Genomic DNA, 115,343 nt, shown 5'->3' with positions numbered 1-115,343 from the left:
CTTCTTCGTCTCCTGAACCACATGCAGTTAACGCTGCGATTCCAAGGCCTGCTACTAATAGTTTTAATGTGTTTTTCATGATACTCTCCACCCTTTTTTCTATTTTATTATCTTCTTCTCGATCTCTTAGCAAGTAAGTTTCCAAGTGATTGTAACCCTTGGACCATGACAATTAATAAAATAACTGTGATTACCATTGTGGCGTTGTCGAAACGCTGATATCCGTATGTGATTGCCACGTTACCGATTCCACCTGCACCAATTGCACCTGCCATCGCCGTTGCACCGACAAGTCCAATGGTAGCTGTTGTAATACTTAAAATGAGTGAGCCTTTTGCTTCCGGTAGTAGGAAACGGAAAATGATCTGTGCTTTTGACGCTCCCATTGAATCCGCGGCTTCAATAATGCCAGGATCAACTTCAAGTAGTGAGTTCTCAATTAACCTCGCAATATACGGTGCTGCATATACAACGAGTGGTACAACGGCCGCTTCCATTCCAACAGCACTTCCTACAATAAGTCGTGTGAACGGAATAATGGCCACCATTAAAATAATAAAGGGAATGGACCGCAATACATTAATAATTGGGTTCAATATATTAAAGAGCCATGTACATTCAAGAATATGCCCTTTTCGTGTAACAACTAGTACGACCCCAAGTAAGATACCGATAATCGCTGAAAACAATAAGGATAAGAACACCATATATAACGTTTCATAAAGGGAGGTAATCAGAATATCTGTTGAAATGTTTGGTCTAATGGATTCTGGTAGGCTCTCAAGCATCAAGTTTCACCTCCGATACGAGTAAATCTTTATCTAAAATAAATTGAAATGCTGCTTCTAGTGATTTTGGTTCACCTTGGACTTCGACTGTTAAGCTCCCAAATGGTGTGTCTTGAATTTCTGTGATGTTTCCAAAGAGAACATTAACATCGACGTCAAATTTTCTAACAAGCTCAGACAAAAGGGGTTTCCCTGAAGATTCACCAATAAATTCAATTTTGTAGATTCTTGTTTTTTCCGACCCTTGTTCCAGAATACGTCGTACACTTGCTGGAATTTGATCATTTACCACTGAGCGAACAAAGTTTTTCGTTGTCTGATGCTGTGGTTTTGAGAAAACATCAAGTACCGTGCCTTCTTCAATGATTCTTCCTGACTCCATGACGGCCACTTTATCGCAGATTTCACGAATGACACCCATCTCATGAGTGATGATTAAAATCGTCACGTTGAATTCCGTATTCACTCGCTTCAGAAGCTGAAGGATCGCACTTGTTGTTTCTGGATCAAGAGCAGAGGTTGCCTCATCACATAGTAGAACGGCTGGGTTCGATGCAAGCGCGCGGGCAATTCCAATACGCTGCTTTTGTCCACCTGAAAGCTGTTCTGGATAGCTATCCGCTTTATCTGATAATCCAACAAACTCAAGTAGTTCAGCTACACGCTTTTTCACTTCAGCTTGAGGTGTGCGAACTAGTCGTAGTGGTACTGCTACATTTTCAAACACCGTTTTTGATTGAAGCAAATTAAAGTGCTGGAAGATCATACCGATATCGCGCTTGGCCTTTTGCAATTGGCTTCCCTTTAAAGACATGATGCTCTGACCGTTTACAATGACATCTCCGTCTGTTGGCCGCTCAAGCAGATTCACACTACGAATCAATGTACTCTTCCCTGCTCCACTGAATCCTATAACACCGGCGATTTGTCCTTTTTCCACACGAAAGGTCACGTCATCAAGTGCTTTTACTTCACGATCCTTTGTTTTAAATACCTTGCTAACTCCTTTGAATTCAATCAATGGTCGTACCTGCCTTCCCTTATAAATAGTCTATATCGATGAGGATACTAAGGTTTGAAAGCGATCTCTTACCCTTACCTTCATGTTTTCCTAAAAATAATAAAAACCCTCTTATTTAACTAAAAATAAGAGGGTTGAAATGATTGTTGTAAGTCATTCAGCTCTTATTATCCAGGTCTTTCACCTGCAGGAATTAGCACCTTCCGTAATCACGGGGTTGCTGAAGCATCATCGGGCCAGTCCCTCTGCTCCTCTTAATAAGAATATGTGGTTGTGTTGTGTTAAAAACACAATATCAGAATTTGTCGAATCTGACAAGAGCTATTTCTTTTTTACAGATACTGAAACGCTTCTTTCGGATAAACGTTTAACAGTTTTACTAATACCGTTTCTTGATTCTCATCTTCATCCACTACTGCTTCAAGGATGAGTTCTTCGTTCACTAGTTTTTGTGCTTTCTTCGGTAAGGCAAACGTGACGGTATCTTTCGTGTCCATTGACTTAACGTGTACTCGATCTTCAGTCACTTCTGTTACCTTAAACAGTCCACCTGTTGCTTTGGGATCAACCTTCTGATACTGAGGTAACGAGAATCGTCCTGAATCGGATGATAGATTATACACCTGAACTGCTTCAATTAAAGAAGACTCAAGCTCCGAACAAACCGCAGCAGCGTCTGCATGAATAGCTGTGCCTGTGTTCTGATCTAGCCACTTGGTAAATGCTTTAATTGTGCTCAGTAGGTCTTTCACCTGCGTTTGGCTAATGACATCATTTTCAAATAGGTCAATAAGTAAATGTTTTCTCCAGAAGTCTTTTGTACAATCAGACCAATCCTTTGTTCTCTGTACTTCTAACGAATAACGAATGGTAAATAAGCTTGTACGGTATTTACGAACTGTACCTGCGGCCTTTCCATCTGTTTTCTCTTTGAAGAAGCGCAGAATCGGATCGTGGTAAAACGCATCTACTGTAGCTGGACTAAATCCTAAGTCTTCATACGTTTCAATATCCTCTTGTTTAACAGAAAGGAATTGATTGTTGTGATAATAGATTGGTTTGACACTACTCTCTCGGCTTTCTTTTTGAGTAACAAACGGAGACTCAGGTAAGCCAACCTCTTTACGGAAATGATTGATATCAAACGTGATATCTACGGTTTGATACTTTGTGATCACTTTATCATAAAGATTAAACTCACTTTGTCTAAACCAGCTCTCTGCCGCATCCATTTGATTGTTATCAACCAGCTCGTAAATACTGTGCTGATCAAGTGCAGGAATTGGAGCACTTAAATCAAACGACTTAGCTTGTTCCGCGTACAAAGCAAAATATTCAGGTGGCTCGCCTGTCATTTGCAATAGCTTATTCGAAGAAGCCATAGCCCCAACTGGATGCAAGCTCGCTGACTCCTTATAACTTTTTACAAACTGTGGATAGTCTTCAAGCAGTTGTTTAAACCATTCAACCTTCTCTTCTGTGTAAGTGGTATACGTCATGTGAGTTCCAGAGAACTCAAGTGCCGCTACTGCATCAGCCATTAACACTTCACTATCAACCGCACTGTCTTTATACGTAGCCCAATTTTCTGCCTGTGTTAAGTGCTTTTGCTGATCGCGCCAATCGTAAACGACAAATTCGTCGCGATCCTTAAGTAAAGTGGCGAACGCCTGAGTTTGTTCTACATCTGCTTCAATTGTCATTTGAATCGTTTTTTTCTGGTTCATTGCAAACGGGCGTTGTTCCTTCGCAAGTAATGCTCCTAACACTTCAGGGAAATACTGAGTCATGGCTTCCTCATGTGAAACCTTTTCTTCAGCCATTAACGCATCAATAGCGAGCTTAGCGCGTTCCACGTGATCCGGTCCTTGAAGAATACGAATACCATTAAAGAAAGGCGTTTCTCCAAAGAATTCAATAAGACCAACTGTCCCGTACCAAGGTCTGAAGGTTGGAAGGTTCTCGGTATCCTTCGTCATTTTGAAGGTTTCCTCTGTGTAAAGGTCCTTGAATACGATCTCCTGCTCTAGCTGATCTACAGCTTGTACCAAACGTGGCTTAAGCGTTGTCCATTGTTCCGCTAATTCCTTTTCAGCTGATTGAAGACGATGGCCTTCTTCTTTTAAAAACCACTTTACTCCTGTTAATCCATTCTCGTGGGCATAAAAGAAGTTCAGCCAGAAGTTCACATACCCTTCTTCAATCCGTTCAGGAATTAATCGGTTTGAACGACGATGAAATTCTGATTGAAGGGTTAAGAATTCACTATATGTAACCTTTTTATCCATAAAAGCCTGTAGCTTTTTAGTCAGCTGATGCTTTTGCTGTGCAACACGCTCTTCACGCGCTTGGTTGATATCTGTCACTTGCTTTTTATTCATGCAGCATTTCTTATATTTTTTACCACTGCCACACGGACATGGTTCATTTCTACCTACTGTCATTTCCATACTAAACACCTCTATTAAGCTTTATATCAACTTATAATGTAACACAGGTTAAGGTGTTTCTGCTGAAAAACCATTTTAGATATAATTGGAAAGCTTTTTAACAAAAATCTGACGGGGAGATTGTGTAGTACTTCTTAAAGGATTTTGAAAAACTGAATGGATCCGAATAACCCAACATGCTTGCGATCTCTTGAATGCTATATTTCTTACTTAACAATAACTTTCTCGCTTCATTCATTTTAAATTGGTAAATATACCTGCCTGGTGTGACTCCGAATGCTTGTTTAAAGTAGGAGATAAAATATTTTTCAGAAATGCCGACTAGTTCAGCCAAATCTTGAATCCGAATGGACTTTGAATAATGTTCTTGAATGTAGCTGAACACGGGTTGAAGGTTTGTTATAGGGTTTGAGTCATCTAAGGATTCGTTGAATGCCCCTCTATACTTGCCAGCTCCGTAACTCTCTATGACCTTGGACAGTAAGATGGTAAGACTGCCCTTTAACCGAATCGCAGACAACGGAACGTTCATCTTATAGCCTGAGTAAGCCCCCAAAAGTAACTCCCTCTCTTCTTTTGCTATGTTAGGAGAGATAATACCCGTTAAATCATAATGATCTAAAATTCGAGAATGCTCACCAAGTGAAAAATCAAAATGAATAAAGTGAAAGGAGCAGCTCTTACTTATCACTGTTGCTGTGTAAGCAATCCTAGGACCGAAAAGAACCATATCTTTTTCCTTCACAATAAACGTCTTATCCCCTACTTGTAACTCCATCTCGCCGTTTTCGATATACCACAAATCGTAATCAAGATGCTTTTTACTTTCGATCCAGCCTTTAAAGTGAGTAATCTCGCTGGCTAAATTAATCCTGATCAATACAAATTCAGAAAGGGTATTAAAAATGCCTAAGTTCTGCAACAGACAAGCACCTCTTTTTGTATGACTTGATTAGCATCTTACTTTAAGACATTTATCTCATACTTTAGCTTATGGTTCATTTTCATTTCCTATCTATAATTCAAAGTATAAAGGATTAAAGAATGAACGTGGGAGGAATTGACATGAAGCATCCAAAAGTAGTTGTTTTAGGAGCAGGCAGTTTATTTTTTGGTAGGCAGGCCATTTGGCAAATGGTTCATTCACCACATCTGAATAAGGGTACGCTTTCGCTCATTGATACAAACACAGATAGGCTCAACAAACTTGTTACTCTTGCAAAAATGGTCGCTGAGGAAAACAATGTCCCTTTGACAATTGAAGGTTCAACAGATCGCTTAGACGTGTTGGATGGGGCAGATTTTGTCATCTTAAGTTTTGCGAATAATACAGTGAAGTACAGAGGAATTGACTGTGAAATATCCGAGAAATACGGCATTAGAATGTGTTCAGGAGATACTATTGGGCCTGGAGGAATCTTCAGGGCGATGAGAGAGCTTCCAGAAATCATGGCTTGCGCAAAAGATATCCAGGAGGTATGCCCAGATGCGTGGGTGATCAATTATATTAACCCATCTACTGTCCATGGTATGGCTCTTAAGAGATACTGGCCAAAGTTAAAGAGCTTTGCTTTATGCGATTCTCACCACATGCCACACAAGAAAATTCTCTATGCAGAGAGAGCTGGAATGATTAAAAATGCAAGCGATTACAGCGAAACAATTGATAAGCAGTTTGATTTGAGAATTGCAGGGGTTAATCATTTTACGTGGCTTTTAAAGGCTGATTATCAAGGAAAGGACGTAGCTCCACTCATTGCTGATTCCTTACGAAAATCAGGAGAAACAGAAACTGTTGGAGGCGACGTTGGTGCCAAAGCACTTTTTAATGACGCAATAAGCTATCAGCTATATGAAATCTTTGGCTATGTTCCTACATGTACAGCTCATACGAAAGAATACGTTCCTTATTGGCAAGGACTTGGCACCAAAGAATCGATCATTCCTCCTCTTTCTATTTGGGAAACGGAAGAAAGATACGAGAGACATGATGAGATGTGGAAGGAAATTGATGACTTCCTTTCTGGTAAGACTCCTATAAAGGAATATCTAAACACATATGGCCCAGATCACGCGACTGATGTCATTGAAAGTATGGTCTCAGGATCAGGTCAAACCTTCTACATTAATACCCAAAACAACGGGGCCGTTACCAATATGAATGATGATGCGTTCCTTGAGTTACTTTGTGACGTTTCAATGGATGGGATAACCCCCCTTCCTGTCGGTGAAATGCCAAGAGGAATAAGAGGCTTACAAGAAGTCATTTTGGATACGCACGAATTAACCGCTCAAGCTGTCGTCGAAAATGATCCAATTAAACTTAGAAGAGCTATGTTAACGGATCCTCTTATCCACTCAATTGAAGATGCCGACCAGATTATTAAAGAGCTTTTAGAAGCTGAGAAAGAAGCGATTGCGTTCAGACCATAGCTTTCCAATTCTACTTTTTTTAAGGATACGACATAATTCCTCCTTTCTCGGAAATACTAAGCACAATCTACAAAGATGGAAGGAGGAATTCACATGGGCTTTATATGGAGTTTAATTATTGGTGGTTTAATCGGTTGGGCAGCTGGAGCCATTACAGGCAAAGGCGTACCATTTGGTATTATTGGTAATATTATTGCTGGTTTTATTGGAGCCAACCTTGGTGGCTGGTTATTTGGAGATTGGGGTCCTTCAGCAGGTGGATTTGCTATCATCCCTGCATTACTTGGTGCCATTATCCTTGTCTTAATTGTTAGCTTTATCTTTCGTTCAATGCGCAAAAAATAGAAGAAAGCTATCCCGACATGTTGTCAGGATAGCTTTTTTAGATCGCATCTTTTTGCTGAGAAGCAAGCATCGCCTGGTAAAATTTGGACTTTTTCTTTGATTCTTGATGTGAGCCTTGTGCGACAATTCGTCCTTGATCTATGATCACAATGTAGTCGGATGTCATAGCGGTTGATACCTTTTGCGTAATCATGAGAGTTGTACATTCATACTGTTTGAGGGCGTGTAAGAAACGTTGCTCCGTCTTCGTATCTAATGCACTCGTGCTATCGTCTAGTAGCAAGATACGAGGATTTCGAATTAACGCTCGTGCGATAGCAATTCGTTGCTTCTGTCCTCCAGATAAGTTGCTTCCTCTTTGACTAACAGCAGCATCATATTGATTCGGTAACGTCATGATCACATCATGAATCTGCGCATCCTTCGCAGCTTGAATCATCTCTTCATCGGTCGCATCAGGCTTCCCCCAACAAATGTTGTCTCTGATACTACCCGAGAAAAGAAAGGTCTCCTGTGCAACATAGCTTATTTGCCTTCTCATGTGAATAACGTTAAAGGATTCAAGTGGTTGCTCGTCAATCCTAATCTCGCCTGATTTCGGCCGATATAGACGTGGGATTAGTTGAAAGAGTGCAGACTTACCCGACCCTGTTGCTCCCATAATCGCAACACGTTGCCCAGATTGAACCTGGAAGCTAATCTCCTCAAGGTCTGGGACCTCTTTCTCTTCATACGAAAACGTCACATCTTGAAACTGTATGCTCCCTTTCATTTGTTTAGAAATCGCTTGATCTTCATCTGTCTTTTCTTCCTCAAGAGAATTTAACACCTCTGTCAATCGTTCAGAGGAAGCCTTTGCTCTTGAAAAAGTCATGATCACGAGTGGGATGGAAGAAAGCGCGGCTGATATGCGCAAAACATAATTAACAACAGCTACAACATCACCGACAGAAATCGCTCCTGTGGGTATGGACTCACTTCCAAACCAAAGAATGAGAAGAATCGATCCATTCATTAATAACAACAACATCGGCTGGGTTAATTCGATTAACCGTAAGGAGGAAATCAGCTTATCTCTTAGGCTCTTATTTACATTTAAAAACCTGCTCGCTTCTGTTGTTCTTCTGACAAAGGCTTTAACGAGCTTGAATCCTAGTAAATTCTCCCTCATCACATGATTGACACCATCAAGCTTTGTTTGAACCAACTTAAATTGATTTGCGCCCTTTTTGAACACCCACCCAACAAGTAGAATTACAATCGGTATTACAACAACTAAAACGAGAGCTAAGCGATAGTTGATAATAAGAGCCATAGTTAATGCACCGACGATGACTAACGGCGGACGTAACATGTAACGAAGAGTCATCACAATACTATTTTGAATTTGCGTCACATCATTTGTCAGCCTCATAATTAATGAAGAGGTAGCAAATTGTTTGAGACGGTCAAAGGAAGAGTATTGAATTCGTTTATACACCTGTTCTCGGATGTCATAGCCAGTACTCTGACCTGCATGGGTCGCAAAAAAGGAATTAAGCACTCCTGCTCCAAAGGCCAGTAGTGTTAGTCCCATCATAATTATGCCCCAAAAAACAACCGTCTCCATATCCCCTTGCATAACTCCATCATCAATCATTCGAGCAAGCAAATACGGATGAAACAGCTCGACACTTAATTCCATTAACACTAGTACAATGGAGATTCCCACCATTGCCTTGTACTTTTTAAGGAAAACGAATATTCCCAATACACATTCCCCGATTCATTCTTAGATGGTCAATCTCTAAGTTGGTTAAATGTATGAACAAGCCGTTTAAACGCTTGTTCCTCTTCTAAGAAGGCATTATGATTGCTTTCATTAAAGATAACAAGCTCTGAATGCGGCAAGCTTTCATGAATCTGAATGGAGCAATCAAGCGGACATTGTCTGTCGTGCTTTCCACAACTTATGATGGCAGGCAATGTTACATGAGGAAGCTGCTCGAGCAAGTTAAACTCAGGTAATTCCTGATACGAAAAATAATTAAGGCGACTCCCGACGACCTTTCCACTACTTGGCTTCGAAAAATACTCATCATAACGTTCCGGGCGATAAAGTGACAGCTCGGTCCATTCTCTACCTGCAGCCCTTCTATCATCGACTGATTCACTCGTTTTCATGATATCAAGTAGTTGTAGAACTCTTGAATTAACTGGATTTGAGCGATTGTAGATGCAGTCAGGATGATTCATATACTCATAACTTCCAGCACCCGCGTTAATAAGAATCTTTTCCAATGAATCTGGGAACGCTACGGCATACACAAGCCCAAGCATGGCCCCTGTTGAATGACCAGCAAAGCTCCACGTATCGATTTGCAACGCACGACGAATCGCTTCCAAATCAATAACACTTTGTTGCATGCTAAGCTCGCTATCCACATCCGCTTGACGCGAGTTTCCTGCACTACGTAAGTTCACTAAATACACTGTAAATAATTCCGTAAAAGGCTCAGCAAAATAGTTGCCGCGTTCGTTAAACTCACTGTATAGATGAGTCACACATAAAGGGTCGCCTTCACCTTTAACAAACACTTCAAATATACCCTGATCTGTTTCAAGTAACTCCTGCTTCCACATGTAACGTTTCTCCCCTATCATTTGTATCTATTTTCGTTGCATCAATGATAAGCGATGGAAATGTTGGGACATCGCCTTGATTTCTTGGATCACACTGAGATGATCTAAAAATAACCCCGTCTGCTCTACTCCACTCTTTTTTATGAAAAATTCCTTGCTCATCGAAATACTCTAGCAAGGTGACTTGATAGCCAGCCTTCTCAAAAAGAGATTGCAGCGTCTGGTATGTATACACAATCTTATGATCAAAGGCGGGGTGATCCTCTGGCCCAGGTCCTCCCACTTGAACCATCCGTTGGTACTCCTCATTTGGAAAGAATCCATCAGGTACAGCACAACGAATATGTCCACCTACTCTCAAATAGTCTCTTACAAGATTTGCTGCAAGAAAGCCTTCATCATAAGTAAGATGTTCCCATACATGTTCAGCCACACATGCTGAGATCGTTTCCTTTTTAAATTTTTCACTCCAGCTTGAACGCTTAAGTAGATTTAGCTCATTCTCTTCTGTATGAAGCCAACCTGGATTATTATTGTAGCCTCCAGCTCCAATTACGACTTTTAACTCGTTCATCATTTCTTTACCTGCCTCCCTCTAGTTGCGAAAGCCAAACCATATACTCCAACGATCTTTCTCGATAATCTCTTGGTCTTGTGGAAGTTTTGAAGAGACATAATTCACAAAATTAGTTAGTTGCTCGTCGCTTAACTCATGTAATATAGTACGTCCTCTTCTTGACTGCAGATCTTCTGCCAGTTCATTCATGGTTGAATACACGGAGCGCGTCTCCCATAACTCCACCCTTTCTACACGCTTGAAGCCTGCTTTCATCATCGCTTTTTGAACAGCTTCGTCTGAGAATCTGCGCGTCTTCTCCGTTTCGGCTAGAAATGGGAAACATTCGAATAGATAGCCCCGTATATGCGTTGATGTTCCTTCTATTAAACAGTCCTCTGGGGTTCGATCTTGAATAATTGCCACTCCATCCTCTTGTGAGAGCACACGAGAAATCTCTTTCATGTTAGGAAGCAGTTCAGATAAATGATGAATGACAGCCCGTTCGACAACGATATCAAGACTCCCATCGGGAAGAGGGGCTAAATTCTCTCCATCTGCGTAGACGTATTCGATGGTATCACTCATTGTTTTCTCTTGAGCTGCTTCAAGCATACGCTTAGAGGAATCAACACCTAAAACAGAATGCGGACCAAATTCCGCTAGCATTCTCGTATAGATTCCACCTCCACAGCCAATATCCGCTACTCTTTTACCCTCTAGCTTAACCTTAGAAAGGATGAGCTCGATCCATTCCTGATGTGCGGTTCGTTCAGCATACGTAAATTGATTTTCTAACTGATCAAATTTATTTTCCATACCCCTACACCTCACTTTATATAAACACTTCTCGATCCACACTGTCATTTCCTTCAATTAACAGTTAAAATAGGACATATTTTGACCCTTAAACAAACGTTTAATTAAGAAAAAGACATGGACTCATACACGACCCCATGTCTTTTAACACTAGTATTTTTACCAATATATAGTATAATCATAAAAAACATTCGAGGTGGTTGAATATGAGAAAAAGAACACTTGTTTTGCTTGTGTTTAGTATGTGTGCCATTCTCTTTGGATGTCAGGCCGGTACGTTGTCTGAAAATAAAACAAATCCAACCGAGGTACCGAGTCCGCCATTAACAATTGTTCCACCATTATTAACTGTCACCATAAATGATGAAATTCTAAGCACAACGCAAGGTTCATATTGTTGGTCAGAGGAACGCTCGAAGAAACATTCTATCTCTGAATGCGCGGATACAGAAGATCCTTTACTCCTTGAAAAGGCAAAAGAAGGAGAAGCCCCTTCCTTTGCACCTAATTCGAATGTTACGATTTCTTATTCTGGAGCAGAGGATCCTAAAACACTAGGTGTCGTATTCCAGACTGCTGACGATGACTCTGAAGTTGAAGTCACTCTTGATCAACAAGACTTTGAGTTACCTGATGAACCGGGTGTTTATTACTATAGAACGTTTGCTTCATGGGATATAGGAGACACAAGCCACGCCTTCCGTGTTGCTGTGGATTAATTCCTTTTTATTACCTCTCTCCCTTCAAAGCAGAGGGGTCTTTTCTCTTACTCTCCTTCTTTATCCATTGAAAGATTGATCTATTGTATGATCTGAGACCTGTCGCTAACCGAGCTGCCTCTGCCTCTTGAATGTATTTACGCCTTTTATCACAAGCCCATTGTCTATAAATAGCCAACATCAGGAAGCTCCCTTCGATCTACTGCAATCCTTTTGTATTCATGAGCACGATCCGCCAGCCATCCGGGTCCTCGATGGTGATTCCTTTCTCGGACCAATATGGATTTTCAGGTTCTACCTCCACGTATCCTAACAGACTCAACCGATCTGCTACCTGTTTGATCTCCGCGTATTCAGGCACATAAAACACAAGTAGGTTATCTTCTGTAGGTGCGGGACATGGGCTGCCCTCGATATGCTGAGTGAATTCAAGATGATATGTCGCATCAGGTAATCCATACATTACCCCGTTATAGCCACTATGCTTTTGAAAGGATCCAACCCTCGTTAATCCTAACCCTTTTTCGTAAAATTCAATGACACGTTCTAATTGGTCAGTTGGTCGTGCTATTCGTATTTGTACAGCATTCATGTTTCATTCCCCCTAGCTATTGTGTACATTTAATTTACCAATCTAACCCATCCCAAAATAGCCACAAAGGAAGGATCTTCTCTCAGACTTTTGATGTAGATAAATAAACGAAAAAGGACGAATGATTCTGAGATCGAATCATTCGTCCTTACTCACTTTATTCTGCTTAAATCTTATCTAAAGTACCAGAACCACAAGGGAACTGATTCGGATTGGAACGCATCTGTTGTACATTCTGATTCTGGAGAGAACGCTGAGTCCTCCATCTCTCCATAAGTCGCTTCGTCAATATTATTTGTAAAGCCCGCATCGTCAAAGCAAGCCGGGGCGCTGTATTCTGTTAATGTATAGTCGATAATGACGGTCTCATCTTCTGGTGAATCCACTTCAATCTGAATGATAAAACCTAGGATCATAATAAGTAAGCTTGCTCCTGCGCCAATTAACCATCGATATTGTTTCATTGATATTCTCCTTCAATTCCTCTATAGAATGATGGGTTTTGCAATGCCCGCTTGAATCGCAAATAAGGCCGCTTGCGTTCTATCAGCAAGCTCTAGCTTAGACAAAATATTGGACATGTGCGTTTTAACGGTTTTCTCTGAGATAAAGAGAGCCTCTGCAATGTCTTTATTACTTTTGCCTGTACTGATCTCCTTTAAAACATCCACTTCTCTTTCTGTTAAGCTGTTTAACCGTTGTTTCGTAGAATCATAGGTTACATGCGACAAAACATGCTTCATGACGTGTGGGTGTAGTTTATTTTCACCTTTGTAGACTGCTTTGATGGTTTCAACGAGTTCTTCCGGCTCAACATCCTTAAGCTGGTAGCCAGATGCGCCAGCCTGTAGAGCGGGGATTACGTAGTCCTGATCCGCAAAGCTTGTCACAATTAAGATCCGCGCTGCAGGCCATCTTGCTTTAATCTCGGTTGTTGCTTGGATTCCATCTAAAACAGGCATATCTACGTCCATCAAGACCACATCGGGCTTATGCTGATCATATAATTCGATCGCTTCCTGTCCATTTGTTGCCTCTGCCACGACCTGAAACGTTGGTATAGCCTCTAGGAAGTAGATCAATCCCTTACGTACCATGTGATGATCATCAACAATTAATAGATTCATGCGATTCTCCTCTCCTCTTAGGAAGGATGATTTCCCACGTTGTCCCTTCTTCTTTTTTTGTTGTTAAAGTTGCGACTCCATTTATCTTTTGGGCTCGGAGACGAATGCCTTTAAGGCCAATTGTGTTAAAGGGGATGCCCTTGTTTACATCAAAGCCTTTACCTGTATCCACAATAGTTACTTTTCTTAGCTGATTATTCTTATGTAAGAAAATCTGTACTTCTTCCGTTCCCGCGTGTTTTTTCGTGTTGTTTATCGCTTCTTGTACAATTCGATAAACTTCTTTTTGTTCTTCTTCACTAAAGAGTACCTTCTGTTCGTTTGAGAGCTCTACCCTTATTCCAACAAGTTGCCCATATCTTAGGATTTGCTTAGATAAATCAAGCTCAGCTCCATCAGATCGCCTTACTTGAATCACTTCTTTTAATTCTTTCAGAGCTTCTTGAACGATATCCGTTACACTTCGAAGCTCGTCTTTCATTGAAGGCTCGCTTAATCGCATAGACAATCCTTTTAGTCGCAATTGTAAGGAAAACAGAAGTTGGTTGACCGAATCATGCAAATCATGTGCCAGCTTCTCTCTCTCTTTTTGTTGAGTGAGCAGCTCTTCTAGTTCTAAAAGACGCTGTCTTTCTTTAAAAAGACATAAATGCTCCTGAAGATGAGACCGAAGCTCTTGGCTTAGTTTTTCCGTATGTAGAAAGGATAGATGCTCAATTGGTGATGTGAAATCGATATCTTCTTGTGTTAGATGAAAGGCATGAATCAATTCATTACTTAATATTTGATCAGAGCTTTCGTAAGTTAGCGTATGCAAGCGCTGTAAAAAAGAACTTAACTGACTGTACTCACCGGCTCGTGTTGCTTCCTGCTCATACAATTGAACTCTTTTGATCGCCGTTCCAATTTGGTATCCGATCGTTTCCAGTAAATTCAGTTCATCCTCTTTAAAATGAATCTTTCCAGGTGAAGCCACATTAAGAATTCCGATCGGCTGCTCTCCAGCATGAATGGGAATGGTTGCATGATGAGTCAAATCCTTTGTATCTCCAAGCTTTTGGTCAACTGCTAGCTCCAACCGCTGACATTCTAGCATGTTTACAGCGCTCGTTAATTCACCATTTAGGAACTGGCGTTTACACCAGCAGCCTCCTTTTTTAAGCAATCGTCCTTTTGCACAAGTTAGCGCTTCAGGTAGATTCGCTTCGGCAACAAGAGTATGGCTTCCCTTCTCATCAATAAGAAAAATCCATCCACTCGATAAGCTAGTCACTTGTAAAAGCTTAGTTAGGACAGGTGTTAGCATTGACGTAACATCTGTTCCTTCGTTTAATGTTTTTGACATTTCTTTGAGTGCGCGAAGAATATCCACAATGGGTCCCTCCACTTTTTTCCTTAGTGTATCATAAGTGAAGCAGGCTTTTACTGTTTAAAAATAAACGTTTCTTTATAAGGTCGATCGCCTTCTACACCAGTAGTCCAAAGAACATCTACTTCAATTTGCTTTGCTTTTTTTGTGACGGACATTGCCGAATGAGTAGCTGTCCCTCCCAGTGTTAGTAACCCTTTGGTTTGTCGTTCGTCCATAATCGCTAGACCGTATCTCACATCTGTATCAGGTTCGTCTCGATAAGCTCTCACCATCACAGCACCCATGTCGCCCATCTTATTCTCCACTTTAAGCTCGTATGTATCAAACAATTTAGGATTTGGCTTTTGAATACGTGAATCATTTGTTGCCACGTTTAGTGAAACAGTCCATTGGTCTGACTCCATTACCTGTGGAAGCTCCTTAAAGGTAACAGCTTGTCCCTGAGTTGCACTTACGTTAAATAGCAGTACAAAAACAATGACACCTAGTAACCAGCTTTTTCTCGAGTTCAATTCTACCACTCCTTTATGGTAGGATTTACTCTCAAGTCGTAGAATATCCGAATCAAACATGAAAAAAGAGACACCTTAGAAAGGCATCTCTTTTCCAATATATGTAATAATTATTTTTGGCAGTTGTATAGTATGTAGCTTAGCAAATTTTTAAATATAAGTCTATATTTTTTTTTGCTATTCACCCAAAATAGTTTTAGAAGGAGGCGATTACATGAACCAGTCGTATCAAGAGGAACAGCATGCACTACGTGAAAAATTAATAAAGATCCTAGCCTATCAGAAACAACTTGAGGCTCTTCCCCGGTACCACGGTGATGACTTCAATGAACAGGTTCTTGAAGACAGCCGCGAACGCCAACGGCAAGTAATGAAAAAAGCAACCGAGGAGCCTTACTTTGGTCGATTAGACTTTGAGGAATATGGAAAGTCTGAAGCGACTCCCTTATACATTGGAAAAGCGGGTGTACATGATGATCAAACGGGAGAGGTCCTCGTTGTCGATTGGAGGGCGCCTGTTTCCAGCCTATTCTATGCCTTCTCGGGTAGCGAGGATGACGTGTATTACGAAGCACCCGAAGGAATCATTGATGGCACGATTGAGCTAAAGCGGAACATTATGATCCGTGAACAAGAATTGATGCGGGTCGTAGATAGCTACAAGCAAGGCGAATCAACAAGTAGTGGCGGAGATGAGTTTCTCCTTTATAAGCTTGGTGAGCAAAAGGATAATCGTTTGCAAGACATCGTCTCAACGATCCAGGGAGAACAAAACGAAATTATCCGCCATCAGAAAAATCAAGCTGTCATTATTCAAGGAGTCGCTGGAAGTGGAAAAACAACCGTCGCTTTGCATAGACTCGCTTACTTGCTTTATGAATACCGCGAACAGATGCAGGCAGAGAACATGATTATTTTTGCACCCAATGCCATGTTTTTAGATTACATCTCTCAAGTTCTCCCTGAATTAGGTGTGGGGCATATTCAACAAACCACCTTTAGCGAATGGGCTTTGAGTGTGCTTGACGACCCCACTATTCAATTAGCCAATCAGACAAACAAGCTACAGAAGCGTTTTGAGCAAGCTGACTCCTCTGTAGATGAAGCGACTTCGTTTAAAGGCTCCGTTGCCTTTAAGGAATTGATTGAACAGGAATTAGAAGTATTAGAAGAAAACGTGTTTCCTACAACGGACTTTATCCCTTGGGATGGCGCAAAGATCGCTCATGAGACCATCTCACAATGGCGCAACACAGACTTTGCCCATTCTTCTGTCCAAGGGAAACAAGAACGTTTAAAGGCTCGTATGAAACGATGGATTGAAATTGAAGTAAAGCAGCAGCATCACTTAGATCAAAAAGAACAGCAGGAGCTTCGTAAACACGCTTTGGAACAAGCAAGAAAGTATCTAGCTAAGATGAAAAAAAGAACGCCATACAAGCTTTATCTTCAGATCTTAAAACAACAAGGTCTCACGACTCACGAAAATCAAATAGAGCCTGAGGATCTCGCCCCACTTCTTCATATCTATCATAAGTGGATTGGCATTGATAAGGATAAGCGCTTTGATCACGTTGTCATTGACGAAGCGCAGGATTTCTCTCCATATCAAATCGCCATCTTGAGGGAGCAAACGCGAGGCCAGTCCTTTACAATCCTTGGCGATTTATCTCAAGGCATTCATAGCGTACAAGGCATTGACGAGTGGTCTTCCTTTAAAGAATTATTTGGCGAACAAAAAACCGCTTATTTTGAAATGAACAAAAGCTATCGTTCTACACTAGAAATCATTGAATGCTCAAACCATCTTTTAAAACAGTTTCCTAAGCGTAGAGTGCTAGCAGAGCCAGTTTTTCGCAGCGGAGAACCAGTCAAAATTGAACGAGTGTATGAAGAGGAAAAGGTAAATGCAATTCGTACATGGATACAATCCATGCAAAGTGAAGGATATCAGACGATTGCAGTAATTGGACGCACGCACACAACTTGTGCTGACTTATTCGAGCAACTACAGAAAATCCATGAGGACATGACATTTATCCAAGCAGAAGATGCAACGTATAATGGTGGAACCTCCATCTTGCCTGTCTATCTTTCTAAAGGACTCGAATTTGACGCTGTTCTAATAATCGATGCCGATGATCAAAGCTATCAGCAAACAGCAGAGCTCATGAAGCTTCTTTATGTTGGGATTACGCGGGCGCTTCACAGGTTGCACATCATGCACACTGGAAATCTGACGAAGCTATTAACAGAGTACAAATCTGAGGCTACTCATGATTGATCCAGTCTTACTCCAGTCACAGATCTCCCGAATAAACCAAGCTACATCTATTACACCGATTCAGAAGGGATTTTCTTCTGACCGCAAATTCATGGTTCGATTCGAGCATGAGCTACCAATGATTTTACGAATAAGTCACTCTAACACTCTTCAACACAGACAACAGGAAGCAAGCCTCCTGTTGTCTCTTAATCAAGAAGGAGTCATCTGTCCTTCTCCTGTAGAATCCGGGTACCTAGCACCCTTAGACATGACCTATCAATTATATTCCTATTTAGAGGGCGAGGATGCAGAGATCATCCTACCTACTCTTTCGGATACAGATCAATACAGGATAGGCTACGAAGCAGGAAACCAGCTTGCACTCATGCATACATTAAAAGCTCCACTACCCATCGCACCATGGAAGAATCGAGCAATTGCCAAGCATGATAGGTACTTAAAGCAATACAAGGCCTCTTCTATAAAAGTGCGGGACGATCAAAAGCTCATCGATTTTATCACGACGAATCTGCACCTTTTAAAGGGACGCCCAAATCACTTCCAGCATGATGATTTTCACTTGAAAAATATCTTAATGAAAGACAATCAGTTTGCAGGAACCATTGACTTTAACGGCTATGACTGGGGTGATCCTTATCATGATTTTGTGAAAATTGCTTTATTTTCACGCCAGACAAGCGTCCCTTTTTCAATCGGCCAAATCCATGGCTATTTCAGAAATCAAGTACCTGATTTGTTTTGGCCATTGTACTCTGTGTATACTGCAATGACTGTGTTCTCATCTGTCGTTTGGTCCATTCGTGCCGCCCCAGAGCAGCTTGACGAGATGCTTGAAAGACTCGACACAGTGATCCAGGATCATTCTGCCTTTCAATCCGTCATTCCTTCATGGTTTATCGAGGCGGAATCTATTTTCAAAAAAAATGCCGGACCCTCTAAGTAAAGGGGCCCGGCATTTATACGATTTAATTAACCTAAATAAGCATTAAGCATCCACGTATGCTTTTCAAGCTCTGCTTTTAACGCAATGAACATATCCGCTGTTGATTCATCTTCAACCTTTTCAGCTGCTTCAATAACCGATTCAGCATGCGTTGAAACCGCATGAAAATCTCTTTCGATTGCTGCAACCATATCTCTAGCCGTTTCTTGTCCAGTTGCTTCTTCTACATTTGACGTCTGAAGAAATTCCTTCATCGTGGCAATCGGTTTTCCTTTAATTGCAAGTATGCGTTCTGCGATCTCATCAATATGCACGCCTGCTTCATTATAAAACTCTTCAAATTTAGCATGTAATGTAAAGAAGTCTGGTCCTTTTACATTCCAATGAAAATTGTGAAGCTTTGTATAAAGGACATTCCAGTCTGCTAGCTGTTGGTTTAATTCTTTTACTACGGTTTGGTTTGTCATGTCTAAACACTCCTTATCTCTTATAACTATATTATATATCATTTAATATAAGATATCAAATAATAATAATTATAAATAAGGGCTTATTTCTGAAAGTAGATATGAGAATGTAAAAGACATCCTTCATTAAAAAGAGAGCTACAAACAGGACAGGTATGGTCACAGTTCTTGTATTGCTCGATCGTGAGTTCTGTCTTACACACACCACATAGTATCGCCTTATTATGAAACTCTTCCTCTGGCCATACTTCAATCTGATGATCCTCACATTCATTGTGGCATTGATAACAAGCATAATAATGCCCGCAGCATTTAAACTTAATTGCAATAATATCTGTTTCTGAGTGATAGTGAACACAACGAGTCTGATCATCAACGATGGGTCCTTTGACCTTACACATGATGTACCCTCCTTCTTCATTCATGCAAACTACTTATAGAATGAGCGAATGTTTCTTGCAATTCAAGGAATGACTATTTAAACTATTTAGATAACGATTGTTAACGATCCTGAAAGGACTGACACCATGAGTTTACCCTCCATTGATGCGTATGTATCAGAACAAAAAGAGCAGGCGCTCGACACATTATTTAAGATCCTAAGACAAGAAAGCATCAGCACGCAGAATAAAGGAATGAGAGAATGCGCCTCTCTTATGCAAGACCTAATGAGAGAAGTAGGGATGGAACCTGAGGTGTATGAAACAAAGGGCCACCCCATTCTCTACGGAGAACTTAAGTCTAATAATCCTGAAGCTAAGACAATCTTATTATATGGACATTATGACGTTCAGCCTCCTGACCCACTTGATCACTGGCAAAGCCCTCCGTTTGAACCAACCATTCGTGACGGTCGAATCTTTGCTCGTGGAGCCGGTGATAACAAAGGACAAATTGTTGCTCAGCTTTTAGGTGTAAAAGCATACCTGGACTGCTTTGGCACTCTCCCTGTTCATTTGAAGTTTGTGATTGAGGGTGAAGAAGAAATGGGCAGTGTTCACTTACCTGAATTCGTTGAAGAGCATAAGGATATGCTAAAGTCTGACCTTGTCTATACGGCTGATGGCTCCTCGCATAGTAGTGGCCAGCCACTTGTTCTACTTGGAGTACGTGGAATGCTTTCACTTGAAATTGAGATAGAAGGCGCTGCCTTTGACAACCATTCAGGAAACACTGGAAATATCGTTCCGAATCCTGCTTGGGAACTAGTTGAACTTTTGCACACGATGCGTGATTCGGATGGACATGTTCTCGTTAACGGCTTTTACGATCATATCCGCCCTGCTACAGCTGAAGAAACGAAGCTATTAAAAGATCTCCCATTCAACGCAAGTGAGGTCGGAGAAAAAATAGGTTATCCTTCCCTTTCTTTAGATGGGCAAAGCTATCATCATAAGCTGACGATGGAACCTACGTTTAATATTTTTGGGATGAAGAGTGGGTATTTAGATCAAGGCGTTAAGACGATTACACCTTCTAAAGCGAGTGTGAAAATTGATACTAGACTAGTGGTCGACCAGGACCCCGCTGATGTGTTTTCAAAAATTGAAGCGCATGTAAAGTCTCATCATCCAACGGCCACCGTTCGCTTTCTTGGTTCAATGAATCCATCTAGAACTCCCGTAGATACACACATTGTTCAGCAAGCGATCGCAGGAATAAAAGAAGCGTTTAATCAACAGCCATTAATTCAACCTAGTCTGGGCGGGTCCTTACCTGACTACGTATGGACAAATATCCTAAAGGCTCCTTCTATGCTAATGCCATATGCGAACTTTGATCAACGTAATCATTCACCAAACGAGAATATTACCCTTGATCATTTCTTTAATGGCATTCGTTGCACAGCTCATGTGATACATGAGTTGGGGAAATAAAAAGAGATTAAAGAGAATAAAACAAAGAGATTGAGCGAAGTTCCGCTCCAGTGGAAACTTCGCTTTCCGTGGGTACGGCCTTAGCCTCTTACGCGGAAAAGCACCGCTGCAGAGTCTTCACCACGTACTGTATCCACAGGAGTCTACGTTCCCACTTCCGCTAGATTAGATAATTAAACAAAAGACTGATGATTTTTTGATCAAATCATCAGTCTTGTTTTATTCACTTTCAATATCTTTCATTGTTCAGCAAGCTTATGTTATCTTGCCATCTTCTATTCCTCAGCTACCGCTTTTAACTTTGAGACAATGCCTGTCCATCCGCCATCCATTCTTTCTCTGATCACTGCACTTTTTTCATTGGCTTTCCCTATGATGGCATCTGCTTCGCCCCAGCCGCCATGTGTGACAGTGCATTCGGTTTTGTCCCCCATTTCTTTGAGACACACATCCACAAACCATCCTTCTGTATCCCAATCAAACGTTAACTGATTTGGCTCTTCTGCACGAGTAACTTTACATGGCGAAGGTCCAAATGGTGATTTTAAATTAAACTCGTGGCCCTCACTTGCTTTGATTTCTCCTGGCATAAACCATTGTGCAAGTCCTGATGGTGTTGATACAAGCGACCATACTGTATAGATTGGTGCATCAATTTCCACTTTCTTTTGGATGTTTTCCAGTTGGTTCTGATTCAAACCTATTCACTTCCTTTACTATTCTACATCATGCACGTTTCGATAAAACTTTAGTCTTATTTTGTTCTACGTACTATTCTAATCTTGCTACGATCATTCTTCCACTCACATATCATGTAAATCCTATAAAATGATTTCATTATGAGCGGATAAATTTCAGCGATAAATCAACGATTCCATAGTAATTCCCCTCAAAAATACGGTTGTGACTACGGACTTTTTCTCTTGCCTAGCTCCACATTACTTTATTCTTAATTTTCTAAATATTAATGATTTCTATTAATAGATTAGCTATGATACCTGTAGCAGCGAGATTTACATAAAAAAGAAAAATTCTAGGAAGAGGTGACGATTTTTAGGAAGAAAATCAAATAGAAAAGGAGAAAAAGATCATATGAACAGACGACTAAGAAAAATGATGTCCATTTCCCTTGTATTCTTGTTTGTCTTTACAATGTTCGCCCCACATCAGACGTCAGCCCAATCCGCTAGTACGTCTATTTTTGATTTTACACAATCAAGCTCTGAAAAAATTAGTGAACGTGTCTATGAAGAATTTGAAGACGCGGAATTCGTTACGTTTTTATTAAAATTTAAGGAACAAGTGAATACGGCTGAGGTGGCGAAGAATATTTCTAGCACACAGCAGGCTCAGAATGCCTCTGCTTCTCAAATGAAGCTTATTGAGCGCTCTGCTGTTGTCTCTAGCTTACGTGCCACAAGCATTGACAGCCAAAAAGAAGTAACAGCCTTTCTTGAAGGAGAGTTAGAGGGAGAACGAGTGAAAGATTTTGAATCGTTCTTTATTGTAAATGGAATGGCCGTTACTGGTACAAAAGAAGTAATGGAAAAGCTAGCATCAAGACCTGAAATAGAAAAGGTTCTAGCAAATGAAACAAGACAGTTAAATCCTACGAAGCAAACTTCAGAAGAAACACCTGAAGCTACTAGTGATTCTAATATTGAATGGAACATCGATCAAATTGGAGCTCCTGCTGTTTGGGAGCAAGGCATTGATGGAACAGGTATTGTCGTTGCATCAATTGATACTGGTGTCGAATGGGACCATCCAGCTCTAATAGAGCAATATCGTGGATATGATCCTTCTAACCCAGATAGTCCAAGTCATGAGTTTAACTGGTTTGATGCAACTTCAGGTAACACAACACCCTATGATGATGAAGGTCATGGTACGCATGTGACTGGAACCATGGTTGGAGTAGAGCCAAATGGATCAAATGCGGTTGGTGTCGCTCCTGGTGCTCATTGGATTGGGGTCAAAGCGTTTACTCCAGCCGGAGGAACCGATGCTGATTTACTAGCTGCTGGTGAGTGGATTATTGCCCCAACAGATGAAGATGGCAATCCACAACCTGAAAAGGCACCAGACATTGTCAATAATTCGTGGGGAGGCGGACCTGGTCTTGATGAATGGTATCGTCCAATGGTTGAAAACTGGAGAGCAGCTAATATCTTTCCTGAATTTTCAGCTGGAAACACTACTTTCTTTAACCCTGGTGGTCCAGGATCTGTTGCAAACCCGGCTAACTATCCAGAATCATTCGCCACTGGCGCAACAGACATTAATGATAAGTTAGCAAACTTCTCTCTTCGTGGACCGTCTCCGTATGAAGAGATAAAGCCCGAGATTTCAGCTCCAGGAGTGAACATCCGCTCTGCTGTTCCAGGGGGTGGCTATGAAGGCGGATGGAACGGAACGTCCATGGCTGGTCCTCACGTCTCAGCAGTAGCGGCTTTACTTTTACAAGCAAATGCTTCGCTTTCTGTTGATGATTTAGAAGAAATTCTTATCTCAACGGCTGTTCCTTTAACGGATGATGAATATCCAGAGACGCCTAATAACGGGTATGGACACGGTCTTGTAAATGCATATGAAGCCGTATCCTCCGTTCTCGATGGGATTGGTACTGTATCTGGTAGTGTCACAAAAGACGGTGAAGATACAGAGGCTCCAAGCTTTGAACACGAACCAATTACAGAAGGATATGCAGGACTAGACCTGCCACTGACAATTACAGCTACTGACGACGTAGCGGTAACAAACGTAACCTTACATTATGGTTCCGACGATGAGTGGATACCGGTTACAGCGACTCAAACAAGCGGTAATCACTTATCCGGGACATATAGTGCTACAATCCCCGCCGAAGCAGTAGAGGGTGATGTCATTGAATACAAATGGGCGATCACAGATTTTGGCGAGAACACGACGGAATCTGATGTCTATGAAGTGACGATCCTCCCTTCCATTGGTGTTGGCTATGAAGAAGACTTTGCAACCAAACCAAATGGCTGGTATTCGTTTGGTTCCAATGATGTCTGGGAATGGGGAGAGCCAGTATCTGGTCCAGGCGCAGCATTAACTGGTGATCATGTGTATGCAACGAACCTTTCAGGAGATCATCCGAATAATGCAAACATGACACTTGTGATGCCTCCAATTGATCTAGACGAAGGACAAGCCTTCCTTCAATTCACTCATTGGTATGAGCTTGAAAACAACTACGATTTTGCTCATGTGTTTATTTCAACAGATGGCGTGGAGTGGGAGCAGCTGGAACGCTTTAACGGTGCAACGGCCGATTGGATTGAAACAGAGATTGACCTATCCAGTTATGCCGGCGAACGTATCTATTTAGGATTTAATGTAACAACAGACATTTCAATTACGAATGAAGGATGGTTCTTGGACAAAGTTGCCCTTTCAAATGAGTCCACACAACCAACCTATCATCCTGGTGTAGAACCACCAAACCATACGTACTTTAACCGCAACCTAGAAAAAGAAAATGTGAATTCGGCTGACATCAAGCCAAAACAATCAAGTACTCAAAAACCTGCTGGAGCAAAAACGGATACTGAGTTTGAACTCGCTGCCCTACCAGTTGAAGCAACGGTTAATGTTCTTGAAAGTGGACGTTCCGTTCAAACCAATTCAGCTGATGGAAGCTACTCCCTTAAGCATGCCCCAGGTGAGTTTACATTGCGCGCTGATGCGTACGGCTTTGTCTCCGAGGAGCAGTCAATCACAGTAGAAGCTGACGCAACGACAACAGCTCACTTTACCTTAACAGAAGTAGCAAAAGGGACAATCACTGGTGTGGTGAGTAACGAAGCAACAGGTGAGCCCGTTAACGGCGCTACGGTTACGTTGCTTGAGGATGGACATATTGCTCCAGTTCAAACCAACGAACAAGGTGAGTATGAACTAAGTGCCTATGAAGGGGAATATACCGTTCAGATCACCGCTCCTAGCTTCTATAGTCAGACAATCGAAGTAACAGTCACTGGTGGAGAAACAGCGTCCCACGATGTAGCCCTGCAACCATTTATCGGCTACGAAGGGGAGATCGGATATGATGACGGTACAGCTGAGAATGCACGTGCTTACTATGAAGCAGGAAACGGATGGGCTGTAAGAATGTCGCTTGCTGAAGGTGAGGAGCGAGCACTTGTAACTGGTGGTCTCTTCCGCTTCTGGGACGAGGAATGGCCTGTACCTGGAGGAACTGAATTTAAGGTAGCCGTTTATGATTCAAGTGGTGCGGACGGTGCTCCTGGTAAGCAAATTGCCGGACCAATCGATGCAACAGCAAAACGTGACGGCACATGGACTGAAGTTGATTTATCGGCTGAAGGCATCATGGTTGAAGGTGACTTCTACCTTGTCTATATTCAATCTGCTGCAGATCCAAATGCACCTGGTCTAGCGATCGATGAAGACGGTCCAGCTGCAGAGCGTAGCTGGGAGTTTATCGGCGGTAGCTTTGCACAAACTCCTGCAAGCGAAGGCAACTACATGATTCGAGCTAAGGTAAATTATGAACTAAGTGCACCAACGATCACCTCGCCTGAGGATGGGACGATTACCAATGAAGAAGTGATTTCAATTGAAGGAACGTCTTCTGCTGCTTCAGACATCATCATCTTCAACGATGGAGAAGAAGTGAGTACAACAACCTCTGACGAATTTGGTGTATTTACAACGGAAGTGACCTTAACAGAAGGGGAAAACACCTTAACTGCAGCGGTTGTTACAGAGGGTGGTGTTAGTGATCTCTCTGAAGCCATCACCGTCATACTTGATCAAACAAGCCCTGAGCTTGAGATCACAGAACCAACGGATGGCTCAAAAACGAATCGTGAAACAGTCACGGTAAAGGGAACGGCAACGGACGAGAATCTTGATACTGTAACTGTTAATGGTCAAAATGCGAGCGTTGAAGAAAACGGAAGCTTTACCCAACGAGTTCTTCTTGATAATGGAATCAATGAAATTGAAGTTGTTGCAACGGATTTAGCAGGTAACACAACAACAGAACAAATCAGCATCGACGTGAAGTTTGATGCGCCAGTTATTGAGAACCTTAAGCCAGACGAGGATAAAACACTCAAATCTGGTGAATCCGTAAAAATTGAATTTACAAGTGAAGAAGATTTGGATGCGACCTTCATTATCCGCATGCCGCTAACAAACATCACCTCTAACGCAACGGAGCTTCCTATCCGTGAAGAGAGCGATGGGACGTATGTCGGATACTGGACAGCCACCTCCAACATTGAAGTAGAAGGTGCAGAGATTGAAGTCATCGTTCGTGATGACTACGATAACGAAACGCGTAAAGTCGCACCAATGAAACTAAATGTGAATGTAGAAGAATAACGACCAAACACCCCCTCGTACGTGGTGACTACGAGGGGGTGTTTTTTTATATGATGTCAAACTCGATGGAAAGCTTCTCCTCCCCGTTTACAATGAGAGTCAGTTTATGAACCCCTGGATAATGCGTACGTGTAGAGAGATTCTGAAACGAATGCGTTCGCGAATAGTCCTTTGTTTCGTCTTTCTTAATCGATGTGTCAGAAAGCTTGAATACCTTTCGTGTACGGTTGCCACGAGCCTTCACGTAGTCTATCGCATAATCAATTCTTAGCTTCGTATTGGTGTCTGCATGAAGACGGAATGAAAAGTGAATGACTTCTCCAACTCGAAGAGACTCTGCTGCGGATTGGAACTCTTGTATATGTAACTTTTCACTATTTTCATAGCCAAATAAACGAAGAATGTCCGGGTCACCCTTTTTTAAAAGGCTTCGACTAGCATGCTTAATGATCCAATCCGTGTCAGGATGCTCGTCCACCCATTCTTTTGCAATGTCTTTAAAAAGGGCTGGATGCGTTTTAGTTACATCATTTAAGCTATTCGCCACACTTCTGCGTACATATAAGGACGGATCTTGTTTAAGTGATTCAAGGATTGGCAGAATCAAAGCTGGGTTCTCTTTAATAGCAGGTATCGAGATTCCCCAAGGTAATCTTGGACGGCTTCCTTCACTCGCCAGCCTACGCACATGTTCATTCTCACTTTGAGACCATATTTTGCTTTGCTGAATCATGCGCTCTGGATCCTTTATAAAAAAAGGACGGACTGCAAATTCCGCTGTAGAATATTGCGTGAACTGTTCCAACGCCTTGATTGACGCCTCCCAATCCTCCAGTCCATACACTTGAACATAATCAGAGAAAACTAGTCCCGCTAGCCCACTATAGTTTGGCGCAACCTGTTTGAGAATTTCAAGCGTATCCTGGTAAGAGTTAGGGAGTGTCGCCTGTATTGCCTCTGTGATTCTCCGTTTACGCTGCATCAATTTTAGTTGATCCCAATCAGGTTGCAAAATAATTGATTGATAGTCATCCGCCAGAAAACGTGGTTCAGCTTTTAATAGATCCGTTTTGAGATGCTGAATAAACTCTTCACTGTAAACAGCCTTCCTTAATTCCATTCGCCATCCTCCTTTGACCTGAGTTCGTTTCACTCATTATAAGAGAATGTACGTTCCCTCGCAACTTCCTAAGACGCCTTAATTCCATCAACAATGGCTCTTGCTGCTTTGTTTTGATACTCATCTGTTTTTAGGAGACCAGCATCTTTTTCATTGGATACAAAACCTGTCTCAACAAGAACAGAAGGCATACTAGTATGCTTTAGTACGTAAAAATCAGCTGAAAACACGCCACGGTTCTTATTTCCGGTCGCTTGTGCAAGCTCTTGTTGAATGGAGCTCGCTACCTGCTTTCCTCTTGTACTGCCTTGATAGTAAAACGTTTCAACCCCATTGGCTGCTGGATCCGAGTATCCATTTGCATGAATACTCACAAATAAGTCCGCAGCCCATTTGTTGGATTTCTGGACACGGTCCTCTAGTGATACAAAGACGTCGGAATCTCTTGACATCAAGACCTCATAATCCTCATCTATTAATAAATCTCTCACCTTACTCGCTACAGATAGTGCTATAACCTTTTCATAGAGATCATTGCCAATTGCACCTGGATCCTTTCCCCCGTGGCCTGCATCAATCACAATGCGTTGCACATGAAAGGATTCAACAGGTTTTGACTCAGGCTCAGGTTCCTCTGAAGGGGTTGCTTGTGGTTCCGGCGTTCTCTCCATTTTCATCAAATAAGCGGTGCTCACAAAACCTAGCTTGCCTTGATACGTGATCTGCCCCCACCCGTTACCAACATCAATGTACTCCACACGCTCACCAGGAGATAAACTCCCAATAATGGTTCCCGCTTCACTTGGCTCGGACCGAACATTTAAAGAGACCTGTGTATCCACCTCACCCATCTCCGCTGCAAGAGCGCTTCCTCCCCATGCAGCCATAAACAATACTGACATGAAAATGACTATTAGTACCTTTCTCATCATGTAAACCCCTCTCCCCATCCGCAAACCTCATAATCTATTTCTCTAGCATTGACAGGTTGATAGAAATTAATCATGTGTTTAGTGAAAAATTTGGAGGGGGCGGGGGGGTGAGTTGGGTTTATCGTTTCACTTTCAGGAGCTAACGTTTCACTTCGGCCTTTATCGTTTCACTTTCAGGAGCTAACGTTTCACTTTGGCACTTATCGTTTCACTTTTAGGAGCTAACGTTTCACTTTGGCCTTTATCGTTTCACTTTAGTCCAGTTGGCAAAGCTTAACTTCCTCTACTCATGCTCCATTCCCTGCTCTCAACGCTCATCCCCCTCACACAGCAAAAAACCCTCCACAAAGGAGGGCCACACTTAACTATTCAGCGGACAGCACTGTTCTCAAAGTCTCTACGTTTTTGTGCATTAATGAGAAGTAGTCTTCGTCATTGGCAACATCTTCATCGGTCAATGCTTCGAGCGGGTAGATCGTCATTGCTTCTGCCCCGATTTCACTTTGGACGACTCCAGCTACAGCAGGAGTGATATTCGGTTCAAATAATACATAATTCAGTCCAAGCTCTTCAGCGTGATCAATCGTTTGAACGAGCTGGCTTTGCGATGGTTCATTTGTTGGAGAGATTCCTGCAATTCCAATTTGATTGAACCCGTACCGTTCTTCCCAATACCCGTAGCCTGCGTGGGATACAATAAATGTATCAAGGTCCGCGTTCTCAGCAACCTCTTTAAATTCGCTATCTAATTCTTCAAATTGGCGAACCAACTCATCATAATTTTTGTTAAAATAGTCTTCTTGCTCAGGTAACATTTCAACTAGCTGGTTCTTAATATTCTTAGCTAATTCAATTGAAAGCACTGGATCTAACCACACATGTGGGTCGAATTCACCATGAGAGTGTCCATGGTCGTCATGTCCATCATCCTCGTGGTCATCAACAGAGATCGTTACTGGATTTGATTGAGCAATCACTTCTTGATTTTCATCAAGAAGCTTAGCCTGGATTTGTTGTCCATCCTCTGCTGTTCCTTCGTATTCTGCTGATTCGTTCCCCTCAGCTACTTCCCAGGCATCTTCCCCAGCTGCTAGCGTGTACCATTGCCACTTATCAGATTCAACTTCCTCAGGAGCTATAGCTGTAAGATGGACGTGATCGCCTGAATGATAATGATCAGAGACGCCTTCAATATTCACTGTTTCATCAGCTTCTCCATCATGATCATGGTTGTGGTCATGATCCTCTTCTCCATGCTCATCGTCCCCGTGATCGTGGTCATGATCATGTTCCTCTTCTCCATGACTGTGATCATGGTCGTGGCTATCAGCAATCAACTCGACCCCGTCGGTTGCTTCTAACGTCACGACACCTTCCCCGTCCACTGCACTGACAACCTTATCTGCGAAGGCCTCCATCCCAGCGCCACTATAGAAAAAAGCATCGGCACTCGCTACTTTTACCATTTCTGTTGGAGTGGGTTCATAGGTATGAGCATCTGAACCGACGGGTACCATGTTGGTAACGTCTACGTAGTCGCCTCCAATTTTTTTAGTCCAGTCTTCTATTGGAAAAATCGTTGTATAAATATCAAGTGTTTCGCTCGTACCTTCTTCCGTATCTCCTGATCCCTGTGAGCATGCATTAAGAAACAGTAGTGCCGCTCCTGCTAGTGCTAATCCTTTTTTCATGGTCAGACTCCTTTTTCGTAATAGTTCCGATCTATGTAATGAAGTTAGTATATCGTAACGATTCTTATTTGTAAATGATTTTCTATCCGATAACAAATAAACGTGGCGACTCAATATAGACATCGCCACGTACTGATACATTTATACAGTTACTTTGTTACGTCCACTTCCTTCTGCCTCCTCAAACTCAGGCACAAAGGCAAGAATCACTCCACCAATGATAAATAAAAGAATAAGACTAAATACCCCAGTTGTTGAACTCCCTGTTAGTTGTGCTGTAACAGCAAGAAGTAACGGTCCCATCACCGCTGCAAATTTTCCGAAGATGTTATAAAAACCAAAGAATTCATTTGCTCGGTCCTTAGGAATGAGCTTCGCATAATAAGACCGGCTTAACGCTTGAATGCCTCCCTGTGAAGTGGCAACGAGCATGGCCAGAATCCAAAAATCCACGGCCGATCTCATAAAGTACGCATAGATACAAACAAAAATATACACAAAAATTCCTACATACAGCATCTTCTTACCAGTAAATCGCTGCGCCAACCTCCCGTATAAAATCGCAAATGGCGCCGCTACAATTTGCGTTAAAAATAAAATGAGTAACAGGCTCGTTGCATCAATTCCTAAATCCGTCCCATAAGCAGTGGACATTTTAATAATAGTCCCTACTCCATCAATATAGAAAAAATAAGCGAGTAAAAATAGCATTAACGTTTTATATTGGCGAATATCTTTTATCGTCTGTCCAAGTCGCTTAAAGCTTTTAACAATAGGCTTTGACTCGCGTTTAATAAAATGAACTTGCTTAACATGACGAAGCATCGGGATACTAAAGACTCCCCACCAAACGGCTGTAATCAAAAATGAAATTTGACTTGCTACTGTTACGGAAAGTGGTAAGAATCCCATCTGCGCGCTCAAAATAATGAGAATACATAGGAAGAAAGGAATAGCACTTCCAATATAGCCCCACCCGTATCCTCTGGCAGATAAATCATCCATCTTCTCCTCACCGGTTACGTCTACTAGAAAAGCATCATAAAACACATTCGCTCCTGCAAACCCAATCGATGTAATCGTATACAATATTAGCAGTGCTAACCAGCTATCAAATGGAACAACAGCAAGCATAGCTGTAGAAATGACACCAATTAGAAAGAAGAACGCGAAGAATTTTTTCTTCAACCCTTCGTAATCAGCAATCGTTCCAAGTATGGGACTAAGCATTGCGAGTATGAACGTAGCAATCGCAATGGTGTAACCCAGATAAGCTGTAGAATTAACGCTTGATACCCCCGCAGCCTCTGCCCCTGCCTTAAAAAAGATTGGAAAGATTGCCGTTGTAATGATAACCGAGTACGCTGAATTAGCCCAGTCATAAAGCATCCAGCCGCTTTCAACCTTACTGAATTTTTTCAGGCCCAACACCCCCTCAGTCTATTGTATAGCACCCTTTTATTTAATAGGACAATCTTACAAATATTTTACAAAGATGAAATAAAAAAAAGGACCTCAAGCAATTCGCTTAGGATCCTTCTCTATGTAAAAATGGACACTTTCCTTTAAGAGGCTCTATATCGTCTCCAATAAAAAACTGCTTCCACTCATTGTGTGTCGGATCGCCAAAATGACTAATGTCCGGATGTGTTGGTAACTGGTCCCAAGCTTCTGTGCGCTCTCTTACTTTTTCACGAGACATGATGCCACCTTTTTCTGTCCCTTCAAGGCCTTTAAAAATTTTGCGCGGTTGGAAGCCTAAAACCAGGCTATTCCCCAAATTCCTTGTTCGTCTCTGCTTATAGGCCGGTGCATTCCCAAATGCAAAAATCGGTTCCCCTGCAAAGTGAAAGTCCCACAGATAATGTGCTGGATCACGAGGGCTCTCTTTTGGCCAAGGGATCGGATCCTCCTCGTGGAGGTATTGAAGAATTCTCCAGAAGTAATCGCGATAGTATTCAATATCCTGCTCGCCTTTTTCTGGTTCAACAAAAACAAATAGGCCATGCCTAATGAAAGGTGGGTCCCTAAACAATTGAAGAAATTGATCAACCGCCTTTGGAAGATTCGACCAATCGTCATGCGAGAGATAGGCATAACGAAGCTCCCCTTTGTTCTCGGCCTTCATTCCGAAATAACAAGGAAACGTTGAATCGGTCACCGTATCATGAAATGTTTGATATTCATGTAAAACCCATTCTGGAACGATCGCTGGATTTGTCATATCCTCTTTTACTAACAAACTTTGATGGTCCACGCTAGCTCACCCTTTATACGAAAGTTTAAAAAGCAACAGTGATTTATTCATACGCAGCTTTTGTCGTCATCATGCTACTTAGGCTCTTCCTTTATTTCAGGTGGTTGAAACCAACACTTTTGATAATCGAGAAATCCATAGTCATCAAGCTCTACTCCGAGCGCATTTGGATGTGTATACGACTCTTGCTTTGTCAGGTACAACGGAATGATGCTTACGGATTGGACTAGGTGATCATCAATTTGTTTAAGGATATCTCTGGGATCCTGCTCTAGACAGGCTACTTGTGAGAGGTTCTTTAACATCTCCGATTGCTTTGAATCAAACATATGGATGAACCACTCATTATGACCCAATAAAAATTGGATAAACGATAGTTCTAAGTCGCTTGTGTTAACCATTGAAACAAGGATTAGATCGGCTTTATCCCTTGTACGTTTTTGCACTAGTTCAAGAATCGGAACGGTCACAACCTTTAAGCGAAACCCATTTGTTCTTAATTCTCGAGTCAGCCATGCTGCATCATTCACATTAAGGGAGTGTGCATTTGTATAGAGCGTGAGCGAAATTAGCTCAGTAGTTTCTGGCACAGCTTGATACGTAATCTTTGCTTCCTCACCATACAAGGAACTACAGCTACACAACCGGTTCTCCCCTAGTTCGTTAATCATTTGTTCTTTATCAATTGCTGCTCTTAAACGTCTTCTTATCTGTATGTTCTTCAAATCACCATTTTTATTGGTATTACAAATGAGGACTTTTCTTTCGAGATCAACTCGGTCGTTTTTAGACCATGTTGTAATATGCGTCTTACCCTTAGACGGAACATAAGGATAAAATTGTGCATCTTTTCTCCACTGAATGGAAGAGGGCAACGTCCAGATTCGAATAATATCAAGTAAGGGACGCTCTTTAAAGTAGGTGTCTACTGCATGAAGTTCAATCAGCTCAGGTTGATGATCAACAATTTGGAATGGTCCCGTACCAATAGGGTTTGTGTGATGATTATCATCTGTTTTTTGTAAAATTACCATTTGAGGAAGTGCAAGATAACGTAATAAAAGAGGACAAGGCTTTTCAAAGTCTAAGGCGATTGTATATCGGTCCAGTGTTTTAATCACATGAAGACCTTGAACCATCCACTGGTTCCCACTTATTAATCGTTTCAAGGTATACTCTACGTCTTCTGAAGTAAGCTCCCAACCATTGTGAAAGCAGACTCGCTTCCTTAGGTGAAAGACCCACTTATTCAATTCAACATTTACTTCCCAACTGTGTGCAAGATGTGGATAAACCTCTCCACTAAATGAATTCCGTTTAGTTAGGCCGTCAAACACCTGGTGAATGAGATGCACCTCCATTTGCCTGAATACATGCACTGGATCTAGCCGACCGACTTCTCTGAAGTATGGGAACTGCAAAACATCCTTTTTCGTTTCTACATCCGTTTCCTGCTGAAATCCCAATTTACTATTGATCCAACCGTATAACTCATCTTTCCATTCTTCCGTAAGATTAAGCTCTTCTATTAATGAAAACATTTGTTTTAGTTGTCTCTGATCAAACAATTCCTGAATCTCTTCTAACTGAAGCTCTTGAATCGTTTTATGAAAAATGAGATAGGATTGCTTCGATCGACCAACTCCAGGTTTCCATTCAAGCCAACCTAAAGAACGTAATTTTTTCATAATAAAATTAACGTTCCTTCGCGAACAAAATAACACTTGTTCCAAATCAACTAAGGAAGTCGGTATTTGATGTGGCGTTCCTTGAATCTCAAAATGTTGAGTAAGTTGTTTATAGTGATCGAATGGTTTCAAATTCTTCCCTCCTAAAAGATGAAATGATTTAAGTTAAACCCTACGCTTTTTATGCATCTTTTACAATCTATACTTAATTAAGGAGGTGCATAATTCATGGTAAACAAGTCAGTCGCAATTATAGTTGGTGTATTTGTAACGGTTCTTTGGTCAAGCTCCTATATTGTGAACGCATGGGCTTTTGAGGAGAGAGTTGGTCCTTTGACACTTGCAGGGGCAAGATATGTAGTAGCAGCCATTGTGTTGACGGTAGTCGTACGTTCCATTCGGTTATTTGAGAATCGTGAGTATTACGTAAAGTCAACTTTGAACTGGAGAATCATTCTTTTACTCGGACTAACTGGTTATTTAATGGCACAAGGATTACAATACGCGGGTCAATTTTATATGACTCCTACTCAAACGTCTTTGTTATTAAGCATTGGCAACACATCCGCGGTACTTTTAGTTGATTATGTGTATACAAGAGAAAGCAGAAGTCGTTCGTCCATTTATGCACTCCTCGTATTATCTGTCGGAGTGCTCACTTACTTTTACCCATGGGAGCTTAAACAGATCTCATTTATCGGGATAACCCTTGTCCTATTTTCTTCTATTGGCTATGCGCTCAATCTTACAATCAATCGAAGTCTACTGCGCCACAAAGTCACTCGAACAGAAGATCTTATCATCTTCCCTATGCTTATTGGAGCTATGGGAATGTTAGGTGTTGGTCTTACAATGGAAGAGCTTCCTTCTCCTACACCAAAACTTGTTCTTCTCATTCTCTGGCTCGGTAGTGTAAATGGTGCTTTAGCCTTTTATCTTTGGACATGGACTCAGAGACATCTCAAGGCATTTGAAAGTAGCTTATTAAACAATTTAATGCTTATTGAAATCGCTCTATTGGATGTACTATTCCTACAACGTCAGTTAAGCTTACTGCAAGTGTTTGGTATCTTGTTTGTTGCAGCGTCTATTGCTTACGTCCAGATAAGTCCACTACTTAAAAAAAGGCGTGAATCCAAATTATGAGATGGATTCTCGCCTTTCTCTCTTAATTAAAGAAAGATAAAAATGGAAACGATAAAACTAATAATCATAATCGGTATAAAGATTAGCAACGCAGCGAGTATATACATCAAAAGCGCCATCCATGCAGAGAATCCGTGTGCCTCTCCAATTGATTTAAGAGAAATAATGAATGTCCATACAAATGCAATAACCTGTAAAACGATTAAAGCGGGAGTCATTCCACCAGCAATAAATGCTAATGTAGACATCTCTCTTGTTTCAATTAACAAGTTAACACTGTAGAAGAATTCTTCCCCACGTATAGCAAAATCAATAAGGCCAATGAAAACTGTTAATAAAGATGGAACCATTGACCCCCTGAGTGCTGCAACTCGAAGATCCGACGCATACCCACGCCCACCAAGCCATCTGCCAACGACTGCGTTAACCCAAGAAATGAAGTAAAGCATAAAAAGTCCTCCTGCAGCACCACCAAAAACAACAACCGAGGTAAGGCTGATTGGATTAAGGACTGGACTGTTTTGTTCATATCCAGTAAACGCCGTCAACATTCCAATTACTATACTTAGTAAAATAAAATACTTTTCTCGATCTGGCTTCTCTAATTCCTGTCTGATAACAGCCCTAGGTTTGAACCATATATGTAACCATGGATTTAATTTCTCTTCCATTCAAATTCCCCCTCTATAAAAACCACATATACCCTTTTTTATCATTATAAACCTAGACAATACATAATATTAGACCTTTTGTTTAACCTATTAGCAGGTGGTGATAGGTATGAAAGAATCTAAAAAAGATAGTAATCAAAAGCCAATAATCGTTGACCCGGTTGGACTTGATCAGGATGAACAAGAAATGAATGGTGATTACGGTATGCCGGAAACCGATTACGAAGATCAGCTTCATGATAAAAAAGAGTAATTGATTGGCACACAGGCTCTATGTCTGTGTGTTATTTATCTAAGCGATAAACCAATCTCACCATGTCCCTACACCAAATCCCATTCTCAACGATCTTCTCCGAATAGTTGCGTACAAAAAAGTCATGATCGATTCGATCTAATCTGAAACCACATTTTTGATAAAAAAGTAAAGCTTCTATACTTGAATTACCTGTTCCAACCTCTACGAAACGAGCGTTCATTTGACCTGCCTTCTCTATCGCAGATTGAATTAACAACGAACCAATCCCTTTTCCTTGGAGGTTTTCTTTTACAGATATGTTCTTGATCTCGTACGTTTCATCCTCTATGTAACATAGTACGATCACCCCAATAACTTCATCGTGCTCAATTGCTAAGAAACTTTCTCCCTTTTGAAGATATTCTTGTACAAGTTCTCTTGAAGGATCTGCTTCAAGTAATAAGTCCCACGGCAATTCATCATTAGCATCTAACGGTTTTATAAACATACACGCCTCCAACATATGGAATATCAATTCATTTTTTATTATATAATGATTTGTCATTACATTTGAAGAAAACTCCACAGATTTACATACCAATCTCAGGGTATTCTTGCGGTATGAACCAAGCTATGACGAGTCTTATTTATCAGATGTCAGCTTAATACCTACTTGACTTATAAGATATAAAGGTTTTATAATTTCTGTAAATTGATCTATGGTATTAGACACCTGAAGACGCCATCCATTTCGGGGATGGCGTCTTCTTTACTAATAAGGAGGGCATACGCATGAATTTTCACTGGTTTTTACCAACAGATGGAGATGGCCATTATTTAGGTACAGATCATCTCTCACGTGAAGGAAATATTTCATACTATACACAGATTGTCCAAGCGCTTGATCGTTTAGGTTTTGAAGGCGTTCTTGTTCCCACAGGAAAAACATGTGAGGATCCATGGGTCGTTGCCTCTGCTTTGACTCAAATGACAGAACGTTTAAAATTTTTAATCGCTATTAGACCTAGCATTATGTCTCCTACTGTAGCAGCTAGAATGGCTTCTGCTTTTCAGCGCTTATCGAACGGGCGACTTCTATTAAACGTCGTTACTGGCGGGGACTCCAAGCAATTAGCTGGAGATGGTGTCTACTTATCTAAGGAAGAACGATACGCTGCGACAGATGAATACTTAAGAGTGTTTAAAGACTTGATGAAAGGGGAAAAGGTTACATTTAATGGGAAACACATTCAGGTAACAGATGCTGAAGTTCTTTATCATTCATCTGATCAACCCATCCCCTTGTACTTCGGTGGTTCATCAGCGCCAGCACTTGATATTGCAGCCAAGCACATTGACCAATATCTAACATGGGGCGAGCCTCCTAACATGGCAAAAGAAAAAATTGATCAAGTTAAATCTTTAGCTACAGATCAAGGTAGAGAACTTGGTTATGGCATGAGAATACATATTATTGTCAGAGAGACGGACGAGGAAGCATGGGATGCTGCGGAGAAGCTATTAACCTATGTTTCTGAAGAACAGATTGCTAGTGCTAGAAAGGCATTTGGAGAAGCTGAATCTGAAGGACAAAGAAGAATGGCCAGCTTAACATCTAGTAAAGAGCTAGAGGTTAGCCCAAATTTATGGGCTGGGGTTGGTTTAGTTCGTGGGGGTGCGGGGACAGCATTGGTTGGAAGTCCTCAAACAGTAGCAGCTAGGCTCCGCGAATACGAGGAGCTAGGTATTACGTCTTTCATCATGTCAGGGTACCCTCATTTAGAGGAAGCGTATCGTGTAGCTGAGTTATTGTTCCCTATCCTCAAACCCGATGCGACTCATTCCAATCGTTCATCCAATCTATACGGAAAAGCCTATTCATCTTAAAACTAATCAGAAAGTAGGAAAAAGAATGAAGTCTCTACCACGTATTTTAGGGTTGCTTTCCTTAGTAGTATTAGCTAGCTGTGCTCCTGCTAATTCTGATCTATCATCAGGCTCCAACGATTCATCTGATTCAGATGTGACGATTAGTTTTATCCACTGGAGAGGCGAGGATAAAGAAGCCTTCGATTCTCTTATAAATGAGTTTGAAGACGCGAATCCAGGTATTTCTGTTGATATGAACATTTACCCATCTGATCAGTACCAATCTCAAGCACAGACACTGGTTCGAGACGGATCCACAGGTGATGTGTTCACTTCCTTCCCTGGTGCTCAATTTGATGCACTAAATAAGATTGGAGCATTTGCTGACTTGAGCGATGAGCCATTTTTAGATCATTTCGAGGACTCGTTAATTGAAGCAGGTCAAAAAGATGGCGTTCAGTATGCTCTTCCTTATCAGCTTGTTTTTAATCAGCCCGTTTACAACGTTGATATCTTTGAAGAACTAGGTTTAGACATTCCTCGGGACTGGGATTCGTTTTTAGAGGTGTGCCAAACACTTCTTGATAATGGATACATCCCTATTGCGTTTCCGGGTGCAGACATTGGTCCTGGCCAGCTAATGAACAGTATGGTAATGAACAACGCACCAGATGAAGATATTTTTGAGAAGCTTCAAGCAGGAGAGGTAAAAGCGACGGATGAATGGTGGGTGAAAACGCTCACTCAGTTTAAGGAACTTGAGGATTTAGGCTATTTCCAAGAGGATTCTCTAGGCACACAGCATCCAGCTGCCATCTCTCTCGTTGCTCAAGAAAAAGCAGCAATGCTTGCAACTGGCTCCTATGCAATGGCTGGTTTACTCGAACAAACTGAAGACTTGAACCTTCAGTTACTCGCACCTATTACGGTTGACGAGTCGGATGCGACATATGAAGGCATTCATACAACAACCTTTATGCTTGGTGTGAATAGTCAATCTGAGCATCCAGAGGAAGCAAAAGCGTTCATTGAGTTCTTATCAGAAAAAGGACCAGCAAGTGAATACGCAAATGCTACTGGTCAACATTTAACAGTTAAAGAGTTAGACTATGAAACAGATGAATTACGAGATACAGCTGATTGGATGGATAAAAACACTCGGTTCCAACCACGCTTTCTCATTACAAATGCCGATGTGGAACAGGCTTTAATTTCATCCATTCAGGATGTGATTGCTGGCACGGATCCAGAAGATGCGGCTGCTTCTGCACAAGGAATCATTGATCAACACATTGACTAAATCAGATGCATAAGGAGTTACTATGAGAAATAAGATGCTGCTCTTCTTTATGCTGCCTAGTCTGCTTATCTATGGCGTATTCAGCTTCTGGCCGACGCTGAATACGTTTTTCTATTCCTTTACAGACTGGGATGGCTTAACAAGCGAATATTCATTTGTCGGGTTTGATCACTATACTCGTTTAATTGGTTCAGATTCGATCTTTCACACAGCTATTACGAACAATATTAAGTTCATGCTTGTGGTTGTTATTTTTCAAACGTTATTTTCGTTGATCCTTTCTTTATTTTTAATCAAGAATAGTCCTGTTAATGTAGGGCTTCGCGCGTTATTCTTCTTTCCAACGATTTTATCCAGTGTGTCTGTTGCATTTATTTGGGCCTATATGTACGATCCATCTCTTGGACTACTCAATCAATTGTTTGATTCGATTGGTCTTGGTTCGTTCAAACAAAACTGGATAGGTGACCAGAATATTGCCATCTACTCTATTTCCATTACACAGGTCTGGTTTCACACGGGGCAAATGATTGTATTGTTTGTAGCGGGACTACACGCCATTCCTAAGGACCTATATGAGGTGGCTCGAATTGAGGGAGCTAGTCGTTGGCAATCGTTCCGTTTTGTCACATGGCCATTGCTTGCACCTGCCACAACGATTGTCATTGCTTTTACAACCGTCCAGACATTCAAAGCATTTGATTTAATCTATGCCATGACTCGTGGGGGTCCTAACTATTCAACCGAGATTCTAGCAACCTTCATCTACACGAGGGCCTTTAGAAGTTATGAGTTTGGGTATGCCTCTGCGGCAGCCGTTCTTCTTATGGCAATCAGTGCCCTTATCGCGTTTTTGCAATTTAGACTACTACGAACAGAGCGTTCATAAGGAGGCATTGGAATGAAAGGAATTCGTGGAATGATTCTAAGCGTTGCAGTGCTGATTATCCTTATTCCGTTAGCAGGTCTTTTACTCACAACCTTTAAGACCATGTCAGACATGTACGATGCACCTTTGGGTTTACCTGAAAGCTGGGCATTAACAAATTACATAACGATTATTCAAGAGAATGGGCTCCACTATTATTTTGCCAATAGTGTGATTGTCACGTCCTTCTCTGTTGCCCTTACGCTTCTGTTCGGTAGCCTGACTGCCTATGCCCTTGTCCGACTCAGACCACTGTGGTCAAGGATTGGCTTTAGTTTCTTTTTACTTGGTATGTTTGTTCCCGCTCAGGTAAACATGATTCCGTTATACGACCTGATGTACAAAACAGGGTTAACCAATTCACTGCTTGGTTTGATTGTGGTGAATATTGCGTCTACCATGCCAATTGCCGTATTGATCTTAACTGGGTTTATGCGTACAGTTCAAAAAGAGCTATTCGAAGCAGCAGCGATTGATGGCGCTTCTCACTTATTAACGTATGTACGTGTCGCACTCCCTTTGTCCAAGCCTTCACTTGCTGCAACGGGAACCTTTCTCATGGTTATGAGCTGGAATGATTTATTCTACCCACTTTTGTTTATAACCAGAAATGAATACAAAACCTTACCGCTGGCCCTTCTTGATTTCCAAGGTGAATATGCGACGAATTATCCGTTGTTATTCTCAGGAGTTGTGCTATCATCATTACCAATAGTCATTATGTACTTTTTATTCCAACGATACTTTATCGAGGGAATGGCCGCTGGTGGTGTAAAGGGATAAATAATTGGAGGTGTCTGATAATGTCAAAAGAACAGATGACTTGGAATGCCTCATTATATGATCACAGTCACTCATTTGTTTCGTCTTATGGTGAAGATCTAGTGACTTTACTTAGCCCCCAAAAAGATGAGGATATCTTGGATTTAGGTTGCGGGACTGGAGATTTATCAAATCAAATCCATCAATCGGGTGCGGATGTTGTTGGTGTCGATAAGTCTTCATCTATGATTGAAAAGGCACGTGCAAAGTACCCATCTCTTCCTTTTGATGTACAGGATGTCACTGAGTTGGATCACAACCATCGTTATGATGCAGTGTTCTCAAATGCTACTCTTCACTGGGTGCAACAACCTGAGTTGGCTCTGCAGAATCTATTTAAAAGTCTTAAACCAGGCGGGAGATTTGTTGCGGAATTCGGAGGGAAGAGTAATGTTCGTCAAATCACTGATGAATTGATGAAACAGCTTCAATCAGTCGGCATATCTCATGTTGAAGAACGCTTTCCATGGTATTACCCAAGTGTAGCGGAATACACAACCTTGATGGAGCGAGTAGGTTTTAGAGTGACACTGGCCATGCATTTTGATCGACCGACTCCTTTAATTGGAGAAGAAGGACTTAGAAACTGGATCAACATGTTTGGCGGGAGCTTTTTCGTTGGACTCTCTGCACAAAAGATAGAAGATGTTCTCTCTAAAACGGAAGAATCGCTTAGACCTACCCTTTACAAAGACGAGCAATGGACTGCCGATTACAAACGTATTCGAGTTGTTGGAATAAAGGAATAAAGAAAAGAAAGCCACTTCAAATGAGGTGGCTTTCTTATGATATGGCTTAATATTGAGAAGATTGTCCGCCATCAATGGCAATGACTTGTCCATTCACGAATTCTGCTTCTCCTGATAACAAGAATGCAACAACACGTGCCACTTCTTCTGGTTTTCCAAATCGTTTCTTCGGATTCACACTTACGAAGTCAGCCATCGCCTGCTCCCAATTGTCTCCACCGATTTGTTTGAATGATCCTTCTACCATCGCTGTAAGAATAACACCTGGAGCGATCGCATTAACACTAATTCCATACTGCCCATAGTCGATCGCAGCTGTTTTTGTTAATCCTGCAACGGCATGCTTACTTGCAACATAAGCTGCTTGATTAAGTACCGCACGAATTCCTCCAACAGAAGCAACGTTTAAGATCGAACCATATCCTTGTTCTTTCATAACTGGCAACACATATTTCATACCGTAGAAAACACCATTTATATTGATATCTGTTACTTTATTAAATACTTCACTATCATACTCTGCAACTGGCGCTTGTTTTCCTTCAATTCCCGCATTGTTATAAAATGCATCGATTTTTCCGAAGGTTTTCACTGTGCCATCTACATAATTCTTAACGGCTTCTTCATCCGCCACATCAGCTGTGATGAGTAATACTTCAGCAGCTGAATTCTCTTTAAGAATTTCCTGTTTAGCTGCCTCAAGCGAGTCCTGATTTACATCAACTAGTGAAAGCTTTGCGCCTTCTTTAGCTAATAACAATGCTGCAGAAAGACCTAAACCTGATCCTGCACCTGTGATAATAACCACTTTACCATCATAACGATTACTCATTTCGCTTCATCTTCTTTCTGTTTTTATTCATATCTATTATGACTTTATACCTAATTCAAATCAAGAATCCTGCTTAGGTTTTATTTATATCGGACTAATTATTCAGATTTTCAATCTTTTTATCCATCTACTTCTGAAAAGTAACCTTTGTAGGTCATTAGATTTCCAAGCAAACGGTTGGTTATCTTTACTTCAATTGTGAAGACCTGCAATTGATCATCGAATCCTTCTGCAACCTCAACATTGCCTTTAAACATAGATGGAATCGGGATTTCCATTTTTCCTACGATCAACTTTTGAGACCCTGATGATATACTTAGGCCTCCTTCTGACGTCACTGTGAATAAAAGATCTGAATAAAATAAGTGTGGCTCTCCCAGATAATCTTTCACAACCTTTCGCGCGGGATCAATGGTCATGAATGCATGAAATCGCCTCGTCACCTGAGGAAAATAAAACATACGCTCCCACTTTACTTCTTCCATCCCATCAGGTCTTTTGTATGCGACATTTTTGATTTCAAAAGGAATGTGCTTTCCACTCTCAGGAAAGATAAATTTCCACCTCGTTAACAGTAGAAGGAATGGATACATCCAGCGTCTTGCTCCACGAATGTCAGTCATTGTTCCTTTTCCTCTGAACTTCCCATCCCTTTGAAACGAATATCGTTCCTGTAATTTTGGATGTAGCCTTTCAAACGAATCCCCTAAAAGCTTCTGATAAATGGACATTTACTTGTTCCTCCTGCGTCTACACGAACTAGCAGAGGGAAGATCTTTAGATAGATAAAAGCCGACTACTGACAAAGTGAGCAAAGCTCCGTTAAATGTAACTGGATTAAACGGATCACCTAAGAACTGAGGAGCAACAATGATTGCTGATACCATCAGTAAAGGGAAGATTAGAATCTGAATAAAAAATAAGTGCCTCTTATTTTTGTAAAATAGCCACACTGCTGCTACGAAAATTTCGAGAAAGCCAACCAGACTCACAGCAAAACTAGCTGAGTCTCCACTGATTCCTAAAGCTCTATCAATCATCATGACTTCATCTGGATGCTTGAGAAGTACTTTAGGAATAAGCCCATGGTAAAGCCAAACGAAGCTGAATAGTAGAACCATACTCATACTTAAAAAGAAGCGTATAAACTGCCAATGTGGAGATTCCTGCTTCTCAATAGAGCGTTTTAACACATCAAAACTCAAAGCTGTAGCCCAACCGATTAACGGACGGAAGCATAGACGATCAACCAACCGACCCACAAAACCAAACCTCACATCATAATCATATTGAGTAAGAAATGTAGTGGTGTCCGCTAGTTGTTCATACTTCCAGTAGCCTCTTCCCTCGCGAATCAGGGAGATTTTTTGATCGGTTCCAAAACGTAAGGAGGACGTTCTTGATCCATCCTTTTTATGATCTCCTACGCTTTCTCCCCAACCAGCTATTCTTAGTCCAAGTCCAATGTTTGTTTGATATAAAAAGGACTGTGGTTCACCCTCTTCTTTAGGCAAGTAGGTAATGGAAGAAAACCGCAAATCCCATTGCTGATGACGCTCCGGCTCTTGAGTGACCTGCCATACTTGTTCTAGAGGAGCCTTAATTGGCAGTTCAACATAGATCGGTTTAGACTTCATTTGGAGTGAACTCCTTTTTGGTTTCATTTTACGTCATTTACATTGGTTATTAAAGGATACGTCATTTCATTGCAGCTAATTTGATCTGCTGAATTCGATCGTCACCATCATACACGAATTCCAGCCTCATATTTCGTTCTCTATCTACGTAAAAAATCCACCTAGCCATACAAGGCTCAAAATCATTTGCATAATTACTGCCGTAGAGCTCTTTCGCCTTATCTAAATCATCCCCTACTGCTACACCACGGCTCGTTTGTTCACCTACTTTATACACGCGTAATTCACTTATCTCATGCTTTCCATCTGTCGTGATCCAAGCTTCATTAAATTCAAGAAAAAGCGTCTCTTCGTCTACATGATCACCAAGTCGATATGTTCCAAGTTGTTGTTCTACTAGCTCATCAGAAAAAGGTTCAAACAACGGTATCCCAGATAAGGTTTCACCTTCTAAATCGGTTGTTTTTACAAAGTAATCATTCGTTGCAAAGACGTACCAACCGACAGGGACCAAGATAACCAATATACTTGGTAAAGCACATAAAAATGCGATCATTTTCGAACGTTTCCATAGGACGACTCCTAGTACAAGCGGAATCATAATGATTAATAGAAATAGAGCCGCAAAACCAATCATATAACTGAACACTCCCTTATAACACCTAGTAAAACTAGGTATAATGATAAAAAAAGGGCCTATATAGAATGCACGACCCCAATGCGCACAGCCAGTTGATTCATAGGATAAAATGCGATGGTTGCAAAGATACAGGCAACTAGAAAGGATGGATTTAATAAAGGTGAAAACCAAGTATGAATGGTTTCAGAAAACAAAACGGCTGACATTAAAAGATAATTTGGAAGTAAAGCAATAAACAAGTATTGACGGTTTTTCCCACGTCCTTTGAAACCATAAGAATACCCATGTTTAAAATACATCCAAACTTGTAAGCAGCAATAAGCTAGTAAGATCGCCCATTTCCATTGTATTAGCTGCTCCCAAAGTCCAGTAGTTACAGCCGTGAATCCAGTTGTGTAGAAAAATGTGAGCAGGGCTCCTATTGCAAAGATGAAATAATTAATTGAAATCATACCTTTTAAGAAGTCTATACTAGAGGAGTTTTGATGATATGACAGAGCCACTTCTTTAGGGTTACCGAATTCTACTAAGACCTGTTTCTCGGCAGATTGCTCGGGAATTCCTGCCAGCATCAGTTCATGCTGCTTCGCTTCCATAGCTGCCTTGTATTCATGTAGTATCTCTTCCTTATTTGGATGATCAGTCAGCTCCAAGCGTAATTCATTAAGATAGGATGGAATGTTCATAATGGCTTCTCCAAAAATCGATTGACCATTTTCACAAATGAATTCCATTCCTTAGTCTTTACTGATAGAACAGATCTACCTTCATCTGTTATCGCATAGTATTTGCGTGCCGGGCCCCTGTCCTGCTCCTTCCAGTACGATTTAATACATGCTTTTTCCTCAAGCTTATGCAAAGCCGGATAGAGTGTCCCTTCTTTCACTTCAAGAGTCTCTTCACTTTGTTTTTTCATTTCTTTTACAAGCTGGTATCCATACATATCTTCTTTGTCTAGAAGCTGAAGAACAAGCAAAGACGTACTTCCTTTTAATAATTCTCGATTAAACATGAGATCACCTACCTAGAATTAATGGGTATAATAAGTGTAAACAATTGGAAAGCACAAAGCAAGCAAAATAAAAAACATCCGGCTTCACGCCTAGATGTTCATTTTTTTCTTGATGCAATCACAATTCCTACAACAATAGCTACAATAAAGACTAAGGCAAGTACGCCCCCAAGTAAAATCATCGTGTTAAGCATAATGGACATAGCCCCTCTCCTTAGTAAGCTGCTTTACGAGTACGAAATCGATTTGAAATAAAGAAAGCCACAACTGCAGCTGCTAACGAAAACCAAAATGGGACGCTAACCATTCCAAATTCAACTGTAGACGCTCCACTCATAAAGGTATGTGGGGGAGTGTACATCCATGTCACAAGCAATCCAGACACCACTTGAAAAATGATAAATAACGTGCAAAAGCTCAGTACAAATACAATCAATTTCTTCATAACGACCCCTCCTCACCCATCATTTACGCTAGTAATTTAAAAAGGTTTCAAAAAAAGATGAGCTCACTTTGAGTAAGCTCACCTTTGTCAGTTACTTAATATCCATTTACAAATCCATCAATGTAGCTAGTGTGATCAAGAATCATGTAGTCCCCGCCCGCACGATTTACTTCTACGATGACATCTCTTGGCTCGTTAAGACTGATGTTCTGATCATAAATGGTATCAAGTGAGTCGATAAATGCATCTGCTACTTCATCACCTGATGAGTCTTCCGTAATCTCGCCATTCATCATTTTTTCCGTGAGCACAAGGTCAAGCTCGCGACTTAGATCGATCTGACTCAGACCCTGAATGCTCACGGTTACATGAAACGTATCTTCAGCTATAGCTTTTGAATCAAGAATCATATATTCAGATTTTGAATAACCTGAGAGCATAGCTTCTGAAAGCTCCATCAGCTTCTCATCTTCTACTCCGAACTCTTCCATATCAACAGCCAACGCCATTGCATACAATTCTACGAAGGATTGCTGCTCTGCGTCTCCTGCTTCACGCTTCTCTTCTTCGGATCCAGTTGGTGCGCGCTCCACATATTCGTCGACGTTTTGATAAATAGTAGCCTGAATGACTGCATCAACATAATCAAAGGCTTCCTGTTCAAATTGTTCCTGTTCGTCAAATGAGAGGTTTCCAACAGCCATTTCATCCTGGTCAGGCTTATCAATCGTTACGTCCTCATTTGCATTAGCCAATAAATAGGTTCCATCAAAATCGTAATCATTCTCAAAACCATTCACATCAATTGTAAAGGAAGAGCGAATTTCATACCCTTTGATCATGCTTGTGTCTTTATCAATATCAAAGGAAAGAGAAAAGGAGCTTATCTCTGGCTCGTTTACTGTACTTTCTTCCAAGTCAGTGTCAGTAATTTGAGCTGAATACGCGATAAAGGAATCAGCAAATCCCTCAACAAGCGCTTTTTGACTTTCTTCTTCTCCAATGTAAGTCAGTACATAGAAGTCTTCACGCTCACTAAGTTCAAAAAGATCGAAGAATGCGTCATCAAACTGTTGATAATAAGCTAATGGGTTTTGATGCTCCTCTGTCTTTTTGTCAATATATCGTTCTCTCAGCTGCTCCTCCTTATTGGTTAATTGAATATACTCATTTAAAATCATTGTTTCGTCTGAGTCTTTATAAATCTTTTCATTAATTAGTTCATTTTCATAATAAACAACCCCGTCATCAAATTGATACGATAACGTTGCATTCTCCGTTTGATCAAACTGATTTCGTTCCTTCATAGATACCTCTAACGATTGAATATCCTCATGCGCCTGTTTGGCATCCTCTAAAATAGATGCAGCTGTCACCTCTTCATTTCCTGTTGGGTCCTCTGCCTCTGCCTGATTTCCTATTGAATTCTGACTACACGCAACCATTAAGCTTGCACAAACCATTACTCCTACAATCATTCGCTTCATCCTGCTGCCTCCCAAACCGTTCGTCAATTTTACTTAATTTACAACGTTTTATACCCTTTCCTTCTTTTTCTAATCTGCTTATTGGGGAAAAACAAAAAAAAGACGAAATCTTTAAAAGATCTCGCCTTACAACGCTGTTTGACCAATTAGTTTTGATTGAATGATATAACGATCAGGGGCACTACCTAAAAACTCGAATGGATAACACGTCGTCAGTGTCAGCGTGGGCGCGTCCTTATCAACAATCACGGTCCGATCATCTGCATCTGTAATCCATATCTTAGATATCTCATATTCATACCGCTGTTCTTCGTATTCAAGGTACAATACATCTCCCTCGTCAAGTGTGCCTAATTCGGAAAATACTGTGTCACGATGTCCACTTAATACGGTATGACGTTTTTCATCTGGTGTTGTCGTCCATTGACTGACGTACATCCCGACCCCTTGTTTTAAGGTCGCATCATCTGCGCCCCAATACGTTTTGTATGATTTCTCAATCTTCGGTATGATCAGTCGTGACATTTCCGATCCAACATCAAATAATTCGATTTCATCACTCATAATAGGATCCGTTGTTGGCTCCTCTTCCGTTTCTATTACATCATTTTCTACAGTTACCGTCTTGGCATCTTCTATCTGCTTTAATTCTTCCTGACTGACTGATTCTGCTGCCTGCGTTCCATTTATCCATTGAAAACCAAAGTATCCTGTCATCGTTAAACCAATGATAATTAATGCACTGTACACGACTCTCAAGCGCTTCACCTCTACCTTTATCGATCATTCTTTCAGGTGCCTATCTTTAGTATAGGGGCTTTTCCTATTTTTCTAAAGGATGAATTCCATTTATCTCTAATTGCTTAATTTAAGGGGCAAATGACACTACATAGTCTTCTTAGATAAATGATGTTGACTCTAGCTCGCGGAACCCCTACGCTTCGAATAAAGTAAGCGCTTTACTAAAAGGAGTTGATTGTTTGATTCAAGTTGCTGTTATTGGAACGGGTGCCATCAGTCCTGCTCATATTAATGCCTATCAAGCGTTTCCTGACCTTTGTAGAGTCACCGTGTTAAGTGATTTAGACCTACCTAAAGCACAAGAAAAAATAGACATGTATGGTCTGACTTATGCTGTAGCAAAAGATGTTGAAGCGATCTGTCTCGACCCTGATATTGACCTTGTTTCAATCTGTACTCCGCCCTCCACTCATGCACCTCTCGCTGTAAGACTACTAGAATCTGGGAAGCATGTGTTGATTGAAAAACCGATGGCTTCATCACTAGAAGAATGCGACCGTATTTTAAGTGCAGCGAGGAAACATGACCGTATCGTTTCCATTATTGCTCAAAATCGTTTTCTTACACCCATGATGAAGGTTAAACACCTTTTAGAGGAAAAGAAAATTGGAAAGGTACTTCATAGCCAAGTAGATTCCTATTGGTGGCGCGGTCACTGCTATTATGATCTTTGGTGGCGAGGGACGTGGACGAACGAAGGCGGAGGCTGTACATTGAATCACGCGGTACATCATATCGATCTTCTGCAATGGATGAACGGAATGCCTAAAGAAGTAACTGCTATCATGAGCAACACTGCCCATGATAATGCTGAGATTGAGGACCTCTCCGTTGCCCTGCTTAAATATGAAGATGGCTCTATCGCTCAAGTAACAAGCTCAGTTGTCCATCATGGAGAGGAACAACAGCTTGTGTTCCAAGGAGAAAAAGCTCGTATCTCCGTCCCTTGGCGTATCCATGCGTCCTCTTCTAGTTCAAATGGTTTCCCAGTCAAAGATTCAAAAACAGAACAAGAGATTACGGCTTTTTATGATGAATTACCAGAACTAGAGTACACCGCTCACAGCGGACAGATTCATCAAGTTCTACTCGCGATTAAAGAGAATACACCCGTCTTAGTTGATGGTGATCAAGGAAGGAATACACTCGAACTGATCACAGCTATCTATAAATCTGCGAGTGAGAAAAAGACCGTTACACTCCCCTTGCAGCCGAGTGACTCCTTTTATACAAAAGAAAGCATCCTAGAAAACACAACCTATTTCTACGAGAAAACAAACAGTGTTGATCACTTTGATACAGAAGACATAACGACTGGGAGTGAGTATGACGTAAAATAAGTGGGTCCCATGTGGCTGGGTTTGATATGATGGAATAAATTCCATTTAAAGGAGAACGAATCATGCCCAGTCATGCTCAACAAATAGCCATATCATTTATCGATCAAGTCTTTCCATCCTGTCAATTCGCTTTACTTGCCGGCAGTGCTTCTAGAGGCGAGGAGACCCCCACATCAGATTTAGATCTTGTCTTATTCGACGAACAGCTGCCTCCCTATAGAGAGAGCTTTATATACGAGGGGACGCGTGTTGAAGCCTTTATACATAATCAAAACACCTACATGGAAGAGTTCAATCGAGAAAAAGAGATCGGGCGTCCCATTTTAGGAAACATGATACTTGAAGGTATGTTACTAAAAGAACATGAATCATATTTTTCTATTTTAGAAGCAGCAAAAAAGCATGTCTCAGAAGGACCTATTCCTCTAAACGCAGCGTACATTCAGGCCTCAAGATATTTTATAGGGGACTTGGTCGATGATTTTTCTGATGCGAAACATAAACAGGAGGCTCTTATCACTTTGAATCAACTATCACTTGAGTTACCTGATTTTATCTTACGTCTAAACAATCAATGGTCAGGCAGAGGAAAAGGACTAACAAGAGCCTTTTATACCTATGACCAAAAGCTAGCAGATGCATTTTTTGAATCGTTAGAAGCTTTTTATCGGGACGAAAACAAAGAACCATTTCTTCAATTTACCACCGAAATCTATAAGCCTCTTGGGGGATTTCTATTTGATGGCTTCTCAATGGGTAAAAATTCATAATATAAATAACATATTGACAACCACTACGTATAAAACGTATAGTAAATCTATTAACTGAATAATGTAATTGTTTCTTATCCAGAGAGGTGGAGGGAATGGCCCTTTGAAACCTCGGCAACAGACTTAATTCAAGAACTGTGCCAATTCCTGTAGTTGCGATACTACAAAGATAAGAAGAGCAGTCGATTAATAGATACTCGAACCCCTCTTCTTATAGCCGAAGAGGGGTTTTTTAGTAGAAAAAATAGAGAGAATTGGAGAGAGACACTCATGACAAACGCACCGTTCAAAGCAGATCACGTAGGAAGTTTATTACGCCCAGAAAGCATTCATCAAGCGAGAAAAGATTTCAAAGAGGGTACTATCACAGCACAAGAGCTATATGACATTGAGACAACTGAAATTAAAAGAGTGGTTGATAAACAAATAGAAGTGGGTCTTGAAGCCGTTACAGATGGGGAGTTCAGACGCAGATTCTGGCACACCGATTTCCTAGAGCACTTAACAGGTGTAGAGGGCTATGTTCCGGAGCACGGGTATAAGTTTAAAGGAGAAGAAACGGAAGCATACGATGTACGTTCAACAGGAAAAATTTCGTTTAACCAAGACCATCCTCACGTTAAAGAATTTATCGAGTTTAAAGAGATTGTTGGCGATCGTGCCGTAGCAAAGCAGACAATTCCAAGTCCCAATCAACTATTTAATGCAGGCATCCGTAACGTGGAGATCTATCCAAACCTTGATGACTTCACAAATGATGTCATTCAAACATACCGTGACGCGGTTCAAGCTTTTTATGATGCAGGCTGCCGTTACCTTCAACTAGATGATGTGTATATTGCCGGCTTAAACTCAGAGCATATCCCGTTTAATGACAGTGGTCTAAATCGCCAGGAGCTAATTGATTTAGCATTACATGTCATTAACAGCGTCCTAGCAGATAAGCCAGAAGATTTAGTGATCACAACACATCTGTGCCGCGGAAATTATCGTTCAAACTGGGCATTCGAAGGCAGCTACGCGAAGATTGCTCCAACCTTATTTGCAAAGGAAAAAGTAGACGGCTTCTTTTTAGAATACGATGATGATCGCTCAGGTGATTTTGAGCCATTAGAACACATTCCAAACGGCGGTCCACAAGTGGTACTTGGCTTATTCACATCAAAGCATGGCCAGCTTGAAGACAAAGAAACGATCAAGGCACGTCTAGAAGAAGCTACACAATTTGTATCTGCTGACCAGATTTGCCTAAGCCCACAATGCGGCTTTGCCTCCACCCACCACGGAAACATTTTGACAGAAGACGAGCAGTGGAAAAAGTTAAAATATGTTGTAGACCTTTCTAAAGAACTTTTAGGATAAGGATGCATTGGAAGACACCTACTTTTGCAGAGTTAGGTGTCTTCTTTTTTTGGAGGGGGTTTGGCCCAATTGAAGAACCATTTGAATCCAATAAGGACAAGAGAATAAATGAGTGTCTCACTGAGTATTTGGTTAAGGTTTAAGCTGTCCCCACTCCACCATGATCTGATCAATTTGTACGTTCCATAAATGAGATATAGTGTTAGGAACATTCTTAAATAACGGTTCTTGAGGAGCTTCACAGGTAGCACTCCTCCTTTTTATGGAAATTTTATATATTGAATTTAACATACTGGAAATGATTTACTAACGGTTCTGCGATCTTAATTAAACGTTTGTTTAGCTTGGTTTAGAGGCTGTTGTTCTTGGTAAAGCGTCCCTCCAATCGAAAAAACGTCGGATCCTTTTGGATCCGACGTTTTATTGTTGATTCTGTGGTCTCTTTGTTGATTCTGCGGTCTCTTCGTTGATTCCAGCTTCTCTTCGTTGATTCTGCGGACTCTTCGTTGATTCCTCTACCTCTTTGTTGATTCCGCTCTCTCTTCGTTGATTTCTGCTTCTCTTTGTTGATTCTGCTCTCTCTTTGTTGATTCTGCTCTCTCTTCGTTGATTCCGCTCTCTCTTCGTTGATTCCTACTTCTCTTCGTTGATTTCTGCTTCTCTTTGTTGATTCCGCTCTCTCTTTATTGATTCCGCTCTCTCTTTGTTGATTCCAGCTTCTCTTCGTTGATTCCGAGTACTCTACATCAATTCCGCGCTGCTTCTTTGTCGTTTCCATCAATCTCCCACTTCATTCCTTCACTCTCAACAGCCTTAACCCATTTGCTGTCACTAAAAGTGTCGCTCCGACATCAGCAAGGATCGCAATCCAGAGGGTGAGCCAGCCGGGTACAACGAGCATGAGCGCGAGCAACTTGATTCCGAGAGAAAAAGTAATGTTCTGTTTGATGATAGCGAGCGCACGTCGACTGAGCTTAACCGTGTAAGGTAATTTCTTTAAGTCATCTCCCATCAGCGCAATGTCTGCCGTTTCAAGCGCTGTATCAGTTCCGGCTCCACCCATCGCAATGCCAACAGTTGATGCAGCAAGGGCTGGGGCATCATTGACTCCATCGCCGATCATCGCTACTTTTCCAAATTCTGCTTGAAGCTGCTTCACTTGGGTGAGCTTATCCTCAGGCATCAGTTCAGCACGTACGTTGGTGATTCCGATATCCTTTGCAATGGCATGAGCGGTTCCCTTATTATCTCCTGTCAGCATGATCGTTCTGCGGATTCCATTTTCATGAAGCGCTGAGATCACATTACGACTAGACTCTCGGACTTCGTCTGCCACTGCAATGAGTGCGAGGATCGACTTTTCCGTCCCCACCACCATAACGGTTTTCCCTTGCTCTTGTAAGGGTTGAATCCGCTCCATATGGTCAGCGACTCGGTCCTCAAATAAACCGGGACTTCCCACATAATAAGTGACTCCTCCAACAATTCCTTTTAATCCTTTACCCGTAATTGACGTAAAATCAGTCACTTTAAGGCTCCGGTCAAGAGCTTGCTCTTCCTCTGCTTTTCGCACAATGGCCGATGCGAGTGGGTGCTGTGAGTTTGATTCAAGCGCCGCAACAATTGCTAGTAACTCACTTCGGTTCACATCACTTACTTCAACAAAATCTGTGACAACAGGTACACCTTTTGTTAATGTACCTGTTTTATCAAAGGCAATCGCTTTAAGCGCACCAATTTCCTCTAAGTACACGCCACCCTTAATCAAAACGCCATGTTTCGCTGCGTTTCCAATCGCCGTTACGATCGCAACAGGTGTAGAAATAACAAGAGCACACGGGCACCCAACGACTAGGACGGCGAGACCTTGATAGATCCACGTCTGCCATTCTCCACCCATAAAAAGTGGTGGAAGGACAGCCACTAGGAAGGCAATCACAATGATAGCCGGTGTGTAGTATTTAGCAAACGTATCGACAAATGCTTGAGAAGGTGCTCTCTCTGCCTGTGCATCCTCCACAAGCTGAATCACTTTAGAGAGGGTTGTGTCTTTAACCTGTTTCGTTACACGAACCTCGAGCAATCCTTCTTCGTTTAAAGTGCCTGCGAACACTTCATCCTCTATACGCTTCTCAACAGGAATGGATTCCCCTGTAATGGCTGATTGGTTAACAGATGAGTGACCAGATACGACCACTCCATCCATTGCAAGCTTTTGTCCAGGCTTTACAATCATGACGTCGCCAATCTGTATGTCTTCTACGTTAACCGTCATCTCTTGGCCATGCCGTTTAATCAATGCTTCTTTTGGAGCAATATCCATTAGTGAGCGAATGGATTGTCTGGCGCGGTCCATTGAGAATCGCTCAAGTGCTTCGCTGATCGCAAACAAGATCACAACGATAGCTCCTTCTGTCCATTCCCCAATGATCGCCGCACCAATGACTGCGATAGTCATTAATGTTCGCATATCAAACTGAAGGCGCGTTAAGTTTAGAAGACCTTGCTTAAATAGCGAGTACCCTCCAATCACCATGGATGTGGCAAAGGCGAGAACTGTTACAAGATTATTTTCTCCGTTTACTCCGTAAGATAGAAAACCAAACAAAAGAAACAAAAGTGAACCAATCACAGTCATATGCTTTTGGATGAAGGAAGAAGGTTCTTGTTCATCAGTTGACTCGGAAGCTGTCCGTTCATGCTCAGGTCGTACTTTTAACTTTTCAAAAGCCCCAGCTTGTTCTAGCTCTGTCACATTAGTCGAACCGTAAACAGTTATTTTCGAGGCACCGAAATTAACCTTCGCATCCGTCACACCGTCTAGCTTCTTCACATTTTTCTCAAAGGTCCCAGCACAGCCTGCACACGAGAACCCTTCAACCCGGTACACGTTTGATTCTGTATGCTCACTCATCGTTACACCTCCTGACTATGTTGAACTGCCATCATCACTAGCTGGCGAACATGCTCATCATCCAACGAGTAATAGACCATTTTTCCTTCCTTACGACTTTTTGCAATACGCAAGTTGCGTAAGTGTCTTAGATGATGCGAAGTGGACGCCGTGGTCATTCCAATAATATTGGCCACATCACATACACAAAGCTCTTCTTCTTGAAGCAACGCAAAAGCAATTTTTAATCGAGTGACATCCGATAGTGCTTTGAATACATCAGCTACCGGTACAAAGTCGACTTTTTGAACTAAGCCTGTCACTCGTTGAACCTTTTCCTCTTCAAAACATACAACATCACAAGTATCTTGGTTTTCTTTAACGGATGTCATTACGCACACCTCATTCAAATGTCTATTTGATTATTATACTATTCTCATCTTCAGTAAATGTCAATCAATTAAACAAATGATCGTTTGAATGTTCACTAAAAAAATAGCCCTCACTGTTTTGTGAGAGCTCCTTACAAATTATTTGCTGCTTGGAAAGAGAGTATACGACCACGAATACAAAAAGTCAGCGACAAAAACAATCCCCCAGATTGTTCCAACGGCAAACATCGCATCATTTTGATACGGAGAATTTCTGAAATCCCCGTCCTCGATCCATGATAAGTCTGAAGCATAGCTGATCATTTCATCTAAATCACTTGTCCCCCAAGACCATAGCAGATACTGTCCAGCAAAAAAGACTATAAGGTGGATAGTAGATGACAGTCGATACTTCTTTGCTTTATATTTAGGATCTTTTGTACGTTCAATCATTCTGTAATCTTTGTCCGTTAATAACTCGACTCCTCGAAGCTTTCCAATCTTACTCCTCATCCAGCGATCCAACCTGATAAAGTCAAAGATCCCAAAGGTACAGGCATATAGAACAAATAATGTAATGATAATGAGAAAGGTTGAGATCTCCCCTGTCTGTTGGTAAACGTATAGACCAAGCAGAGCTTCAAGTACTAGAAGAAGGAGAAATAACCCTATAAATAAATAACTTGTTCTGCCCTGGATAAACCAATACCGCGATATCCCAAACAGAAGCAGAGCAAGTACGGACATCACTTCAGCAGCAATAAACAGTTCCCAGTTGTATTCTAATAGAAGATCCATAGTCTCGTGCTCTCCCTAAAGTTTATTCATTACTTGATTTAACCAATTAAGGTCGGCCTCTAAATGAAGCAACGCACCTGTCACCAACAAATAGTTCCGCTCTTCCCCAGAAAAAAGGAGATCGGTCTTTTGTTTGGTTAGCTCCATCACTTCTTTCACAATGAGCGTTTTCTGTTGTGTAAGCATTTGTTTCTCATGGGGAAATTGAACCTTTCTGGCACAGCTCCATTTGAAAAAGAAATCATCCTTTGTGGATGGATAAGCAACTGGTTCTAATAACCAATTTGTAAGCTCCTGCTCTCCTTTAGGTTCGATCGTGAAGAGCTTCCTGTCTTGGTCATCGATTTCAGGCGAAGATACAAGCTCATCTCTCATTAAACGATCCAATGTTGTATAAATCTGGCCAGGATTAATCTTTCCTTTTGACCAGAGGATTGAATCCAGCTCTATTTTCAACTCATACCCATGATGTCTTTTTAGACTAAGTAACGTTAGGATTCCAAATTTGACTGACATATTTGCCTCAACCTTCTCTTATTGACGATTGGATATCTAGCCTCGTCGCACTTCGACTAGCATACCACGCTGCAAGCAGACTCAAAAGGATACCTGCTACAACAGTCAATATGATCGTATCAAAAGGGAGTTGAAATGTCATAAAACCGTCCATCCAAGCTGACTTGCTCATAAAATAAATGAGAAGGATACCAAATACGATTCCCCCTGCTATTCCAGAAACACCGACTAAGATTCCTTCGATGATTAACATGCTCGATACCTGTTGATTCGTAAAGCCAATCGCTCTCATGGTGGCGATTTCTTTAGTTCTCTCCAACGCATTCATTAACAGAGTATTGGCGGTTCCTACACTTGCTAGTGCAATGACCGTGAACATTAAGATCAGCATTAAATCACCCATCCCAGTGATCGCTGATGTAGTGGATCGGATTTTATCGACAACTGTTTCAATTTTTGAGATATGACCTCCATCCATTTCCCACATCTGATCACGTATATCATTGGCACTTCCACCCTCAATCGTCACCATTAGATCCTTAGAACCAGTCCATCCGAAATCATGATGCAGCCCTGTATCAAGCATAAACGCAACATACCCCGAGTAATGTGAGGTCTGCACCACATCAACCACTACTAATTCTTGTTCTCCATCAACGGTTCTCATTAGAATGGAATCGCCAATCTCACCACCCCACTCATTAAAAGCTCTCTCCCCTAAAGCGATGGACAAACCCTCATATAGTTTCTTCGTTGTTTCTGGTTGATGATGAAAAAGAGGAGTTTGTTGCTCATTAACACCAATTACTGAGAACTGCCTTTCTTCACCCTCATTCGTCAACCATGTAATAGGTGTCGCTTCCTTTAGTGGTTCTACCTTCGTAACTGAATCAAGGTCCCTTATCTCTTGTATTTGTTCCTCGGTCCAAGATGACTCAGAGGTTACCCGTATATCGCCACCAAATGTAGCTCGAATGTCTTCTTCGTATTGATCCGGAGCCGAATTAACAGCTGCTGCTAGCAAAAGGATGACAGCCACTCCAACAGCGAGAATGCTTGCTGTGTTTGCATTTCGACCGAGCTGTTGTATTAGATTCATTCGAGCAAGTCTACCTGGATACGTACGCAAAAAAGAACTCGCTACATAATAAATTCCACGAAGAATCAAGGGAAAGAGCAAAACAAGACCAATGAGTACACTTATATACGTTAGAGGATGATCAATCCATACCAGACCGATTAAAACGATCCCCACCACCGGCCTAATCCATTTGCTTAAATAGCCTGCCTCCTTCAATTGATTTCCTTCTTTTAACGAAAGGAGAATCGAGGTTTTCCCTGCCAAATAAATAGGAAAAAAGGAGAACACAGCTGGAAAGGTCATTCCAATGATTCCTGCAATCATGGCGGGGCCAACCCAGTTAAGCTCATACACCATATCAAATGCAAACACGCCGAGTATTGCTTGCATAAATAGATCTCCAAGGAACACACCAAGTGGGACCCCTACTAGAACACTAATGATGGATAAAAGGAAAAGCTCACTCAAGACCAGTTTTGAAACAGACCATTGTTCATAGCCCAAACTCTTCATGATCGCAAATTCTTTTTTACGTTCCATCACACTTGTGTAAATCATATTAAAAATGATAAAGCCACTAATAAAAATCGCTAATGCAGCAATTAAGTAGAAAAACGTATATAACCCTTCAATATCATTACTTTGACGGTCATCTGCTACAACCGGTTGGATGTACGCCTGACTGCCTGACAGAGTCTCTTCCATCTCTTGATACCAGGTTGCACCATCCGCTTGTTCTGTTGTCTGAACTCTTACGTAGGATACTTCGTCTTCAAGTCCAAACTGTTGTTGAACAACGTCTAGTGGAGCCATCACTCGAAAGCTACTCGATTCAGCCGCATCCCATGATTCTGGACTTGAAAGAAGCTGGGTATACTCAACGATGGCTGATATCGGTAACTCTCCCATCCCTTCAAAGGTTACCGTTTCTCCTACTGTTTTATCTAGCAATTCAGCCACGCTTTCCGGAAGCACAACCCCTTCATTATCTAAGCTACCCTCAATAATAGGCATCATTAAAAGCGGACTCGCCTGATCACTCACCCCTGTCACTCTAACGGAACGTTCACTTTTAGAACGCGATTCGTCTAGTACCAAATAATCCTGCTTATCCAATGCAGTTAGCGTATGAGCAACAGCTGGATACGCTTCCAACTCTCTGACCGCGTCTTCCTGTAACGTATGATCATCACTTAGAATCCAATAGTCTGCATTTCCTACATACATCTCTTCATAGTAAGTGAATACATCTTTCGTTGTCCGATCCGACACAAGCATCGCCGTTAAAAAAGCCACTCCGAGCACCATAGCGATTAATGTAATAAAGACCTTCTTTTTCTGAGAGGTAAGATTACGCCATGAAATGAGCCAAGTACTCAGCATAGTGTTCATCCTCTCTTCGAATCTCCTGATCAACCAATCCATCTTTGAAAAGGATAATCCGATCTGCAAAGCCCGCTGCAAAAATATCATGCGTCACCATTACAATGGTTTGCCCTTCTTTGCGGTGAAACCCTGCTAATAAATGTAAAATCTCTTCAGCTTTTTCTCGATCCAAGTTTCCTGTCGGTTCATCTGCAAGTAATACAGCTGGTTGATTCGCAATCGCTCTCGCCACAGCGACTCGTTGTTGCTGTCCTCCACTAAGCACATTCGCTTTTTTATCACCGTATCCATCAAGTCCAACTGCTTGAATAAGCTGGTTCACGCGCTCTTCATCCTGTTTTGACACTTTCCGATCTGCATGAATAGGAAACGAAACGTTTTCCTTAACCGTTAATGTAGGGAGCAGTTGATAATTTTGAAAAACAAATCCCATATGCTTTCTCCGGAAGATCGTCCGCTCTTTTTCGCTCATTTTATGTAGCAGTTGGTCATTTATCTGAATGTCCCCAGACGTCGGTAGATCGAGTCCACCTACTAATTGAAGAAGTGTGCTTTTCCCCGATCCACTCGGCCCCATAATTGCTACGAATTCTCCTTCTTTAATTGTTAAATCGATTCCCTTTAATACCTTTGTTTGCTCTTGACCTTGTTTAAACGACTTTGTCAAACCTTTCATTTGTATCATAGCTATTCCTCCTTAATCTCGACTTAATTATATACTAAGTATATAGTAAATCAATCATTTTATAATAAAAAACCTCAAATATTTATATACAAAGTATATAAAGACTTGAGGCTATCTTTTATTTAAACCACTGCGTCACTTTTCCCTGGCCGTTCTCTGTCTCCACCTTTGCGTACGCACCATTAATGAGCGTAAGCTGAGGAGGGACATGTCCACAATCGATGTCGTATACGATTGGTAGACCAAGTTCATGGGCCAATTCTTGATACATATCTTCCGCCGTGTACCCTTCTACTGGTATATTCGCCGCACTTCTTCCGAACAAAATCCCTGAACATTCTTCAAACCAACCAGCTAACTTCATCTGAATGAGCGACCTTTTTAAATCGGTTGTTGTCATCTCACAATTCTCGAAGTACCATACAACAGGTTCTTCCTCGATGAATCGTCTTCTAAATGTCGCAACGTCACCATAAGGCGTGCCAACAAGATGATGGATGACATCCACACACCCTCCAAGCAAACGCCCTTCAATCTCAACTCGCTCCCCTGTTGTCGTTTTCCACTCGGTTTTTTCAGTTAAGTGAAACACATGTGGGCTTGGATTTTCAAAGTCCCATTCCTTCTGATAGTTTTCTGAAGAGTACTGAATGACTTCCCCACCTGATTCAGTAGAAAGCGCCTGCTCCCACATAGCCGTTGTCGGATCACATGCTTCCCCTCTCAAATCAACAAGATTTGTTCCATGTGCCGTTGCAATGCCTGTTTGAAGAGTAAGCGTCAGCAATAGTAGACTCACATCTGAGTAGCCCAGAATCCATTTCGTTTTCATCGATTCAAAGTCAAGATGCTCTAGGATCTCAATCAGAAGCTCGCCACCCCAAGGGGGAATGATGACCTCTACCTCATCATTGGTCATCATTTGATTTAATTCTTCAGCACGTGTAAGAGCAGGAGCAGCCTTTGCCTTATGCTGTGTCCACATAGTTTCACCAATTTGAAATGAATACCCCTTATCTTCTAGACGTGCGACCGCGTCTTTAACAATCTGATGGAGCTCAGGATCAACACCTGAGGAAGGTGCTGTCACACCAATTGTTGCAGTCTTTTTCATGTGTGGATATGTAATCATATAATCTGTCCTCTCATCTGAAAATTTATTCTTATGAAATTTCACCTGGATTTAACAACTACTTTTTATACTTGATTAGACTTAGACTCAGGAGGAACGTGATGGCTTCTAATAAGAAGAAAAAACAAACGAACGCTTCAATTTATCAGGTTGTGTGGAAATGGCATTTTTACGCCGGGATCATGACTGCACCTTTTTTATTTATTTTAGCATTTAGTGGAAGTATTTACTTGTTCAAACCGCAAATTGAGTCCTTTTTATATCAAGATTATTTTGTGGTTGATCACATTGACGAAAGTCGTAGCACCTTCACCTTTTCTGCTCAAAGAGATCTAGTAAAAGAAAACTATCCAGATGCTTCAATCTCGTCCTTTATTGTGAGAGAAGACCCAAACGCAACCACCGAATTTTATCTTACAGAGGATGGAGTATCTACATCCATTTTTGTGAACCCTTACACTTCTACCATTCAAGGTGCACTAAATGCAGATGAAAGACTTATGAATATTTTTAAAAAGATACATAGTGAACTTTGGATCGCCGGTACCGTGGGGAATCGAATCGTCGAACTTGTAGCTTGTTGGGCCGTTATTTTGCTGATTACGGGTCTATATATCTGGTGGCCTCGAAATCGCGCATCTATTTGGGGCACCATCCTTCCAAGGCTACATAAAAGGGGACGACTCTTTTGTCGCGATCTCCATGCTGTCCCTGCCTTTTGGTTGTCCATCTTTATCCTAATTCTAATTGCGACTGGCTTGCCTTGGTCAGGTATCGTAGGCTCTCAAATCCAGAAGATTTCAGGTGCACCAGCTTATTCTTATGATTGGCAGGAACGTCCTGAGTCAGTCACTCTTACGAAAGATGGCGCCGACGGAATACCGTGGGCAAACGAGAATCTACTAATGCCACACTCAAATTCTCAAAGTGAATACCTCCCTCTATCTGTAGATGATGTTATACATATTGCTGAATTAGAAGGGATGGCCTATCCATACACATTATCTTTACCCGACGGTCCATCTGGTGTTTATACCATCTCACATGAAACAAATCGTCTTGACCTTGCTACAAAACATATTGATCAATACAGTGGAACTGTTATTATAGGTAGAAGCTTTCAAGACTTTGATTTTCTCCCTAAGCTAGTATCTGCAGGTATAGCACTGCATGAAGGACGTTTATTTGGTTGGCCAAATCAGCTACTTGGTCTAATAACCTGTTTAGGATTAATGGGCATTGTTGCGAGCTCCTTTGTTTTATGGAAGAAACGAAAACCAAATGGGAAGCTAGGCGCTCCTCCTGGATCTAAAGATAAAAAGGTGACAAGAGCGGTATTCTTTATTATGCTTGGATTTGGAATCCTTTTACCCTTAGTTGGTCTCTCTATTATTGTTGTCTACGTATTTGATCGACTATTTTTCTCTAAGCGAGCACTATTTTCTATTAAGGAAAATTAATTCTATGACATAAGGATGAATTCATATGAAACGAAAACGATTAGTGATTTTATTCATATCAACCTTTCTTTTAAGCGCTTGCAATACAAGTGAGCCAGATTTAGAATCCATTATCCCTGACATTATTGAAGTCCAAATTGACTTACCAGAATCCTCCCCACCAAATGAAAAGCTTAAAATCCCCGTAAATGTCACTCAAGGTGACGAGCCTGTAGATGATGCACGGGATGTGGTCATTGAAATTTGGAAGGATCAAGATCGTGAAAACGGATTTTTAGAAGAAGCTAAGCATCAATCGGATGGATTGTATCAGATTGACTATACGTTCGAGGAAGACGGCATTTACCTCGTTCAAGCCCACGTAACAGCTCGAGATATGCATTCTATGCCGACAAAGCCAATCTTTGTTGGAGATGTTTCTGAGGATGAAATTAATGATTTTAACGAAGCAGGTGGTGCCGCATCTGAACAGCAGGGTGAGAGTCAGCATCATTGATGTGGGTGGGCCCTCCCCTATTTAAAAGAGGGGCCCACACCGCGTCTTGGTAAATTGAATAAGGTTCTTGGTGAGACTTATGTGATTCTTACTAATCGAGGTTGCTTCTTGGTAGCGGGGGTATTTTAGCTTGGTAAATGTAGGGTTGGTCTTGGTGTTGGTGATTTTGTTCTTGGAGTCCGGGCTTCTTTCTTGGTAAATGGGTTACCAAGGTAGCTTCGTGTTCGTATATTCGATGCCTAAATGCTCAAACCATGCATTTAGCCCTTCCCAAAGTGCCTCACACCTCATATACACTTCCTCTGGATTATCCAGTTTTCCACGCATGACTAACTGGACCAAATCTACATATCCAGCTGGTTTTGAATCAAACTGAAGCGACTCCTCATAGGTTTTGGCTCTTGTGGTGTAATACCGCTTGTTAGCTAAGCCTATTAATTTTGCCACTTGCCACGCAAAATCCATCGCACCTCTTGGAATATATGAGAGATTCTTCGTATGCCGAGCATTTCGTAGCTTTCCCATCGTCTCGTAAGGCTCCCAGATCATAAACTCCCGCATCGTCTCTCGAAATTGTTCATCAGAGATTTGTAAGGGGAGCTTTTTGATCCTTTTAAAGAATTCATTCGGATCATAGAGTGGGTGGATATGAATATTCGACCCAGCTTTAATTGGCCAAGCATCACTCATCTCCGAAGCACGTCTAATCGCCGCACTTTCCTCTCTTGAACTAATTTCTATCTTAAATGGATCATAAATAAACTCATGACCTGGGATTTCAGCGCCGTCCAATGTAATGACATGTAACTCTATATCCGAGTAAGGCCCCGATGTTCCTAATCCGAGGGATCCGTAGAGACCAATGGCTACGATTTGATCATTGTATGTTTCAAGTAGTCCTCTTTTAAGCAAGTCTGCAAACTCTAGTTTTTGGTTAAGAGAGGTGGGTTTGGGTTGTTGGTGCATGGGATAGCTCCTTTTCAATTATCTTTTCAGTATAACAGTCTATCCCTCCGCCTCGTCCCTCCCCCAATATTTATTGACAAGTGGAAAGAAGATAGCCCAGATAATAAATGTACCAATAGCGGAATTGATGACATCCATCCATTCAAGATAACCTCTGATGATAAAGCTAAACAAACCTGTAATTGATGCGACCACTAGGGTAGCGACTAACGCTTGGCGTATGATTCTATCCATAAGAACTCACCCCCTATTAGAAACGTTACATACCAATTACCCATTTATTTGGATTTCAATCAAAAAAAGACATCCAGCACATACGCTAGATGTCTTTTCATTCGTTTACAACGGCAAGGGCGCTACCGCTGAGATTAGTTGTTTTTCAATCAACTCCTGCCAAAATGCTTCTGGAATTTTCTCTTGCAGGGCATTCAAGTCTTCCTCGATTCTATCAGGTCTAGTTGATCCCGGTATAACTGCTGCAACGGCTGGGTGTGCTAATGAAAACTGCAGGGCGGCGGCTTTTAGGCTAACACCATGAGTTTCTGCTACCTCGGTAAGCTTCCTGATTTTTGTTTGAATCTCTTGTGGGATGTCGCCGTAGTTATAGTTATCTCCGCCAAGCAAAGCTCCAGAGCTATATGGTGCCCCTACAACAATGCTTGCGTTTGATTGCTCGACTTCAGGCATCATTCGACGCAAGGTGTCTTCATGGTCAAGAAGTGTGTATTGAGTTGCTTGCAAACTAATCGTTGGATGCACTTCTTCAAGCTGCAGCGCAAGCTCGATAGGAATCGTTGTGTTTACTCCAAGACCCCATCCTTTTATGACACCTTGTTCTTTTAAGTCATCTAGAACACGGAAAGCACCCGTTCTTGCTTCTTCAAATTTAGCGATCCACTCATCTCCATGAAAATCAGGAGATAAATCGTGTACAAACACAAAATCAAGACGATTGGTTTGCAGTCTTTCCATACTTTGATCAATGGAGGCATGAGTAGCCTCTGCCGTATAGTCTGTTGTGACCTTGTTGGTTCGACCATATGCAAAGAGCCCTTCTTTTTCTTCCGTTTCGTCTTCAATGACACGACCAACCTTCGTACTCAGCACAATTTCATCTCGATTGCGTTTAGAAAGGAAGTTTCCTAAGCGAAGCTCCGCTAAACCTGCCCCGTAAAAGGGAGCTGTGTCATAATAGCGAATGCCTGCCTCCCATGCTGCTTCGATCGTTGCTTGGGCTTCTTCCTCAGGTACTTCGCGAAACATATTACCTAGTGGAGCTGTACCAAGTCCGATTTTATGTGTTAGTAATTCATTCTTATTATTCATCTGTAAGTCTCCTCCTCAATCAATCATAATCGTCTTTTACCGTTCATCTTGAGGTTTAAACCTATAAGGAGTAGGATATTTCTCCCTTAAGAAGAATAGGAATGGAATAGACCCTCTAATCTCTTCCAAGATTATCAATCTTTGAAATCATTGATTGTCTGACATACTCTCATATACAATAGATTATTAGGAGCTTTTAATAACCCATAACCCTTGACCTAGGTGTGATAAAAAAATGAAAAAACCTTTGATACTCTTTATTAGCTTACTGATTGCGATTGGTATAGGGTTTTATATTTACCAATCCACTCAAACAAAACCATCCTTTCAGGAAGTAACCATTGTAGACAATGAAGAAGCAACGGAATCCGTTCCATCAGAGGATCCCGATGCGGAAGTAGAAGAAAATGAAGAAGAGGAAATCATTGAGGAAGAAGAACCTCAACCATCTGCATTCTCTGATTTTATTGTAAAAGCCGCACAAAACACGATTCAATTCTTCTCAAATAGGGAAACAAAGATTACAGCTATTGGCGACTCGTTAACGCAAGGAGTCGGCGCTATTAATGAAGAAGGTGGATACGTTGGCATCCTTGACCGTTCCATCAATCACTCAGAACAGCTTGTAACAGTCAATAACTTCGGTAAACGAGGAAATCGCTCTGAACAAATGCTTGAGCGCCTAAGCCTTCCAGAAGTGGAAGAGTCGATTCAACAATCTGACATTGTTCTTGTGACCATCGGTGCGAATGACATTATGAAAGTGTTGCGAGAAAATGTGACGAATCTTAATTTAGAACCATTTGATATAGAACGCGAACACTATGCTGAACGTTTAAACGAGATTACAGATACGATATTTGAGCTGAATCCGAATGCAGATATTTATTTAATCGGTATCTATAATCCCTATCTGCAGTACTTTGGAGATGTAGAGGAACTTGGTGAAATTCTTACGGACTGGAATAATGAAACAGAAGAATTTGCTGAAGAAGATGACCAGATTTTCTTTGTTCCAACTGAAGATTTATTCGAAGACACTGAAGGAGATCTACTAGCGGATGATCGCTTTCATCCAAACGATGCTGGCTATAAACTGATGGCACAACGTGTGCTCGATTATTTAAGTGAAGACGAAGGATGAGTCTATGAAAACAAGAGAACCGAAACGACAAACAAATTGGAGGAGATGGTTTGTTGGGCTTCTAGTCCTAAACATTGCAGTGATCGCAACCATACTTACCTTTATCTTTTGGCCGATCTCAAGCGTCGATTATACAAATGACGACAGCAATGACCCGGGACGAAGCTCTGAATTCATCGTTCAAACGACCAAACAAAACATTAACGATCTTTCCAACGCGTACATTGATCAATTTTTAGAAGGAACGAATCATAACTACCGACTGGAAATTGACGAAGACATTCATCTGATTGGTGAGCTACCCGTTTTCTCAACGACGCTCCCTTTGTCTGTCAGATTTGAGCCAGACGTTCAAGAAAACGGAGATCTCATTCTAAAACAAGAATCCATTTCCTTAGGATTACTCGAACTTCCAAATCAAAAAATTATGGAGTACTTAGACCGTTACCTCCCAATGCCGCCATGGGTTACCGTTAATCCAGAGGAAGAGGAAATCTACGTAGCCGTTACCGATATGGATATACGTAGTAACTTCCAAGTCGAGGTCGAGCGCATTAACCTGGAAGAGGATGACCTAGCTTTTAAAATTATTGTGCCGTACCGGACATTAGGCATTGAACCTGCAGAGCCGATAGAGTAGAATCTGTCAGCGAGGTGCGCTTCTCCAGCTTAGAGGTTGGGGGAGCGTGCTTTTTGCGCATTTGCTGAGTTTTTGAGCAGGGCACTCTCTTTTTTGCGCATTTCATCAGTTTTTGAGCAGCACACACGCTTTTTTGCGCATCTATCGTTTTTTTAAGCATCGAGCTCGCTTCTTGCGCATGTTCCGGGTTTTTGAGCCCTTCTCTTTTCATTCTCTTAACTCTAATTCTCTAACTCCTGATACAACCCAACCCTATTCCCATCTGGATCCTCAAACGTACACCAAGCTGCTGGAACTCCCTCCCGCGTCTGTACTTCTTCTATCACGATATCTAACTCCCGCATCAACCGCTCTCGTTCCAAATCAATATCCTCCACTCCTAATCGAAGCGGACCACCTTTTTCAGCGGGCTCTCCCAAAGCAATCTGCAGCCACGCGCCCTTTACCAACTCCCATTCTGCAAAATGTTCGTGAGGAATAAAATCAGGCTCACGTCTAAGCAGTGTTGTATACCACCTCAAACCCTTTGCAAAGGTTGATACTTTTAGTTGAATCGTCAATCCATTTATCACATATATTTCCTCCTTTTTTCTTTACCTTTTTATAGAAACCGATTACACTATGTATAACCTCATAGTTATACGTAGGAGGATACATCTAGATGACAAATCTATACCATATTTTTGGTGACCCCACGAGACAACGGATTCTTGCTATAACCGCTCAAAGGGAGTGTACACAGTCTGAATTAGTCGATGTCTTTTCCATTTCTCAACCTGCTCTTAAAAAGCATCTTGATCTCTTAGTAAATGAGAGCCTTTTACTTGTTAAAAAGGAGGGGAAATTTCGTTACTATCGATTAAATGAAGCTATGTACAGACGTGCATCCCAGCATATCCAGCAGGACCTTGAGAGTATGTTTGATCAGAAGCTCCATCAGTTAAAACACTTTTTAGAGGAGGAAAATCATGACTAATCATCAATTTACGAAAAAAGAAATCCTTATCCATAGCGATGTGGACCGCGTTTGGCAGGCACTCACAATTCCCGAGCAGCGTAATCGTTGGGAAACGAGAGAGTGTAACATTGACTTACGAATTGGTGGAGAGATTTATTTGGATTATGGATGGAATGTCACATATACCGGGACATTCACCGACATTATCGAGTACAAGAAATTGGTCTCAGTTGATTCAGATGGCTATACCACCACCTGGCTTCTCGAACCGGTCGAGCAGGGCTGCCTCGTTCAGATTGAATACACTGGTCATTGGTCCGTTGATGAACAATATAAAAAAGACAATATGCTTTTTGGTACCTATCAATTCCTGCTCAATTTTAAGACAGTACTTGAAGGTAACCAAGATATTCGTTCATCTTTTTGGAAAAGTTGGATTGGTGTACTTAATCAAACAGAAGATGACCGGGTACAGGTTGTAAAGGTCGTTCCAGATACACCCGCAGCTAATCATCTTCAACCAAATGACTATCTCTTAAAAATAAATGGACAGTCTGTTTCCCACTATGATCGGGCTGAACAATTGATTACTCACTCAGAAATAGGAAGTGAGATTCGCCTCCTTATTGAACGAGACCGCAAACCAATTGAAATGTTGCTTCATACCATTGCCTTTGGAACTAAGCTAAACTCTTAACAAAGACTCCTGCGCCAGCTTGGTTGATTCAATTAGTGACGGATCCTGCTTTCTTATTCTGATCTCTAAAGCTTCATCCAAGCTAGCACGTGCTTCAGTTAGCTTCCCCATCTCTGCTAAGCACTTCCCCTTATGCTGCAACACAAATTCTAAGATATTCTCCAACGAATGGGCATGACAAATTTCTTCTGCTTGATCAAACGTTTCAAGTGCGAGATCATGCATGTCCGCATATTTAAACGCTTCTGCCAATCGAATGAAACTAATCGCTTTTCTTTTAAAATCATTCATCTCTGTGGCTCTCGTTACGCACCGTTCCAACAATTCTATCGCCTGCGCTGGCTGATTATTAATCCTATACAGATTTCCTACAATCCCATAAACGATATCTCGCACATTTTCTGATTTTTCGCCTGAATCTAAACTCCTGAGACACTCTTCACCCGTCTGAATAACATCCTCTAACCTCTGAGGATCTGAACACCTTTCTCTCATGAAGTGATTTTCATCAAACCTAATAAACGATTGTAGTGCAGTCACTTCGTCTTGAAGGGTTTGATACAAATCTAGTCCGTTCACCTACATTCCTCCTCACTCTCAATCCTTCTACTTCCCACCTTACATTTCCTCCCTTTTCACTAAAAAAGCAGCACCTCTTAAAGGCACTGCTCTCATTTATTTCCCTTTGTCCTTTAAACCTGGTGGAGTCACAGGTCGATTAGGTGGAGACGGGTTTTTAGCAATTTTGGTTGGTGGCAGAGCTCCAACATAGCTCCCTCCTTCGCCCGCTTTAATAAGCGAACTTGTGTCGGAAAGTCTTGTAAAGTCTCTCCAAATGAGGTTACCGTTCTTATCCCGATCATATCGATCTGGAATCGTAAGACTCTTAAAATGGGATTCATCAATGACAACACCTTCTGAGTTCACTGTTTTCTCGCCATCAAAGAAAAAGTTTGTCTTGTCTACGTTCCCTGAGACAAAGTCAGCAAGCGCATTCTCTGGTTCAGTAAAGATAGACAGGTTGTTTGTAAACACCCCCTGTTCCTCTGGTTCAAAGTAAGGATTGATCCGGAAGATGTAGTTGTATCGTTTGTTATCAATGGAGGTATTATTTTTCATCATAATTGTACCTGGGTTAAAGTTATCCGTGAAACCATCCATGTTGTTATCGAATGCTAGATTATTCTTCAGAATATGAGCGACAGGCAGCCCTTCTCCGCCTACTTTAAAACCACTTCCTGATGTTCCTTCTTCGTTATAGCCGTTACTGAGTTTGCCATTAGAGTAGGAGATATTTCCATCCATTGTGATTGGTTTATTAGCTCCCTCATTTGTACGGTTGTATAAATCCCAGCCGTCATCAATATTATTATGTGCGATATTACCTTGGAAGACGTTTCCTTCACCTACCCCTAGCTTTGCGGCGAATCCATCTGCATTGATATCAGAAGCATCTCGATTGTCATGAGCTACACAGTTAAGAATATAGTTATGCTGTGGCCATTTCTCCGGGTCTGTACCACTACCGGAAATTTGGAATCCTGTGCTTTGATTAAAGCTAAATGTCATTAATTCAATTAAATTATGATTTCCATTTACTCTCATACCGTTTCCAGTTGATTTTGTCAGTTCAAAGCCAGCAATATGCCAATAATCAGCATTTAAGCTAATTAGATTACCAGTTCTGTTCTCTCCATCAAAAACCACTGTCTCACCTTTATACGGCACAAGCGACTTTAATTTCCCTTCCTTGCCACTATACGGCTTTGCAATGTTAATCGCTTTTTTATATGTTCCTTCTCGCATAAAAATTGATTCGCCAGGCTTTACATATTTGATGGCTGTTTCCAGATCAAGTGGATCATTCTTTTTTCCGCTTGCATCTTTTGACCCGTCTGGCGAAACAAACAATCCTTGTCCACCTTTAAACACTCGTTTAGTGACGTTAATCTCTTGAGTGATCGTTTCTTCCGATGGAGCATCGGTTGGTGTATAGTCTAATGTAAAGTTTGTCTTTTCGTTCTGCAGCTTTGTTTCAAACGAATAGGCTTTATTTGCTGAAACGGCTGCGTCTTTCACAACCTCTTCTCCATCTTTCCGAATCGTGACAATCCCGTCGTAGTTCGCCATTGATTTTAATTCATACGTATCCGAACCAGATTCTTGAGGTGATACCACGTGAAAGGCTACATCTGGATCACTAACTGGTACTTCATCGGATGGCACAGTATTTGCTTCGCTTAGTGTTAGCTCTGCATCGCTAACAGTTAGAGCCACATTACGTGATGCATAGAAGCCAAGCTGCATGTTGTTTTCATCCATTTGCTGAACGAGATCCGCTCCAGCTATCTTTTGTTCAAAGGTAGGCGATCCATCTAAATGATTAAACGTAGCTGTTATAATAAAGTCCGTGTCCGTCCGCTCAAGCTTCAGTCTAACCGGGGTATCAATTGGAAGATTCGGTACACCTTGAATGACATTATTTGTCCATGTGCTTCCCGGATTCCCCCAAGGCTCTATCACTCCTTTACGCGCGAGTGCACTAATTCCCCCTCGCATGAGACCAACTGCTGCAAGATTTGAAGCAGCTGGAACTTCCTCATATCCATCTACCATTGGATCTTGACGTGGACTGCCATTTACATCCCGAACCATGATTCCTCCACCCTCTTGACCACTTGCATTTGCCCCTGTCTCAGGTCCAAGCTGATGAAAAGTAAGATCAGCTTCTAATACGAAATTCGTAGCATTTGCATCTAAGGTTGTATAATAAAACGTAAGTCCATCATGGCCAGGAGCTAACTTCCCTCCACGACTCTCCATAAAAATGTTGCCCTCAATAGTGCCGGGGTTCTCCGGATCAGCATAATTCACGCCTACCTTCTCTGGTAAAGTGTTTGCTGCAAAATTAAGATCAGTCGATTGTCCGAATGTAATATTTTCCCACACTAATTCCTCTGGATCAACCACCGCAGCATTGCCTTCTCTTACACTCACATGACTAAACATCAAGACAAAGACTAGAAATGACAAAACGATCTTCGGCATATCTTTCATCACATCAACTCCTAGTTTGTTTATATGTATTACACTTTAAATTGTAAGCGCTTTCTTTATCGTGGTCAATTCGATTTTATTCGTAATGTGAAATAAGTCTAAAGTCTGCCGATACCTTCCATTATAACGATCTGTAAATATTGGGATAACTCTCCATCTGTAGAATCATTTGATATGTGATGGTAGAGTAAGCGTAAATCATAGATTAAAAGGAGGAGTTTGATGAAAGTTATTCGTTTTTCACTGATTGCTATGCTTGTGATCGCTCTATCATGGGGGACGCCGCTTGTTACTCATGCGCAGGATGAAGTAGAAGCTACTGCCATTGATTTTACAAAACCGATTGTTTTGGTTCATGGAATAGGTGGGGCCGGTTATAACTTCGCAAGTATTGAACGTCATTTACGTAGCCTAGGCTATAATCGTGCAGACTTACATGCGATTGACTTTGCTGATCGCTCTGGAAACAACCTTCGAAATTCAAGACAGCTACAGGAATTCATTACTGATGTATTACGGAATTATGATGCAAATGAGGTCAATATCATTGCTCATAGTATGGGAGGATCAAATACATTACGTTATCTGACTCAATTAGGTGGCGTAGACCAGGTTGATAAAGTCATTACCTTGGGAGGAGCAAACCGTTTAGGAGCTAGCTCCGTTCCAGCAGGAGTAGACTTTACATCCATTTATAGTAGCTCTGATTTCATTGTCTCAAACAGCCTCTCTCGCATTACAGGCGCCAATAATATTCATGTAACAGGAGTATCTCATCTTGGACTGTTAACAAATAGTAGAGTACAAAGCTTAATTACCGAAGCGTTACAAGAATAAAAAAGTAGCCCTTAGTGGCTACTTTTTTTCTACACTCTAATCCAAATAGCATTATTAATCCAATGACCTTGCCCATCTACTTTCCCAATGCCTTCTAGATCAAATTCATTACTACCTTTAAAAGTTACTTCTTTAACAATTAAGTGTAGCTTATCTATCGTTTTTCCATCTTCTTTAAAATAGATAATTGTTGGTTGATTAATATGTAGGATTTGATCATTCATTTGAATTTGTATAAATGTCTTATGCAACCTAATATCCTCGTGACATACAACATTCATTGGATCAAAACCTTTAACTTTGACATCTCCTTTAATGTAAACATGTGTGCCCTCTCGTGAGCTATACGTATGTATTGCTCTTTGTTTTTGTTCTTGAATTTGTTTATAAAGAGATTCTGTTGCACGACTAATGTTAACTTGCTCTAATATTTGAAGGTCTTCTATATCAAATAGATCCTTTAATTGTTCAAACAACGTTTTGTCAGTTTGAAAGTGAGCTTTCTTCCAATCAGGCACGACATGATCAAGTAACAAACAAATACATAAACCAGAGTAGTAACAGCTCTCTCTTATGTTAACGAACGTTTGAAAGGGGTCTATGACTTTAGCTATGAACGATTCTATCAATAAATGATCTGGAACTTTGGTATTCTTCTTTAAGGCTTGTAACTCTACATACCAGGCCGGCCCTTCGATTGTCTCAGTAAAGTTTTCATATTCGACATATTCATTTATCAAACGAATTCGTGATTCTCTTATCATAATAAACTTTCGAATCCATTTATATTTTTCTTTTGCGTCTACTTCTTTTACGGCTCGATATAGATGATTTCTTTCTTTCATTCGGAGTTCCATATTCTCTAGTTTCAATGAGTAGGTCATACCTAGTATCTCATTCGGAGATCGACTTTCTCCTTGTTGATGCTGATGAACATGAAAAATCTCATGTGTTAAGATTGCATACAGTTCATCATCATTTGGATAAAGTGTACGATCTACAATAGCTGTTGGTACTCCTTCATACATAATCGTTGTACATCCATTAAATTGTTCATCTCTTTTTACATACAGAATTTCACCCTCTGATGATAAAGGATGATTATAAATATACACATTCTCCGCATCATATATTGCAAAAGCATACGGCTGAAATTCTGGCCAATAATTAGAAAGTTCTTGTACTGTTATATCTTCTTTTAAACGCTTGAGTATTTCCTCCACTTTAAACACTCCTTTCTTAATGTTTAGCATGACATAAATCAAAGCCGAGAAGATTGTTATCTCCCCGACTTTTAAAAACTATCCCTTCACAGCACCTATTGCCACACTACCCATAATTCGTCTTGAGAGAATTGAAAATACAATAATAATCGGTACAACGGATAATGCGACGCCTAAATACATGAGACCATAATCCGTATTATAGTAGCCTTGTATCATAGCCACTAGTACTGGCAGTGGGTATTTATCTTCAGAGAAAAGCAAAACGAGAGGCCCAATAAAGTTGTTCCATGAGCCGATAAATGTAAAGATTCCGATGGCAGCAAGAGCGGGTATGATCATTGGTAAGATAATTCTGTGGAAGATTCTTAACTCTCCCGCTCCATCTATTCTAGCAGACTCAAGAATTTCATTTGGGACGCTTCCATCAATAAACTGTTTAATAAAAAACACAGCAAATGTATTGGCAGCTGCTGGTAAGATAATCGCAGCGTGGGAATCTAATAGACCAATCATCCCTAACCAACGATAGCTTCCAATTAAGGAGAGTTGTGCCGGGATCATCATCGTTGCTAGCATAAAAAGGAATAACGGGGTATTGAATTTGAATTTAAATTTTGAAAACCCATACGCTGTCATCCCACCAAAATAGATCGTTAAAGCAGTGGATCCACCAGCTATGATTAAGCTGTTCATAAAACCTCTGAATATGTTCACATTTTCAGTCATTCTCGTAAAGTTATCAATCAAGTTCGTTCCCGGAAGAACCAAGAATGTAGAAGCGATGTCTGCGTTTGTATGGGTTGAATACATGATCATTAAATAAAAAGGAAATAAACACACTGCAGCTAGTAGAATTAAGATGCTGTAGAGAGCAATGCTTGTTAATTTTTGTTTTCGTAATTCCTCGTTCTTGGGTCTCTGGTTTAGCACAGGTGTCTGATTAACCACTTTCTCTGGTTTCATCTCATTTCACCCCTTGTGTTATTTTTCCACGACTTCGATCACGGGCAACTAAGTACGAGATGATCGATAGCGTTACAATAATTAGGAATAAACAGAAGGCTATGGTGGCTCCATACCCGAATCGCCCTTGTTCAAAGGCTGTTCGATAGAGATACATCACACTGGTTAAAGTCGCATGATCCGGTGACCCAGCTCCCTCTGTTAGCATATAAGGCTGATCAAAGATTTGTACACCACCAATAAGTGAAGTAATCACCTGAAAAATGATAATAGGTCTTAAAAGTGGAACCGTAATCTTCAAGAAGATTTGTGTTTTTGAGGCCCCATCTACCCTTGCTGCTTCTGCGTATTCAGGTGAGATCCCTTGTAGTCCTGCAATATAAATTAACATTGAATAACCGAAATATTGAAAAAACAATATAGAAGAGACTAGAATCTGCATAAAGAGTGGATTGTTCTTCCAATCAATTGCATTTTCAATAAAACCGACTGACATAAGTAATTGGTTCACACTTCCTGTTTGCCAATCGAACATTAAGCTTACTAATAACCCTAATGATGCTGCCGTTACAATGTTAGGAAAGAAGTAAACCGCTCTAAAGAAGTCTTTTCCCTTCAAGAACTTATTTGTTAAAATGACAGCTAGAATAAGGCTAAGAGTAAGCTGAGGAATAACTGAAATGATCCAGATAAAGAAGGTGTTATACAAAGATTGTAGAAACAAAGGGTCAAGAACGGCACGTGAATAATTTGCAAGTCCGATAAATTCTGGTGTATTTAATCCATCCCAATTCGTTAAGCTTAAGTAAAAAGAATAAAGAATGGGGTACAGGCCAAACAATAAAAAGACGATAAAAAATGGTGCAATAAAAAAGTAACCATAGTTCCCTTTATTAATTCGACTCGAAAACATTGTCATCCCCCCTAAACTTCTTCTTTTACTATTAACTCAGGAAAATAGTTTTGAACCTCCCTTTTAAACCGTTCCCAAAACTCTTCTTTAGACTTAATATTCCCTCTCGCATAAGACCCTAATAAATTTCCGTAGATATCTCCAATGTCACCATCAAAAGCTGTCCGTGCCACTGCATCTACTTTTTCAGATTCTTGGTTAAAGAACTCAAAGTAATTCTGTCCATCCAGGAACTCACTCGCTATCTCATCAGCAACCCCATCATTGGCCACTCGATGACTTGTGTAATACTCTTCGTCCTTCGCTAGGTTTTGAAGAAACTCTACATCAAATCCATACTGCTTAACAAACTCCCAAGCAATGTCCTTATTATCACCATCTGAGTAAATGGAATAAAAGGTTCCTCCACCACTGAATGCCGCTGGACCACTTGCTAATCCCCACAGTCCGCTGGTTTCAGGAGTATTAGACTGTAATACATGATTTAAGAACCAAGACGGTGCTGGATAAAATAGTACGGAACCTTGCTGCATAGATGCGACCCAGCCTGGAGACCAGCTATCGAGCATAGCTAATGAATTACTCTCGATGGCCTGATCAATCAAATCAAGACTATCTTTCTTGGCTTGATCAATGACGAGTTCATTATCAACTACCCAAGGTTGTTCAATCTTTGCATCCTGAATATCACCAATGGCACTTTGATTAGGTAGCAATCTTACTTCCCCATCACTTTCTTCATAAATTCTTTGCCCCAGCTCAAAGATATCGTCCCAAGTACTTATCTGAGCGCTCACTTCTTCTGGATCACTTGTGCCTAAGTATTCCTCCGCTAAATCCCTGCGAAAGTAGAATCCTCCTGTTGTTCCTTGATAAGCAACAGCCTTCAATACTCCCTCAGAGTCCCTTTCAAGCTCTTGTATATAGTCGTAGTGATCCGCAGCGAGTTCCTCTGCGTTGTAAGGAGCGTCACTTAATGATTCTAAAGAAGGATGATCAATAAACTTACGTAAATATGCTGCTTCTAAGGCAAACACATCAGGTGCTCGAATCCCCGTCGCCAAGGCTGACCGGAGTTTGGTTTCGTATTGGTTACCTGGGATAAACTCAAAGTTCACTTTCACATCTGGATGTTTCTCTTTAAAGGCTTCAACAGCATATTCACCTTCATCTGTGAAACTCCAAATGGTTATCTCTTTTTGTTCTTCTCCACTTTGACAGGCCGCGATGATTAAACATGCTAGGAACATTAGAAACAATACGGTTATCTTTTTCATGCCCTACCTCCCAATTTGCTCTTTAGATTTATTATGTGACGCACGATCATCATCACCGTGTTCAGCTAATATTACCTCACGTCAATCACCCCTTGATTTGTGCGTATAAGTTATCTTGTGAGTAATCTTTGAAGTACGTTTTATAGATATAAATATGGTAGCGCTTTCATTTGTGATTTTAACAGCCTATCCTGACTTTGTCTATCCAATAAACAAACTATGTTTATTTTTTCTTTAGCAAAAGGCTAATGGCATAGATCCATAGTTTGATGGGATCCATCCCAAAAAAACCAAGTGCGCGTAGGCACTTGGTTCCTGCAATTTAATAAGCAACTGTTATTTATAAAAAGGAAAGCTTGTCCCCTCTTCAAGTGACAGAACAAAAGCCTTAAGCAAATCCTTTGTTGCTTGTAGATCTCCCATATCGATCACTTCAACTGGAGAGTGTGCATAACGCGAAGGAATAGATAATACCCCTGTTGGAATGCCATGGTTAGCAAGACTCATCGCTCCTCCATCTGTACCGATGCCGGGGAATACCTCATGTTGATGCGAAATATTCTTCTCTTCTGCCAAATGAACAAGCGTGTCTCGCACAGCCGGATGAGAGATCAAACTGAAATCAAGTACTTTAATTCCAGTACCTCCACCTAGAGTAAGTGATTGATCCATTGTTTCCTCTGGTGTATCACTCACTGCTGTCGTGTCGAGCGCAATCGCTACATCTGCCTCTACTTGGCGAGCCGCAACCTGCGCACCCCGCAGACCGACCTCCTCTTGAACCGTAAATATTGCTGTAACTGAACCTGAAAACTCGGTATCTACAAGCTCTTCTAACATCGTAATGATCACGGCACAGCCCGCTCGATCATCAAACGCCTTGCCTACAAAGCGACCTGTCGACTCATCACCCAAGTATTCCATGTTCGGCTTCCACGTAATCGGTGTACCGATCTCTACACCCAACTCCATTGCATGCTCCTTACTTTTTGCTCCGATATCTATGTACAGACTTCGATGATTTCGCACCTTGGCTGCATCATCAAATTTCGCATAATGCGCAGAGATACTTCCTATCACACCTGTGAGCATCCCCTTCTTTGTGCGCAGCTGAACTTTTTGTGTTAACAATAGTCGATCATCATTTCCACCAAGCTTCTCAAAACGGATCAAGCCATTTTCCTCAATCTTTTTTGCAATAAACCCAACCTCATCCATATGTGCAGTTACAATCAGATGCGGACCTGGCTTACTTCCCTTCTTAGTAGCAAACACATTCCCTAGTGCATCCACTCGAACATCATCCGCTACTGGTGTGACTCGGTCTTTAATCCATTTACTTACAGGCTGTTCATTCCCGCACGGTCCATGCAAGCCCGTTAATTCTTCAAGTAATTTCTTCATGATGCTTCCTCCTCTAGCTTTGCTTAGGATTAGTATACCGTTTTAGTTAGGAATACGAAATAAAGGTGTTTGAAAATAGTAGGTATCTCCGAGGTGAACACACGTTTATGTGATCTATTGGCTCTTAGCTAAGTATTGGTTTATTTGTTTTTCGTGATGTGCATCATGTTTTACAAAAATCTTTAAAAAGCTCTCAGCAGTAAATGCTCTTTTCTTTCCCCCAATCGTAAATCGATCTTCTGGATTAACGCTCGATATCATCTGAATTAATTCTCTTCTATTTTCTAAAAAGAGGTCAATGATCTCAAAAACGTTCTTACCCTTTAGTCCATTTAAAACAATCACATTTTGATCATCATGATTCGGAAATGCTGGTAGATCAGCTCCATGAGTCATATATGGAATCATATTTTGTAGATTGTATTGATCCCATCCATATAGGTGTCCTATGATTTCTCTTATGGACCAGTCGCCTTTTGTGATAGGCGTGGTTAAAACCTTTTCGTCTAAACCTCTAAAGGTTTTACATTGATCCATTAACTCTTCATATTGTTTAATCGTTTTTTTCATACAATATCTCCTCATCCTTCTTTAATTAGTAAATCGCCATATCTCGAAATGTACTTTTTATCATATATTCATCACGTAAAACACCATCTAATTTCATGCCAAGCTTTTCTAACACTTTTCTGGATTGAGCATTTCCTTTCATGCAAGAAGCTTTGATGATGTTCAAATTCATCTCAGTAAATCCGTATTGTATTACTTTCCTAGCAGCTTCTAATATGATCCCCGTGCCCCAATATTTTTTAGATAAGACAAAACCAATTTCTGCGCGTGCATGCTGTGGATACCAAGTAACAAAATCAAAGGTTCCTATCATCTTGCCTGTTTCCTTGTGCTCAATCGACCAAGGTGCGAGCTTCCCAGCCTCATATTGGTTTAGGATAAATTGAATAAACTGTTCGCTATCCTCAATCGTTTGATGCGTTTCCCACGGGACATACGTTGCTACTTCTGGAATAGAACAGTACTCGAACATGTCCTGCGCATCACTTGATGTGACTTTTCTTAGTATAAGTCGCTCCGTTTCTAAAGTTGGTAGATGAAAATTCAAGAAATTCACTCCTTTTATGCCTCTTACCAGTTATTCTCCTAATCTATTTTAATTCCTTTATAAAAAAAAGCTAATACTAAGCTCTTTTCAGTTGATCTATTCACTTTAACCTTACTTTAAACGGTTTAAATTCAATTGGTTGAACTTTTGCTCCTTCATACTCAGTGACGACTTCATTACCATCTTTATCAATTTCTGTACTACCTCCACTCGTTGGAATGCTTAGATATGGAGTGATCATAAGTTCTGTAACTTGATTATCGAGCGGGTCAAATTGTTTTCGACTGGTGAAGCGAATTCCTTCTTTAGTCAATTCACCGGATCCACCCCCAGAATATCCATTTATGGCTCGACCTTCTTGATCTACAACTTTAAACTCAATGTAACCACCGCGTGAATTTTCAAAATCTGTTTGGTCTTCAAAGCTTGTATAAGTAAGGCTCATTCCTGTTTTACTTAATTCTATATCATTCACTTTGAGTGATAAGTCTTCAACATATTGTCTGTGATCTACAGAAATAATTTGAACATCCTTAACCTTGTCTACAGGACTTGAGAAAAACCACGTGTCTCCGCTCTCACCCTCCAAGATCAACCCTAGTTCAAATGAGTCTAACATTTCTTCTCTTACATCCATTTCTGCTATAGCTGTTCGCTTAGTTTCTGAGAGGATCGTTTCGCCATACCCGCCAGAGAAATAAGAAGGTCGCTCCTGATCAATCAAGAAATCAGGACCAGCTCCAAAATAGTAGTCATCAAGCTCTTCCTCTGACTCAATCACTAACCCAACTGTAACAGTATTTTGGTCGTACAAGATTTCATCTAACGTAACAGATATGCCGTTCACTGTTTGTGTTTCTCCAATAGAAGTGACCACTCCATTTTCTTGTGCTTTTTGTAAACGTAGCTGATCAGATTCTCCAAAAACAGACCCCACAATTTTTGAGAACGTATTGGCTATGACCGGGGACACGTATGAGGAACCAAACAACAATCCAACCGCTGCCGCCACTGTAGATAATGTATAGATAAGTGCCTTCTTTTTACTAATATTTTTTTTATTTGCACGATAAATTCCTGAGCGAATGGCTGAACGAACCTCTTCTTTTGGAAATTTAGGTTCAGGGTTATGTAATGTTTTCATGGATCAGGTAGCTCCTCTCCAACTCAAATTTCAACGTCTTCTTCGCTCGATGTAGATGCGTTTTTACCGTACTCACAGGTTTATCAATAATCTTGGAAATATCTTTAATCGATATATCGTGATAGTAAAATAGGATAATAACTGTTTGATAGGAAGAGTTAAGTTTAGATAAAGCTTCATTAAGATAACAAGATTCAATGGTAACTTCTCCAGTAAATTCGAGCTTTCTTAGTAACTCTTGTTCTTCGTAAGGAATAAGTCGGTCTCTCTTTTTAAGAACTTTATAACATTCTCGAATTAAAATTCGAAAAAGCCAAGTTGAAAAGTACTCATATTGCCTTAACTGGCGGATCGATTGGTAGGCATGGTACGCCGTTTCCTGTATCGCATCCAATGCATCTTCTTTATTCCTCAGCAGAGATAATGCTTTGTAGTACAACATTTTCTCCTCATTAAGAAGTAATGACTCAAATGCTTCTGAGTCTCCTTTAACAGCTTTCTTAACAATTTGGATATCATGCTTCATTCATCATCCTCCTCTCATTACTTAGAGTGATTGAGACAACAAAAGGTTTCAATTATTTTTTCTTTTTTTAAATCTCCCAAAAAGACTTATTACATCTCAAATCTAGCCAAAATTTGTGGACCTCTTTGTTGATTCTTTCCTTTCTTCGTTGATTCCCCTCTCTCTTCGTCGATTCCCCTCTCTCTCCGTTGATTCCGCTCTTTCTTCGTCGATCCCCCCTCCGCTCTCACACATCAACCCACTTCCCTACACAAAATACCTCCTCCCCGTCTTCTTCATCACAACCACACTTAACCAGCCTCCAAGCACCAGAAGCCCAAGCGATCCTACCCATCCAGCTAACCGAATGCCCATCCATTCAGCTATCACACCGACTGTGATTGTCAGAATAATAATTATCAGAGCTTCTACGAGTCCAAAGATACTACCGAAGCGTCCCATCATGGCTACAGGTATTTGGTTTTGATAAAAGGTTAAAAATCCTGTGCTCGCGAAAATGGAGGCAAAGCCCATTATCCACACGGCCACTGCTGCACTGAGAAATCCTTGTGAGCTATAAAACATAAGATAGCCTACAGCAATTAAAACAGAGCCAAATCCAATCAGAAAATGCAGCTTCAGTTTTTGCACAAATACTGTATTTATTAGAGTTCCAACAATGATTCCTGTGCCAAAAATGGCAAGAAGAAATCCATAAGTGGTATCTGATAAATAAATCACTTCCTTCGCAAAGCCTGCTTCTATTGAATCAACCGCGTTCATTACAATGATCGTTCCTGCGAATAGTAAGTAGACTTTAACAACGTATACCGATGATTGACTAAAGGATAAAACGGTATGAAAATCACGTTTAATCAACTTCCATGTTAGCCGCTCTACTTTCTCCTCTTTGGCAGCATCTACATTAGGCAATAACATAATAACCCCGGCTGAAAGCAGTAAGGCTACCCCATTTACAATGATGGCTGTGTCGGTTGTGCCTATCCAGAAGAGAACGCCCGCAATCATTGGCCCTAGCAGTGTTCCGCATGAGTTAATAAAACCTCGCAGTGCGTTAAACTTCTGACGGTCGCCTTCCGGGATCAGCTTTGTCATAAAGACCATCGACGTTGGTTCAAAGATGGCCGTTCCCATGCACACAACCAGCGCAATCAAATAAATAAGTGGTAAAGATGGCATTAGAGGTATGCAAAAAATACATAAGGCTCTCCCTACATCTAACCAAATCATCAGGTGTCGAGTATTAACCCGGTCAATCACACTCCCGGCCCACGTATTTGAGAATATGGTTGCAATCGGTCCAAGAATATAAAGAAGTCCAACAGCTAATACCGAACCCGTTTCATTTAACACAGTCAGGTTGAGGGCGATTAAGTATACCCAGCCACCAATATTTGAAATGCCTATCCCTCCGAGTAGTAAGATAAGGGTTTTCCACCTGCCCAATGACACCGCCTCCTATTTTTATTTTGAAAACCAAATAAAAAAACTCACCCCCAAAACATGATTGTTTTGGGGGCGAGTATCCGTCGCGGTGCCACCCCATTTTGCTTCCTTATTACTAAAGAAGCCTCATCAGGTACGGCATGGCGAGTCGCCTGTGATACCTTATCTCTGTAACGGGAGAACCCGTTGCACCATCAAGACTCATTGAATCCATCCGGTACACAGCTCCAAGACTTGGTTCAGCATGTTCCCTCACTCCTCCTTCTCAGCTACCGGAGGTCTCTGTACGTGGTTCCCTTGCCTACTCTTCTTTTCATTGCTTTTGATGTGGAATTTCTCATTATATTATCCTTTTATTAGTTGATTGTAAAGAGTTACTTCTCTCTATTCCGTGATACACTAGATAAAAAAAGTAAGCGAGGGGTCCGAGTGTCCAAACATCGTATTTATTCAACAAGCGTTGCAAGTGTCTATCCTCATTATGTGACCAAGGCAGAGAAAAAAGGACGTACCAAGAAAGAGGTCGATGAGATTATTCGTTGGTTAACTGGCTATACACAGGACGAACTTGAAGCGATTATTGAAAACAAAACAGATTTTGAAACATTCTTTTCAGAGGCCCAGAACATGAACCCATCTAGGGAATTAATTAAAGGGGTTGTCTGTGGCGTACGTGTGGAGGAGATTGAAGAAACCACCATGCGTGAGATTCGTTATTTAGATAAACTAATTGATGAACTGGCAAGGGGTAAGAAGATGGAAAAGATTTTACGAACATAAATACTTAGACAAACCTCTTGCCTGATCAAGAGGTTTTTATTTGTAGTTGTTCAGTATTTGTGATAAAAATAGAGTGATCACTCAATATAGAGGTGAATATAATAATGAGTAAAAAAAGAGAAGCTTTACTTACAAGTGCTGAGCGCTTATTTTATGAAAATGGCTTTCATTCTATTGGTATTAAGAGGGTCCATGAAGAAGCTGACGTATCATTGATGACCCTCTACAATCATTTTCAATCAAAGGAAGAGCTTATTTTAGAAGTACTAAAAAAGCGAGAAGAAAGATACTTTGAGCTTCTTGAAACGAACTCTCCTACGATATTATCGATTGCCACTGCACATCTGGACTGGCTTCAGTCTCATCAGAATGGCTGTTTATTCTTACGCGCAAAAGAAGAATTTCCAGAAAAGAATCATTTGATTTATCAGTATGTGATCAACCATAAAAATCACTTAATCTCGTTTATCGAGCGTTGCGGATACTCTGCTAAAGAATCGTTTCGTTTAGCCTTATTGCTAGAAGGGGCTACAGCTATGTCAGAAATTCATGACACCAATGAAGTCCGTGAAGAAACGTTAAGTATAATAAGAACGCTTTTCTAAAAGTAAACAACCCTTAACTCGTTGTTTACTTTTTCTCTCACTATAAATTATAGTGATCGTTCTATATAAAAGGAGATGATAAAAATGTGGAAGCTCTTGTTTCCCAGCATTGCTATGATAGCCATAACGTATGCATTTGCTCGATTCAGTTTTGGATTATTTCTCCCTTCTATTACGGATAGTCTTGCTTTAACAGAAAGACAGGCTGGTATTTCAAGCTCCTCTGCTTACTTAGCTTATACCGTTGCCTTGTTAACCTCTTCATTCTTTATTCGTACATTCGGGCAAAAACGAGTCATTCAGTTTGCTGGACTTACTGCGGTTATCGGGTTGTTCATGATTTCTGGCTCCTATCATTTTTTGATGCTTGCAAGTGGAACATTTATTGCAGGACTCGGGAGTGGCTGGGCCTCTCCTGCATTTAGTCAGGTAGTCGTTACCTCTTTAGAGGAAAAGAAACGCGACAAGGGTAATACATGGATTAACAGTGGCACAAGCTTTGGTTTAATCCTTTCAGGTCCAATAGCATTACTATTAACGGAACAATGGCGACTTGCCTTTGCTTTCTTTGGTGTTGTTGCACTGGTCGTGCTCATTTGGAATTCATGTATCATTCCAGATAAAAAAACTGAGGTTTCTAAAGTGACCTTCTTTGATCGTTCCATCTTTGCTAAGGCTAAATACTTAATAATTGCATCACTCATTATAGGAATTGGTTCATCTATCTTTTGGACTTTTTCTAGAACATATCTAACTGCTCAATACAGTATGGGGAGTCATGAAAGTTCATTCTTCTGGGTCATCATGGGGATATCTGGTGTGATCGGAGGAATTGCAGGCGTGGTGATTGCCAAACTCGGTCTTCGAAAATCCTATTTTTTTGCGGTTGTGTTAATAGCAGCTTCTTTGTACTTTATTACAATTTCCTCGGCACCTTTTATTTACCTTTCTGCTGTTCTATTTGGCACCTCGTACATCTTTATGACAGGTTTGTTTATTGTATGGGGATCAAGGGAGTTTTCTAATATGCCCGCAGTGGGAGTCAGTCTTTCCTTCTTATTACTAGGAGTTGGACAAACCGTCGGATCGGCCGTTGCTGGAGAACTCATTCAAGTAACTTCCTTCCCTTTTAGTTTCATCAGCTTTTCCTTTGTTTGTTTACTTGGCCTACTTGTTCCCGTGAAAATAACTACCTATGAAAGATAAAAAAGGAGAGCTTCGATTGAGCTCTCCTTATTTCTTAAGATCAGACTTTAGTATTCCAAACACGATACTATCGGTCCACTCACCTTTGTTCCAGAAATCTTGAATAAAATGAGCTTCCTTTCTCATACCTACCCGTTCACACAGCCTTAAAGAAGCTTCGTTGCGTGCGTCCAGATTAGCCTGGATTCGGTGAACACCCTTTTCTGCAAATAGTTTTTGTATGAGTCCTTCAACCGCTTCACTCGCATATCCCTTTCCACTAGCTGACCTTGCAAAACTATATCCAATCTCGACCGTATCCTTCATTCCGGTATACCAAACAGATAGGTCACCAATCACTTCTGACTCTCTCACTACCGCTAAGCTTAGCGGCTTTTCGTTAGTCAACAGATGATTGTTTAGCTTTTTCTTGAAATGAACTTGTTTGTCCTCTACCGTCCACGCAGAATGCAAAAGGTATTGGCATGAGGCCTCGTTCGAATAGATCTGGAACACATCTTCAAGATCTTCTTCTTTAAATGGTCGTATGTGTAGCCTTTCCGTTGTAAATTCCATCTTTCCACCTACTCAATCTATTATTTTTCAGAACAAACTTTTACTGAGAATCTAAGCCTTATTCAATAATACCTCTCTAACTTCATCAATGAATTCGTTTGTTTTCTCGGATAATTTATGGTCATATTTTCTAATCCATCCGTATGTAAAGGATGAGTCAAAGAAATGATCGATTGCTAAGGCTGTCATTTCTGTTTCGAACGGAAAGCTTCGACTAAATGTTGCAGAGATATCATGGCCAATCGTGATGGCCCCATGCTGCAGGATCGTGTTGGTAATGACATGCAAATCGGTTGTTTCCAGAAAGACATTGATTGGTCCATATAAACGATGAAAGTTCGATACAAAGCTCTGTACATATTCATCCTTATATAATACAAACAACTGCTCCTGTAAGAGGCTGGGTTCTAAAGCTTTATTCGTGTTAGCAATGAAAGAATCCTTTGAAGCAAAGACTAATAGCTTTCCTGTAGTGACAGGGGTGAAGTGGAATCCGTTTACAACATACATATTTGAACTCTTCACAGCAATAAATCCAACATCAATTTTATCATCATGAATCTCTTGAATGATATCCATACTCGATCTCTCACTAACCTCAATCTTAAAAGCTGGAGTTCGTGCCTTAAACCTCAGGTAGCTATCAACAATGGGTTCAATCAAACCGGGTATGACGTTCATCCGAAGGACATCGTTGAACTCATTCAACTGCTTGGCCTCTTCTTTTATCTCATAGATGGCTTCTAGTGCGTATTGAGATTTAGCAATAATAAAATCGCCTTCTTTTGTTGGGATGGCCCCTGCTCTTGACCGATTAAAGATCTTAACACCTAGCTCACTCTCTAGCTTTGTAATTGCCTGACTTAAAGCAGATTGACTAATATTTAATGTTTTTGCAGCCGCACCTAGTGACTTCTCCTTTGCAACCTCCACTATATACATCAACTGCTCTATGTTCATATAATCACTTTCCTTAAGTTTTACTTATTATAAGTTCAATTATATTAACTTTTGATAAAGTAAGCAAATTGATATAATGATTAATGTAACAGATATAAAAATGGGGGGATCAATATGAAAGCGGCTAGATTATATGGAAGTCAAGACCTGCGAGTGGTGGATATACCAGAACCGAGCGTATCGTCTCACCAAGTCAAAGTAAAAGTTGAGTGGGCAGGCATTTGTGGAAGTGACCTTCATGAGTTTTCGCATGGACCTTCTGCAGACCCTCATCCATTAACTGGACAGTTACCTCCTATCACTCTAGGTCATGAATTCTCAGGTACTATTGTCGAGCTAGCAGATGATGTAACGAACCTTAAAGTTGGTGAACGAGTTGCGATTGAACCACTTATCCATTGTGGCGAATGTTATGCATGCAAAAGAGGTCATTACAATCAATGCAGCAAAGTAGGATTTGTCGGTTTAAATCGAGATGGCGGATTTGCTGAATATGTAGTTGTTGAAGAACAGATGGTTCACCAACTACCTGACAATGTCTCCTTTGAAGAAGGTGCATTAGTTGAGCCAACAGCTGTTTCATTTTATGCCGTTAGAGAGAGCCAATTGAAACCAGGAGATTCTGTCGCTATTTTTGGTGCCGGTCCAATTGGGCTGTTAACCCTTTTATCTGTAAAAGCTGCCGGAGCTACTAAGATTATTGTAGTCGATGTATCTGAAGAACGTCTTAAGAAAGCTGAAGAATTAGGGGCTACTACAACGATTAATGGAATGGACGACAACATCGTCCTCACCATCCATGAATTGACGGGTGGTGGCGTAAGTGTTGCTTACGAATGTGCAGGAGTTCAACCAACCATGACCAATGCTGTTGCTTCTGTAAAGCAAGGCGGTCAAGTAATGGCCATTGCTGTTTTTGCAAAACCTGTTTCTATAGATATGGGACAGCTATTATTTAAAGGAGCAGATGTTACGTCAAGACTTGCGTACAGACATGTGTTTCCAGAAATCATCGATATGATCTCTACAGGTCGTTTAGATGTTAAAAGCGTCATAACAAGCAACATTCATATAGAAGATATTGTTGAAGAAGGATTTAATCAATTATTCACTGATAAAAAACAAGCAAAAATACTTGTGAAGCCTTACAAATAATCTCATCATGAGAAAGAGCCTGAGACGAAACTAAAAATCAAATTAAAAATGGCGAATGATTATACAATCGAATCATTCGCCATTTGTGTTTTTTGGATTATTTAGTAATACGAGCGGAGGGAGAACCCGAGACTCCTACGGAATAGAACGCGGTGAAGACACTGTAGCGGCGCATTTTCCGCGGAAGGGGCTGAGGCCGTTCCCGTGGAAAGCGAGGGATTCTCCTGTAGCGGCTGAAATGCTATGTTCGTGTTTTGCCAACCGCATTGATGTTATGTCCCAACCTCTTCCTCTTTTATCTTGTTATTCGAGCTTTTTACATTGCCTTTGAATATAAAATAAAGGGCAAGCATCATAAAGACCAGAGCGACCATTCTTTTTAGATCAAGCGGTATAAGTAAGCTGTTAAACCACCCAAAATGATCAATCACTACACTTACAACAAGCTGCCCAATAATGACTGTAATACTTGTAGCAATCACACCTATCTTTGGAACAGCGAATACATTAAACAGTAGAAAAATCGAGCCTAGAAAAACGGCACTTAATTGCCATGTTGGAACACTAAAGAGTAAAGAAAGATCACCTTCTCCAAAAAATAGAATGATTAAAGCAAGAAACATTGAGCCTGAAACAAACGTCAAAAGTGTTGTTTCAATCGTCCCCGCTACTCGACTAAAGGTCCCATTTATTGCTGATTGAGCACTAAGTGTGATGCCGCCAATGATTGTAAAGAATACAATTAAAATACCCATGAAAAACTCCCCTTAAAAACTAAAATAAGAGCTATGATCATACAAACAACAGAAAGAATCTTCTCTTTGTTAATTCTCATTCTGCTGATACCAAACCATTCAAAATGCTCAATAACCATACTTGTTATTAATTGACCTAAAATGACGGAGACCATTGTTATACCTACTCCTACTAATGGAACGCTAATAACAATCACTGTTAAATAAACAACTCCTAATAAACCGCCTAATAACGACCACTTCGGAGCCTCAGTCACATAAGAAATCTTACCTTTTCCGAAAAACAACCATAATAGACCAACAATGATGGACCCAAAAAGAAAGTTATAGAAACTCGTTTCTAATTTTCCAATTGTATTTCCTAATTCAGCATAGATGGCTCCTTCTAAACTAAGAGCAGCACCAGCAATTAAAGCAAAAATGTAAGCAATGTAACGCATAAATCCTCCCACTTTTATATATTTAAATATCTAAAAAAACCGATATAAGGATCTAAAAAAAAGAAATAAAAGACTGGATATTAGAATTCTAGTTTAAAGTAATTTCTAATATCGTCTATCGTCTTTTCATTTCTTCTATAGTATGTCCATTGTCCATACCGGTATGACTCTAACAATCCAGCCTTCTGCATCATGTTTAAGTAACTAGAAACAGTGGACTGAGAGACATTGGCTTTCTCTTTAATGTCACCAACGCATACTCCTCCAACAAACTCTACACCCTTTGGGATATGAGCTCCCTGTTTTGGAAAGTTATCCTCCGGGTGTTTTAACCATTTGAGGATATTAAGCCGTGTTTCGTTCGACAATGCTTTAAAAACATCAATAGGTTCCATAGCGCTTATTATATCGTGATTTCTCGATATGTCAATTAATAATTGTCTGTCTTAAGGAATAAACGCTAGTCCATAGATATTTTTTGAAAACGGTTGCAAATACTCATTATGATGGTAGACTAGACTTAATTAATCTACTTAACTAAGTGGATGACCAAAATTTATTTTTATGGAGGGTTCGTTAAAATGAGCTATCTGTCATTAACATCCTGGAGCTTAAATAGACTCCTAGGACCTTTGCATTGGACCAAGTGGGATGACGAGAACCAAACAATTGTTACTCAAGTATCACCTCAGCCAGAAGTTCACACTTTATTAGAGCTTCCTGGTCTTTTAGCTGAAAAAGGGTTTGAAGCAATGGAGATTATTCATCCTCACTTCCCCTCAGTAGATGAAGACTATCTTCAAGCATTACGTTCCGCAGTGGAGCATGCAGGGATTCAATTTGATACCCTTCTATTAGACTATGGAGACATTACCAGTGAGAATCCAAAAAGACTTGAAGCGGATATCACTTTTATAAAGAAATGGATTACCATTGCTTCTAAGGTAGGCGCCGCAAATATTCGAGTAGTGGGCGGGGATGCTCATCCCGATAATGAGGAGCGACTCGCCTTTGCTGCCGAGCAATTAACGCAGTTAGCCGAGTTCGGAAAGGAAAAAGGCGTTCATGTGATTACCGAAAATTTTCATTCCTTAACGTCAACTGCTGAAAATTGTTTGTATCTGAATGAGCACTCTTCGATTAATGGTCTCATTTCAGATTTTGGTAACTTCTCTGCTGAATCCAAGTTATCCTCTCTACGAAAAACGGTACCACATAGTAAATCCATTCATGTGAAGGCTCAAACAAACGAAGATGGAACAATGAATAAGACTGAGTTAACTAATTGTCTTGATATCGTTTCAGAGTTAAATTATTCAGGACCGTTAACACTTGTTTACGATGGACCTGGAGACATGTGGGAAGGAATTGAAGAAGTGAAAGCCGTTGCTACATCCTACCTATAAACCTAAGCTTCACTAAAAGCAGTAACGGTTTATCTCGTTACTGCTTTTTATTTTCAGGTGCATCAGAACCTATGCACTACATAACTTCCTTCTCTAGTTGAATAGGTTGAATTGATGATGTATGGGAAGTTTTTGTTTGGTATAACTTTAAGATACTAGATAAAATGACTAAACAAGAAGCTGTTAAAAGTATGGTTAAATGGACACCGATTAGTTGAGCAATCACCCCACCTAATGCAAGGCCAAGAATCGTTACAAAACTGCTAATGGATGAGATCGCTCCGAATATGCGTCCAATCTTGTCGACAGGGGTGACCACTTGAACAACGATCTGAAAGGTAACGAGCACCAGACCGATTGCAAATCCTCCAATAAAGAAGCAAACGGGAATGAATAGAGTGGCAAGTTGTTCAGGAACATACGTACATAATATAGCGAGAAGAAAAGAAACGCCTAACATGAATATGCCACTATACATATTTCTGAAATAATTGCGGATATTCCGTTTTCGTAGTAGAGCCGTAATGAGTAATGTACCCGCCCCACTAGCTCCCATAGAAAAACCAAGAATTTGAGATGTCCGTGTAAAGAATTGATCTAGAAACAACACGAGCTGCGAGTCAACTAACTGAATGAAAAACAGCCCACTAGCCATAGCAACGGTCGCAATGAAAAGAAATGGAGACGAAGTAATCATCTGAAACCCTTCTAAGTTAGTTGATTTCTTTTTCATTGCAGAATTGGTTTGAGAAACGGAGAATTGATCTTTTTTAATTAAGAGAATGGAGATGACAGAGAGAAAATAGGCACTACTTACAACATAGAAAAGAGTTGAAAACGAAAATGTAGCGATTAAGATTCCACCTAAGGAGGGACCAAAGATCTTACTTGCATGATCAACCATGCCACTTAGCGCAACCCCTTCTTGCAGTTGTTCTGCGCGAAGCGTTTCTTTTAGCTTTCCGCTTTTAGCAGGAATAAAGAAACTCTTAAACAGACCTAACAAGAGAAGGATCATTGCGAGACTATACACATCAGAGACAATCGGTGTAAAAAGAACCACACATGCTCTCCCTATCTCTGAAAATAACAACAAATATTTACGATCAAAGCGGTCAGCCATTACACCGGCTAGAGGCGAAACAAAAAGTTGAGGAAGAGCAAAGGCAAGCATTAAAATCGAAATTTCAATTGATGAAACACCTAGATCGACCGCCGCTAAGGCTAGCATACAAATTAAAAACATCCAATCAGCAAACGATGAAAAAATTTGAGCGATTAAAATGTTCATGTACTGTACATTTTTATAAATTGATCTACTTTTCATCAACTACACCCCTCAGTTATGACTCTTCCTTAGATAACGTTCCTGAGTTATAAACTGTTGGTGTCTAAGAAAAAAAAGGATGAATCTCGTAGTTGCATCAGAATATAACAAAGAGGCTGAAATAAAGCTAAAAATCAACAAAAAACTAGCGAATGATTTACGGTCGAATCATTCGCCATTCGTGCTTTTTGAAAAAACGAGCGGAAGGAGAACCCGAGACTCCTGCGGAAAAACACGTGTCTGAAGACTCATCCGTGGTGTTCGGATGAGGCTGAAGCCGTGTCCGCGGAAAGCGAGGGTTTCTCCTGCAGCGGATTTTTTGCTATATTCGAGTTTTACTCGCTACTTTAATGTTTTGTCTCAGCCTAAATTGCATATTCATATAAGCTTTAACCCAAAGACAATCACGACAATCAATGACTGAAGTAGGAAGGCTCTCCTCTTTACATGTTGTTTTGCAGCTTGCACTTGCCGTTCTTGAATAGGGAAATAGACTGGAATAAAGCCAGCTTGATTTAACCCTTGGTTAAACTGTATAGAATTAAAGTAAATGCATAACGCCAATAAAGGTAAAAGAACCATATAGCTATTCACAAAAAGAATGAGCAAAGTCATGACCAATATGACTCGAACGAAGTGTTGACTCCCTTCAGTCCCTCTTACTGCAGATCGTAATAAGAAATAAACCATAGGGTCTTCCCTTTTCTCAAAAAACCATAATGGTATGAGATTCCTAGATCGCTCGGTCGTTTTTACATCAATTACACTACTTAAAAGGAGAATAATAAGCCTTATGCTTTTCTTTTCAGAAACGATCAACCTCTTCCAAGAATGGATAGGAAAGATCAGGTGTTTACTATAAAGAAAGCCAATAAGTAGGATTCCAGCAGTAGCGATACCGACAAAAAGTGTAGGAGCTTCTAATAAGAATAAAAAACTAACAATCACGCTAAGTTGATACACAAAGGATAGGAGAATCGGTCTTGTTGAACTGATGCTTATCATAATGATAAGCGATAAGATATGCAGTACCCCTAATACTTGTACCATGACAAACAAAGCAATGAACTCTCGTATTTCTAATGAGTAAACATACTGTAGAAACACGGTGAATACAGTCACTTTGATGCTTTGTATGACGACATTAAAGATCATAATGCAGCGAAAGTAACCGCGCATCTCCATAATTTTGGGAGCCAAATAAACCTCATCAAACCGATTCATAAAGCTAATGATTCCTTTATTAAGCACAAATAGAAAAAACAGTCCCATTAAAAGGGCAGAGTGATATAGAGAATTGTAGCTTTCATCTCTTAAAAACAGCACCACAACATACATAAGAAGCATACCAAAAGGAATGAGACCAAATACTCCACTGTGACTAAAAGCTTTTATAAGGATCCTTATACTTTGCTGCCTTGACTCTCTGAATCGTTCGATAAATAAATCCTTCATTCTTGTTCCTCTATCATGGAGAAAAATAGATCTTCTAAAGTAATCCCGTCAACATCCTCAGTAGTAAGATAGGATTTATCGTTAAAACGTTGCTGGCGTCCCCTATGTAAAACGATGATTCGATCACATAATTGTTCAGCAATCGATAATAGATGAGTGGAAATGATCATACCAAGTCCTTCGTTTTTAAGTCTGATCAAATCCTCTTTAAAGAACTTTAATCCTTGAGGGTCGAGTCCCATAAACGGTTCATCGACTACGAGATAGGTTGGATTTGAAATCAGTGCACTAATAATTGAGACTTTCTGCTGAGTCCCTTTTGATAAGGCATGAGGGTATTTGTTCAAATGAGGACTCAATGCATACCGATCAATTAACTGATTTACATAGTGATCCTCATTCAGTTGATAGATCCTCTTAATAAACTGAAAATGTTCCATGATTGTTAAGTTCGGATACAACTCTGGTTTATCAGGAATATGAGCTAACTTCTCTCTTTGCTTCATCCAATCTTTCTCATCAATGGTTATGTTTCCACTGTGAGGTTTCAGCACACCTGTCATGTGGCGAATAGTTGTGCTTTTCCCCGCACCATTTAAGCCAATTAATCCAACGATTTCACCAGGCTGAATATCAAATGTGATGTCATTGATGATCCTTCGATTCAGATAACCCCCACTCAATTGGTTTACGCTCAACATGATCGTACCGTCTCCTTTGAGTTCATATTTCATCTAACTAGAACCTTCTAGAAATGTTAGGCAAGCTCCTCCTTCTATTCTATGAAACGATTCATAGATATCTTTTAAGATAATCATTGAAACTTACTAATTGGATGATATAATAAATGTACTTAATTAAGTTTATTTATTATATATTAGCAAGGGGAGATTCTAATGATTAAAACGATCATGTCTTGCAAACCATCGATGCTTTGCGAAATCGTAATGAATAGTAGGATGATATTATGGAAGCGTTATTAATTGCCCTAAAAGGCCTGTCCTCCCTATTCATCATGTGTTCGACGGTTCTTGTCTTGGGTTTCGTATCCTTACGTTATGAAAAACGTAGGACAGACAATCATTCGAATGATCTATAATTGTATGTAGCTTATAAAACTTATTGTTAGGCGGTACACTTATGAAACGTTTAGTTTGGTTAGCATGCTTTGCATATTTATTAACTGGCATTGGACATATCATTTTAGGCAGTGTCTTAGAGCCATTAATCAAGCATTATAATGTGACCTATAGCGATGGCGGTCAACTCATTATGAATCAATTCTTTGGTTTTCTAATTGGCGTTCTATTTACCCCCTTCCTCATTAAAAAATTGGGAAGAAGAATCACTCTCTTGCTAGCCATGATCCTGTTTGCGACTGTTCAACTTTCACTTTTTTCCTTAATACCGTGGAATTCACTCCTCGTCATCATCCCATTTAGCGGAGCCGGGTTTGGGATCATTGAAACGTTACTCGCAGGGATGATCGTTGCAGAGCTTAAAGAGAAAAAAGCCTCTATCATGGTCCTTACAGAATTATGTTTTGGGATCGGAGCTTTAACAATTCCATTAGTCGCTGCATTTTTAATAGCTACAGGTGAATGGAATTCAATCTTCTTATTTGTCTCAATTCTAGTTAGTATAAGCTTTTTCTTATGGTTGTTTGTTAGAGTCGGTCAGTACGAATACATTCTTCGGAAAAAGCCTGAGATTCATTCTGGAAAAGACGTCATTAAGAAAACCTACACGAAACCTACGCGTCCTTTATTGATTCTGGGATCGATCTTTTTCTTTTTATATGTTGGACTTGAAATGACATTTCCTAATTACTTACCTACCATTATGGCCATGACGTCAAACTTATCAAATGCCACAATCGCACTGAGCATTACAGTGTTCTGGGGGGCAATGACCGTTGGACGGCTACTTATGATTTTTATCGTTAATCGATTTAGAATATGGAACTTATTTATAGTGATGGTCGTTGGTCAGATGGTGAGCATTGGGTTGTTTGCCCTGTCTCCAAATGCCACTTTCAGTTTCATCGTAATCTTTATTGCAGGGATTCTCATGGGAGGAATCTTCTCGTTAGGGCTCCTTGTTATTAACGGCGGCATACCTGGTTTGGAGGATCGTACGACTAGTATTCTAATAGCCATGGGCGGCTTAGGTGGAGCATTACTCCCTAAGTTCGCAGGTAACTTATTAGATCAATATCCAGTCCACGTTACGCTATGGTTTATGTTTGCCTTTTCTGTTGTGATGACTCTTCTTCTTTTCTTTATCAATGTTTCTTACAAAAGGCTTAAAGTAGAAGATTCAACAGACATAATTAAAACAACCAACCAAAAAAACCTTCCAATGTAGTGTTTGAAGGTTTTTTTGTGTAACTATAAATGATATGGTGTGTTCTCGTTTGCCAGCCAGCGTAAGCCTGAGGTCATACTCTCTTGAAATGTAGTATCGATTAAAATTGTAGGTTCATTCGGATGTTGGCGTAAGTAACCATTTCTATCCAACGCATCAACTACTAAATCCTCTGATAAATGGATCGATGAAATAACAAAGAAATTAGGTGCGAGCGCTGCATTGTAAAAAGAAATTACTTCCGAAATCGCATTAACTAATTCTTGATCCGTTTGCGGCGGATTCTTATCCATTAAAAACGGTAAATATTTCCCTTCTCCAGCTAGTCCTAGATTTCCTTCAATTAATGTATGGTTACTAAAGATCGTGATACCCGGTGAACTTTCTTTCGGAAAATAAATCCCGACAATTGTCCCTTTTAATTGATCATTTCGCCTAACAAAATAACCGATTGTTGTAAGGTGCGCATCATTTTGGATGGAGATTGGAATATCCGTATGCCTTGCTAACACTTCTTTAATGCTCCATCCAGTGAATTGTTGTCCCCAACTGGAGGTGACCTCATCATTAAATACCTTACCAGGGATGGATAATGCGATGTTATCAACATGACTCTCACTATCATTTAAACACGTTAAAATAGCTGCAACTAATCTGTCTAATGACACCTCTGTGTAATCCATCAACCACTCTTGCTTTTCTTCTCCGTAGAGATTAACAAGCTTGGCTACAATGCATAGATTCGATCGGTTATTTTGGATTGAAAGTAACAGCGAATGCTTGTGATCTGCATTAAATACATACTCAATCGCTGGCCTACCCATTGGCGGTTGAATAACCTCTCCTTCCATAATGACTTGATCTTCTAGTAGCTCCTTAATTAATGAGTTAGTCGTCACAACACTTAGACCGGTTTCTTTCCCAATTTCGGAAGCAACCATCTTTTGGTTTGTAAACATAATGCGTTTGACAAGGTCTAAGTTCTGCTTGCGAATCATATTTGTACCCAATTATTGATGCCTCCAATTCTACACTCTTCCCTATATCATACATGAGTTTTCGTCATATACCCAACTCCCCTACAAATAAACGCAAATAGTTTCCGAATAAAAGGTTCAGACGTGTAGATTTGGGAAAACATGCTATGTGGGTATCAACCTAACAACGGTGAGGAGGATATCTATGATCCTACTTTTCGAAAAAGAGCTATTCCATCGTGAACTTACGTTTCTTAAAAGATTACGAGTGAGAGCGCGTCAGGATTGCCCCTTATTCGCGGTAACCCTTGATGAAGATATTCATCAACTTGAAAAGGCGATTGAGGAGATAAACGTGGAGGGCAACAAGTAGTACAGCCTTAAGTTCAAAGAGAACAGAATAACGGAGGTGTCTATGATTAACACTATTACTAACAAAGAACTTCTATTCAAAGCATTAGACTACACGAGAGCCGGTGTATTAATCACAGATCCTCAACTAGATGACAATCCGATTATATACGCAAACCAAGGATTCTATGAGATGACAGGATACGCATCATCCGACATCATTGGTCAAAACTGTCGCTTCCTCCAAGGAGAAGAAACCGATCAGAGCGAAGTAAAAAGGCTAAGAGATTCTATTAAAGCGAATGAGTCCTGTTCTGTCACTTTGTATAACTACAAAAAGTCTGGCGAAGGATTTTGGAACAGTTTGACGGTTGACCATTTGTATATTGAAGAAGAAAAGAAACATTTCTTTATTGGTGTACAAAAAGACGTAACACGGGAGAAAGAGATTGAACGCGAGCTTCTCGGCTCACAGCAGGAGATTGCAAGTCTGGCATGTCCAATTGTTCCCGTATTCAAAGGGGTTGCTGTTCTACCTTTAATCGGAAAGGTGAATCAGGAGCGATTCAACCATATCTTAACCATCACAACCGAAGAAATTGTGGATCGCAGGCTAACGACGATTATTGCGGATTTGTCGGGAGTCACCAATGCCAGCGACTTCCTTTTAACAGATTTAGTTACGCTTAAAGACGTCATTCGCATGCAAGGAGCAAACTTAATTATAACGGGTATGTCTTCCACGATTGCCATGGATATTCTTCAAACGAAGGATCTGCTTTATAACAATCTACAAACTGCTGGCTCTGTTCAAGAAGTAGTTCAAAGTTTGATTGAAGAAGAAAAAAAGAAACTCGACTGAATGTAGGGTCGAGTTTTTTGTAGGTATAGATTTTATTAATTTTGAATGTTTTTCAGAGATTTAGAACATTAGAGATAAACAAGGACTTTAAATATATCCAACAGCAAAATCACACTAACCCGTAAGTCCTGATTAATTAGAAGAATAGTTCAGAAAACCAACGAATAACTACGAAAAGTGTCCATGATATATAGACTCCGAATGTTGTAAATACACAGATTCTTAGGATCTTGCTATCTGCTTTATTTGCATCAGAAAAAGCAAGCACCGTCATTGAGAATATAAAGTATATGGAACTCCGATCATTATCGAAATAAGCATACGCAAGTATAATTGATAGTATAAGAAAACATAGCCGCGACCGGTCTGTATGTTTGTCTAATTGAAATGCTGTCATTTTACCCTCTTTTCCTACAATGAACAATCATCTGCGGACTATCCTTAGTGAACTCTAGCTTCTTCCACGTACCATACAAATGAACCAGTTCAAATCCATGAGCTTCTAATAATCTCTTCAGCTCCATTGGGTACGTATAGCGTAAGGAGATCGATTCTTTTTCTGTGTGAAAAGTCTCTTCATCCTTTTCCCAAGTAGTCTGCGTCGTGCAGTGTAAGATTTGTGTGGAGTGATTGTAGGTTTCTGTATGGTTTACTTCTTTCCTTTCCCCGTTGATGAATTCAACGTTTTCACTAACATCATCAATACTTAATTCAGTTAGAACTGGATTTCTTGTATCAAAAATAAACTCCCCACCTGATTTTAGGTGCCTGCTTACTGATTGAAGCAATTTGTCCTGGCTTTCATTTGTTAGAAAATGTTGAAACGAATTGCCTGTCATAAAAATAAGTGGAGATTTTGTATCAAGATTCAGCTCGGTGCAGTCCTGCTGCTCGAATTGAATCTGTAGATCTTCATCTATAGCCTTTTTCCTAGCTCGATTTAACATCCCTTCATGCAGATCAACTCCTATTACATGTAGACCTTGCTTTGACATCGGGATCGTTAGCCTCCCTGTGCCACATGCTAGGTCAATGATAGGCGATTGAATCTTTTGTGCATGCTCCATTATATATAACAAGTCATCCTGATAAGACTCATGTAATGTGTCATATTGTGCAGGGTTCTCATATTTTTGGAAATTTGATTCGAAAATGTTTTTCAATGTACTTCGCCTCCATTAAATTAAACTCTTCCTCCGAAGGTACGCCTCGATGTCATCTTTCGTTCGTTCAAAATATGTATTTTCATGCTTTCCATAATTAAAAAATCCATGTTCCATCCCTTCATATGTTTTAAATTCAATACGGTTCCCAGCCTGGTTCATATCTTCTACAAATCGTTTATTTTGCTCACACAAATCGTCTCCCGTTCCACAAATCCAAAGAGTGTCCGGTAAGCTCTTTTTTATATGATGCAAAGGCGAAAAAGCAGTTGCTTGATCAACTAGATCGGGATATCTTCGTCTCATAATGTCCACCCCGTCCATGTCTGCCGAGAAAACGATGAAATGATTCGGCACATGATCTACATCTTGGTCAGACTCTTGTTCATCATCCAAATCCGTGAACATAATCGACGAAACGGTGATATACCCACCTGCCGAAGAGCCACAAACAATGATATTATTCGGATCTACACCTAATTCGATTGCATTTTTTCTCACATAGCGTACAGCGAATTGCACATCACTTATCGCTTGCGGTGGAGTAAACCCTTCATCTGCTCCATTTCGATAATCTACACAAATGGCAAGCATACCTATTGTTGAAAAATAGTGAGCCTGATGCTGAAACTGACTGGGCAACTTCGGATCTTTTTTAAAGCTGCCACCGTTAAAAAACAGAATGGCAGGACGATGAGTGGTTTCGAACGGAGGTTCAAATGTATATAAGGTTAAATGACGATCCCCCACTACCTTATAGGTAATTTCGCCAACTTCATAATCAAACTGGATTTGTTTCATGTGAATCTCCCTTCATGTCTGTTTTGAACAATGCACCCCTAATCAAATGTAAGTACAAAGATGCGTGGTTCTTCCCCTACACGACCCTCTAAACGAACAAACGCTTTATAATCGTCCTCCCAATAGATGGATATGTCTTCTCGCTTCTTTGTGAATTCAATTGTTTCTTGACCATATCTTATTTCAAAAACTGGATCTGGAAAATCGTAAATCACAATGACCTCAACCTCATTTATATTATTAGGAGAGACGCTATGCTCTAATTGCTCTTGCTCCGGATTTTTCAAGGAATACAAAAGGATAAATATTGGGGTGAGACATATGATGAGTAACAGTGCTCCAAATATCAGTATTTGTTTCATCCTTCTCTTCACATGTGTTCACTCCTTCTGCACCACCAGTATATCTCATATATGCTAATAATAGGTTAGTATAATCAAAAAAAGACTCAGTTAGATGTTTACTAACTAAGCCTTTGCCATCACTTATGGTTTTACAAGGATCTTACATTGCTTTTTATCGTTAATTAACTTCTCAAGTCCTTCTTCAACGATATCATCTAAATCAATGATGCTTGTAATAACTGAATCAACATTTAATGATCCCTTTGATAAGAGATCAATTGCTTGAGGAAAGATGTTGTTGTACCCAAGAGAAGAATTGATTCTCTTTTCGCCTACTACTTGAAGTGTTGGTTGATATTTAATCGCTTCAGCAAAGATACTTACGATCATAAATTCTCCATTTGGCTTCACTACATCGAGTGACTGGTTAAACGTAGCTTCGATTCCAGCTACATCAAATGAAACATCCACCCCACCATTTGTGCTATCTTTAATGATTTGAGCGACATCTTCTTTTACAGGATTCAGTACAACATCCGCACCCATTTTCAACGCGAGTTCTCTGCGCTCATCACTAACTTCCGCAACAAATATCTTGCTCGCACCAGCAGCTCTTAAGCATTCGGAGAGTAAAAGTCCAATCGGTCCTGCACCGAATAACGCTACACTGTCACCAATTTTAAATGAACTTTTACGGATAGCCTGAAGGACTACAGCGATCGGTTCAAGTAAGGCAGCACGCTCAAAGCTAAGTGTATCCGGTAAAGCAAAGACGTTTGATTCCTTCACGACTACATACTCAGCAAAGCCACCGTTTTCATGAATTCCGTATGATTTCATATTTGCACAGATATTGTAGTTTCCAGTTTTACACGTGTCACATTCACCACAGCCCCAGATTGGTTCGATAGCCACTCGGTCACCTGCTTTGAATTTTGAAACACTTTCTCCTACTTCAACAATTTCACCTGTAAATTCATGACCTAAAATCATTTGATCCGCTGTAACGAAGTTTTTATGAAGGTACTCATGTAGGTCTGTTCCACAGATACCAGCATATTTTACTTTAACTTTTACCGAATCATGAACGACCTCCTGTTCCTTTACATCTTCTACTTTTACATTCTTCGCCCCATAATACATTAGTGCCTTCATAGTAAGTCGTTGACCCCTTTAAACCCAATTTTAAAAAATTTGTCGAATCTTATACTTATTATACGTAAATGGGTTATTTTAAACAACTGATTAGCACGTTATATTCGGGACATTTCATTCATTTAAATGACAAAATTATCAAATTTACTGTAAACTAATACCTAAGTTTAGATTAATGATTACAGTTATTATGGATGTTTAGATTATTGAGGGAGCTTGTAGAGTATCTTAGATGACTGTTCTTGGTAAATGATTGGACGGTCTTGATGGAGAGGTTGATCTTCTTGTTTTACACATAGAAGTTCTTACTGAGAGGGGGCCCAGCTTGATGTTGCCTACTGTGTCCTTGCTATCAGCGCCTGTATTTTGATGGAATACGCTCTGAGCTTGGTAAAACTTCAAATTTTCTTGGTATCATCTCTTTCTTCTTGTTTGATTAAACTTGGAGCTTGGTTGGAAGTTCATCCTTCTTAGTATTTCTGCCCTTCCGCTTACTAAAAGCAGAGTTCTTGCTTGAGGGTCTGGTTTCCTTGGTACCGGTATATTTCTTCTTGGTACTAGCTTCAGCTTTCTTGCTAAACGAGGTCCCGTCTTGCTATTACTTTCTATCTCCTTGCTATCGACCCTTGCTTCTTACTTGAACACGCTCTGGGCTTGGTTAATTTCCTATTTTTCTTGCTAACGCCTTTAGTTTCTTGCTTTCTAACACTAAGAGCTTGGTGCAAGCATAATTGTTCTTGCTAATACAAAAATGGGGGGATTTTTATCATTTATTGGTTTCGCCACTTGCCTCAACTCGAGTTAAATAGATCAGAATGGACGCCATTCATCCAAAATGTGTGGTTTCGGCAGCATTATATGAAATTTGTTTATGTTTTTCAGTTTCTCGTTCTTTCTATTCCTTTTCAGATGGAGCTTGGCTTCTCCAAACTCAACATATTCTTCCTAATCCTTATAGGAATCAGCACCTTCGTTGTCCATGAGTGGCTACACATCGTTACGGTTTATAAGAAAGGGGATATGAGTATAACGTTTAAAGGGATTTTCTTTTGGTTACATACAAATGCGGTCTTATCCAAACCACGATTCTTCTTATTTATGAGTTTGCCTTTTATCTTATTATCATTCATCCCTGGACTTCTAAGCTTCTTTACTTCGGGAGAATTTCAAATCATCCTTCTCTTCATCTGTTGGATAAATACACTCTACTCTGCTTCAGATATTTTTAACTCTGTCCTAATTCTTAGGAAGCCACGGCACTCTAAGTTCTACAGAGGCTTTTACAAGGTGGAGCCTGTTCGGTGAGGTTAGGAGCCTACCTCCCCAAACTCCAAACTCCACTCTTCCCTTTCATAAATCCAGCTCGCTCGTAGAACTTGGTGTTCTCTTCTGCAAACGTGACGGTTACAATCTCTATCCCCGTTCTTTCTGCTTCTACTAGTAACTCGTTTACAATCTTTAATCCTAACCTTAACCTTTGATAATGTGGATGAACGATAATGTCTTCCATATATCCGTGTTCTAAACCCATTCCACATATATATCCAAATGCGATTAATTTCCCTGTATCATCTTTTACTCCCGCCCAAAACTGGCACCGTTCAAATAGTAGGGGGTAATCTTGATCTCTTCTATTCCAGCCTACGCTTTCTCTTAGTTCTGGTACTTCATGTTGTTCTAATGATAGATTTATTTTTGCAGCAAATGGCATACGTGGCCCCCTATTACTGTTCCTTCAAAGAGAAGTCATATCCCTGATAGTCAAACTGTTGCTTAAAGCCCAATTTTTCAGCAACGGCAACAGATGCAAGGTTCGTCTCCATACAGTCCCAATAAGGTATTTTGTTCGAATCTAGACATTCTTTTATAAATGCTGCGGCTACATGTTTAGCAAAGCCACGGCCTCGATATGGTTTGTAGGTCTCCACTCCCATACAATGTACATTTCCAGCCACATACCCAGAAAAGCAGTAGCTCACAATCTCATGCTCATAGATCATGCAATAACCTAAGCCGTGATGAAGAAATGAATGGATCGATGGCCAAAATTCCAGTATTTCTTCCTTCAGTTGAGGAAGATTTTTGATTTTGTTATTGCTTAATATATCTCGATTGAGTTTCACGCATTGAAAGGTTTCCGGAATATGCTCCTTCTCAGGCTCAACAAACGATCCTTCTCCTAATAGGTAGACTCTTTGATTCCAGCTGCCAATGGTTCGATGCTGAAACACTCTTTCAAAGGTTTGATTCCATCCCGGGTGATACCCCAAAGCTTCGAACCATTCTAAACCAACCTTTTTAGCCTCTGGTTTAATCGTTTGGTTAATAAATTCATTTAATGCTTGATTAAAGGGGACATTCTCCGCGTCTCCAAAAAAGATAAACCCATCGTTTGAATAAAGCCATACGATTCCGGTCTTCGGCTGATCAAGGTTATCTACAAATACTCGCCCGGGACTTGTCCCGTATATTACGGCTCTACCTTCTGCTAATCCATCCTCTTGAAGTAACCTAAGACACGTTTGAAACTGGTTTTTGTTCAGTTCTATGATCATAAGGCCCTCCTGAAATTAATTAGTAGCAATAAGTAAAAAACGTTTTGAGTTCGTGCATATTCCCTTTTTTGTTTTATTTGCTTGAACGAATTGATTGAATCGATCTAAATCATTTGGATCGTCAAGAAAGTTAGGGATTATTGGCGTGTGGTTTAAGAGGAATAGCAGATCCTCTTCCCTTTTATAGTATTCTGATGCGTTGTATTCTAGTTCTACAATCGATGTGAAACCCGCTTCTTTTAACTCAACTATATATTTTTGTTTTAACTTACCGTCTTGCTCGCCATAAGACTGTCCTCTTCCAAATTCCTTTTTCAGATTCAGCTTATCCTCTTCGCTGACTTGTTGCGTGATGAATGTTCCACCTTGCTTTAAGACTCTATTCACTTCACTGGCTTTAAAAGGAGCGTGTCTACTTGTCACGATATGAAAGAATTGATCCGGGAATGTTAATTCATGATTAGACATTTCGTGGAAGCTTGTATTTAAGATTCCAGACGTTTTTAGATTACTTTTAGCCGTACTTATCATACTTTGAGACGTATCAATTCCAACTAGAGATGAAAACTCAGGAGCCAGTCTTATTACATTTTCTCCCCCACCGGTGCCAAGGTCTAATAAGGAATCGGATTCCCGGCCAATTGCTTTTACCTTCTCATTAAAATTCCACTTAGCACCTTCCACTTCAACCTGAAGATGACTAAAATCCCACCCGTTTATTTCTCCAACTTTGTTATAAAACTCCTCTTCGTTCATAAGAATCACAACCCTTCTTCCTACTATTGCTACATTCCATAAAAAACAAAAAAATCCTGCCTAGGCAGGATCCTTAAGGATTATTCAGTTAGGGTTGGGTGACCTGTTGAAAGCCTTCTAATGATGTGACTTCCTCCCCCCTCCAGATCCAACGTGGTTTCGTATCGTCATCATACACATAATCATTTTCACTAAAATACATGCTATCATTCTCTTCATTATCGTTCATTACCAGTAACCCCGTCTGACTAGCTGTCAGCTTGTTTTGCTCCACTCGATTCGAGTAGGCGTAGTATTGCACGAATAGCTGTGCTCCTTCAAGGTCTTTCGTGTCGTTACCTGAAAGCGTGTTACCTGCAATCAAAGAGTCTTTGGTTCCTCCACGCTCTGAGTCATAGCCCCCTATGGAGATACCAGTTATAACATTCTCGTAAACGTCATTGTTGAGAATATTGATATTGGTCGCAAACTTGTCTTTATGCTCGGACGTTGCCTCAATCCCTATGTCATTTTGATAGACCGTATTTTCTTCGATCAAAATATCGCTCCCACCATCGACGTAAATGCCACCAGCACTGTACTCCTTGCCATAGCTTGGGTTATCGTAACTAGAATTGTGGTGCACATCATTTCCACGGATAATCCCATTACGTGCAAAGTCACGATCGGGGTCTGCTGCAATGCCTTCGTAACCAATTACATCGATTCCAATATTATTTGTATGGTGGACATGGTTGTCTGCGATTAAGAAGTCACTGACATCGCCGTTTACAACAAGCGCCTCACTCCAACCGAGCTTAAGATCAGTAAGCGTGTTGTTCGTAATATCTATATCTGAAATTGATTCTTCTCCATACACCGCGATGCCATGCGCGTTCCCGTCTTTTTTGTAGGTCGCAATGTCGTGGATAAATAGATTTGTTAACTCCACATATTCACTAGGCCCACTGACAAGAACACCTATGACTGTCTTATCCTCATGCTCAGTTGTTACGTGTTCAACCTCTAGTCCATCGATGGTGATATAGCCTTTTCCGCTAATCTCAATCATCGCCACATCATCTAGACCATCCTCAAGCTGTTCTCCACTTAGGCGAACCTCTTCCTCTTGATACGCCTCGAAACGGATGGGCTGATCCTTCGTTCCGCTATGCTGGACGATCAGTGGCTCATAGTAGATACCCTCTCGGATCGTCACCGTTGTTCCTGCCGTTGCCCGGTCTGCTGCTTCCTCTAGTGTTAGCAGAGGTTCTTCAATTGTCCCCGCATTGCTGTCATCACCGTCAGTCGCCACGTAAAGCTGCGGGCCTTCTTCACTTGTTGTGATTTGCTGCTCTTGGCAGCCAGCTACTAACAGTCCTGCTAGTAGAATAAATAGTGTATATGATCGTTTCAAGCTTGTTTGTTCCTTTCCATCTGCATCATTCTATTTTGTATCCGACTCCCCAAACCGTTTGAATCACCTTATAGCCTAAGGCTTTTTCTAATTTGTCTCGTAAATTACTAATATGAACCATCACTGTGTTGTTGGAGTCGTAGTATTTTTCCTTCCATACCTGCTGGAAGATTGATTCTGAGTCAAACACTTGTCCAGGTTGACTTGCCAATAGGTAAAGAATCTCAAATTCCTTCGAGGTTAGCTTTAGTTCATTGTCTTGAACCATTGCCTTGTATTTTTTCTTATCAATAGTTAGGTCACCTAGCTCCAGGATTGTACTTTCCTTAGCTAACCCACGGTAATAATACGCTCTTCGCAGTAATGCCTTCACTCTTACAACGAGCTCAAGTATATTAAATGGTTTAATTAAATAGTCATCTGCCCCCGTCATAATTCCCGTAATCCGATCCATATCTTCTGACTTTGCACTAATCATTAGTATCGGAAGGTCATGATCTTGTCTAACCGTTTGGCAAAATTCTAACCCATCCATTTCCGGCATCATGACATCCAGTACAACCAAATCGATGACGGTTTCTTTCATTTTTTGAAGAGCTTCAATACCATTTCCGGCGAGCGTTGTAGAATACCCTTCATTTCTTAGTGAAATACTCACTAAGCGTGCGATTTCTTGATCATCATCCACGATTAAAATATGCTTAGACAACCGCTTCCACATCCTTCTTACTACTTGTTGAATGATAATACCTAGAAAGTCGCAATGAGAGACTACAGGCTAGATCATTCGTTATTGTTTGAGCGAGAGCAGCAATCGTACCCATACTTATTGCTTTTTCATGACTCGTTCCAATTAATACTACTTGATCCCCACTCTTTATACCATCTATATCGGTAATATCAATCATCAGTTGATCCATACATACGTTTCCAACTTGCTTAGCAAAGTGTCCATTAATTAATATAGGTGCTCGTTTTCCTGAAACAGCTCTCGGATAGCCGTCTGCATACCCAATTGACACAGTTGCAATTTTTCTCGGAGTAGCGAATTTACATTTACGCCCGTACCCAATCCATTCGTTCATTGGAACGGGTTTGATCATTGAAATCCTTGCTTTAAGTTCCAACACTGGTTTCAACCCAATCTCCTTGACCTCTCCAGAAGGAATACCGAACAGCATAATACCAGGTCTGACAAAGTCGTATGTAAGATGGGAATGATTAATAATCCCCCCACTGTTTTGAAGATGTGTCTTTCCGTATGGATAGCCTTTTAATTGATCTAGGCATTGATTGAATCTAGAAACCTGTACATTGGTCATTTCTACATCTATAGGATCTAAACTGTCTGCAACAGAAAGATGGCTATAAATACCGTGTACATGGAGATACGTGTAGGAGAAGATTTCCTTAAGATGAAAGGTGTCAAGATACGCGTAACCCATTCGATTCATACCAGTATCTATTTTAATCTCTACTTGAAGGTTCACGCCTGCTTTTCCAGCAGCTATTGCTAAAGCTTTTGTATACGTTGGTGAGAACACGCTTTGAATCAGCCTTAGTCTTGAAAGGGTTAAAGCCTCTTTCGGAGATGTCATTCCTAAAATTAAAATGTCCGTAGAGGGTAAGAGATTTCTTAGCTGAACAGCTTCGTCTAAAGTGGCTACTGCAAAATTCGTTACTCCTGCTTCAAAAAGGCTTATTGCCGTTTGTTCAAGTCCATGTCCATACGCATCTGCTTTTACTACTGCCATGATGTTCGTTTTTTTGGAAATGGTAGAGCGAATCCTTTCTACATTATGTTGAAGGTAATCTAGGTTAACCTCCATCCAAGCTCTAGATTGACTCAATTCTACTCACTTCCCTTCCCTGCATCGCAAGTTCAATTAGCTCATCAACCAATTCTGAATAAGGAATACCTGAAGCTGCAATCATTCTGGGATATCTGCTTGAAGGCGTAAACCCTGGCATCGTATTAATTTCATTAAACACAATCTCTCCATTTTCTTTAATGAAAAAATCCACCCTGGCTAATCCCTTGCATCCTAGTATGCGATAGATTTGCACTCCTAGTTGCTGTACCGTTTTTAAAATGTCTTCTTTTTGTCTTGCTGGCACGTACTGTTTCATCTCACCGGAGTGATATTTGTCTTCATAATCAAGGAAATCTCTACTTGGTTCAATCTCTCCAATAAGGCCAGTTTCAGGATAGTCATTTCCATAGACTGCACACCCTACTTCCATTCCCCTAACCATTGCTTCACAGAGGACCTTATCATCAAAAGTAAAGGCTTGTTCAATGGCTTGCTTCAATTCGAATTCATCATGTACCTTTGATATTCCATATGAAGAACCCGATCTTGCCGGCTTTACAAAGACCGGATACCCAACTTCCTCTGTTGCCCACTGTTGTACCTGCTCAAATTGATACTCATATCGACCAAACGAGATAAAGTCGGTGGTACAAATGCCCGCGCTACTCACTAATTGTTGTGCGATCACTTTATCCATACAAATCGCGGAACTTAATGTATCGCACCCTATATACGGAATATTCGCCATATCAAGTAGACCCTGGATCGTTCCGTCTTCTCCGTTTTTTCCATGAAGAACAGGAAAGTAACAGTCGACCTGTATGTAATTAATTCCTTCGTCATCTAATAAAATGAGACCTGGCTTAAGATGATCAGGGCTGACAACTACTCGTTTCAGAAAGGGGCTTCTTGCCCAGCTTCCGTCTTTAATCTGCTGACTAATCCCATCAAACTTATACCAACTGCCTTCCTTCGTAATACCAATTTGAATGACATTGTATTTCGTGACTGGTATCGCATCAATCACTGCTGCGGCTGATTGTAAGGACACCTCATGTTCACTTGATACGCCTCCAAAAAGAATAGCTACTGTTTTCCGTTTCACGATTCATCTCTCCACTCATTTGTTAGTGAGTTCATCATAGAAAATCCCATTTAAGAAAGCAGAAAGAAAACCTTAAGAATCTTAAAGAATGAAAAAGTGTACAAAAAAAGCCTCCACAGAAAAATATTCTGTAAAGACTCAATGTCCTTTTAGCATGGGCAAGGTGACATAAAATGCTGTACCTGCTTGATCACTCGTCACACGTATTTCTCCACCATGCAATTCAACGATATTTTTTGCAATCGCTAGCCCTAATCCAGATCCACCAGTGTCCTTTGTTCTAGACTGATCCACACGATAGAAGCGTTCAAATAAAAACGGCAGCTCAGCTTGGGCAATGGGCTCCCCGTAGTTTCGAATTTCAACTTCAACCTTTTCATTTAGCTGATTTAATCGAATATCAATGTGCGGGGCATCCGATCCATATTTAATTGCATTCTCAATAATGTTACCAAACACTCTTGAGAGCTTTTCTCCATCTACCGTCTGCTTGACTTCATGTTCAGGAAGACTCATTCTAAAATTCAAGTTTGCCTCCTTCATCTGCAGATAAAAATGAGTTGCCATCTGGTTAATGATCTCTTTTAAATCAATCTCCTCTTTGTTCAAAACTAACTTTGGATTCTTTGTACGGATATATTCAAAAAGATCATTCACCATGGTGTTCATTTGCTTTGTTTTATCATAAGCAATGTCCGTGTAATATCTAAGAGTCACCTCATCTTTGTATTGATCTCTCTGTATTAAATCAAGATAACCCATAATGGAGGTTAGCGGCGTCCTAAGATCATGTGAGACATTCGTAATTAATTCTGTTTTTGATTGTTCAGAAATTCGCTCCTCTTGCACGGTTGTTTCAAGCTGTTTAATTAACTGATTCACCTGAGTCGCTAGGTGTCCAAGCTCATGATTCTCTTTCACTTCAACACGTTTAGAAAGCTCCCCGCTTGCCATTTTTTTAAGGTCTGCTTCAATTTTCACAAAATAACGGATATATCTGTGAGCAATAAGTAGAAAACAAAAGATAATTCCAGCAAAAAACAAAACAAAGATAAGATCAAAGAAAACGTACTCATAGTAGTTAAGTGCTTCATAAAAGGAAGCGGCTATTCGGTCGAACACATTCACATAATCATTTCGAGACATCCCATAAAAAAAGTGAAGACTCGCTATTAACGCAGTAGTTAAAAACCCACTTAGCAACAACATGATGAAGATCTTAAACATTAGAGCCAAGTACCGTTTATTCAATCAACTCTTCCTCTCCCCATTTTCTCTTCCCTAAACCAAACACGTATTGTCTCTAGCATACCATTACTTATATGACTCGAATCCGCAAAAACAAGATCATCCCACACCACATTCGTTTCTTCCCTATTATCGTCGTGATGATAGAGCAATATGACTTTCTCGTCGTTAGGTATTGTAATAGGCGCACTAAACAGTAAGAAAGGGAACAAAATACAAACACTCGCAATACATTTTCTGACCAACTCTACTCATCTCCTTCATATATGAGCATATCCATCTAATCATAAGAAGAAGAAAAGAAAACCTTAAGAATTCTAAAGAATGCGAAGTGGTGCGTTAGCGTCTACGATTGATGTATTAGAATAAAAAGTTGGTGCGACACATTATAAATTGAAGCGTTAGAGGGTGGATTAAAGCATTTTCAGAGCTTACTATGTAAATAACTAATAATCAAAACACCAACCTTCCGAAACCACAACAACTATCATAAACGAAGTTCTCCTACCTCTTATAATGAATACAGGAGTGAGACACATGAAAGAACAGGTACAAGTAATGATCGATTGGATTGAGAAGCGTTTAAAGGAGCCTTTTTCTTTAGATGAACTAGCCGCCTATATGGGATACTCGCCTTACTATTGCTCGTTTACGTTCCACCGGTTAACTGGAATGAGTATGAGACGTTATGTTCTTCTTAGGAGATTGTATCTATCGACCTACGAATTATCTTTAAATAGAAAGATCATTGATGTTGCCTTTGCATATAACTACTCTTCTCAAGAGGCCTACAGTCGAGCGTTTAAGAAGATATTTGGTCTTACACCAAAAGAGTATCAACGTCAAAGAGTACCTGTTCAATCCACAGTCAAACTTACTTTTCACCAGAATGGAGCTGACAACTACATGGATGTATCTAAAAAATTGGAGGTAACTAAGGTACAAGAAGATTATAAAGAGTTATTTGATCAGGAGGTTCTCCACATCTTAAACGGTCAAATGATGTACGAGGAATTCAAAGAACAGAAATTAATGGGAGCATCAATCTATGCCCCCTTTAATGAAGCGATGTGTGTGAATGAAACGAGTGAACACCCTTTTGGTGAAACATTTATTCACTTACGCGCAAATGGCCACGGAGAAAATGCTGAAAAGTATACAGATAAAGTGATTGCTCCACTAGAGCCGTTTTTCTCTGCCAAGCATCAATGCATTGTTCTCTGGTTCGGGGAGGATCTATTCTGTCAGATGAATCTATTAACCTTGCTGGCTTACCTTGAGCAGACTAACTTTGAAGGAAAAGTGTTCTTACACAGCTTTCGAGAAGATGAGTTTAAGGTGAATCAAGTGGAGCTGACACTTGGTCATTATGACACAACTTATCAAGAAGTTTTGGTGCAACACCAAGAACCAACTCACACCCTAATACCAGTCATGTATCAAGCAGTCCATTTGTACTTGGACATGCTTAAGGAAGAGAATCAGGTCGTTCGTTATATTAAACAAAACCAAAATCTCACTTCCAAAGAATTAGTCAAACAACTTCTGTCGCTTTTCCCAGCGATCGGTTATGGCGACACGCAATATCTTCAATTAATCGAGAAGGTCAGATCATAAGCAGGCTCATCACGCGCCTGTTTCTTACTTAATCAAAGGATAGTTCACTATTCTTCGCTCTGTTTCATTTACAAGCTCAAGCTCGGTTGCATGAAAGTCTAGGGCAGCGAGCTGCATAGCATTTGCGAAAACAATCTGATCAGATTCAGTGACGATCTCTTCATCTACTGTGTAACGGACGGTTGCGACGTCATTTTCAATTGATGCATGGTCGATTGCCATTCCTTCTACGATGGCCGTTGAGTAGGACAATTCATGATCATTAACTGTTTTCATTTCTTCTACCGTTTCTTCAAAACTCAACGGTTCTCCATCAGCTTCTGTAACGTCTTCACCTAATAAGCCACCGGGTAAGAATAAGGTCTGTTCGAGTTCTGTATCGTAGAGGGTATAATAGCCTCGTGTCTGACCTCTTTCTTCTTCAATATTCATTGTTTGATCGAGCGGACTTCCTCCTACAATCATCTCTCTACCACCATTAGGATCTAAAAAGATCACTTTTTCAACCCCATAAAGATCGCTTATCCCAGAAAATGATTGGTAAAACAACTGATTTTGGGCGGAAGTTGTGGAAAGTAGCTGCTCGTCACTTACGTTAAATTGAACTGTAAGCACAGAGTCTTCCAATGTGAGTTCAGTATACGTGCTCAATATATCCTGTTCAGATGGATCACTTTCAAACAAGGACCTCTCAAGACGTTCTTCGCGTGATCCGTCTATATCTCCCTCTCGACTAATTGAGAATGTTGTAATAAACTCATTCGTTGCGTCCACGTAATCCGTCTGAATCATATAATTTTCACTTTCCTGTACTTCCTCATACGCTTCTTCCTTCTCGTCCTCTGTATCACTCAGATCGTCTGTTTCACTCGATTCAACTGTTTCGGTGTCCGTTCCTTTATCCTCTTGAGTATCCGTTCCACTTCCTTCCGTTTGTTCCTCCGTATTATTTTCAACCGATTCCGTGTTTTGAGTTTGTTCATTTGAGGTATTACAACCAACAAGGATACAAGCAAACGAAACCATACCAGTTATTGCTGTTACCTTTTTCAATTTAATCCCTCCTCTTTCCATTCCTTACCCGTATGAGACTTGGACTAAAAGGTTATTTAAAGATTCATTCATTCTTTTGATTATCATTCCAAATGCGCTAAATGATAATGGTTTGAAGATCTATATCCCCGTATTACGCAAAACAGCTTAAAATTTTGATAAAAAAGATCGATCATACTTGTTGACAAACAGTAATAATTATTTAATAATAAGTATGTAATTAGAATAACTATCATTAAGCGATGGCTTAATGTTCATATTAGGAGGATGTTTATTTATGTCACTTATCGGTTCAGAAGTACTTCCATTCACAGCACAAGCTTACAAAAATGGTGAGTTTGTTGAGGTTACAAACGATAGCTTTAAAGGTCAATGGAGCGTTGTTTGCTTCTACCCTGCTGACTTCAGCTTTGTTTGCCCAACAGAACTAGAGGATCTACAAAACCAATACGCAGATTTAAAAGCACTTGGTGCAGAAGTATACTCTGTTTCAACAGATACGCACTTCGTTCACAAAGGTTGGCATGATAGCTCAGAGAAAATCGGTAAGATCACATACACTATGATTGGTGATCCATCACAAACGATTTCTCGTAACTTCCAAGTATTAAACGAAGCTTCAGGTCTTGCTGATCGTGGTACGTTCGTAATCGATCCGGATGGTATCATTCAAACAGTTGAAGTGAATGCAGACGGTATCGGCCGTGATGCAAGCATCCTAGTAAACAAAATTAAAGCAGCTCAATATGTTCGTAACAATCCAGGTGAAGTATGCCCTGCAAAATGGGAAGAAGGAACAGAAACACTTACACCTAGCCTTGATCTAGTAGGTAAAATCTAAGGAGTGTCATAAAACATGGTTCTGGATACAGAGATTAAGTCACAGCTCAATCAATATATGCAGCTTTTAGAAAATGACATTGTCATTAAAGTGAACGCAGGAGACGATAAAGTATCAACAGATATGATCGCTCTTCTCGATGAACTTTCTGCTATGTCTGAGAGAATTACGATTGAAAAGGCTGCTCTACCCAGAACGCCAAGTTTTAGTGTAAACCGTGTAGGAGAGGACACTGGCGTAACATTCGCCGGTGTTCCTTTAGGTCATGAGTTCACATCTCTTGTCTTGGCATTGCTTCAAGTAAGTGGTAGAGCTCCAAAAGTGGATCAATCAGTTATTGATCAAATTAAACAAATTAAAGGTGAATTTCACTTTGAATCATATATTAGCTTAACGTGTCATAACTGCCCTGACGTGGTTCAGGCGTTAAACATGATGAGTGTATTAAACCCTAATATCACGCACACCATGATTGACGGAGCAGCCTTTAAAGATGAGGTTGAGGATAAGCAGGTTATGGCCGTACCAAGCGTTTTCTTAAATGGTCAATCATTCGGAAGTGGTCGCATGAGCACGGAAGAAATCATCGCTAAGATGGGTGTTGGTGTTGACGCGGAAGAGCTAGCTTCAAAAGATCCATTTGATGTTCTTGTTGTTGGCGGTGGTCCAGCTGGTTCAAGTGCAGCGATTTATGCTGCTCGTAAAGGAATTCGTACTGGAATCGTTGCTGAGCGTTTTGGTGGTCAAGTTATGGATACATTAAGCATTGAGAACTTCATTAGTGTTCCTCATACAGAAGGTCCAAAGCTAGCTGCAAGTCTTGAAGAGCATGTGAAGAACTACAGTGTCGACATCATGAACCTTCAAAAAGCGAAGCATTTAGAGAAAAAAGACCTGTTCGAGGTAACGCTTGAGAACGATGCCGTACTCAAAGCAAAAACAGTCATTCTTTCAACTGGTGCACGCTGGAGAAATGTTGGCGTACCTGGTGAAGAAGAATTTAAAAATAAAGGTGTGGCTTACTGCCCGCACTGTGATGGTCCATTATTTGAAGGGAAAGATGTTGCGGTGATTGGCGGAGGAAACTCCGGAATTGAAGCAGCGATCGACCTTGCGGGGATCGTTAACCATGTAACTGTTCTTGAATTCGCGCCTGAGCTTAAAGCAGACAGTGTTCTTCAGGATCGTGTGAATAGCCTACCAAACGTAACGGTTATCACGAATGCACAAACTACCGAAATCACTGGTGACACAAGTGTAAACGGGATTTCGTATAAGGATCGTGCAACCGAAGAGATTCATCACGTGGCCTTACATGGCGTGTTCGTTCAAATTGGTCTCGTGCCTAACACAGAATGGTTAGATGAGTCTGTTGAACGTAATCGTATGGGCGAGATCGTAGTAGACAAGCAAGGCGCAACAAGCGTCAAAGGTCTATTCGCAGCCGGAGATTGCACCGATAGTGCGTACAACCAAATCATTATTTCAATGGGATCAGGTGCTACTGCTTCACTCGGTGCATTTGATTATATGATTCGTAACTAAAAAAGCACTCATAACAGTAAAATACTCGTCTCAAACATGTTGGGACGAGTGTTTTTCATTTTATAAGTTATTTAACGATTTGACATAACGCTTAAACTCTTGATTTTGCGTGTTTAAGGTTTCAATATTTTTCATAAAATCAGCAACAAGCTGAGCTTGGTCATTCGATGCATCCGTAATCCCACTAATTTCTTCTTGCATACTCTTGATTGATGTCTGTATCTTCAGTAAAGTATCATCAATT

At 40.6% G+C, this 115,343-nt stretch carries 117 protein-coding genes, 2 riboswitches and 1 other annotated feature (2 of these 120 cut by a window edge); of the genes, 36 read left to right on the top strand and 81 right to left on the bottom strand.

The genetic code is table 11. From position 1 onward, the window contains the following. From JNO66_RS12755 to JNO66_RS12735, 5 genes are all read right to left on the bottom strand, one after another. On the bottom strand, window positions 1-79 hold the start of the coding sequence (locus JNO66_RS12755) for a MetQ/NlpA family ABC transporter substrate-binding protein (RefSeq protein ID WP_203088698.1). Its footprint begins 749 nt before the window's first position; 79 of the gene's 828 nt are visible here — the first part of the coding sequence; the start codon lies at window positions 77-79; the stop codon falls past the left edge of the window. Between the two features lie 28 nt (window positions 80-107). Then, window positions 108-788 (bottom strand): methionine ABC transporter permease, encoded by a 681-nt coding sequence (locus JNO66_RS12750; protein ID WP_203088696.1) that lies wholly within the window; start codon window positions 786-788, stop codon window positions 108-110. Then, window positions 781-1,809 carry a methionine ABC transporter ATP-binding protein gene (locus JNO66_RS12745; protein WP_203088694.1) on the bottom strand — a complete coding sequence of 343 codons (1,029 nt, stop codon included), beginning with the start codon at window positions 1,807-1,809 and terminating at the stop codon, window positions 781-783. The genes JNO66_RS12750 and JNO66_RS12745 overlap by 8 nt, the downstream gene beginning before the upstream one ends. Window positions 1,810-1,970: 161 nt before the next feature. Next, a riboswitch (SAM riboswitch) is annotated at window positions 1,971-2,073 on the bottom strand. Window positions 2,074-2,141: 68 nt separating this feature from the next. Next, the gene (locus JNO66_RS12740) at window positions 2,142-4,259 is read right to left on the bottom strand and encodes a YecA family protein (protein ID WP_203088692.1); all 2,118 of its coding nucleotides are present in this window, start codon (window positions 4,257-4,259) and stop codon (window positions 2,142-2,144) included. A 97-nt stretch (window positions 4,260-4,356) separates the two neighbouring features. Continuing rightward, window positions 4,357-5,181 carry an AraC family transcriptional regulator gene (locus tag JNO66_RS12735; RefSeq protein WP_203088690.1) on the bottom strand — a complete coding sequence of 275 codons (825 nt, stop codon included), beginning with the start codon at window positions 5,179-5,181 and terminating at the stop codon, window positions 4,357-4,359. A 143-nt stretch (window positions 5,182-5,324) separates the two neighbouring features. Between JNO66_RS12735 and JNO66_RS12730 the strand changes: the two genes are divergently transcribed. Together JNO66_RS12730 and JNO66_RS12725 are read left to right on the top strand one after the other, a co-directional pair. Then, window positions 5,325-6,692: a family 4 glycosyl hydrolase gene (locus JNO66_RS12730; protein ID WP_246483273.1), complete on the top strand. Its 1,368-nt coding sequence runs from the start codon at window positions 5,325-5,327 to the stop codon at window positions 6,690-6,692. 93 nt (window positions 6,693-6,785) lie between these two features. Then, entirely contained in the window at window positions 6,786-7,037 is a 252-nt protein-coding gene (locus tag JNO66_RS12725) for a GlsB/YeaQ/YmgE family stress response membrane protein (RefSeq protein WP_203088686.1), read from the top strand. Window positions 7,038-7,074: 37 nt separating this feature from the next. On the opposite strand, the gene JNO66_RS12720 is transcribed toward JNO66_RS12725, so the two are convergent. The 4 genes from JNO66_RS12720 to JNO66_RS12705 all read right to left on the bottom strand — a co-directional run bounded on the left by JNO66_RS12720 (window position 7,075) and on the right by JNO66_RS12705 (window position 11,034). Further along, window positions 7,075-8,751: an ABC transporter ATP-binding protein gene (locus JNO66_RS12720; RefSeq protein WP_203089347.1), complete on the bottom strand. Its 1,677-nt coding sequence runs from the start codon at window positions 8,749-8,751 to the stop codon at window positions 7,075-7,077. Window positions 8,752-8,816: 65 nt separating this feature from the next. Beyond that, window positions 8,817-9,659: an alpha/beta fold hydrolase gene (locus tag JNO66_RS12715; RefSeq protein ID WP_203088684.1), complete on the bottom strand. Its 843-nt coding sequence runs from the start codon at window positions 9,657-9,659 to the stop codon at window positions 8,817-8,819. Next, window positions 9,637-10,236 (bottom strand): class I SAM-dependent methyltransferase, encoded by a 600-nt coding sequence (locus JNO66_RS12710; protein WP_203088682.1) that lies wholly within the window; start codon window positions 10,234-10,236, stop codon window positions 9,637-9,639. The genes JNO66_RS12715 and JNO66_RS12710 overlap by 23 nt, the downstream gene beginning before the upstream one ends. Window positions 10,237-10,254: 18 nt before the next feature. Continuing rightward, window positions 10,255-11,034, bottom strand: coding sequence for a class I SAM-dependent methyltransferase (locus JNO66_RS12705; RefSeq protein ID WP_203088680.1), 780 nt, complete (start codon window positions 11,032-11,034; stop codon window positions 10,255-10,257). Between the two features lie 206 nt (window positions 11,035-11,240). On the opposite strand from JNO66_RS12705, the gene JNO66_RS12700 reads away from it, so the two are divergent. Further along, window positions 11,241-11,753, top strand: a complete 513-nt coding sequence (locus JNO66_RS12700) for a hypothetical protein (protein WP_203088678.1) — start codon at window positions 11,241-11,243, stop codon at window positions 11,751-11,753. A gap of 199 nt (window positions 11,754-11,952) precedes the next feature. On the opposite strand, the gene JNO66_RS12695 is transcribed toward JNO66_RS12700, so the two are convergent. The 5 genes from JNO66_RS12695 to JNO66_RS12675 all read right to left on the bottom strand — a co-directional run bounded on the left by JNO66_RS12695 (window position 11,953) and on the right by JNO66_RS12675 (window position 15,356). Further along, window positions 11,953-12,345: a VOC family protein gene (locus JNO66_RS12695; protein ID WP_203088676.1), complete on the bottom strand. Its 393-nt coding sequence runs from the start codon at window positions 12,343-12,345 to the stop codon at window positions 11,953-11,955. A gap of 173 nt (window positions 12,346-12,518) precedes the next feature. After that, a complete protein-coding gene (locus JNO66_RS12690; RefSeq protein WP_203088675.1) occupies window positions 12,519-12,809 on the bottom strand; it encodes a hypothetical protein in 291 nt (96 codons plus the stop codon). Between the two features lie 21 nt (window positions 12,810-12,830). After that, complete coding sequence (locus tag JNO66_RS12685; RefSeq protein ID WP_203088674.1) at window positions 12,831-13,472, bottom strand: response regulator; 642 nt, start codon at window positions 13,470-13,472, stop codon at window positions 12,831-12,833. Then, window positions 13,453-14,844 carry a GAF domain-containing sensor histidine kinase gene (locus tag JNO66_RS12680; RefSeq protein WP_203088673.1) on the bottom strand — a complete coding sequence of 464 codons (1,392 nt, stop codon included), beginning with the start codon at window positions 14,842-14,844 and terminating at the stop codon, window positions 13,453-13,455. Before JNO66_RS12680 ends, JNO66_RS12685 begins: the two co-directional genes overlap by 20 nt. A 50-nt stretch (window positions 14,845-14,894) precedes the next feature. Further along, entirely contained in the window at window positions 14,895-15,356 is a 462-nt protein-coding gene (locus JNO66_RS12675) for a hypothetical protein (RefSeq protein WP_203088672.1), read from the bottom strand. Window positions 15,357-15,570: 214 nt separating this feature from the next. Between JNO66_RS12675 and JNO66_RS12670 the strand changes: the two genes are divergently transcribed. Beyond that, on the top strand, window positions 15,571-17,640 hold the full coding sequence (locus JNO66_RS12670; RefSeq protein ID WP_203088671.1) for a HelD family protein: 2,070 nt from the start codon (window positions 15,571-15,573) through the stop codon (window positions 17,638-17,640). Beyond that, window positions 17,633-18,586 (top strand): aminoglycoside phosphotransferase family protein, encoded by a 954-nt coding sequence (locus tag JNO66_RS12665; RefSeq protein ID WP_203088670.1) that lies wholly within the window; start codon window positions 17,633-17,635, stop codon window positions 18,584-18,586. Before JNO66_RS12670 ends, JNO66_RS12665 begins: the two co-directional genes overlap by 8 nt. 26 nt (window positions 18,587-18,612) lie before the next feature. Here the strand turns inward: JNO66_RS12665 and JNO66_RS12660 are convergent, their stop codons facing one another. After that, the gene (locus tag JNO66_RS12660) at window positions 18,613-19,053 is read right to left on the bottom strand and encodes a Dps family protein (RefSeq protein WP_203088669.1); all 441 of its coding nucleotides are present in this window, start codon (window positions 19,051-19,053) and stop codon (window positions 18,613-18,615) included. An 83-nt stretch (window positions 19,054-19,136) separates the two neighbouring features. After that, on the bottom strand, window positions 19,137-19,454 hold the full coding sequence (locus JNO66_RS12655; RefSeq protein ID WP_203088667.1) for a CHY zinc finger protein: 318 nt from the start codon (window positions 19,452-19,454) through the stop codon (window positions 19,137-19,139). Window positions 19,455-19,580: 126 nt separating this feature from the next. Between JNO66_RS12655 and JNO66_RS12650 the strand changes: the two genes are divergently transcribed. Next, complete coding sequence (locus tag JNO66_RS12650) at window positions 19,581-20,930, top strand: M20/M25/M40 family metallo-hydrolase (RefSeq protein ID WP_203088665.1); 1,350 nt, start codon at window positions 19,581-19,583, stop codon at window positions 20,928-20,930. A 275-nt stretch (window positions 20,931-21,205) separates the two neighbouring features. On the opposite strand, the gene JNO66_RS12645 is transcribed toward JNO66_RS12650, so the two are convergent. Then, on the bottom strand, window positions 21,206-21,628 hold the full coding sequence (locus tag JNO66_RS12645; RefSeq protein ID WP_203088663.1) for an SRPBCC family protein: 423 nt from the start codon (window positions 21,626-21,628) through the stop codon (window positions 21,206-21,208). 394 nt (window positions 21,629-22,022) lie between these two features. Here JNO66_RS12645 and JNO66_RS12640 point away from each other — a divergent pair, with 394 nt between their 5' ends. Beyond that, on the top strand, window positions 22,023-26,312 hold the full coding sequence (locus tag JNO66_RS12640; RefSeq protein WP_203088661.1) for a S8 family serine peptidase: 4,290 nt from the start codon (window positions 22,023-22,025) through the stop codon (window positions 26,310-26,312). Window positions 26,313-26,358: 46 nt separating this feature from the next. On the opposite strand, the gene JNO66_RS12635 is transcribed toward JNO66_RS12640, so the two are convergent. From JNO66_RS12635 to JNO66_RS12610, 6 genes are all read right to left on the bottom strand, one after another. Then, a complete protein-coding gene (locus JNO66_RS12635; protein ID WP_203088659.1) occupies window positions 26,359-27,432 on the bottom strand; it encodes a DNA alkylation repair protein in 1,074 nt (357 codons plus the stop codon). A 68-nt stretch (window positions 27,433-27,500) separates the two neighbouring features. Further along, complete coding sequence (locus tag JNO66_RS12630) at window positions 27,501-28,361, bottom strand: N-acetylmuramoyl-L-alanine amidase (protein ID WP_203088657.1); 861 nt, start codon at window positions 28,359-28,361, stop codon at window positions 27,501-27,503. A gap of 368 nt (window positions 28,362-28,729) precedes the next feature. After that, window positions 28,730-30,055 carry a metal ABC transporter solute-binding protein, Zn/Mn family gene (locus JNO66_RS12625; RefSeq protein ID WP_203088655.1) on the bottom strand — a complete coding sequence of 442 codons (1,326 nt, stop codon included), beginning with the start codon at window positions 30,053-30,055 and terminating at the stop codon, window positions 28,730-28,732. A 141-nt stretch (window positions 30,056-30,196) separates the two neighbouring features. Beyond that, a complete protein-coding gene (locus JNO66_RS12620; RefSeq protein ID WP_203089346.1) occupies window positions 30,197-31,444 on the bottom strand; it encodes an MFS transporter in 1,248 nt (415 codons plus the stop codon). 139 nt (window positions 31,445-31,583) lie between these two features. Beyond that, the gene (locus JNO66_RS12615) at window positions 31,584-32,279 is read right to left on the bottom strand and encodes a YqcI/YcgG family protein (protein ID WP_203089345.1); all 696 of its coding nucleotides are present in this window, start codon (window positions 32,277-32,279) and stop codon (window positions 31,584-31,586) included. Between the two features lie 107 nt (window positions 32,280-32,386). Beyond that, complete coding sequence (locus JNO66_RS12610) at window positions 32,387-34,132, bottom strand: ABC transporter substrate-binding protein (RefSeq protein ID WP_203088648.1); 1,746 nt, start codon at window positions 34,130-34,132, stop codon at window positions 32,387-32,389. Between the two features lie 96 nt (window positions 34,133-34,228). Here JNO66_RS12610 and JNO66_RS12605 point away from each other — a divergent pair, with 96 nt between their 5' ends. Then, window positions 34,229-35,146: a DMT family transporter gene (locus tag JNO66_RS12605; RefSeq protein ID WP_203088647.1), complete on the top strand. Its 918-nt coding sequence runs from the start codon at window positions 34,229-34,231 to the stop codon at window positions 35,144-35,146. 26 nt (window positions 35,147-35,172) lie between these two features. Here the strand turns inward: JNO66_RS12605 and JNO66_RS12600 are convergent, their stop codons facing one another. Beyond that, the gene (locus JNO66_RS12600; RefSeq protein ID WP_203088646.1) at window positions 35,173-35,817 is read right to left on the bottom strand and encodes a YIP1 family protein; all 645 of its coding nucleotides are present in this window, start codon (window positions 35,815-35,817) and stop codon (window positions 35,173-35,175) included. 109 nt (window positions 35,818-35,926) lie between these two features. On the opposite strand from JNO66_RS12600, the gene JNO66_RS12595 reads away from it, so the two are divergent. Next, window positions 35,927-36,070: a DUF4021 domain-containing protein gene (locus JNO66_RS12595; protein ID WP_203088645.1), complete on the top strand. Its 144-nt coding sequence runs from the start codon at window positions 35,927-35,929 to the stop codon at window positions 36,068-36,070. 31 nt (window positions 36,071-36,101) lie between these two features. On the opposite strand, the gene JNO66_RS12590 is transcribed toward JNO66_RS12595, so the two are convergent. After that, complete coding sequence (locus JNO66_RS12590) at window positions 36,102-36,560, bottom strand: GNAT family N-acetyltransferase (RefSeq protein ID WP_203088644.1); 459 nt, start codon at window positions 36,558-36,560, stop codon at window positions 36,102-36,104. A gap of 284 nt (window positions 36,561-36,844) precedes the next feature. Between JNO66_RS12590 and ssuD the strand changes: the two genes are divergently transcribed. From ssuD to JNO66_RS12565, 5 genes are read left to right on the top strand one after another with little or no spacing between them, the layout of a single operon-like run. After that, window positions 36,845-37,939, top strand: a complete 1,095-nt coding sequence (ssuD, locus tag JNO66_RS12585) for an FMNH2-dependent alkanesulfonate monooxygenase (RefSeq protein WP_203088643.1) — start codon at window positions 36,845-36,847, stop codon at window positions 37,937-37,939. 25 nt (window positions 37,940-37,964) lie between these two features. Next, a complete protein-coding gene (locus tag JNO66_RS12580; RefSeq protein WP_203088642.1) occupies window positions 37,965-39,221 on the top strand; it encodes an ABC transporter substrate-binding protein in 1,257 nt (418 codons plus the stop codon). A 22-nt stretch (window positions 39,222-39,243) separates the two neighbouring features. Continuing rightward, a complete protein-coding gene (locus tag JNO66_RS12575) occupies window positions 39,244-40,110 on the top strand; it encodes a carbohydrate ABC transporter permease (protein ID WP_203088641.1) in 867 nt (288 codons plus the stop codon). Between the two features lie 12 nt (window positions 40,111-40,122). Continuing rightward, window positions 40,123-40,932: a carbohydrate ABC transporter permease gene (locus JNO66_RS12570; RefSeq protein WP_203088640.1), complete on the top strand. Its 810-nt coding sequence runs from the start codon at window positions 40,123-40,125 to the stop codon at window positions 40,930-40,932. A gap of 20 nt (window positions 40,933-40,952) precedes the next feature. Then, the gene (locus JNO66_RS12565; protein ID WP_203088639.1) at window positions 40,953-41,720 is read left to right on the top strand and encodes a class I SAM-dependent methyltransferase; all 768 of its coding nucleotides are present in this window, start codon (window positions 40,953-40,955) and stop codon (window positions 41,718-41,720) included. Window positions 41,721-41,766: 46 nt separating this feature from the next. On the opposite strand, the gene JNO66_RS12560 is transcribed toward JNO66_RS12565, so the two are convergent. The 9 genes from JNO66_RS12560 to JNO66_RS12520 all read right to left on the bottom strand — a co-directional run bounded on the left by JNO66_RS12560 (window position 41,767) and on the right by JNO66_RS12520 (window position 48,532). Further along, complete coding sequence (locus JNO66_RS12560) at window positions 41,767-42,552, bottom strand: glucose 1-dehydrogenase (protein ID WP_203088638.1); 786 nt, start codon at window positions 42,550-42,552, stop codon at window positions 41,767-41,769. A gap of 119 nt (window positions 42,553-42,671) precedes the next feature. Then, a complete protein-coding gene (locus JNO66_RS12555) occupies window positions 42,672-43,283 on the bottom strand; it encodes a DUF4166 domain-containing protein (RefSeq protein WP_203088637.1) in 612 nt (203 codons plus the stop codon). Next, window positions 43,284-44,189: a DoxX-like family protein gene (locus JNO66_RS12550; protein ID WP_203088636.1), complete on the bottom strand. Its 906-nt coding sequence runs from the start codon at window positions 44,187-44,189 to the stop codon at window positions 43,284-43,286. A gap of 61 nt (window positions 44,190-44,250) precedes the next feature. After that, window positions 44,251-44,826: a hypothetical protein gene (locus tag JNO66_RS12545; RefSeq protein ID WP_203088635.1), complete on the bottom strand. Its 576-nt coding sequence runs from the start codon at window positions 44,824-44,826 to the stop codon at window positions 44,251-44,253. Between the two features lie 59 nt (window positions 44,827-44,885). Further along, window positions 44,886-45,563, bottom strand: coding sequence for a permease prefix domain 1-containing protein (locus JNO66_RS12540; RefSeq protein ID WP_210340869.1), 678 nt, complete (start codon window positions 45,561-45,563; stop codon window positions 44,886-44,888). Then, window positions 45,512-45,841, bottom strand: coding sequence for a PadR family transcriptional regulator (locus tag JNO66_RS12535; protein ID WP_203088633.1), 330 nt, complete (start codon window positions 45,839-45,841; stop codon window positions 45,512-45,514). The genes JNO66_RS12540 and JNO66_RS12535 overlap by 52 nt, the downstream gene beginning before the upstream one ends. A 214-nt stretch (window positions 45,842-46,055) precedes the next feature. Further along, complete coding sequence (locus tag JNO66_RS12530) at window positions 46,056-46,286, bottom strand: hypothetical protein (protein ID WP_203088632.1); 231 nt, start codon at window positions 46,284-46,286, stop codon at window positions 46,056-46,058. A 95-nt stretch (window positions 46,287-46,381) separates the two neighbouring features. Next, window positions 46,382-47,773: a DUF6612 family protein gene (locus JNO66_RS12525; protein ID WP_203088631.1), complete on the bottom strand. Its 1,392-nt coding sequence runs from the start codon at window positions 47,771-47,773 to the stop codon at window positions 46,382-46,384. A 126-nt stretch (window positions 47,774-47,899) separates the two neighbouring features. After that, window positions 47,900-48,532 (bottom strand): class D sortase, encoded by a 633-nt coding sequence (locus JNO66_RS12520; RefSeq protein ID WP_373367175.1) that lies wholly within the window; start codon window positions 48,530-48,532, stop codon window positions 47,900-47,902. A 221-nt stretch (window positions 48,533-48,753) separates the two neighbouring features. Here JNO66_RS12520 and JNO66_RS12515 point away from each other — a divergent pair, with 221 nt between their 5' ends. The 3 genes from JNO66_RS12515 (at window position 48,754) to JNO66_RS12505 (ending at window position 52,046) form a co-directional block, all read left to right on the top strand. Further along, window positions 48,754-49,914, top strand: a complete 1,161-nt coding sequence (locus JNO66_RS12515; RefSeq protein ID WP_203088630.1) for a Gfo/Idh/MocA family protein — start codon at window positions 48,754-48,756, stop codon at window positions 49,912-49,914. A 62-nt stretch (window positions 49,915-49,976) separates the two neighbouring features. Continuing rightward, window positions 49,977-50,684: a nucleotidyltransferase domain-containing protein gene (locus JNO66_RS12510; protein WP_203088629.1), complete on the top strand. Its 708-nt coding sequence runs from the start codon at window positions 49,977-49,979 to the stop codon at window positions 50,682-50,684. 71 nt (window positions 50,685-50,755) lie between these two features. Beyond that, window positions 50,756-50,860: riboswitch (SAM riboswitch) on the top strand. Between the two features lie 94 nt (window positions 50,861-50,954). Beyond that, a complete protein-coding gene (locus tag JNO66_RS12505) occupies window positions 50,955-52,046 on the top strand; it encodes a 5-methyltetrahydropteroyltriglutamate--homocysteine S-methyltransferase (protein ID WP_203088628.1) in 1,092 nt (363 codons plus the stop codon). Between the two features lie 349 nt (window positions 52,047-52,395). On the opposite strand, the gene JNO66_RS12500 is transcribed toward JNO66_RS12505, so the two are convergent. From JNO66_RS12500 to JNO66_RS12465, 8 genes are all read right to left on the bottom strand, one after another. Next, entirely contained in the window at window positions 52,396-52,824 is a 429-nt protein-coding gene (locus tag JNO66_RS12500; RefSeq protein ID WP_203088627.1) for a hypothetical protein, read from the bottom strand. Window positions 52,825-52,836: 12 nt separating this feature from the next. Continuing rightward, the gene (locus tag JNO66_RS12495) at window positions 52,837-54,960 is read right to left on the bottom strand and encodes a heavy metal translocating P-type ATPase (RefSeq protein WP_203088626.1); all 2,124 of its coding nucleotides are present in this window, start codon (window positions 54,958-54,960) and stop codon (window positions 52,837-52,839) included. Between the two features lie 2 nt (window positions 54,961-54,962). Then, window positions 54,963-55,331: an ArsR/SmtB family transcription factor gene (locus JNO66_RS12490; RefSeq protein ID WP_203088625.1), complete on the bottom strand. Its 369-nt coding sequence runs from the start codon at window positions 55,329-55,331 to the stop codon at window positions 54,963-54,965. 138 nt (window positions 55,332-55,469) lie between these two features. Continuing rightward, the gene (locus JNO66_RS12485; protein WP_203088624.1) at window positions 55,470-56,108 is read right to left on the bottom strand and encodes a hypothetical protein; all 639 of its coding nucleotides are present in this window, start codon (window positions 56,106-56,108) and stop codon (window positions 55,470-55,472) included. 15 nt (window positions 56,109-56,123) lie between these two features. Then, entirely contained in the window at window positions 56,124-56,624 is a 501-nt protein-coding gene (locus JNO66_RS12480) for a PadR family transcriptional regulator (RefSeq protein ID WP_203088623.1), read from the bottom strand. 7 nt (window positions 56,625-56,631) lie between these two features. Further along, on the bottom strand, window positions 56,632-59,097 hold the full coding sequence (locus JNO66_RS12475) for an FtsX-like permease family protein (protein ID WP_307730735.1): 2,466 nt from the start codon (window positions 59,095-59,097) through the stop codon (window positions 56,632-56,634). Then, window positions 59,057-59,776 carry an ABC transporter ATP-binding protein gene (locus JNO66_RS12470; protein ID WP_203088621.1) on the bottom strand — a complete coding sequence of 240 codons (720 nt, stop codon included), beginning with the start codon at window positions 59,774-59,776 and terminating at the stop codon, window positions 59,057-59,059. Before JNO66_RS12470 ends, JNO66_RS12475 begins: the two co-directional genes overlap by 41 nt. 118 nt (window positions 59,777-59,894) lie before the next feature. Then, entirely contained in the window at window positions 59,895-60,908 is a 1,014-nt protein-coding gene (locus tag JNO66_RS12465) for a S66 family peptidase (RefSeq protein WP_203088620.1), read from the bottom strand. Window positions 60,909-61,009: 101 nt separating this feature from the next. Here JNO66_RS12465 and JNO66_RS12460 point away from each other — a divergent pair, with 101 nt between their 5' ends. Together JNO66_RS12460 and JNO66_RS12455 are read left to right on the top strand one after the other, a co-directional pair. Next, window positions 61,010-62,368 (top strand): PepSY-associated TM helix domain-containing protein, encoded by a 1,359-nt coding sequence (locus JNO66_RS12460; protein WP_203088619.1) that lies wholly within the window; start codon window positions 61,010-61,012, stop codon window positions 62,366-62,368. A 25-nt stretch (window positions 62,369-62,393) separates the two neighbouring features. Next, window positions 62,394-62,864 (top strand): FixH family protein, encoded by a 471-nt coding sequence (locus JNO66_RS12455; RefSeq protein WP_203088618.1) that lies wholly within the window; start codon window positions 62,394-62,396, stop codon window positions 62,862-62,864. A 204-nt stretch (window positions 62,865-63,068) separates the two neighbouring features. Here JNO66_RS12455 and JNO66_RS12450 read toward each other — a convergent pair whose 3' ends face one another. The 3 genes from JNO66_RS12450 to JNO66_RS12440 all read right to left on the bottom strand — a co-directional run bounded on the left by JNO66_RS12450 (window position 63,069) and on the right by JNO66_RS12440 (window position 65,156). Then, the gene (locus JNO66_RS12450; protein ID WP_203088617.1) at window positions 63,069-63,830 is read right to left on the bottom strand and encodes a kanamycin nucleotidyltransferase C-terminal domain-containing protein; all 762 of its coding nucleotides are present in this window, start codon (window positions 63,828-63,830) and stop codon (window positions 63,069-63,071) included. Between the two features lie 39 nt (window positions 63,831-63,869). Beyond that, entirely contained in the window at window positions 63,870-64,064 is a 195-nt protein-coding gene (locus tag JNO66_RS12445) for a hypothetical protein (protein WP_203088616.1), read from the bottom strand. A gap of 105 nt (window positions 64,065-64,169) precedes the next feature. Then, the gene (locus JNO66_RS12440; protein ID WP_203088615.1) at window positions 64,170-65,156 is read right to left on the bottom strand and encodes an aldo/keto reductase; all 987 of its coding nucleotides are present in this window, start codon (window positions 65,154-65,156) and stop codon (window positions 64,170-64,172) included. Between the two features lie 235 nt (window positions 65,157-65,391). Here JNO66_RS12440 and JNO66_RS12435 point away from each other — a divergent pair, with 235 nt between their 5' ends. Further along, window positions 65,392-66,300 carry an SGNH/GDSL hydrolase family protein gene (locus tag JNO66_RS12435; protein WP_203088614.1) on the top strand — a complete coding sequence of 303 codons (909 nt, stop codon included), beginning with the start codon at window positions 65,392-65,394 and terminating at the stop codon, window positions 66,298-66,300. Between the two features lie 4 nt (window positions 66,301-66,304). Further along, window positions 66,305-66,940, top strand: a complete 636-nt coding sequence (locus JNO66_RS12430; RefSeq protein WP_203088613.1) for a YpmS family protein — start codon at window positions 66,305-66,307, stop codon at window positions 66,938-66,940. A 221-nt stretch (window positions 66,941-67,161) separates the two neighbouring features. Here JNO66_RS12430 and JNO66_RS12425 read toward each other — a convergent pair whose 3' ends face one another. Beyond that, window positions 67,162-67,512 (bottom strand): VOC family protein, encoded by a 351-nt coding sequence (locus JNO66_RS12425; RefSeq protein WP_203088612.1) that lies wholly within the window; start codon window positions 67,510-67,512, stop codon window positions 67,162-67,164. An 89-nt stretch (window positions 67,513-67,601) separates the two neighbouring features. Here JNO66_RS12425 and JNO66_RS12420 point away from each other — a divergent pair, with 89 nt between their 5' ends. Then, entirely contained in the window at window positions 67,602-67,916 is a 315-nt protein-coding gene (locus JNO66_RS12420) for an ArsR/SmtB family transcription factor (protein ID WP_203088611.1), read from the top strand. Next, window positions 67,909-68,595: an SRPBCC domain-containing protein gene (locus JNO66_RS12415; RefSeq protein WP_203088610.1), complete on the top strand. Its 687-nt coding sequence runs from the start codon at window positions 67,909-67,911 to the stop codon at window positions 68,593-68,595. The genes JNO66_RS12420 and JNO66_RS12415 overlap by 8 nt, the downstream gene beginning before the upstream one ends. Here the strand turns inward: JNO66_RS12415 and JNO66_RS12410 are convergent. After that, window positions 68,584-69,174, bottom strand: a complete 591-nt coding sequence (locus JNO66_RS12410) for a tetratricopeptide repeat protein (protein ID WP_203088609.1) — start codon at window positions 69,172-69,174, stop codon at window positions 68,584-68,586. The two genes, JNO66_RS12415 and JNO66_RS12410, sit on opposite strands and share 12 nt — an antisense overlap. A gap of 96 nt (window positions 69,175-69,270) precedes the next feature. Further along, window positions 69,271-71,652 (bottom strand): right-handed parallel beta-helix repeat-containing protein, encoded by a 2,382-nt coding sequence (locus JNO66_RS12405; protein ID WP_203088608.1) that lies wholly within the window; start codon window positions 71,650-71,652, stop codon window positions 69,271-69,273. A gap of 222 nt (window positions 71,653-71,874) precedes the next feature. Between JNO66_RS12405 and JNO66_RS12400 the strand changes: the two genes are divergently transcribed. Continuing rightward, window positions 71,875-72,489 carry an esterase/lipase family protein gene (locus JNO66_RS12400; protein WP_203088607.1) on the top strand — a complete coding sequence of 205 codons (615 nt, stop codon included), beginning with the start codon at window positions 71,875-71,877 and terminating at the stop codon, window positions 72,487-72,489. A gap of 29 nt (window positions 72,490-72,518) precedes the next feature. On the opposite strand, the gene JNO66_RS12395 is transcribed toward JNO66_RS12400, so the two are convergent. The 10 genes from JNO66_RS12395 to JNO66_RS12350 all read right to left on the bottom strand — a co-directional run bounded on the left by JNO66_RS12395 (window position 72,519) and on the right by JNO66_RS12350 (window position 82,505). Beyond that, window positions 72,519-73,742, bottom strand: a complete 1,224-nt coding sequence (locus tag JNO66_RS12395) for a hypothetical protein (RefSeq protein ID WP_210340868.1) — start codon at window positions 73,740-73,742, stop codon at window positions 72,519-72,521. 48 nt (window positions 73,743-73,790) lie between these two features. After that, entirely contained in the window at window positions 73,791-74,678 is an 888-nt protein-coding gene (locus JNO66_RS12390; RefSeq protein ID WP_203088605.1) for a carbohydrate ABC transporter permease, read from the bottom strand. Between the two features lies 1 nt (window position 74,679). Next, window positions 74,680-75,591 (bottom strand): carbohydrate ABC transporter permease, encoded by a 912-nt coding sequence (locus tag JNO66_RS12385; protein ID WP_203088604.1) that lies wholly within the window; start codon window positions 75,589-75,591, stop codon window positions 74,680-74,682. Window positions 75,592-75,602: 11 nt separating this feature from the next. Beyond that, window positions 75,603-76,868, bottom strand: a complete 1,266-nt coding sequence (locus JNO66_RS12380) for an ABC transporter substrate-binding protein (protein ID WP_203088603.1) — start codon at window positions 76,866-76,868, stop codon at window positions 75,603-75,605. A gap of 336 nt (window positions 76,869-77,204) precedes the next feature. Then, complete coding sequence (locus JNO66_RS12375) at window positions 77,205-78,272, bottom strand: M42 family metallopeptidase (RefSeq protein WP_203088602.1); 1,068 nt, start codon at window positions 78,270-78,272, stop codon at window positions 77,205-77,207. 114 nt (window positions 78,273-78,386) lie between these two features. Then, the gene (locus tag JNO66_RS12370; RefSeq protein ID WP_203088601.1) at window positions 78,387-78,842 is read right to left on the bottom strand and encodes a DinB family protein; all 456 of its coding nucleotides are present in this window, start codon (window positions 78,840-78,842) and stop codon (window positions 78,387-78,389) included. Window positions 78,843-78,867: 25 nt separating this feature from the next. Further along, window positions 78,868-79,389, bottom strand: coding sequence for a GNAT family N-acetyltransferase (locus JNO66_RS12365; RefSeq protein ID WP_246483271.1), 522 nt, complete (start codon window positions 79,387-79,389; stop codon window positions 78,868-78,870). A 100-nt stretch (window positions 79,390-79,489) separates the two neighbouring features. Beyond that, window positions 79,490-80,533 carry a DUF4179 domain-containing protein gene (locus tag JNO66_RS12360; RefSeq protein ID WP_203088600.1) on the bottom strand — a complete coding sequence of 348 codons (1,044 nt, stop codon included), beginning with the start codon at window positions 80,531-80,533 and terminating at the stop codon, window positions 79,490-79,492. Continuing rightward, complete coding sequence (locus JNO66_RS12355) at window positions 80,517-81,059, bottom strand: sigma-70 family RNA polymerase sigma factor (protein ID WP_203088599.1); 543 nt, start codon at window positions 81,057-81,059, stop codon at window positions 80,517-80,519. Before JNO66_RS12355 ends, JNO66_RS12360 begins: the two co-directional genes overlap by 17 nt. Before the next feature lie 246 nt (window positions 81,060-81,305). Beyond that, window positions 81,306-82,505 carry an MFS transporter gene (locus JNO66_RS12350; protein ID WP_203088598.1) on the bottom strand — a complete coding sequence of 400 codons (1,200 nt, stop codon included), beginning with the start codon at window positions 82,503-82,505 and terminating at the stop codon, window positions 81,306-81,308. A 65-nt stretch (window positions 82,506-82,570) separates the two neighbouring features. Continuing rightward, window positions 82,571-82,831 (bottom strand) — a binding site (T-box leader). Between the two features lie 103 nt (window positions 82,832-82,934). Here JNO66_RS12350 and JNO66_RS12345 point away from each other — a divergent pair. From JNO66_RS12345 to JNO66_RS12335, 3 genes are all read left to right on the top strand, one after another. Then, on the top strand, window positions 82,935-83,285 hold the full coding sequence (locus JNO66_RS12345; RefSeq protein WP_203088597.1) for a DUF2200 domain-containing protein: 351 nt from the start codon (window positions 82,935-82,937) through the stop codon (window positions 83,283-83,285). A 104-nt stretch (window positions 83,286-83,389) separates the two neighbouring features. Next, on the top strand, window positions 83,390-83,890 hold the full coding sequence (locus JNO66_RS12340) for a TetR/AcrR family transcriptional regulator (protein WP_203088596.1): 501 nt from the start codon (window positions 83,390-83,392) through the stop codon (window positions 83,888-83,890). 84 nt (window positions 83,891-83,974) lie between these two features. Then, entirely contained in the window at window positions 83,975-85,096 is a 1,122-nt protein-coding gene (locus tag JNO66_RS12335) for an MFS transporter (RefSeq protein ID WP_203088595.1), read from the top strand. A 27-nt stretch (window positions 85,097-85,123) separates the two neighbouring features. Here the strand turns inward: JNO66_RS12335 and JNO66_RS12330 are convergent, their stop codons facing one another. Then, window positions 85,124-85,651 carry a GNAT family N-acetyltransferase gene (locus JNO66_RS12330; RefSeq protein ID WP_203088594.1) on the bottom strand — a complete coding sequence of 176 codons (528 nt, stop codon included), beginning with the start codon at window positions 85,649-85,651 and terminating at the stop codon, window positions 85,124-85,126. Between the two features lie 51 nt (window positions 85,652-85,702). Continuing rightward, window positions 85,703-86,611: a LysR family transcriptional regulator gene (locus tag JNO66_RS12325; protein ID WP_203088593.1), complete on the bottom strand. Its 909-nt coding sequence runs from the start codon at window positions 86,609-86,611 to the stop codon at window positions 85,703-85,705. A gap of 114 nt (window positions 86,612-86,725) precedes the next feature. Here JNO66_RS12325 and JNO66_RS12320 point away from each other — a divergent pair, with 114 nt between their 5' ends. Then, complete coding sequence (locus JNO66_RS12320) at window positions 86,726-87,766, top strand: 2,3-butanediol dehydrogenase (RefSeq protein ID WP_203088592.1); 1,041 nt, start codon at window positions 86,726-86,728, stop codon at window positions 87,764-87,766. Window positions 87,767-88,038: 272 nt separating this feature from the next. Here JNO66_RS12320 and JNO66_RS12315 read toward each other — a convergent pair whose 3' ends face one another. The 3 genes from JNO66_RS12315 to JNO66_RS12305 all read right to left on the bottom strand — a co-directional run bounded on the left by JNO66_RS12315 (window position 88,039) and on the right by JNO66_RS12305 (window position 89,356). Beyond that, on the bottom strand, window positions 88,039-88,521 hold the full coding sequence (locus JNO66_RS12315; protein ID WP_203088591.1) for a DMT family transporter: 483 nt from the start codon (window positions 88,519-88,521) through the stop codon (window positions 88,039-88,041). Continuing rightward, window positions 88,509-88,961: a DMT family transporter gene (locus JNO66_RS12310; RefSeq protein ID WP_203088590.1), complete on the bottom strand. Its 453-nt coding sequence runs from the start codon at window positions 88,959-88,961 to the stop codon at window positions 88,509-88,511. The genes JNO66_RS12315 and JNO66_RS12310 overlap by 13 nt, the downstream gene beginning before the upstream one ends. Before the next feature lie 80 nt (window positions 88,962-89,041). Beyond that, a complete protein-coding gene (locus JNO66_RS12305) occupies window positions 89,042-89,356 on the bottom strand; it encodes an ArsR/SmtB family transcription factor (RefSeq protein ID WP_203088589.1) in 315 nt (104 codons plus the stop codon). Between the two features lie 186 nt (window positions 89,357-89,542). Here JNO66_RS12305 and JNO66_RS12300 point away from each other — a divergent pair, with 186 nt between their 5' ends. Beyond that, complete coding sequence (locus tag JNO66_RS12300) at window positions 89,543-90,367, top strand: sugar phosphate isomerase/epimerase family protein (protein ID WP_203088588.1); 825 nt, start codon at window positions 89,543-89,545, stop codon at window positions 90,365-90,367. A 76-nt stretch (window positions 90,368-90,443) separates the two neighbouring features. On the opposite strand, the gene JNO66_RS12295 is transcribed toward JNO66_RS12300, so the two are convergent. From JNO66_RS12295 to JNO66_RS12285, 3 genes are all read right to left on the bottom strand, one after another. Further along, on the bottom strand, window positions 90,444-91,694 hold the full coding sequence (locus JNO66_RS12295; RefSeq protein ID WP_203088587.1) for an MFS transporter: 1,251 nt from the start codon (window positions 91,692-91,694) through the stop codon (window positions 90,444-90,446). A 378-nt stretch (window positions 91,695-92,072) separates the two neighbouring features. Continuing rightward, window positions 92,073-93,149: an ABC transporter permease gene (locus tag JNO66_RS12290; RefSeq protein WP_203088586.1), complete on the bottom strand. Its 1,077-nt coding sequence runs from the start codon at window positions 93,147-93,149 to the stop codon at window positions 92,073-92,075. Beyond that, window positions 93,146-93,883, bottom strand: a complete 738-nt coding sequence (locus JNO66_RS12285) for an ABC transporter ATP-binding protein (protein ID WP_203088585.1) — start codon at window positions 93,881-93,883, stop codon at window positions 93,146-93,148. The genes JNO66_RS12290 and JNO66_RS12285 overlap by 4 nt, the downstream gene beginning before the upstream one ends. Before the next feature lie 406 nt (window positions 93,884-94,289). Between JNO66_RS12285 and JNO66_RS12280 the strand changes: the two genes are divergently transcribed. Further along, window positions 94,290-95,516 (top strand): MFS transporter, encoded by a 1,227-nt coding sequence (locus JNO66_RS12280; protein WP_203088584.1) that lies wholly within the window; start codon window positions 94,290-94,292, stop codon window positions 95,514-95,516. 23 nt (window positions 95,517-95,539) lie between these two features. On the opposite strand, the gene JNO66_RS12275 is transcribed toward JNO66_RS12280, so the two are convergent. Further along, a complete protein-coding gene (locus JNO66_RS12275; protein WP_203088583.1) occupies window positions 95,540-96,526 on the bottom strand; it encodes an ROK family protein in 987 nt (328 codons plus the stop codon). A 172-nt stretch (window positions 96,527-96,698) separates the two neighbouring features. Between JNO66_RS12275 and JNO66_RS12270 the strand changes: the two genes are divergently transcribed. Beyond that, window positions 96,699-96,866, top strand: coding sequence for a hypothetical protein (locus tag JNO66_RS12270; protein WP_203088582.1), 168 nt, complete (start codon window positions 96,699-96,701; stop codon window positions 96,864-96,866). A gap of 42 nt (window positions 96,867-96,908) precedes the next feature. After that, on the top strand, window positions 96,909-97,706 hold the full coding sequence (locus JNO66_RS12265; RefSeq protein WP_203088581.1) for a YtvA family blue-light photoreceptor: 798 nt from the start codon (window positions 96,909-96,911) through the stop codon (window positions 97,704-97,706). 398 nt (window positions 97,707-98,104) lie between these two features. On the opposite strand, the gene JNO66_RS12260 is transcribed toward JNO66_RS12265, so the two are convergent. The 4 genes from JNO66_RS12260 to JNO66_RS12245 form a co-directional block, all read right to left on the bottom strand. Then, complete coding sequence (locus JNO66_RS12260) at window positions 98,105-98,869, bottom strand: class I SAM-dependent methyltransferase (protein ID WP_203088580.1); 765 nt, start codon at window positions 98,867-98,869, stop codon at window positions 98,105-98,107. Window positions 98,870-98,884: 15 nt separating this feature from the next. After that, entirely contained in the window at window positions 98,885-99,670 is a 786-nt protein-coding gene (locus tag JNO66_RS12255; RefSeq protein WP_203088579.1) for an alpha/beta hydrolase, read from the bottom strand. 38 nt (window positions 99,671-99,708) lie between these two features. Next, window positions 99,709-100,032, bottom strand: coding sequence for a hypothetical protein (locus JNO66_RS12250; protein WP_210340866.1), 324 nt, complete (start codon window positions 100,030-100,032; stop codon window positions 99,709-99,711). 123 nt (window positions 100,033-100,155) lie between these two features. Further along, complete coding sequence (locus JNO66_RS12245) at window positions 100,156-101,169, bottom strand: 2,3-butanediol dehydrogenase (RefSeq protein WP_203088577.1); 1,014 nt, start codon at window positions 101,167-101,169, stop codon at window positions 100,156-100,158. A 759-nt stretch (window positions 101,170-101,928) separates the two neighbouring features. Here JNO66_RS12245 and JNO66_RS12240 point away from each other — a divergent pair. After that, window positions 101,929-102,474, top strand: coding sequence for a DUF3267 domain-containing protein (locus JNO66_RS12240; protein ID WP_203089342.1), 546 nt, complete (start codon window positions 101,929-101,931; stop codon window positions 102,472-102,474). 10 nt (window positions 102,475-102,484) lie between these two features. Here the strand turns inward: JNO66_RS12240 and JNO66_RS12235 are convergent, their stop codons facing one another. The 8 genes from JNO66_RS12235 to JNO66_RS12200 all read right to left on the bottom strand — a co-directional run bounded on the left by JNO66_RS12235 (window position 102,485) and on the right by JNO66_RS12200 (window position 110,022). Further along, window positions 102,485-102,880: a GNAT family N-acetyltransferase gene (locus tag JNO66_RS12235; protein WP_203088576.1), complete on the bottom strand. Its 396-nt coding sequence runs from the start codon at window positions 102,878-102,880 to the stop codon at window positions 102,485-102,487. Window positions 102,881-102,893: 13 nt separating this feature from the next. Beyond that, window positions 102,894-103,724 carry a GNAT family N-acetyltransferase gene (locus tag JNO66_RS12230; protein ID WP_203088575.1) on the bottom strand — a complete coding sequence of 277 codons (831 nt, stop codon included), beginning with the start codon at window positions 103,722-103,724 and terminating at the stop codon, window positions 102,894-102,896. A 15-nt stretch (window positions 103,725-103,739) separates the two neighbouring features. After that, window positions 103,740-104,480 carry a class I SAM-dependent methyltransferase gene (locus JNO66_RS12225; protein WP_203089340.1) on the bottom strand — a complete coding sequence of 247 codons (741 nt, stop codon included), beginning with the start codon at window positions 104,478-104,480 and terminating at the stop codon, window positions 103,740-103,742. A gap of 88 nt (window positions 104,481-104,568) precedes the next feature. Continuing rightward, window positions 104,569-105,876 carry a right-handed parallel beta-helix repeat-containing protein gene (locus JNO66_RS12220; RefSeq protein ID WP_203088574.1) on the bottom strand — a complete coding sequence of 436 codons (1,308 nt, stop codon included), beginning with the start codon at window positions 105,874-105,876 and terminating at the stop codon, window positions 104,569-104,571. A 25-nt stretch (window positions 105,877-105,901) separates the two neighbouring features. Next, entirely contained in the window at window positions 105,902-106,585 is a 684-nt protein-coding gene (locus JNO66_RS12215; RefSeq protein WP_246483270.1) for a response regulator transcription factor, read from the bottom strand. Next, entirely contained in the window at window positions 106,578-107,705 is a 1,128-nt protein-coding gene (gene alr / locus JNO66_RS12210) for an alanine racemase (RefSeq protein ID WP_246483301.1), read from the bottom strand. The genes JNO66_RS12215 and alr overlap by 8 nt, the downstream gene beginning before the upstream one ends. A 7-nt stretch (window positions 107,706-107,712) precedes the next feature. Continuing rightward, window positions 107,713-108,795: a D-alanine--D-alanine ligase family protein gene (locus JNO66_RS12205; RefSeq protein ID WP_203088571.1), complete on the bottom strand. Its 1,083-nt coding sequence runs from the start codon at window positions 108,793-108,795 to the stop codon at window positions 107,713-107,715. Window positions 108,796-108,933: 138 nt separating this feature from the next. After that, complete coding sequence (locus JNO66_RS12200) at window positions 108,934-110,022, bottom strand: sensor histidine kinase (protein WP_246483269.1); 1,089 nt, start codon at window positions 110,020-110,022, stop codon at window positions 108,934-108,936. A 558-nt stretch (window positions 110,023-110,580) separates the two neighbouring features. Here JNO66_RS12200 and JNO66_RS12195 point away from each other — a divergent pair. Further along, complete coding sequence (locus JNO66_RS12195; protein WP_203088570.1) at window positions 110,581-111,660, top strand: helix-turn-helix transcriptional regulator; 1,080 nt, start codon at window positions 110,581-110,583, stop codon at window positions 111,658-111,660. A gap of 24 nt (window positions 111,661-111,684) precedes the next feature. Here the strand turns inward: JNO66_RS12195 and JNO66_RS12190 are convergent, their stop codons facing one another. Further along, the gene (locus JNO66_RS12190; RefSeq protein ID WP_203088569.1) at window positions 111,685-112,713 is read right to left on the bottom strand and encodes a hypothetical protein; all 1,029 of its coding nucleotides are present in this window, start codon (window positions 112,711-112,713) and stop codon (window positions 111,685-111,687) included. A gap of 277 nt (window positions 112,714-112,990) precedes the next feature. Here JNO66_RS12190 and ahpC point away from each other — a divergent pair, with 277 nt between their 5' ends. Together ahpC and ahpF are read left to right on the top strand one after the other, a co-directional pair. After that, on the top strand, window positions 112,991-113,554 hold the full coding sequence (ahpC, locus tag JNO66_RS12185) for an alkyl hydroperoxide reductase subunit C (protein ID WP_203088568.1): 564 nt from the start codon (window positions 112,991-112,993) through the stop codon (window positions 113,552-113,554). Between the two features lie 15 nt (window positions 113,555-113,569). Then, window positions 113,570-115,099 carry an alkyl hydroperoxide reductase subunit F gene (gene ahpF / locus JNO66_RS12180; RefSeq protein ID WP_203088567.1) on the top strand — a complete coding sequence of 510 codons (1,530 nt, stop codon included), beginning with the start codon at window positions 113,570-113,572 and terminating at the stop codon, window positions 115,097-115,099. A 60-nt stretch (window positions 115,100-115,159) separates the two neighbouring features. Here ahpF and JNO66_RS12175 read toward each other — a convergent pair whose 3' ends face one another. Next, window positions 115,160-115,343: the 3' end of a methyl-accepting chemotaxis protein gene (locus JNO66_RS12175; protein ID WP_203088566.1), read on the bottom strand. It continues 635 nt past the right edge of the window; 184 of the gene's 819 nt are visible here — the last part of the coding sequence; its start codon lies off the right edge, out of view; its stop codon occupies window positions 115,160-115,162.

The sequence above is a fragment of the Alkalicoccobacillus gibsonii genome, from assembly GCF_016798245.1.
Lineage (GTDB): Bacteria > Bacillota > Bacilli > Bacillales > Bacillaceae_D > Alkalicoccobacillus > Alkalicoccobacillus gibsonii.
Note: the sequence above shows the minus strand (reverse complement) of the source record. Positions and strands in the feature narration are given on the sequence as shown.

Coding starts and splice junctions, on each gene's coding strand:
- JNO66_RS12750 (WP_203088696.1), bottom strand. CDS start 788: ATGCTTGAGAGCCTACCAGAATCCATTAGACCAAACATTTCAACAGAT.
- JNO66_RS12740 (WP_203088692.1), bottom strand. CDS start 4,259: ATGGAAATGACAGTAGGTAGAAATGAACCATGTCCGTGTGGCAGTGGT.
- JNO66_RS12730 (WP_246483273.1), top strand. CDS start 5,325: ATGAAGCATCCAAAAGTAGTTGTTTTAGGAGCAGGCAGTTTATTTTTT.
- JNO66_RS12725 (WP_203088686.1), top strand. CDS start 6,786: ATGGGCTTTATATGGAGTTTAATTATTGGTGGTTTAATCGGTTGGGCA.
- JNO66_RS12720 (WP_203089347.1), bottom strand. CDS start 8,751: ATGGTGGGAATCTCCATTGTACTAGTGTTAATGGAATTAAGTGTCGAG.
- JNO66_RS12715 (WP_203088684.1), bottom strand. CDS start 9,659: ATGTGGAAGCAGGAGTTACTTGAAACAGATCAGGGTATATTTGAAGTG.
- JNO66_RS12710 (WP_203088682.1), bottom strand. CDS start 10,236: ATGATGAACGAGTTAAAAGTCGTAATTGGAGCTGGAGGCTACAATAAT.
- JNO66_RS12705 (WP_203088680.1), bottom strand. CDS start 11,034: ATGGAAAATAAATTTGATCAGTTAGAAAATCAATTTACGTATGCTGAA.
- JNO66_RS12700 (WP_203088678.1), top strand. CDS start 11,241: ATGAGAAAAAGAACACTTGTTTTGCTTGTGTTTAGTATGTGTGCCATT.
- JNO66_RS12695 (WP_203088676.1), bottom strand. CDS start 12,345: ATGAATGCTGTACAAATACGAATAGCACGACCAACTGACCAATTAGAA.
- JNO66_RS12690 (WP_203088675.1), bottom strand. CDS start 12,809: ATGAAACAATATCGATGGTTAATTGGCGCAGGAGCAAGCTTACTTATT.
- JNO66_RS12685 (WP_203088674.1), bottom strand. CDS start 13,472: ATGAATCTATTAATTGTTGATGATCATCACATGGTACGTAAGGGATTG.
- JNO66_RS12670 (WP_203088671.1), top strand. CDS start 15,571: ATGAACCAGTCGTATCAAGAGGAACAGCATGCACTACGTGAAAAATTA.
- JNO66_RS12665 (WP_203088670.1), top strand. CDS start 17,633: ATGATTGATCCAGTCTTACTCCAGTCACAGATCTCCCGAATAAACCAA.
- JNO66_RS12660 (WP_203088669.1), bottom strand. CDS start 19,053: ATGACAAACCAAACCGTAGTAAAAGAATTAAACCAACAGCTAGCAGAC.
- JNO66_RS12655 (WP_203088667.1), bottom strand. CDS start 19,454: ATGTGTAAGGTCAAAGGACCCATCGTTGATGATCAGACTCGTTGTGTT.
- JNO66_RS12650 (WP_203088665.1), top strand. CDS start 19,581: ATGAGTTTACCCTCCATTGATGCGTATGTATCAGAACAAAAAGAGCAG.
- JNO66_RS12640 (WP_203088661.1), top strand. CDS start 22,023: ATGAACAGACGACTAAGAAAAATGATGTCCATTTCCCTTGTATTCTTG.
- JNO66_RS12635 (WP_203088659.1), bottom strand. CDS start 27,432: ATGGAATTAAGGAAGGCTGTTTACAGTGAAGAGTTTATTCAGCATCTC.
- JNO66_RS12630 (WP_203088657.1), bottom strand. CDS start 28,361: ATGAGAAAGGTACTAATAGTCATTTTCATGTCAGTATTGTTTATGGCT.
- JNO66_RS12625 (WP_203088655.1), bottom strand. CDS start 30,055: ATGAAAAAAGGATTAGCACTAGCAGGAGCGGCACTACTGTTTCTTAAT.
- JNO66_RS12620 (WP_203089346.1), bottom strand. CDS start 31,444: ATGCTTTATGACTGGGCTAATTCAGCGTACTCGGTTATCATTACAACG.
- JNO66_RS12615 (WP_203089345.1), bottom strand. CDS start 32,279: ATGACAAATCCAGCGATCGTTCCAGAATGGGTTTTACATGAATATCAA.
- JNO66_RS12605 (WP_203088647.1), top strand. CDS start 34,229: ATGGTAAACAAGTCAGTCGCAATTATAGTTGGTGTATTTGTAACGGTT.
- JNO66_RS12600 (WP_203088646.1), bottom strand. CDS start 35,817: ATGGAAGAGAAATTAAATCCATGGTTACATATATGGTTCAAACCTAGG.
- JNO66_RS12595 (WP_203088645.1), top strand. CDS start 35,927: ATGAAAGAATCTAAAAAAGATAGTAATCAAAAGCCAATAATCGTTGAC.
- JNO66_RS12590 (WP_203088644.1), bottom strand. CDS start 36,560: ATGTTTATAAAACCGTTAGATGCTAATGATGAATTGCCGTGGGACTTA.
- ssuD (WP_203088643.1), top strand. CDS start 36,845: ATGAATTTTCACTGGTTTTTACCAACAGATGGAGATGGCCATTATTTA.
- JNO66_RS12580 (WP_203088642.1), top strand. CDS start 37,965: ATGAAGTCTCTACCACGTATTTTAGGGTTGCTTTCCTTAGTAGTATTA.
- JNO66_RS12575 (WP_203088641.1), top strand. CDS start 39,244: ATGAGAAATAAGATGCTGCTCTTCTTTATGCTGCCTAGTCTGCTTATC.
- JNO66_RS12570 (WP_203088640.1), top strand. CDS start 40,123: ATGAAAGGAATTCGTGGAATGATTCTAAGCGTTGCAGTGCTGATTATC.
- JNO66_RS12565 (WP_203088639.1), top strand. CDS start 40,953: ATGTCAAAAGAACAGATGACTTGGAATGCCTCATTATATGATCACAGT.
- JNO66_RS12560 (WP_203088638.1), bottom strand. CDS start 42,552: ATGAGTAATCGTTATGATGGTAAAGTGGTTATTATCACAGGTGCAGGA.
- JNO66_RS12555 (WP_203088637.1), bottom strand. CDS start 43,283: ATGTCCATTTATCAGAAGCTTTTAGGGGATTCGTTTGAAAGGCTACAT.
- JNO66_RS12550 (WP_203088636.1), bottom strand. CDS start 44,189: ATGAAGTCTAAACCGATCTATGTTGAACTGCCAATTAAGGCTCCTCTA.
- JNO66_RS12545 (WP_203088635.1), bottom strand. CDS start 44,826: ATGATTGGTTTTGCGGCTCTATTTCTATTAATCATTATGATTCCGCTT.
- JNO66_RS12540 (WP_210340869.1), bottom strand. CDS start 45,563: ATGGAATTCATTTGTGAAAATGGTCAATCGATTTTTGGAGAAGCCATT.
- JNO66_RS12535 (WP_203088633.1), bottom strand. CDS start 45,841: ATGTTTAATCGAGAATTATTAAAAGGAAGTACGTCTTTGCTTGTTCTT.
- JNO66_RS12530 (WP_203088632.1), bottom strand. CDS start 46,286: ATGAAGAAATTGATTGTATTTGTACTGAGCTTTTGCACGTTATTTATC.
- JNO66_RS12525 (WP_203088631.1), bottom strand. CDS start 47,773: ATGAAGCGAATGATTGTAGGAGTAATGGTTTGTGCAAGCTTAATGGTT.
- JNO66_RS12510 (WP_203088629.1), top strand. CDS start 49,977: ATGCCCAGTCATGCTCAACAAATAGCCATATCATTTATCGATCAAGTC.
- JNO66_RS12505 (WP_203088628.1), top strand. CDS start 50,955: ATGACAAACGCACCGTTCAAAGCAGATCACGTAGGAAGTTTATTACGC.
- JNO66_RS12500 (WP_203088627.1), bottom strand. CDS start 52,824: ATGGAAACGACAAAGAAGCAGCGCGGAATTGATGTAGAGTACTCGGAA.
- JNO66_RS12495 (WP_203088626.1), bottom strand. CDS start 54,960: ATGAGTGAGCATACAGAATCAAACGTGTACCGGGTTGAAGGGTTCTCG.
- JNO66_RS12490 (WP_203088625.1), bottom strand. CDS start 55,331: ATGACATCCGTTAAAGAAAACCAAGATACTTGTGATGTTGTATGTTTT.
- JNO66_RS12485 (WP_203088624.1), bottom strand. CDS start 56,108: ATGGATCTTCTATTAGAATACAACTGGGAACTGTTTATTGCTGCTGAA.
- JNO66_RS12480 (WP_203088623.1), bottom strand. CDS start 56,624: ATGTCAGTCAAATTTGGAATCCTAACGTTACTTAGTCTAAAAAGACAT.
- JNO66_RS12475 (WP_307730735.1), bottom strand. CDS start 59,097: ATGAACACTATGCTGAGTACTTGGCTCATTTCATGGCGTAATCTTACC.
- JNO66_RS12470 (WP_203088621.1), bottom strand. CDS start 59,776: ATGATACAAATGAAAGGTTTGACAAAGTCGTTTAAACAAGGTCAAGAG.
- JNO66_RS12465 (WP_203088620.1), bottom strand. CDS start 60,908: ATGATTACATATCCACACATGAAAAAGACTGCAACAATTGGTGTGACA.
- JNO66_RS12460 (WP_203088619.1), top strand. CDS start 61,010: ATGGCTTCTAATAAGAAGAAAAAACAAACGAACGCTTCAATTTATCAG.
- JNO66_RS12455 (WP_203088618.1), top strand. CDS start 62,394: ATGAAACGAAAACGATTAGTGATTTTATTCATATCAACCTTTCTTTTA.
- JNO66_RS12450 (WP_203088617.1), bottom strand. CDS start 63,830: ATGCACCAACAACCCAAACCCACCTCTCTTAACCAAAAACTAGAGTTT.
- JNO66_RS12445 (WP_203088616.1), bottom strand. CDS start 64,064: ATGGATAGAATCATACGCCAAGCGTTAGTCGCTACCCTAGTGGTCGCA.
- JNO66_RS12440 (WP_203088615.1), bottom strand. CDS start 65,156: ATGAATAATAAGAATGAATTACTAACACATAAAATCGGACTTGGTACA.
- JNO66_RS12435 (WP_203088614.1), top strand. CDS start 65,392: ATGAAAAAACCTTTGATACTCTTTATTAGCTTACTGATTGCGATTGGT.
- JNO66_RS12430 (WP_203088613.1), top strand. CDS start 66,305: ATGAAAACAAGAGAACCGAAACGACAAACAAATTGGAGGAGATGGTTT.
- JNO66_RS12420 (WP_203088611.1), top strand. CDS start 67,602: ATGACAAATCTATACCATATTTTTGGTGACCCCACGAGACAACGGATT.
- JNO66_RS12415 (WP_203088610.1), top strand. CDS start 67,909: ATGACTAATCATCAATTTACGAAAAAAGAAATCCTTATCCATAGCGAT.
- JNO66_RS12405 (WP_203088608.1), bottom strand. CDS start 71,652: ATGAAAGATATGCCGAAGATCGTTTTGTCATTTCTAGTCTTTGTCTTG.
- JNO66_RS12400 (WP_203088607.1), top strand. CDS start 71,875: ATGAAAGTTATTCGTTTTTCACTGATTGCTATGCTTGTGATCGCTCTA.
- JNO66_RS12395 (WP_210340868.1), bottom strand. CDS start 73,742: ATGCTAAACATTAAGAAAGGAGTGTTTAAAGTGGAGGAAATACTCAAG.
- JNO66_RS12390 (WP_203088605.1), bottom strand. CDS start 74,678: ATGAAACCAGAGAAAGTGGTTAATCAGACACCTGTGCTAAACCAGAGA.
- JNO66_RS12385 (WP_203088604.1), bottom strand. CDS start 75,591: ATGTTTTCGAGTCGAATTAATAAAGGGAACTATGGTTACTTTTTTATT.
- JNO66_RS12380 (WP_203088603.1), bottom strand. CDS start 76,868: ATGAAAAAGATAACCGTATTGTTTCTAATGTTCCTAGCATGTTTAATC.
- JNO66_RS12375 (WP_203088602.1), bottom strand. CDS start 78,272: ATGAAGAAATTACTTGAAGAATTAACGGGCTTGCATGGACCGTGCGGG.
- JNO66_RS12370 (WP_203088601.1), bottom strand. CDS start 78,842: ATGAAAAAAACGATTAAACAATATGAAGAGTTAATGGATCAATGTAAA.
- JNO66_RS12360 (WP_203088600.1), bottom strand. CDS start 80,533: ATGAAAACATTACATAACCCTGAACCTAAATTTCCAAAAGAAGAGGTT.
- JNO66_RS12355 (WP_203088599.1), bottom strand. CDS start 81,059: ATGAAGCATGATATCCAAATTGTTAAGAAAGCTGTTAAAGGAGACTCA.
- JNO66_RS12340 (WP_203088596.1), top strand. CDS start 83,390: ATGAGTAAAAAAAGAGAAGCTTTACTTACAAGTGCTGAGCGCTTATTT.
- JNO66_RS12335 (WP_203088595.1), top strand. CDS start 83,975: ATGTGGAAGCTCTTGTTTCCCAGCATTGCTATGATAGCCATAACGTAT.
- JNO66_RS12330 (WP_203088594.1), bottom strand. CDS start 85,651: ATGGAATTTACAACGGAAAGGCTACACATACGACCATTTAAAGAAGAA.
- JNO66_RS12325 (WP_203088593.1), bottom strand. CDS start 86,611: ATGAACATAGAGCAGTTGATGTATATAGTGGAGGTTGCAAAGGAGAAG.
- JNO66_RS12320 (WP_203088592.1), top strand. CDS start 86,726: ATGAAAGCGGCTAGATTATATGGAAGTCAAGACCTGCGAGTGGTGGAT.
- JNO66_RS12315 (WP_203088591.1), bottom strand. CDS start 88,521: ATGGGTATTTTAATTGTATTCTTTACAATCATTGGCGGCATCACACTT.
- JNO66_RS12310 (WP_203088590.1), bottom strand. CDS start 88,961: ATGCGTTACATTGCTTACATTTTTGCTTTAATTGCTGGTGCTGCTCTT.
- JNO66_RS12305 (WP_203088589.1), bottom strand. CDS start 89,356: ATGGAACCTATTGATGTTTTTAAAGCATTGTCGAACGAAACACGGCTT.
- JNO66_RS12300 (WP_203088588.1), top strand. CDS start 89,543: ATGAGCTATCTGTCATTAACATCCTGGAGCTTAAATAGACTCCTAGGA.
- JNO66_RS12295 (WP_203088587.1), bottom strand. CDS start 91,694: ATGAAAAGTAGATCAATTTATAAAAATGTACAGTACATGAACATTTTA.
- JNO66_RS12290 (WP_203088586.1), bottom strand. CDS start 93,149: ATGAAGGATTTATTTATCGAACGATTCAGAGAGTCAAGGCAGCAAAGT.
- JNO66_RS12285 (WP_203088585.1), bottom strand. CDS start 93,883: ATGAAATATGAACTCAAAGGAGACGGTACGATCATGTTGAGCGTAAAC.
- JNO66_RS12280 (WP_203088584.1), top strand. CDS start 94,290: ATGAAACGTTTAGTTTGGTTAGCATGCTTTGCATATTTATTAACTGGC.
- JNO66_RS12270 (WP_203088582.1), top strand. CDS start 96,699: ATGATCCTACTTTTCGAAAAAGAGCTATTCCATCGTGAACTTACGTTT.
- JNO66_RS12265 (WP_203088581.1), top strand. CDS start 96,909: ATGATTAACACTATTACTAACAAAGAACTTCTATTCAAAGCATTAGAC.
- JNO66_RS12255 (WP_203088579.1), bottom strand. CDS start 99,670: ATGAAACAAATCCAGTTTGATTATGAAGTTGGCGAAATTACCTATAAG.
- JNO66_RS12250 (WP_210340866.1), bottom strand. CDS start 100,032: ATGAAACAAATACTGATATTTGGAGCACTGTTACTCATCATATGTCTC.
- JNO66_RS12245 (WP_203088577.1), bottom strand. CDS start 101,169: ATGAAGGCACTAATGTATTATGGGGCGAAGAATGTAAAAGTAGAAGAT.
- JNO66_RS12235 (WP_203088576.1), bottom strand. CDS start 102,880: ATGCCATTTGCTGCAAAAATAAATCTATCATTAGAACAACATGAAGTA.
- JNO66_RS12230 (WP_203088575.1), bottom strand. CDS start 103,724: ATGATCATAGAACTGAACAAAAACCAGTTTCAAACGTGTCTTAGGTTA.
- JNO66_RS12225 (WP_203089340.1), bottom strand. CDS start 104,480: ATGAACGAAGAGGAGTTTTATAACAAAGTTGGAGAAATAAACGGGTGG.
- alr (WP_246483301.1), bottom strand. CDS start 107,705: ATGGAGGTTAACCTAGATTACCTTCAACATAATGTAGAAAGGATTCGC.
- JNO66_RS12200 (WP_246483269.1), bottom strand. CDS start 110,022: ATGTTTAAGATCTTCATCATGTTGTTGCTAAGTGGGTTTTTAACTACT.
- JNO66_RS12195 (WP_203088570.1), top strand. CDS start 110,581: ATGAAAGAACAGGTACAAGTAATGATCGATTGGATTGAGAAGCGTTTA.
- ahpC (WP_203088568.1), top strand. CDS start 112,991: ATGTCACTTATCGGTTCAGAAGTACTTCCATTCACAGCACAAGCTTAC.
- ahpF (WP_203088567.1), top strand. CDS start 113,570: ATGGTTCTGGATACAGAGATTAAGTCACAGCTCAATCAATATATGCAG.